111 protein-coding genes, 1 tRNA gene and 4 pseudogenes (1 of these 116 running past the window's edge) are annotated in these 115,343 nt (G+C 36.9%); 33 read left to right on the forward strand and 83 right to left on the reverse strand.

Features of this window, described 5'->3' with window-relative positions; genetic code table 11:
• Window positions 1-841 precede the first annotated feature (841 nt).
• Both AC4G3K_RS05145 and AC4G3K_RS05150 read left to right on the forward strand, forming a co-directional pair.
• A complete protein-coding gene (locus tag AC4G3K_RS05145; RefSeq protein WP_491074955.1) occupies window positions 842-1,720 on the forward strand; it encodes a hypothetical protein in 879 nt (292 codons plus the stop codon).
• A complete protein-coding gene (locus AC4G3K_RS05150; RefSeq protein ID WP_491074954.1) occupies window positions 1,720-2,226 on the forward strand; it encodes a Pycsar system effector family protein in 507 nt (168 codons plus the stop codon). Before AC4G3K_RS05145 ends, AC4G3K_RS05150 begins: the two co-directional genes overlap by 1 nt.
• A 28-nt stretch (window positions 2,227-2,254) precedes the next feature.
• Here AC4G3K_RS05150 and AC4G3K_RS05155 read toward each other — a convergent pair whose 3' ends face one another.
• The 5 genes from AC4G3K_RS05155 to AC4G3K_RS05175 form a co-directional block, all read right to left on the reverse strand.
• Window positions 2,255-3,562: a nucleotide-binding domain-containing protein gene (locus tag AC4G3K_RS05155; protein WP_491132664.1), complete on the reverse strand. Its 1,308-nt coding sequence runs from the start codon at window positions 3,560-3,562 to the stop codon at window positions 2,255-2,257.
• Between the two features lie 572 nt (window positions 3,563-4,134).
• Complete coding sequence (locus AC4G3K_RS05160; protein WP_491074947.1) at window positions 4,135-4,335, reverse strand: cold-shock protein; 201 nt, start codon at window positions 4,333-4,335, stop codon at window positions 4,135-4,137.
• A 358-nt stretch (window positions 4,336-4,693) separates the two neighbouring features.
• Window positions 4,694-5,356 carry a hypothetical protein gene (locus AC4G3K_RS05165; RefSeq protein ID WP_491132665.1) on the reverse strand — a complete coding sequence of 221 codons (663 nt, stop codon included), beginning with the start codon at window positions 5,354-5,356 and terminating at the stop codon, window positions 4,694-4,696.
• Window positions 5,357-5,823: 467 nt separating this feature from the next.
• Window positions 5,824-6,024 carry a cold-shock protein gene (locus AC4G3K_RS05170; RefSeq protein WP_491074947.1) on the reverse strand — a complete coding sequence of 67 codons (201 nt, stop codon included), beginning with the start codon at window positions 6,022-6,024 and terminating at the stop codon, window positions 5,824-5,826.
• A 396-nt stretch (window positions 6,025-6,420) separates the two neighbouring features.
• The gene (locus AC4G3K_RS05175; protein ID WP_491132666.1) at window positions 6,421-6,582 is read right to left on the reverse strand and encodes a sporulation protein Cse60; all 162 of its coding nucleotides are present in this window, start codon (window positions 6,580-6,582) and stop codon (window positions 6,421-6,423) included.
• Window positions 6,583-6,811: 229 nt separating this feature from the next.
• On the opposite strand from AC4G3K_RS05175, the gene AC4G3K_RS05180 reads away from it, so the two are divergent.
• Together AC4G3K_RS05180 and AC4G3K_RS05185 are read left to right on the forward strand one after the other, a co-directional pair.
• Complete coding sequence (locus AC4G3K_RS05180; protein WP_491132667.1) at window positions 6,812-6,988, forward strand: hypothetical protein; 177 nt, start codon at window positions 6,812-6,814, stop codon at window positions 6,986-6,988.
• A pseudogene (locus AC4G3K_RS05185) lies at window positions 6,928-7,214 on the forward strand (IS1595 family transposase); the annotation flags it as partial. The gene AC4G3K_RS05180 and the pseudogene AC4G3K_RS05185, both read left to right, overlap by 61 nt.
• Before the next feature lie 159 nt (window positions 7,215-7,373).
• Here AC4G3K_RS05185 and AC4G3K_RS05190 read toward each other — a convergent pair.
• Window positions 7,374-7,805, reverse strand: a complete 432-nt coding sequence (locus AC4G3K_RS05190; protein WP_491132668.1) for a GNAT family N-acetyltransferase — start codon at window positions 7,803-7,805, stop codon at window positions 7,374-7,376.
• 577 nt (window positions 7,806-8,382) lie between these two features.
• On the opposite strand from AC4G3K_RS05190, the gene AC4G3K_RS05195 reads away from it, so the two are divergent.
• A complete protein-coding gene (locus tag AC4G3K_RS05195) occupies window positions 8,383-9,183 on the forward strand; it encodes an alpha/beta fold hydrolase (RefSeq protein WP_491077158.1) in 801 nt (266 codons plus the stop codon).
• A 457-nt stretch (window positions 9,184-9,640) separates the two neighbouring features.
• On the opposite strand, the gene AC4G3K_RS05200 is transcribed toward AC4G3K_RS05195, so the two are convergent.
• Complete coding sequence (locus AC4G3K_RS05200) at window positions 9,641-10,786, reverse strand: acyl-CoA dehydrogenase family protein (protein WP_491132669.1); 1,146 nt, start codon at window positions 10,784-10,786, stop codon at window positions 9,641-9,643.
• 183 nt (window positions 10,787-10,969) lie between these two features.
• Between AC4G3K_RS05200 and AC4G3K_RS05205 the strand changes: the two genes are divergently transcribed.
• Window positions 10,970-11,239 (forward strand): hypothetical protein, encoded by a 270-nt coding sequence (locus AC4G3K_RS05205; RefSeq protein ID WP_491132670.1) that lies wholly within the window; start codon window positions 10,970-10,972, stop codon window positions 11,237-11,239.
• Window positions 11,240-11,338: 99 nt separating this feature from the next.
• On the opposite strand, the gene AC4G3K_RS05210 is transcribed toward AC4G3K_RS05205, so the two are convergent.
• The 4 genes from AC4G3K_RS05210 to AC4G3K_RS05225 form a co-directional block, all read right to left on the reverse strand.
• Window positions 11,339-11,545 carry a DUF1731 domain-containing protein gene (locus tag AC4G3K_RS05210; protein ID WP_491132671.1) on the reverse strand — a complete coding sequence of 69 codons (207 nt, stop codon included), beginning with the start codon at window positions 11,543-11,545 and terminating at the stop codon, window positions 11,339-11,341.
• Between the two features lie 2 nt (window positions 11,546-11,547).
• On the reverse strand, window positions 11,548-11,784 hold the full coding sequence (locus tag AC4G3K_RS05215; RefSeq protein WP_491132672.1) for an NAD-dependent epimerase/dehydratase family protein: 237 nt from the start codon (window positions 11,782-11,784) through the stop codon (window positions 11,548-11,550).
• 118 nt (window positions 11,785-11,902) lie between these two features.
• Window positions 11,903-12,307 (reverse strand): hypothetical protein, encoded by a 405-nt coding sequence (locus tag AC4G3K_RS05220; protein WP_491132673.1) that lies wholly within the window; start codon window positions 12,305-12,307, stop codon window positions 11,903-11,905.
• Entirely contained in the window at window positions 12,307-13,467 is a 1,161-nt protein-coding gene (locus AC4G3K_RS05225; protein WP_491132674.1) for a Tle-like phospholipase domain-containing protein, read from the reverse strand. Before AC4G3K_RS05225 ends, AC4G3K_RS05220 begins: the two co-directional genes overlap by 1 nt.
• Before the next feature lie 150 nt (window positions 13,468-13,617).
• Between AC4G3K_RS05225 and AC4G3K_RS05230 the strand changes: the two genes are divergently transcribed.
• Window positions 13,618-13,947, forward strand: a complete 330-nt coding sequence (locus tag AC4G3K_RS05230) for a DUF1433 domain-containing protein (protein WP_491077155.1) — start codon at window positions 13,618-13,620, stop codon at window positions 13,945-13,947.
• A gap of 62 nt (window positions 13,948-14,009) precedes the next feature.
• Here AC4G3K_RS05230 and AC4G3K_RS05235 read toward each other — a convergent pair whose 3' ends face one another.
• The 3 genes from AC4G3K_RS05235 to AC4G3K_RS05245 form a co-directional block, all read right to left on the reverse strand.
• The gene (locus AC4G3K_RS05235; protein WP_491132675.1) at window positions 14,010-14,207 is read right to left on the reverse strand and encodes a hypothetical protein; all 198 of its coding nucleotides are present in this window, start codon (window positions 14,205-14,207) and stop codon (window positions 14,010-14,012) included.
• Window positions 14,208-14,352: 145 nt separating this feature from the next.
• Window positions 14,353-15,060 carry a Type 1 glutamine amidotransferase-like domain-containing protein gene (locus tag AC4G3K_RS05240; RefSeq protein WP_491132676.1) on the reverse strand — a complete coding sequence of 236 codons (708 nt, stop codon included), beginning with the start codon at window positions 15,058-15,060 and terminating at the stop codon, window positions 14,353-14,355.
• Between the two features lie 168 nt (window positions 15,061-15,228).
• Window positions 15,229-15,642: a hypothetical protein gene (locus AC4G3K_RS05245; protein ID WP_491132677.1), complete on the reverse strand. Its 414-nt coding sequence runs from the start codon at window positions 15,640-15,642 to the stop codon at window positions 15,229-15,231.
• 345 nt (window positions 15,643-15,987) lie between these two features.
• Here AC4G3K_RS05245 and AC4G3K_RS05250 point away from each other — a divergent pair, with 345 nt between their 5' ends.
• Complete coding sequence (locus AC4G3K_RS05250; RefSeq protein ID WP_491132678.1) at window positions 15,988-16,302, forward strand: hypothetical protein; 315 nt, start codon at window positions 15,988-15,990, stop codon at window positions 16,300-16,302.
• A 272-nt stretch (window positions 16,303-16,574) separates the two neighbouring features.
• On the opposite strand, the gene AC4G3K_RS05255 is transcribed toward AC4G3K_RS05250, so the two are convergent.
• From AC4G3K_RS05255 to AC4G3K_RS05280, 6 genes are all read right to left on the reverse strand, one after another.
• The gene (locus AC4G3K_RS05255; RefSeq protein WP_491132679.1) at window positions 16,575-17,135 is read right to left on the reverse strand and encodes an AAA family ATPase; all 561 of its coding nucleotides are present in this window, start codon (window positions 17,133-17,135) and stop codon (window positions 16,575-16,577) included.
• 193 nt (window positions 17,136-17,328) lie between these two features.
• On the reverse strand, window positions 17,329-17,931 hold the full coding sequence (locus AC4G3K_RS05260) for a DUF2441 domain-containing protein (protein WP_491132680.1): 603 nt from the start codon (window positions 17,929-17,931) through the stop codon (window positions 17,329-17,331).
• A gap of 1,152 nt (window positions 17,932-19,083) precedes the next feature.
• Window positions 19,084-19,431, reverse strand: a complete 348-nt coding sequence (locus AC4G3K_RS05265) for a DUF2178 domain-containing protein (protein ID WP_491077148.1) — start codon at window positions 19,429-19,431, stop codon at window positions 19,084-19,086.
• Window positions 19,421-19,660, reverse strand: a complete 240-nt coding sequence (locus AC4G3K_RS05270; protein ID WP_491132681.1) for a helix-turn-helix transcriptional regulator — start codon at window positions 19,658-19,660, stop codon at window positions 19,421-19,423. Before AC4G3K_RS05270 ends, AC4G3K_RS05265 begins: the two co-directional genes overlap by 11 nt.
• Before the next feature lie 316 nt (window positions 19,661-19,976).
• Window positions 19,977-20,672, reverse strand: coding sequence for a response regulator (locus AC4G3K_RS05275; RefSeq protein WP_491132682.1), 696 nt, complete (start codon window positions 20,670-20,672; stop codon window positions 19,977-19,979).
• 13 nt (window positions 20,673-20,685) lie between these two features.
• Complete coding sequence (locus AC4G3K_RS05280; RefSeq protein ID WP_491132683.1) at window positions 20,686-22,266, reverse strand: ATP-binding protein; 1,581 nt, start codon at window positions 22,264-22,266, stop codon at window positions 20,686-20,688.
• A gap of 99 nt (window positions 22,267-22,365) precedes the next feature.
• Here AC4G3K_RS05280 and AC4G3K_RS05285 point away from each other — a divergent pair, with 99 nt between their 5' ends.
• Both AC4G3K_RS05285 and AC4G3K_RS05290 read left to right on the forward strand, forming a co-directional pair.
• Complete coding sequence (locus AC4G3K_RS05285) at window positions 22,366-23,409, forward strand: DctP family TRAP transporter solute-binding subunit (protein ID WP_491132684.1); 1,044 nt, start codon at window positions 22,366-22,368, stop codon at window positions 23,407-23,409.
• A gap of 205 nt (window positions 23,410-23,614) precedes the next feature.
• On the forward strand, window positions 23,615-24,898 hold the full coding sequence (locus AC4G3K_RS05290) for a dicarboxylate/amino acid:cation symporter (RefSeq protein WP_491132685.1): 1,284 nt from the start codon (window positions 23,615-23,617) through the stop codon (window positions 24,896-24,898).
• 207 nt (window positions 24,899-25,105) lie between these two features.
• On the opposite strand, the gene AC4G3K_RS05295 is transcribed toward AC4G3K_RS05290, so the two are convergent.
• Both AC4G3K_RS05295 and AC4G3K_RS05300 read right to left on the reverse strand, forming a co-directional pair.
• The gene (locus AC4G3K_RS05295; protein ID WP_491132686.1) at window positions 25,106-26,194 is read right to left on the reverse strand and encodes a copper resistance D family protein; all 1,089 of its coding nucleotides are present in this window, start codon (window positions 26,192-26,194) and stop codon (window positions 25,106-25,108) included.
• Between the two features lie 3 nt (window positions 26,195-26,197).
• Complete coding sequence (locus AC4G3K_RS05300; protein ID WP_491132687.1) at window positions 26,198-26,797, reverse strand: copper resistance CopC family protein; 600 nt, start codon at window positions 26,795-26,797, stop codon at window positions 26,198-26,200.
• 332 nt (window positions 26,798-27,129) lie between these two features.
• On the opposite strand from AC4G3K_RS05300, the gene AC4G3K_RS05305 reads away from it, so the two are divergent.
• The gene (locus AC4G3K_RS05305; protein WP_491132688.1) at window positions 27,130-27,588 is read left to right on the forward strand and encodes a hypothetical protein; all 459 of its coding nucleotides are present in this window, start codon (window positions 27,130-27,132) and stop codon (window positions 27,586-27,588) included.
• A gap of 158 nt (window positions 27,589-27,746) precedes the next feature.
• Here the strand turns inward: AC4G3K_RS05305 and AC4G3K_RS05310 are convergent, their stop codons facing one another.
• The 4 genes from AC4G3K_RS05310 to AC4G3K_RS05325 all read right to left on the reverse strand — a co-directional run bounded on the left by AC4G3K_RS05310 (window position 27,747) and on the right by AC4G3K_RS05325 (window position 31,035).
• Window positions 27,747-28,115, reverse strand: coding sequence for a hypothetical protein (locus AC4G3K_RS05310; RefSeq protein ID WP_491132689.1), 369 nt, complete (start codon window positions 28,113-28,115; stop codon window positions 27,747-27,749).
• Window positions 28,116-28,128: 13 nt separating this feature from the next.
• On the reverse strand, window positions 28,129-29,208 hold the full coding sequence (locus tag AC4G3K_RS05315; RefSeq protein ID WP_491077143.1) for a toxic anion resistance protein: 1,080 nt from the start codon (window positions 29,206-29,208) through the stop codon (window positions 28,129-28,131).
• Between the two features lie 24 nt (window positions 29,209-29,232).
• Complete coding sequence (locus AC4G3K_RS05320; protein WP_491132690.1) at window positions 29,233-30,033, reverse strand: hypothetical protein; 801 nt, start codon at window positions 30,031-30,033, stop codon at window positions 29,233-29,235.
• A gap of 309 nt (window positions 30,034-30,342) precedes the next feature.
• Window positions 30,343-31,035 carry a DUF1919 domain-containing protein gene (locus AC4G3K_RS05325; protein WP_491132691.1) on the reverse strand — a complete coding sequence of 231 codons (693 nt, stop codon included), beginning with the start codon at window positions 31,033-31,035 and terminating at the stop codon, window positions 30,343-30,345.
• Window positions 31,036-31,288: 253 nt separating this feature from the next.
• Here AC4G3K_RS05325 and AC4G3K_RS05330 point away from each other — a divergent pair, with 253 nt between their 5' ends.
• The 4 genes from AC4G3K_RS05330 to AC4G3K_RS05345 all read left to right on the forward strand — a co-directional run bounded on the left by AC4G3K_RS05330 (window position 31,289) and on the right by AC4G3K_RS05345 (window position 35,477).
• Entirely contained in the window at window positions 31,289-34,204 is a 2,916-nt protein-coding gene (locus tag AC4G3K_RS05330) for an SH3 domain-containing protein (RefSeq protein WP_491132692.1), read from the forward strand.
• Window positions 34,205-34,473: 269 nt separating this feature from the next.
• A complete protein-coding gene (locus AC4G3K_RS05335; protein WP_491132693.1) occupies window positions 34,474-34,743 on the forward strand; it encodes a Parvovirus coat protein VP1-like protein in 270 nt (89 codons plus the stop codon).
• Window positions 34,744-35,074: 331 nt separating this feature from the next.
• A tRNA-Lys gene (locus AC4G3K_RS05340) sits at window positions 35,075-35,147 on the forward strand.
• Between the two features lie 168 nt (window positions 35,148-35,315).
• Window positions 35,316-35,477 carry a hypothetical protein gene (locus tag AC4G3K_RS05345; protein WP_491132694.1) on the forward strand — a complete coding sequence of 54 codons (162 nt, stop codon included), beginning with the start codon at window positions 35,316-35,318 and terminating at the stop codon, window positions 35,475-35,477.
• Window positions 35,478-35,605: 128 nt separating this feature from the next.
• Here AC4G3K_RS05345 and AC4G3K_RS05350 read toward each other — a convergent pair whose 3' ends face one another.
• Window positions 35,606-35,809 carry a hypothetical protein gene (locus AC4G3K_RS05350; protein ID WP_491132695.1) on the reverse strand — a complete coding sequence of 68 codons (204 nt, stop codon included), beginning with the start codon at window positions 35,807-35,809 and terminating at the stop codon, window positions 35,606-35,608.
• Between the two features lie 1,028 nt (window positions 35,810-36,837).
• Window positions 36,838-36,903, reverse strand: a pseudogene (locus AC4G3K_RS05355) (DUF8096 family protein); the annotation flags it as partial.
• Between the two features lie 339 nt (window positions 36,904-37,242).
• Here AC4G3K_RS05355 and AC4G3K_RS05360 point away from each other — a divergent pair.
• Window positions 37,243-37,473 (forward strand): hypothetical protein, encoded by a 231-nt coding sequence (locus tag AC4G3K_RS05360; RefSeq protein WP_491132696.1) that lies wholly within the window; start codon window positions 37,243-37,245, stop codon window positions 37,471-37,473.
• Window positions 37,474-38,481: 1,008 nt separating this feature from the next.
• Here AC4G3K_RS05360 and glnA read toward each other — a convergent pair.
• A complete protein-coding gene (gene glnA, locus AC4G3K_RS05365) occupies window positions 38,482-39,816 on the reverse strand; it encodes a type I glutamate--ammonia ligase (protein ID WP_491132697.1) in 1,335 nt (444 codons plus the stop codon).
• Between the two features lie 46 nt (window positions 39,817-39,862).
• Window positions 39,863-40,276, reverse strand: a complete 414-nt coding sequence (locus tag AC4G3K_RS05370; protein ID WP_491077132.1) for a MerR family transcriptional regulator — start codon at window positions 40,274-40,276, stop codon at window positions 39,863-39,865.
• Between the two features lie 378 nt (window positions 40,277-40,654).
• Here AC4G3K_RS05370 and AC4G3K_RS05375 point away from each other — a divergent pair, with 378 nt between their 5' ends.
• Window positions 40,655-41,143: a hypothetical protein gene (locus tag AC4G3K_RS05375; RefSeq protein ID WP_491132698.1), complete on the forward strand. Its 489-nt coding sequence runs from the start codon at window positions 40,655-40,657 to the stop codon at window positions 41,141-41,143.
• A 247-nt stretch (window positions 41,144-41,390) separates the two neighbouring features.
• On the opposite strand, the gene AC4G3K_RS05380 is transcribed toward AC4G3K_RS05375, so the two are convergent.
• Complete coding sequence (locus AC4G3K_RS05380; RefSeq protein ID WP_491132699.1) at window positions 41,391-42,653, reverse strand: methionine gamma-lyase family protein; 1,263 nt, start codon at window positions 42,651-42,653, stop codon at window positions 41,391-41,393.
• A gap of 15 nt (window positions 42,654-42,668) precedes the next feature.
• Complete coding sequence (hflX, locus tag AC4G3K_RS05385; protein WP_491132700.1) at window positions 42,669-43,919, reverse strand: GTPase HflX; 1,251 nt, start codon at window positions 43,917-43,919, stop codon at window positions 42,669-42,671.
• A gap of 145 nt (window positions 43,920-44,064) precedes the next feature.
• On the opposite strand from hflX, the gene AC4G3K_RS05390 reads away from it, so the two are divergent.
• Entirely contained in the window at window positions 44,065-44,667 is a 603-nt protein-coding gene (locus tag AC4G3K_RS05390) for a trimeric intracellular cation channel family protein (protein ID WP_491132701.1), read from the forward strand.
• A gap of 173 nt (window positions 44,668-44,840) precedes the next feature.
• On the opposite strand, the gene AC4G3K_RS05395 is transcribed toward AC4G3K_RS05390, so the two are convergent.
• The 5 genes from AC4G3K_RS05395 to brfA form a co-directional block, all read right to left on the reverse strand.
• Complete coding sequence (locus AC4G3K_RS05395; RefSeq protein WP_491132702.1) at window positions 44,841-45,287, reverse strand: DUF6376 family protein; 447 nt, start codon at window positions 45,285-45,287, stop codon at window positions 44,841-44,843.
• A gap of 387 nt (window positions 45,288-45,674) precedes the next feature.
• Window positions 45,675-46,628, reverse strand: coding sequence for a stage V sporulation protein K (spoVK, locus tag AC4G3K_RS05400; protein ID WP_491132703.1), 954 nt, complete (start codon window positions 46,626-46,628; stop codon window positions 45,675-45,677).
• A gap of 272 nt (window positions 46,629-46,900) precedes the next feature.
• The gene (gene hfq / locus AC4G3K_RS05405; protein WP_066104248.1) at window positions 46,901-47,128 is read right to left on the reverse strand and encodes an RNA chaperone Hfq; all 228 of its coding nucleotides are present in this window, start codon (window positions 47,126-47,128) and stop codon (window positions 46,901-46,903) included.
• Window positions 47,129-47,157: 29 nt separating this feature from the next.
• On the reverse strand, window positions 47,158-48,108 hold the full coding sequence (gene miaA, locus AC4G3K_RS05410) for a tRNA (adenosine(37)-N6)-dimethylallyltransferase MiaA (RefSeq protein ID WP_491132704.1): 951 nt from the start codon (window positions 48,106-48,108) through the stop codon (window positions 47,158-47,160).
• 646 nt (window positions 48,109-48,754) lie between these two features.
• Window positions 48,755-48,967, reverse strand: coding sequence for a ribosome rescue factor BrfA (gene brfA, locus AC4G3K_RS05415; RefSeq protein ID WP_491077124.1), 213 nt, complete (start codon window positions 48,965-48,967; stop codon window positions 48,755-48,757).
• Window positions 48,968-49,153: 186 nt separating this feature from the next.
• Between brfA and AC4G3K_RS05420 the strand changes: the two genes are divergently transcribed.
• Window positions 49,154-49,567 (forward strand): YkvA family protein, encoded by a 414-nt coding sequence (locus AC4G3K_RS05420; protein ID WP_491077123.1) that lies wholly within the window; start codon window positions 49,154-49,156, stop codon window positions 49,565-49,567.
• Window positions 49,568-49,889: 322 nt separating this feature from the next.
• Here the strand turns inward: AC4G3K_RS05420 and mutL are convergent, their stop codons facing one another.
• The 4 genes from mutL to AC4G3K_RS05440 form a co-directional block, all read right to left on the reverse strand.
• Window positions 49,890-51,824 (reverse strand): DNA mismatch repair endonuclease MutL, encoded by a 1,935-nt coding sequence (gene mutL / locus AC4G3K_RS05425; protein ID WP_491077122.1) that lies wholly within the window; start codon window positions 51,822-51,824, stop codon window positions 49,890-49,892.
• Between the two features lie 15 nt (window positions 51,825-51,839).
• Window positions 51,840-54,452 carry a DNA mismatch repair protein MutS gene (mutS, locus tag AC4G3K_RS05430; RefSeq protein ID WP_491077121.1) on the reverse strand — a complete coding sequence of 871 codons (2,613 nt, stop codon included), beginning with the start codon at window positions 54,450-54,452 and terminating at the stop codon, window positions 51,840-51,842.
• 103 nt (window positions 54,453-54,555) lie between these two features.
• Entirely contained in the window at window positions 54,556-55,143 is a 588-nt protein-coding gene (locus AC4G3K_RS05435) for an outer spore coat protein CotE (RefSeq protein ID WP_491077120.1), read from the reverse strand.
• Between the two features lie 216 nt (window positions 55,144-55,359).
• Entirely contained in the window at window positions 55,360-55,794 is a 435-nt protein-coding gene (locus tag AC4G3K_RS05440) for a DUF4395 domain-containing protein (RefSeq protein ID WP_491132705.1), read from the reverse strand.
• 486 nt (window positions 55,795-56,280) lie between these two features.
• Here AC4G3K_RS05440 and katA point away from each other — a divergent pair, with 486 nt between their 5' ends.
• Window positions 56,281-57,732, forward strand: coding sequence for a catalase KatA (gene katA / locus AC4G3K_RS05445; RefSeq protein ID WP_491077198.1), 1,452 nt, complete (start codon window positions 56,281-56,283; stop codon window positions 57,730-57,732).
• A gap of 271 nt (window positions 57,733-58,003) precedes the next feature.
• Here katA and AC4G3K_RS05450 read toward each other — a convergent pair whose 3' ends face one another.
• Both AC4G3K_RS05450 and AC4G3K_RS05455 read right to left on the reverse strand, forming a co-directional pair.
• Entirely contained in the window at window positions 58,004-58,546 is a 543-nt protein-coding gene (locus AC4G3K_RS05450) for a hypothetical protein (RefSeq protein ID WP_491132706.1), read from the reverse strand.
• Between the two features lie 25 nt (window positions 58,547-58,571).
• Window positions 58,572-58,853, reverse strand: a complete 282-nt coding sequence (locus AC4G3K_RS05455) for a hypothetical protein (protein ID WP_491132707.1) — start codon at window positions 58,851-58,853, stop codon at window positions 58,572-58,574.
• A 289-nt stretch (window positions 58,854-59,142) separates the two neighbouring features.
• Here AC4G3K_RS05455 and AC4G3K_RS05460 point away from each other — a divergent pair, with 289 nt between their 5' ends.
• Both AC4G3K_RS05460 and AC4G3K_RS05465 read left to right on the forward strand, forming a co-directional pair.
• Complete coding sequence (locus AC4G3K_RS05460) at window positions 59,143-61,233, forward strand: 5'-nucleotidase C-terminal domain-containing protein (RefSeq protein WP_491132708.1); 2,091 nt, start codon at window positions 59,143-59,145, stop codon at window positions 61,231-61,233.
• 543 nt (window positions 61,234-61,776) lie between these two features.
• Window positions 61,777-62,511 (forward strand): class I SAM-dependent methyltransferase, encoded by a 735-nt coding sequence (locus AC4G3K_RS05465; RefSeq protein ID WP_491132709.1) that lies wholly within the window; start codon window positions 61,777-61,779, stop codon window positions 62,509-62,511.
• Window positions 62,512-62,692: 181 nt separating this feature from the next.
• Here the strand turns inward: AC4G3K_RS05465 and AC4G3K_RS05470 are convergent, their stop codons facing one another.
• The 3 genes from AC4G3K_RS05470 to AC4G3K_RS05480 form a co-directional block, all read right to left on the reverse strand.
• Window positions 62,693-64,714 carry a penicillin-binding transpeptidase domain-containing protein gene (locus AC4G3K_RS05470; protein WP_491132710.1) on the reverse strand — a complete coding sequence of 674 codons (2,022 nt, stop codon included), beginning with the start codon at window positions 64,712-64,714 and terminating at the stop codon, window positions 62,693-62,695.
• A gap of 156 nt (window positions 64,715-64,870) precedes the next feature.
• Window positions 64,871-65,542: an HAD family hydrolase gene (locus tag AC4G3K_RS05475; protein ID WP_491132711.1), complete on the reverse strand. Its 672-nt coding sequence runs from the start codon at window positions 65,540-65,542 to the stop codon at window positions 64,871-64,873.
• Between the two features lie 157 nt (window positions 65,543-65,699).
• Window positions 65,700-65,981 carry a hypothetical protein gene (locus tag AC4G3K_RS05480; protein ID WP_491132712.1) on the reverse strand — a complete coding sequence of 94 codons (282 nt, stop codon included), beginning with the start codon at window positions 65,979-65,981 and terminating at the stop codon, window positions 65,700-65,702.
• A gap of 417 nt (window positions 65,982-66,398) precedes the next feature.
• Between AC4G3K_RS05480 and safA the strand changes: the two genes are divergently transcribed.
• Complete coding sequence (gene safA / locus AC4G3K_RS05485; RefSeq protein WP_491132713.1) at window positions 66,399-67,001, forward strand: SafA/ExsA family spore coat assembly protein; 603 nt, start codon at window positions 66,399-66,401, stop codon at window positions 66,999-67,001.
• 159 nt (window positions 67,002-67,160) lie between these two features.
• Here safA and AC4G3K_RS05490 read toward each other — a convergent pair whose 3' ends face one another.
• From AC4G3K_RS05490 to AC4G3K_RS05555, 14 genes and pseudogenes are all read right to left on the reverse strand, one after another.
• Window positions 67,161-68,513 carry an aspartate aminotransferase family protein gene (locus AC4G3K_RS05490; RefSeq protein WP_491133236.1) on the reverse strand — a complete coding sequence of 451 codons (1,353 nt, stop codon included), beginning with the start codon at window positions 68,511-68,513 and terminating at the stop codon, window positions 67,161-67,163.
• 22 nt (window positions 68,514-68,535) lie between these two features.
• Entirely contained in the window at window positions 68,536-70,002 is a 1,467-nt protein-coding gene (locus AC4G3K_RS05495; protein ID WP_491132714.1) for a CoA-acylating methylmalonate-semialdehyde dehydrogenase, read from the reverse strand.
• Between the two features lie 79 nt (window positions 70,003-70,081).
• Window positions 70,082-71,314 (reverse strand): Zn-dependent hydrolase, encoded by a 1,233-nt coding sequence (locus tag AC4G3K_RS05500; RefSeq protein WP_491132715.1) that lies wholly within the window; start codon window positions 71,312-71,314, stop codon window positions 70,082-70,084.
• 30 nt (window positions 71,315-71,344) lie between these two features.
• Window positions 71,345-71,584 carry a hypothetical protein gene (locus tag AC4G3K_RS05505; RefSeq protein WP_491077109.1) on the reverse strand — a complete coding sequence of 80 codons (240 nt, stop codon included), beginning with the start codon at window positions 71,582-71,584 and terminating at the stop codon, window positions 71,345-71,347.
• A gap of 19 nt (window positions 71,585-71,603) precedes the next feature.
• Window positions 71,604-73,079, reverse strand: a complete 1,476-nt coding sequence (locus AC4G3K_RS05510; RefSeq protein WP_491132716.1) for an NCS1 family transporter — start codon at window positions 73,077-73,079, stop codon at window positions 71,604-71,606.
• Window positions 73,080-73,099: 20 nt separating this feature from the next.
• Window positions 73,100-74,518: a dihydropyrimidinase gene (gene hydA / locus AC4G3K_RS05515; protein WP_491132717.1), complete on the reverse strand. Its 1,419-nt coding sequence runs from the start codon at window positions 74,516-74,518 to the stop codon at window positions 73,100-73,102.
• Between the two features lie 38 nt (window positions 74,519-74,556).
• Window positions 74,557-75,828 carry an NAD-dependent dihydropyrimidine dehydrogenase subunit PreA gene (gene preA, locus AC4G3K_RS05520; protein WP_491132718.1) on the reverse strand — a complete coding sequence of 424 codons (1,272 nt, stop codon included), beginning with the start codon at window positions 75,826-75,828 and terminating at the stop codon, window positions 74,557-74,559.
• A gap of 37 nt (window positions 75,829-75,865) precedes the next feature.
• Window positions 75,866-77,230 carry an NAD(P)-dependent oxidoreductase gene (locus AC4G3K_RS05525; RefSeq protein WP_491132719.1) on the reverse strand — a complete coding sequence of 455 codons (1,365 nt, stop codon included), beginning with the start codon at window positions 77,228-77,230 and terminating at the stop codon, window positions 75,866-75,868.
• A gap of 696 nt (window positions 77,231-77,926) precedes the next feature.
• A complete protein-coding gene (gene pulA / locus AC4G3K_RS05530) occupies window positions 77,927-80,479 on the reverse strand; it encodes a type I pullulanase (RefSeq protein ID WP_491132720.1) in 2,553 nt (850 codons plus the stop codon).
• Window positions 80,480-80,804: 325 nt separating this feature from the next.
• Window positions 80,805-81,080: pseudogene (locus tag AC4G3K_RS05535) on the reverse strand (penicillin-binding protein); the annotation flags it as partial.
• A gap of 101 nt (window positions 81,081-81,181) precedes the next feature.
• The gene (locus AC4G3K_RS05540; RefSeq protein WP_491077103.1) at window positions 81,182-81,607 is read right to left on the reverse strand and encodes a hypothetical protein; all 426 of its coding nucleotides are present in this window, start codon (window positions 81,605-81,607) and stop codon (window positions 81,182-81,184) included.
• 112 nt (window positions 81,608-81,719) lie between these two features.
• A complete protein-coding gene (locus AC4G3K_RS05545) occupies window positions 81,720-81,905 on the reverse strand; it encodes a winged helix-turn-helix domain-containing protein (protein ID WP_491077102.1) in 186 nt (61 codons plus the stop codon).
• A 44-nt stretch (window positions 81,906-81,949) separates the two neighbouring features.
• Window positions 81,950-83,443, reverse strand: coding sequence for an amidase (locus AC4G3K_RS05550; protein WP_491132721.1), 1,494 nt, complete (start codon window positions 83,441-83,443; stop codon window positions 81,950-81,952).
• Between the two features lie 382 nt (window positions 83,444-83,825).
• Window positions 83,826-84,374, reverse strand: coding sequence for a histidine phosphatase family protein (locus AC4G3K_RS05555; RefSeq protein WP_491132722.1), 549 nt, complete (start codon window positions 84,372-84,374; stop codon window positions 83,826-83,828).
• A gap of 269 nt (window positions 84,375-84,643) precedes the next feature.
• Here AC4G3K_RS05555 and AC4G3K_RS05560 point away from each other — a divergent pair, with 269 nt between their 5' ends.
• The 3 genes from AC4G3K_RS05560 to AC4G3K_RS05570 all read left to right on the forward strand — a co-directional run bounded on the left by AC4G3K_RS05560 (window position 84,644) and on the right by AC4G3K_RS05570 (window position 86,316).
• Window positions 84,644-84,910 carry an acylphosphatase gene (locus AC4G3K_RS05560; protein ID WP_491132723.1) on the forward strand — a complete coding sequence of 89 codons (267 nt, stop codon included), beginning with the start codon at window positions 84,644-84,646 and terminating at the stop codon, window positions 84,908-84,910.
• A gap of 145 nt (window positions 84,911-85,055) precedes the next feature.
• Window positions 85,056-85,838 (forward strand): C40 family peptidase, encoded by a 783-nt coding sequence (locus AC4G3K_RS05565; RefSeq protein ID WP_491077098.1) that lies wholly within the window; start codon window positions 85,056-85,058, stop codon window positions 85,836-85,838.
• A 169-nt stretch (window positions 85,839-86,007) separates the two neighbouring features.
• Window positions 86,008-86,316, forward strand: a complete 309-nt coding sequence (locus AC4G3K_RS05570; RefSeq protein WP_491132724.1) for a hypothetical protein — start codon at window positions 86,008-86,010, stop codon at window positions 86,314-86,316.
• 24 nt (window positions 86,317-86,340) lie between these two features.
• On the opposite strand, the gene AC4G3K_RS05575 is transcribed toward AC4G3K_RS05570, so the two are convergent.
• The 12 genes from AC4G3K_RS05575 to AC4G3K_RS05630 all read right to left on the reverse strand — a co-directional run bounded on the left by AC4G3K_RS05575 (window position 86,341) and on the right by AC4G3K_RS05630 (window position 100,085).
• Window positions 86,341-86,538, reverse strand: coding sequence for a ChaB family protein (locus AC4G3K_RS05575; RefSeq protein WP_491077096.1), 198 nt, complete (start codon window positions 86,536-86,538; stop codon window positions 86,341-86,343).
• Window positions 86,539-86,656: 118 nt separating this feature from the next.
• Window positions 86,657-87,376 (reverse strand): YebC/PmpR family DNA-binding transcriptional regulator, encoded by a 720-nt coding sequence (locus tag AC4G3K_RS05580; protein WP_491132725.1) that lies wholly within the window; start codon window positions 87,374-87,376, stop codon window positions 86,657-86,659.
• 443 nt (window positions 87,377-87,819) lie between these two features.
• Window positions 87,820-88,809 carry a LacI family DNA-binding transcriptional regulator gene (locus tag AC4G3K_RS05585; protein ID WP_491132726.1) on the reverse strand — a complete coding sequence of 330 codons (990 nt, stop codon included), beginning with the start codon at window positions 88,807-88,809 and terminating at the stop codon, window positions 87,820-87,822.
• Window positions 88,810-88,829: 20 nt separating this feature from the next.
• Complete coding sequence (locus tag AC4G3K_RS05590) at window positions 88,830-90,815, reverse strand: beta-galactosidase (RefSeq protein WP_491132727.1); 1,986 nt, start codon at window positions 90,813-90,815, stop codon at window positions 88,830-88,832.
• A 15-nt stretch (window positions 90,816-90,830) separates the two neighbouring features.
• Complete coding sequence (locus AC4G3K_RS05595; RefSeq protein ID WP_491132728.1) at window positions 90,831-93,050, reverse strand: alpha-galactosidase; 2,220 nt, start codon at window positions 93,048-93,050, stop codon at window positions 90,831-90,833.
• A 13-nt stretch (window positions 93,051-93,063) separates the two neighbouring features.
• Entirely contained in the window at window positions 93,064-94,788 is a 1,725-nt protein-coding gene (locus AC4G3K_RS05600; RefSeq protein ID WP_491132729.1) for a glycoside hydrolase family 35 protein, read from the reverse strand.
• A 16-nt stretch (window positions 94,789-94,804) separates the two neighbouring features.
• Entirely contained in the window at window positions 94,805-95,683 is an 879-nt protein-coding gene (locus AC4G3K_RS05605; protein ID WP_491132730.1) for a carbohydrate ABC transporter permease, read from the reverse strand.
• Window position 95,684: 1 nt separating this feature from the next.
• Complete coding sequence (locus AC4G3K_RS05610) at window positions 95,685-96,581, reverse strand: carbohydrate ABC transporter permease (RefSeq protein WP_491132731.1); 897 nt, start codon at window positions 96,579-96,581, stop codon at window positions 95,685-95,687.
• 20 nt (window positions 96,582-96,601) lie between these two features.
• Window positions 96,602-97,876, reverse strand: a complete 1,275-nt coding sequence (locus tag AC4G3K_RS05615) for an ABC transporter substrate-binding protein (RefSeq protein ID WP_491132732.1) — start codon at window positions 97,874-97,876, stop codon at window positions 96,602-96,604.
• Between the two features lie 318 nt (window positions 97,877-98,194).
• Window positions 98,195-98,962: an ABC transporter permease gene (locus AC4G3K_RS05620; RefSeq protein ID WP_491132733.1), complete on the reverse strand. Its 768-nt coding sequence runs from the start codon at window positions 98,960-98,962 to the stop codon at window positions 98,195-98,197.
• A 2-nt stretch (window positions 98,963-98,964) separates the two neighbouring features.
• The gene (locus tag AC4G3K_RS05625; RefSeq protein WP_491132734.1) at window positions 98,965-99,873 is read right to left on the reverse strand and encodes an ABC transporter ATP-binding protein; all 909 of its coding nucleotides are present in this window, start codon (window positions 99,871-99,873) and stop codon (window positions 98,965-98,967) included.
• A 5-nt stretch (window positions 99,874-99,878) separates the two neighbouring features.
• A complete protein-coding gene (locus AC4G3K_RS05630; protein WP_491132735.1) occupies window positions 99,879-100,085 on the reverse strand; it encodes a PLD nuclease N-terminal domain-containing protein in 207 nt (68 codons plus the stop codon).
• Window positions 100,086-100,271: 186 nt separating this feature from the next.
• On the opposite strand from AC4G3K_RS05630, the gene AC4G3K_RS05635 reads away from it, so the two are divergent.
• The 3 genes from AC4G3K_RS05635 to AC4G3K_RS05645 all read left to right on the forward strand — a co-directional run bounded on the left by AC4G3K_RS05635 (window position 100,272) and on the right by AC4G3K_RS05645 (window position 102,396).
• Window positions 100,272-100,496 (forward strand): hypothetical protein, encoded by a 225-nt coding sequence (locus AC4G3K_RS05635; RefSeq protein WP_491132736.1) that lies wholly within the window; start codon window positions 100,272-100,274, stop codon window positions 100,494-100,496.
• 366 nt (window positions 100,497-100,862) lie between these two features.
• Window positions 100,863-101,900 (forward strand): MerR family transcriptional regulator, encoded by a 1,038-nt coding sequence (locus AC4G3K_RS05640; RefSeq protein WP_491132737.1) that lies wholly within the window; start codon window positions 100,863-100,865, stop codon window positions 101,898-101,900.
• 19 nt (window positions 101,901-101,919) lie between these two features.
• Window positions 101,920-102,396: a MerR family transcriptional regulator gene (locus AC4G3K_RS05645; protein ID WP_491077082.1), complete on the forward strand. Its 477-nt coding sequence runs from the start codon at window positions 101,920-101,922 to the stop codon at window positions 102,394-102,396.
• Between the two features lie 502 nt (window positions 102,397-102,898).
• Here AC4G3K_RS05645 and AC4G3K_RS05650 read toward each other — a convergent pair.
• Together AC4G3K_RS05650 and AC4G3K_RS05655 are read right to left on the reverse strand one after the other, a co-directional pair.
• A complete protein-coding gene (locus AC4G3K_RS05650) occupies window positions 102,899-103,441 on the reverse strand; it encodes a GNAT family N-acetyltransferase (RefSeq protein ID WP_491132738.1) in 543 nt (180 codons plus the stop codon).
• A 26-nt stretch (window positions 103,442-103,467) separates the two neighbouring features.
• Window positions 103,468-103,665, reverse strand: a pseudogene (locus AC4G3K_RS05655) (GNAT family N-acetyltransferase); the annotation flags it as partial.
• 341 nt (window positions 103,666-104,006) lie between these two features.
• On the opposite strand from AC4G3K_RS05655, the gene zupT reads away from it, so the two are divergent.
• Window positions 104,007-104,816, forward strand: a complete 810-nt coding sequence (gene zupT / locus AC4G3K_RS05660; RefSeq protein ID WP_491132739.1) for a zinc transporter ZupT — start codon at window positions 104,007-104,009, stop codon at window positions 104,814-104,816.
• A gap of 629 nt (window positions 104,817-105,445) precedes the next feature.
• Here the strand turns inward: zupT and AC4G3K_RS05665 are convergent.
• Window positions 105,446-106,267, reverse strand: coding sequence for an STAS domain-containing protein (locus tag AC4G3K_RS05665; protein ID WP_491077078.1), 822 nt, complete (start codon window positions 106,265-106,267; stop codon window positions 105,446-105,448).
• Window positions 106,268-106,641: 374 nt separating this feature from the next.
• Here AC4G3K_RS05665 and AC4G3K_RS05670 point away from each other — a divergent pair, with 374 nt between their 5' ends.
• The gene (locus AC4G3K_RS05670; RefSeq protein ID WP_491132740.1) at window positions 106,642-106,905 is read left to right on the forward strand and encodes a hypothetical protein; all 264 of its coding nucleotides are present in this window, start codon (window positions 106,642-106,644) and stop codon (window positions 106,903-106,905) included.
• A 69-nt stretch (window positions 106,906-106,974) separates the two neighbouring features.
• On the opposite strand, the gene AC4G3K_RS05675 is transcribed toward AC4G3K_RS05670, so the two are convergent.
• Window positions 106,975-107,484 carry an LURP-one-related family protein gene (locus tag AC4G3K_RS05675; protein WP_491132741.1) on the reverse strand — a complete coding sequence of 170 codons (510 nt, stop codon included), beginning with the start codon at window positions 107,482-107,484 and terminating at the stop codon, window positions 106,975-106,977.
• Window positions 107,485-107,732: 248 nt separating this feature from the next.
• Here AC4G3K_RS05675 and AC4G3K_RS05680 point away from each other — a divergent pair, with 248 nt between their 5' ends.
• Window positions 107,733-108,023: a hypothetical protein gene (locus AC4G3K_RS05680; protein WP_491132742.1), complete on the forward strand. Its 291-nt coding sequence runs from the start codon at window positions 107,733-107,735 to the stop codon at window positions 108,021-108,023.
• Window positions 108,024-108,250: 227 nt separating this feature from the next.
• Here AC4G3K_RS05680 and AC4G3K_RS05685 read toward each other — a convergent pair whose 3' ends face one another.
• The 5 genes from AC4G3K_RS05685 to AC4G3K_RS05705 form a co-directional block, all read right to left on the reverse strand.
• On the reverse strand, window positions 108,251-109,213 hold the full coding sequence (locus tag AC4G3K_RS05685) for a S8 family peptidase (protein WP_491077075.1): 963 nt from the start codon (window positions 109,211-109,213) through the stop codon (window positions 108,251-108,253).
• A gap of 135 nt (window positions 109,214-109,348) precedes the next feature.
• Window positions 109,349-110,074, reverse strand: coding sequence for a sugar phosphate isomerase family (locus tag AC4G3K_RS05690; protein ID WP_491077074.1), 726 nt, complete (start codon window positions 110,072-110,074; stop codon window positions 109,349-109,351).
• 719 nt (window positions 110,075-110,793) lie between these two features.
• Window positions 110,794-111,411: a DUF7010 family protein gene (locus AC4G3K_RS05695; protein ID WP_491076620.1), complete on the reverse strand. Its 618-nt coding sequence runs from the start codon at window positions 111,409-111,411 to the stop codon at window positions 110,794-110,796.
• 225 nt (window positions 111,412-111,636) lie between these two features.
• Window positions 111,637-112,080: a WapI family immunity protein gene (locus tag AC4G3K_RS05700; protein WP_491132743.1), complete on the reverse strand. Its 444-nt coding sequence runs from the start codon at window positions 112,078-112,080 to the stop codon at window positions 111,637-111,639.
• A gap of 140 nt (window positions 112,081-112,220) precedes the next feature.
• Window positions 112,221-113,267 carry a DUF2332 domain-containing protein gene (locus AC4G3K_RS05705; RefSeq protein ID WP_491132744.1) on the reverse strand — a complete coding sequence of 349 codons (1,047 nt, stop codon included), beginning with the start codon at window positions 113,265-113,267 and terminating at the stop codon, window positions 112,221-112,223.
• Window positions 113,268-113,598: 331 nt separating this feature from the next.
• Here AC4G3K_RS05705 and AC4G3K_RS05710 point away from each other — a divergent pair, with 331 nt between their 5' ends.
• The gene (locus tag AC4G3K_RS05710) at window positions 113,599-114,177 is read left to right on the forward strand and encodes a GNAT family N-acetyltransferase (protein ID WP_491132745.1); all 579 of its coding nucleotides are present in this window, start codon (window positions 113,599-113,601) and stop codon (window positions 114,175-114,177) included.
• 637 nt (window positions 114,178-114,814) lie between these two features.
• Here AC4G3K_RS05710 and AC4G3K_RS05715 read toward each other — a convergent pair.
• On the reverse strand, window positions 114,815-115,024 hold the full coding sequence (locus AC4G3K_RS05715) for a hypothetical protein (RefSeq protein ID WP_491132746.1): 210 nt from the start codon (window positions 115,022-115,024) through the stop codon (window positions 114,815-114,817).
• 177 nt (window positions 115,025-115,201) lie between these two features.
• Window positions 115,202-115,343, reverse strand: partial view of an SMI1/KNR4 family protein gene (locus AC4G3K_RS05720; protein ID WP_491132747.1) — the 3' portion only. 365 nt of this gene lie beyond the right edge of the window; only the last 142 of its 507 coding nucleotides appear in the window; its start codon lies beyond the right edge, outside the window — the gene reads right to left on this strand; it ends in the stop codon at window positions 115,202-115,204.

The following is a 115,343-nucleotide window of genomic DNA, read 5'->3' on the forward strand; positions in this document are numbered from 1 at the left end:
TCATTCATGCTTTCATATCCATTTACATAACGTTGAACCGCTTGGATTCTTTGTTCAACAGTTGATTTTGCCATAAAAAAACCCCCATAAAAATTAGATTAGTGTCTAACTTTTACGGGGCAGTTCAATTCAGAAGGTGCTTTCTATCAGCCAAGCGGTGCTCGAACACGTATATCCAGACATATTATTAGCAAACTAGTTTTTCTGTAAATTCCGCCATAAGAACCTATTTATATCCTCAACATTAGTGATTCAGAAAATATTACAAATAATAAGCTTCATTCATTTCTTTATTCATTTTAAAATCTTGATATACAATTTTAATATTTGCTACCATTTTATCCTCTATACTTCTACGTAATTCAGTAATTTTATTACAATCTTCATTTAACAAATAAAAGTCAAGATTTTGGATTTTTGACATAATTTGATTGAACAATTTCACATTTACTTCTTTAGATTCATTAATTACAAATAAATCTTTAACTAAGTAATCAATCCATTCCGAGTTTCTTCTATGTTGAACCAATGCATGTAGACAATGTATCTATTAACCTTACTAAGCTCATTAGGGTTCAGGTTGTGCTTCTTTATGAGTGAAATAATCTTTTGAAAAGATGTTCCATAGATTTCCGCTATGTTCTGGTTTGTCATTTTATTTAATAAATCCTGTTCAAGTTTTTCTTTAGTTGGCAGCCTGATAATCACCTCATAATACTTCTATCTTGAGGATTTATTTTGTAAATAAAGAATGATACAATCTTTACAATGGATAAATCAGGAATATTTCTCCAACAAAGTTATACACACACATATTAGTAAGTATGGAAGGATGAAGTTTGTGGCAAGATTCAGAAATACAACACGACATATACCATCAAGATTAAATAGAGAGCTAATACTAAAAAGTTTAAACGCAGTAGATTTACAAAGACAATTTTCAAATATGAATCTTTTTCAAGGTACAATTGGTTCGTACAATAATTTACCAGGAGCAACAGTTGTTTTTGATTTATCTGGTTCATCTATGGACATCAGAAAGCATGGAGCAGTAAATTTTGTTGCTAAAACTCAATACATATTTACAAAATTAACAGATATTATCTATTCTAATTATGGTATTGTTGAAAAATTCCCCGGCGATGGAATATCTATGCATTTCCCTAGTATTTCTACATCTGAATGGAATCCTACCGAGACTTCCAATAATAAAGACTTTGATGGAAATAATTTTCACGAAATCGAAATAGATAAAGATGGCTTTTACGAATTAGATATTGATGAAAAGGAATTTAATGAAGAGTATTTCGATGATAAGGATTCAGATATCAAATATCCTAATATAGATTGTAACTCCAAAGTATTTTCAATATATTATGCTTGCGAGGCAATTAAACAAATGGATTATTTTTTACGAAAAGAAATGAATATGTCTAGAAATAAATATAGATTTACATTGACCTATGGCGAGGACACAATTGTTACTTCTTTCGGTAATTCAAGTCATAAAGAGTTTATAACAATTGGACATGCGGTAAATGTAGCTCATAAACTTGAAAAATTTGTTAAGGAAAAAGAGTTTTTTTTAGGAATGGATTCCTCTAGCAAAATACTTGTTAAACAATTGAATATCTTTTCTAATTTATCTACTTGTCTATTACCTAAGGATCTAAGCAGAAACAATAAATCAAATGAATACTGGTATGGGGTGAAATATTAATGGATTTAACAAATCCTAAAGAAGCAGATCGTTTATATGATTATCATAAACATAATCTAGTCTACATAGGAGACTATATCAAGTTTGCCGATGGTAAAGCAGGAATTGCCTTAGGAGCAACCTTAGTTATGTTGGGTTTCTTTGGAAATGAAGCAAAAGACATAGGATTTTGTAATTTATCAATTGCTAACTACTCTTTATTAACTGGACTTCTCCCTTTAATTGCAGCTTGTTATTTCTTTATTTGGAAAGTTCTTTGGCCTCGCTATACAACTAATACTTCTCTTTATATGTCATGGGGAGGAATCGGTTCTTTCTCTAACAGCCAAGCTTATGCAGACTATATTGAAGAAAAAGACGATATAGAATTCCTTCATGACATGAGAAATCAAAATTTCGTTCTATCTCAAGTCTGTATAAAAAAGTATCAAAATTTAAAATACGGGTTTATATGGTTAACTATTGGGGCTATAACTGAATGCGTAAGCTGGTTTTTTATTAAGTAAAAAGGACAAACCTATAGGTTTATCCTTTTTATTTGCTAGTTGTTTCTGGATGTTCAATAATCCCCAATTCTTTCATTATATTATTTTCATCATTAACAAATATACCAAACCTATCTTGTCCAATTAACTTCCCTTGAGAATTATAAAAAGAACACTCCATATAATGATGTCCATTATATGCTGTTTTTTGTTGGCACGTATATTTATTTTTGTAGTCTTCCATACCAAAAGTTAATCTGCTTTCAGATTCACTAGCTTCCTTACCTCTGTTTATTACTTTCCATTCAATTTTGCTAGGTTTTAATTGTTTTAGAGTTCCCTTTAAAACTAGTTTAAACCCTAATGCTGCCCCTTTTTGTATAGCTCTAGAATTACTATTTAATGGTAAGATATTTTCTAAATCCTCTGATACTTGAGCTTTTATTTCAAAATCTTCAGGTGATTTATACCTAGTCAACTGTTCTTTAGGTAGAAAGGAGAATGAGCTTAGATATTTTTCCCAATCAAAAATTCTCATTTGATAGTACGCTTTCAAATAAGTATCATTTAAAACATACTTATCCTCCTGTTTTTCCCCATCTTTAATAAACGTTTTAATTTTTATAAATTCATCCGGCAAATCCATATAAATAAGAACATTTTCTCCAATTAATATATTATTTCTCGGGGCTTTACTTTGGAGTTTGGCTGCTAAGTCAGTATGGATGCTTGTACTAGTGATTTCTGTTATATTACCTAATCCATAGGAGGACCATAATACTTGATGATCGTCACCTATATCAATGCCTATCCTAATACGTAAGGGCTCTAATCCATTTTCCTCAAAAAATTCACTTAAAGTATTTTTATTAAAGAACTGCATTAAAGAAGCAGCATTTAATGCATTGATAATAGCATCTGATTTTTTCATATCTTTATGACCGAAATAAGCAAAGACTGCATCGCCTTGCAACCGATGTATATGTCCATCAAATACCTGAAAAATTTCAATAGCAGACCTTAAAATCGCGTTCTTATAGAACCGTACAGTTGATAAAGGGAATTTCATGCCCAGTTTCGTGGAACCAGAAATATCCAAAAATACCGAGCATACATACTGACTTCTAGTATCTGTTTCTGATAAATCCTCAAAGTCTGGGTGAACTCCTATCGAATTCGAAAAAGGCACCTCATTCTTCCCAAATAGAATTCTTAATTGCTCTTTAGGAGGTAGAATAACATCTAAATCCATAGAATTCCCTATCTTTTCGAATACTTCATAATGAGACTTTTTCAATATTTCCTTTGGTACTTTCTGCGCAAACAATTGGTCAAATATAGGTTTTAATTTATCCATCTATACCCCCACTAAAGAAATGCGTATATAGTCATATTATACCACCAATAATTACCAAATTAGTATTAATAGATCAAATATTTTAGACACAGGTATATTGACGGGAATTTTAGAATTAATACTTGAAAGTTCAGATGCTATAGAATCCTTAATAGATTGAGGGACAAATCAATAAAGTTAATTGGATAGTTTAAATATATTATTCTAACACTCCAATTCTCTATCAATTTCATAAGCTCCTCTAGCTAATTCATGTAGTCTGTAATTATGCTTCTTCCTTGCTTCTCTCATGATAATCATCTAATAGTCTTTTAACGTAATATTAATGTTTGTATTAGCAACAAATAAAGAAAACGGGACTGGAACCAGAAAGATAGTTGGTTCCTTAAAATATTTATAGCTTGGATTTTATTGTATCTTCCTATGTTAGCGTTCATTATATTACTAGTTTCATATGTTTGTTGCAGAAACTCTATTCATTTCATGAATAGAGTTTTATTTTTATTGACCAAATTGATTACATACAAAAAAAAAACAGACCCTGCATATGCAGGGTCTATTCTAAGCTATTATTAAGCTTTTTGAACGTTTGTAGCTTGTGGGCCACGTTGTCCTTGTTCTACTTCAAACGTTACACTTTGACCTTCGTCTAAAGATTTGAAACCATCGCTTTGGATCGCTGAGAAATGTACGAATACGTCTTCTCCATCTTCACGTTCGATAAATCCAAAACCTTTATCTGCATTAAACCATTTCACTTTACCTTGTTCCATAATTGTTGCCTCCTAGTGTGTTTCCACACAATGTGTTACTATCCCTGCTCAAATACCTTAGACGAAAATCAAAAATTGTTTATCAATCTGAAACCGCCGAACAAAAATAATTCTTCTTTAGAATAACAGACATATTTTAAAATAGCAAATTATAAGACTCTTACCCTTTCATCTCCAGCTATCCTAAACATTGTGAGCTAAGCGGTACTGATAAAAAAGTGATATAAATATTCAACGTTATTCTCTTGTTAAGGAGTCTTAAGAATAAACAGAGAAAAGACGTGGGCTTCTTGCTCAACGTCTTCTTTGTTTAAAAATGAATATATAATGGCATTATTACTTTATATGTACTGTATTCTCAACCTCTTACGGGATTCGAACGGAAATACCCACCGCCCTCTTCGACTGTTAAGTTAGTACCAGGGTTATGATCTCCATCTCTGTAATATCCATTCACGTACGTACCGTCCTCGCGGTAATATCCTTCAACATAGTGTGGATCTACATGATTAACACCCGTGCTTTCACCGCTCGTTTCGGATACTTCATTAGCACTGGCAACATTCGTTCCATCTGTTCCATCGACTCCGTCAACTACATCAATAACTCCAATAGCTAATGCTCCAACTGCCACAGTAGTGAGTAAACCTTTTGCTCCATTTTTCACGGAGTCCTTATCCCCATCAAGGGCTCCCCCAATGATTTCACCTCCATTAACCACAGCAGTCTTAGCTGTATGAATAACACCCATTGCTGTTCTGCCAACTGCTTCACCCATACCATTTAATCCTTCATCTCTCTTTACTACATCATCTTGAACAATACCGGATATAGTATTAACGGTTCCTTCTGTAAATGTACCAAAAGTATCTCCAGCAAATGTAGAAGCTTTTCTTACACCACTTCCGATGTCTTCTAATACTTCTATACCTGATAATTCTCCAACCATTTGTATAGGTCCGCCTATTACTCCACCCAACACAGTTCCTGCACCTTTTCCTAAGTTACGTATAAATCCCACTTTAGAACCCCTCCTATTTTCCTATATTTTCTACAACCTATATATCGGAAGGGTTCATAAATTTTTAATCTAATATTTAAAATAGAGAAAAGTAATAAAGACTGACTAACTCTCTCATCTCTATAAACACAAAATGATCGTCATTTATTCTGAAAATTGTACTTGTATAAATACTGATGTTTTATACAAATAGAAACTTCCTGCCAAATTCACTACATCCAAATCTGTGATTAAAAACGCATGGACCATATACAGACAGAGTTCCAAAGAAAGTTATAATATATGTCTGTTTTAAATTAGGTATTATTCAAGTACTGTGCTATGCTTAGCCTACCATTTGATATTACTAGTTTCATATGTTTGTTGCACCGGCTCTATTCATTCCTTGAATAGGGCTTTTTTATTGATTAAATTAATTAAATGCAAAAAAATAGACCCTGCAGATGCAGGGTCTATCATAGCTTTTATTAAGCTTTTTGAACGTTTGTAGCTTGTGGGCCACGTTGTCCTTGTTCTACTTCAAACGTTACACTTTGACCTTCGTCTAAAGATTTGAAACCATCGCTTTGGATCGCTGAGAAATGTACGAATACGTCTTCTCCGTCTTCACGTTCAATAAATCCAAAACCTTTATCTGCATTAAACCATTTCACTTTACCTTGTTCCATAATTGTTGCCTCCTAGTGTGTTTCCACACAATGTGTTACTATCCCTGCTCAAATACCTTAGACGAAAATCAAAAATTGTTTATCAATCTGAAACCGCCGAACAAAAATAATTCTTCTTTAGAATAACAGACATATATAAAAATAGCAAATTATTAGACTCTTACCCTCTATAAACACACTAGACCTTGCGAGTTAATCTTCTTTAAAAGATAATGTTTAGTTGACAAATTCAGGCATGGTTCAATACCGAGCATAACGGAAATTCACACACGTACTGAAGCAACTCAGCTGGCATGAGCCCGGTAGAATACCTTCTTCACACCAGCAAATCAGCTGCTTGTTAGGGACTCTGACTTTTTGGGGGCACATCAATATTATTAGGTACTTTTTGAAATTTTAATTATACATAATAATAGCTGCAAAAGATTCATCTTTACCATCGTAAGCACCTGCAAATTTAATATCAATTATCTGATTAAGTGATAAGTCACTTAAAGCTGTATTAATCTTACTCTCTAATATGTTAGTATCGGATGCTTTTACTACTTTTACTTTCATATATAAACACCACCTTTCGCTCTATACATTCGACAATAGGATATGTTTTCCTGCTAAAGAAACGCACCCTATAGGACGCTTGCCATTTATTGTTTACCTCTTATTTCTTTATTATTAAATATTTCAAATTAACCCTACGCTTAATTTGAAAGGCTGTTTTCGCATTTATTGTTGCTATTTTGACCAAACTCTTTGTAGGTGCCAAAATACTGCCACAGGAGGTTTTAGAATGTGGAAAGATGTTTATGCTGATTTTACTAATTTGCCAAAACACGAACAACTGATACTGTTTAACCTTATAAAAGAAGAATTCTTCTCAGATGAAGAGGAAGAAATGAAATATGCATTGATGCCGTTATTGGGGATTATATCGACCCATCTTCTTTGTTATGCACAGATAACGTGACCAACTATATAAAGTTCGCTCTCATTAAGGGGCTTAAGCGCGAGACGATTAATCTGAGTAAAGAGGGATATGTCAAAAAAAGTATAATTCCATCTTCAGCACGTCAACAGTTATCACAAGTGATTGAAAGACTGGATGCGACGGTTTCCAAGGTATGGCCACAAAGTACTTGGACAACTACCTCTATCGGTTCAACTTTCTTCAACAGAGTAAAAAAATAGCGACTTAGGAACGAGTAAATCAAATATTTTTAAGTGCGTGTCAGTAGCCTATTTTGATCACGGTTAAAATTTTTACGTGAGGTATAAAAACAGCCACCTCCATAAGAAAGTGACCCGACTCGTTATTGGACTAAAGCCTTAGTTTTCACAATAACTGTTAAGCTTTATTTATTCTTTAGGTCTTTTTTTAAGTAATAATGTTTAAAATTTCCACCTGCATTATCTATACTTCCGTATACTTGATAACCATTCTTTACATAGAAATCCAATGCTTGAAAACTCAAAGTATCTACTTTTATGAAATCACATTCTTTTTCCGTAGCTATTTTCTCAAGTTCAGATAATAATTTAGTTCCATAACCTGATTTTCTTATGTCCTCATCTATCATAAAAGTATGAATCTCCAACCAATTCCAACATATCTCACTAAGTACTCCACCACGAACATTACCCTTTTCATCCTTGAGAAATAAACAGATTTCTTCATATCTACCTCTCAAATCTTTTGGAAAGTGCTCTAAATTAAATCTGTAAAGTTCATCATCAATATATTGTTTATCCTTATCATTTAATTCTTTACTTATATAAAGTGTCATTTTACATTTCTCCTGTTTATCCTTTTAATTTATAATTCTAGCAATAATATTTTACAGTTCTCTGTTACACTGCCCCGTTTTGTTCAATATGCTACTTCAAATCTAATTTTACCATAAAATGGATATTGATTGTCCTTTTTTATTTAAAACAAACGGCGATTTAAAAAGACTCAAACCAAGATATATCAAAAGTTTGAGCCTTATTACTATTTAATAAGATTTTTTGGGGGACAGCATACATAAATTAGGTTTGATGATATCCCCTTTAAACACTTTCAACATCTCCAGATAATTTAACGATGATTGTATTTCTTTACAATGATGAACAATTACCCCATGAATAAATCCCTTGCCCTGCTTATTCCTTTTGCGACTGCCTGATCATTATTAGCCACATGTTCAACCTTGCCAATTTATCAAGTTCAGCTTGAAATGCTTCATCATCATACCCTCATTTTTCATTAAGTAAGATTGTGATTGAAAGGTAAGCATTACGTGGCATATATGTATACATTTATGATTCACCTGATGAATAGTATATTTTTGTAGACACTTTATTGATACGGGGGAATTGAATGTGGGATATTATGTTAGTGTTGAAGAGGACGTCAATTTGTATGTGGAAGATTTAAATCCTGAAGGCAATATCCCAATAGTGTTCTTACATGGCTGGCCATTAAGCCATGAGCAGTTTGAGTATCAGTTTAATGTTCTTCCGTCATTAGGGTACCGTTGTATTGGAATCGATTGGAGAGGGTTTGGGCGGTCTGACAAACCACTGCATGGCTATAATTATAATCAACTGGCAGATGATTTAAGGCAAGTAGTAGAGATTCTTGAAATAAAGGATTTCACTCTCTTAGGTCACTCCACGGGTGGGGCAATTGCTCTGCGATATATGTCAAGGCATAATGGTCATGAAGTTTCCAAGCTCATTCTTGTAGACTCAGCAGCTCCTACTGGGTTTACCGCAGAAACGGCGGAACACTTACTTAACTTATCCTTGAATGATCGGCCAAAAATGATGCGTGAAGTCACAGAAAGCTTTTTCTTTCAAAATATCACCAATCCATTCTCTGAGTGGTTTTTTCAATTGGGATTACAAGCAGCCGGCTGGTCTACAGCAGCTGTAATCAGGATGCTAAAGAATGAGAAACTATATGAAGATTTACCAAGAATTCATGCCCCAACATTAATTATTCATGGTATTCACGACAAAGTTATACCATTTGTACAGGCAGAAGAATTAAAGCAAAAGATAAGAAATTCAAAGCTTGTCCAGTTTTATTATAGCGGGCATGGTCCTTTCTGGGAGGAGCGAAAAAAATTCAATCACACGGTCAATCAATTTATTGAAGGAAACTTACATTCTCAGTAACTATAAAGAAAGGGAGACTTCCCTCTTCTCTTTTTTGTCATCCCGATGTTTCGCAATACTGACGTTTTCTAAAGAGTCTTTTACTATGATTAAGTCAGATGCGAATGTAACAGAGCCAATAATTTCAATAATGAAACCCATATAGAAATAAAGAAGCTGGAACAGAACAAAACTTCCACTCTAAAGCCGAATAATTAGTAGGTATTCAACAGCAGAAAAAAAATAAAAACCGAACTATTCTGATACTCTATCAAGATAAGAGTTTTAGAAAATAGTACGGTTTTTTATTGACTGAATACCTTTTGTCCCAGCCTCCCTTGATTCTTAATCTATGCTTATGACTCGACTCTGCAGATTCACTTTCCTGTAATTCATGAGTCCATATGAATCGGTAATAGTAGATGCTCTGATATTTGTGAACTTAATTTGATAGTTACCATTGATTGGTCACGACATTCTATTCTTTTGAATTCTCCAACGCACTCTTCGCCAGTAAGCTCAACGCGGAATCGTCCATCGGAGGATTATGCAGTCCAGCTCTTACATCACGATAATATCTTTGCATAGGATTTTTCCTCTGCAGACTTTGGGCTCCTACAATTCGCATGGCTATATCTACGATTGAGATTGCCTGATTGGTTATCGCTGTTTTGACAGCTGCCAGTTCAGCACCCATCTGTTCCCGTTTCTCTGGATACTGATCCCAGCGATCAGCAACTGAATACAGAAAGCTTCGCGATTGCATCAGTTCAAGCTCCATTTGTCCAATTTTAGCCTGAATATGAGGCAATTCCGAGATAGTTCCGTTTAAGCTGTTTGGGGAGTATGTTTTTGCAAATTGGATGGCATAGTTACGCGCACCAGTTGCAATGCCTAAATAACAAGCAGGTATATGTAACAGCCAGCCTGAAGCTTTTCTGGAAGATGCTTTTTCCACATAATCTTCTTCAGATAACACGACATTTTCAAGTATTAAATCATGGCTGCCAGTCCCCTGCATGGAAATCATATCCCAAGTTTCTTCGATGCTCACACCCACCTGATTTTTATATATTTTAAACCAACCTATTGTCTCTTCATCAGGAATCCAGGCACTGACAAGAATGATATCCAGTGCCGGCGCCAGCGAGGTGTACGTTTTTTTTCCATTCAAAATCCATTGACTGCCTTCTTTGCGCGCAACCGTCTGCGGTCTTCCACCCCTTGTTGGGCTGCCTGTCGCTGGTTCCGATGCTGCACGATTGACCAATGCTCCTTCAGCAACTTCCTTGAATAGTTTGTTTTTATTCCAATCAGTCCAGGTTTCGTTTTCTAAGAGCTCCAGTACCACCATATTGTGCCACCCAATCGCGAGCGCAGTTGAACCGCAATGTTGAGCGATAATTTCCTGTCCATATAAAAAGGTCATTAACCCTTCCCCGGCCCCTCCATATTCTTTTGGCAAGGTTAGGGTTGTATATTTTATTTTTTTCAAATCATCAATATTTTCGGCAGGGAATGACCTTTCCTCATCATATTTTGGTGCTCTTTCAGAAAACTTTTTCGCAGCTATTTTTAATGGTTGCAAAATATTCTCTTGTTGCTTTGTTTTATAATCCTCCATGATGCCAGCTCCCTTATCGAATAGTACTATTCTGGGTTGAATAGTAAGGTTTATATGTTTATCATATCACTTTGTTTTTTCTATACCCATTGCCAAAGCATATATATCCTCTCTTCTGAGCAATAGCCCATGCAAAATTTAACCATGTGCATTAACTAATTATATAGAAAGGAGAGAGAACAATTGAGCAGAGAACATGATGAGGATTTCTTTGAATATGCTTCTGACCTGATTGGTGAACAGGTTCAGGTTATTACTGTTGAGGGTTCATACTATGGAGAATTGAAAAAATTGAAAAGCGACTTTCTATTGTTGCTTACAAGTAATCGGGGTCAAAGCAGCATAATAGCCATACGCCTAAAAAAAATAATTGGAATTTCAAAAAACCTAGAAAGAAAAAGGCCTTTATTTTTGGCCCACAACTATGGGGAGAAGAACAAGAAGTTCGTATAGAGGATCAGCATGATGACGTTCAATTAGATGATGACCATGAATTCCATCAAGATAAATGAAATAACTAAGGGACTCTGTTTTCACTTCAGAGTCCTTTTTCTATTTCACTAATTGCTTTAAAGCAGAGTTTAAATCTGGATACAAAAATGTGTATCCAGATTTAATTAATCTTTTAGGAATTACCTTTTGTCCCTCCACAATTAACGTAATCATCTCTCCCAAAGCCATTTTCAAAAACATGGAAGGAATCATTATCCAGTGTGGCTTATGAAGAGCTTTTCCCAGCACCTTCCCGAAATCAGCCATTTTCAGTGGATTTGGGCTGTAAAATTAACAGGACCAGATACTCGGTTATTTTTAATACAAAATAAAATGGCATGAGCTGTATCTTCTACATGAATCCACGAATACCACTGTCGGCCTGAGCCTAAATTACCGCCTGTACATAGCTTATATGGCAGTAATAATTTTGGAAAATCTCCCTCATTGGAACCCAGGATTAAACCAAAGCGGGCAAACACAACTCTCACGCCGAATTTTTTCACTTTATCGGCTTCATTGTCCCCATCATAAACATCAAAATCGTTCTCACTGAAAACCCTATGTTTGTTTTTCAAAATTAATTAAAAAAATGTCAAAATACCTTAGGTTTTTTCAAATTAATTAGAATCCTCTTTTTCTGCAGGTTGAGACTATTAGCGTAAAATCCTGTTCCAGCAGCCAAATTTCATCCCTGGTATTTTCAAAGTTCTCTTCAACTTTCTTTGATGAGGCCGCTTCATAATTATCTTCTATTTCTCGTTTTAAATGATTTGCCCCTATTGAAAAAGTACGGCTTGAATCTTCCCCCTTCCTTCTTAATTGCTCTTTATGATTTTCGATATGCTGTTCAAATCGACGATTAAGCTCTTCTTCCATATTATGCTTCTGAATCTTTCTCTGAACACTTTCTTTCATCACATACAGGGTATTGAGCATGGATTCTTTAATGTCGTCGAATTCATCTTCTGTCTTATCCTCCCACTTACTAATCTGCTTATTAATAGATGCTAATTCATCATTAAACACTACCGCTCCCCTCCGAACCAAAGAGATATTTTTCTATCGAGAGTACCTGTTGTTTCAGCAGCTTTAATTAAATCATCAAGGAACATATCCATCTTCTGTTCAAATTTCTTTAGCTTCTGGCATAGATCCATACCCATTTCTACGTCAATAAAATAATAATCCGAACCTTTCACAGTCATAGCTTTTTCTTTAAAGAAATCGGTTACATCATGTTCACTTAAAAGCGGATATTTTCCTGAACCATTTACGTTCGCTAACATGTCTTGATAAATTTCTCTAACTGCGTGCGCTTCATCTTCTATGTAGTGTTCTATCGTTTTACGCCAATCTCTAATTAATTCTAAACGGGGCTTGAATGTTTTGATGGCTTTTATTACCTCATCCGGCTCCATTTTAAATTGAATGCTTCCATCTCCGCTATTGAATTTACTAGAGTATGTACCCATAAAGTGGCCGGCAATCGGATTCCACCATGGTAGAGATTTTTCTTTCACAGCAGTCATATATTGTTTACCAATTAAGGGATCGCCCCCGTCATATTCGCCAATTAAATCTTTTTCATGTGTGTAGTCTCTAATTGTATCCTTTGTCTTCCCTCCATCTACCATTTCCTTAGCATCATCGCTTAAAAGACCATATACGTTAGGAGCGGCAAAGGTGGTGGCTTCACGTTTCTGTTCAGCAGCCACATATTGCGCCATTGCCCCACCTAAGCTATGCCCTGTATAACTAATCTTAGCCTTCTTATATTTATCAGATATCTCATTAGAGAATTTAATCGCTGTCTCAAATTGAGTTTCTGTAGTAAATGTACGAAAGTCTCCAATAGCCGTTTCTATTGTAGTAGGAACATACTTACTATTTAAGACTACCTGTAGACCATCAGCGGTTATATCACCATCCCATTTACCAGCTTCTGTTCCACGATATGCAATAACTATTTGCGAGGTATCCAAGGATTTACCGTCTGAAAGAACAGGAGCCAGCGCTATTCCTTGGGCCCCGTTTTTTTCATCCATCGTCTGTAGAACACGCCATTTCACATCCCTTTTTTTTATTTTAATATCGTCTCCTACTTCTAAATTTGGCTTATAACTCTGTTCCGCGAAACTATAATACTCCAAATCTGAAATCTTTCTTGAAGTGTAAGCTAATTCCATCTTCCTACCCCTTTTAACTTGTAGAATTTACCATTTTGTATTAATATTAAACCATAAATTCTATAAAAGGGAAAATGATACATGAGAAAAAAGTCCATTATTATTGGTGCTATAGTTATTTTATTGGCAGTATTAGCAGGAGGTATGTATATGCAGAAAAAAAAGGTGGAAAAAGCTGAAGCTGAAGAAACTACCTTTTGGGAGAAACAGAAGCCAAGAATCGAATTATTCTTCCGTTACAACTTCAAAGATATTCAAACCATTACTTACACAGAATCAGGGCAAACTCCTATGGGGGTCTATATTGATGGCTACTTAAATGATAATCCGAAATATCGTTTCTCAGCAGATGTGCTTGGAGATGAAGACGAATTCAATGGGAGTGTAAGCTTTTCAAAAGAAGTGCGAGAAGATCTGGTGAAACCAGGAATCGAAAAAGATGTTGATGAAATATTAAAGGAACAAAAAGAAAGTCAGTAAATATACTGACTCTTCTTTTTTTATTCTGCCGCTTCAAAGAGCATGGTTTTGTCATGTAGCTTTTAGATTTTTTGATTTTTTTGCTTCCTTACTCCAGTTGCATCATACCACCTCTTCCGCCTTGTAGAATTTACTATTTTTAATCTAAACAGAAAGGACGGCCATCCATGTCTGATAACGTGAAAAATAAAGACACCAATAAATAAGGCTGCCAATTCTTTTCCGACAAATCCACTTCCTCCTGCAATCGCAATTTTCATTATTTACACCCCATTTATCTCCCCACAATCGAATTAGTTAAATTTTCCGACTTTGTGCTACGTACTATTTCACTCTTCCTTCGATTATGGAGATAAACATTTGTCTGGATTTGATTATGTATACAAAGCTATAGGTTTTATCTATTTAAAAAGAATTCTCTCCTAAATAATAGGCTGGAAGAATCGTTTCTTGAATGGAATTTTCAACTATTTCAACTTTATAAGCTGCTGCGTGTGGACGTGAGCTAACCACTTTGAATAGTTTGCCATTCATATAATGAAGCCCTACTCCGTCATCAGCGGCAATCCCTGGTTTTAAGAGCCTGTCCTTAATCATCTGCTGATAAGCTGGTCTTCGATTCGTTTCACCATCATAATGTGGTGAATGACTTCCCGCCAATATTCCCAGAGCCTTTATTGGTTCTAATTTCTCACCATAGGAGTCTGTTATTCCATCCTCATACCAGCAAATCGCACCTGCACTGATCCCACATAGTAATATTCCTCGTTGATAGGCTGTTTGAAGTATATCTTCCAAACCCCATTCTTTCCAGAGAATCAATAAGTTCTTTGTATTTCCTCCGCCAACATATATAATATTCTGCTCGAGAATAAAATCTCGTATATTTTCTGTAGGTGGCTTAAATAAAGATAGGTGGGTAGGTTCGCATTCCAGCCCACTAAAAAAATCATAAAATCGCTTGATATACCCTTCTGCATCCCCGCTGGCTGTCCCAATAAAACATATTTTCGGTCTTTTAGCAGCAACCTGTTTCAATATATATTGATCCAATAAAGGATTATCCGGTTCCATTGAAAAACCGCCACCCCCTAAAGCAATGACCTGTTGCATACCCATTCCTCTCTTTAAGTCCTTTTTTATAAATTAATACCCTAAATTGTTGAAAACCTTTTTGGCTGAACTTAAATTTAGCAAACTTTTATAACCTGTTAAAACAAAGTCTGAAACATATATAAACCAAAAGAAGCCTTGCTTTGGAATAGGCGTAGCACGGCTCAATTAAAACATAAGTGATATAGATTTACCTTCATCATTAGAGTTAATAGTTATTAGATTTTGACTGGACGGGTTTTTATCTAAGTATATGAGATAGGCACCTGGTTCCATATTTAACTCAACTTCCCCTTTAAGGTTAGTTTTTATCTTTAGTGGTTCAACCTCCTCTTTCTTTTGGTTATTCTCGATAAATACATCAGTTTCACGGAGGCTTTTTCCAGTTGAATCCAAAAGCACAAATTTTATATTTACACTTTTCCTAATGAAATTTCTTTCTGACGAGTCAGCGGTTTGTTTTGGAGGCTTGTTACTTAAAAATGATTCATGATCTCCAGTAGCATAAAAAATGGCATACAGATAGATTGAAAAGACTACTATTGCATAAAATATGAGTTTGAACTTTGCTATCATATTCACATCTTATCGCCCCTTCAATCCTTAAAAAAATAACTATACGTCTACCTTCTATACATTATATTTCCATTCTTAAGGTATCATTCCCTTCCAGTATTATAAATTAATATCGGAAATGCTATTAAAATGATTAATTATATTCGGTATTTCCTTTAGTTGAAACTTCTCTCAACTTTTTTGGTGTTTTCATATTTTAATCCATTTTATTTAAAGAGAAATTAAATTAAAGTATTAATAACTATTCAGCAAATTAAATAGCCAACGTATAATTTTTGTGAATTTTACAAAAATTTGTAACTTTGTTAAAATTATTCCGTACTAGTTATTAAATATAGGAGGTTATATTGAATGAAAAAAATCATACAGTGGGCAATGATTACCTCGATAATCATTGGAGCAATTGTTTGGATAGCAAGTGCAATCATACCTTTTTCTTATAGTGAATGGAGCTTCTTTATAGGTTTAGGTATAACTGTCATTATGTTCCTCTTTAATAGCAGCGGAGGATATTTATCGAAGGGAGCTACTCTAGAAGCAAGTGAAGCGACCTGGCAAGTACAGAAGGATAACAATGAGTTGAAAGTTAACGTGGGCGGAGTATTTTATGGGGCAGTTCTGTATACAATTGTTAGTTTAGTCGTTATGCTCGTCATTTACTTTTAACCTATTTTTAATGCTACAAACAAGCCATTTCACAAAGAATGGCTATTTTTTATCCCCTCACTACCTACGATGATTTGTAAAAATACAATCTATGAGAAAAATACGCTTATAATATCGATTTTCTGGTAAACTGCTACTTTACTTCTATATGATATTCATCAAAAATAGACATTCATCCTTTGGGATCAATGCCACTGTTTTTATCAGCAAGCTTTTTATATAGCTAAGTTCCCACTGTACCCTTCGTTAAATGGGATTAAGTATTTTCAATACTATAAGCAGAAGTTCTCTCTGATGATATTTGCCACTTCTTGCGCATCCAAGTTTGTATTGTTTATTTTTATATAGTTTAAATGTTTAATTTCTCCTTCTAAAGAATTCAATCTGTATATCTCCATCGACTTTTTCAACTCATCTTCAGACCATTCGATATCCCTTTTCGATGGCTTATGTTCAAGTCTATTAGAACTTTTATTTCTCTTAAGCCTTTCTTCTAAATCAGCCTCAAGTTCCACAAAGTAAACAGTTCCTCCTCTGGACTCAAACAACTGAGAAACCTGATTAACATAATCCCAGTCTTCTTGCATATTAAATGCCCAAACATATGTGAAAATCATTCCATCCAAACTGCTTTTTGATACTTCTTCAAATATCTCTTGACGAAACAAATTGACTAATCTCTTTCCTTCTTTAGTGTCGTAGTCAAAGAAATGATTAACCAGATCAATTGTCATATGATTATGAAAAAGTTTCAAATTCGTTATCTTCGCTAATTCTTGCCCGACTGTCATTTTACCAACCGCTTGCGGTCCAAATACAAGAACAAATTTCATAATCTCTCTCCTATATCCATAAGTTATATTTTAGTTATTTTACCATAAATAAACAAATGGATTAAATATGACCTTACTTATTCCATAATCCGTATTGATCTAAAATGTTTTATCTGAATAAGAAAAGACGGTCCATTTTCTAGTCTTGATTTAAAGAAATAAAAAGTACGTCTTTTTATTCAAACTTTCCTAACTAAAATTTACTTAAGGCGTAATCGTGTATAATTTCCACCACTTCAATTTTTCCGTTAATCAATAGTTCGGAAAGATTGTTTTTTAGATTACCCTTCCAATATTCTCTGGCTTGTTCAATTTTTTTTGAGAAAGGAACTCCATCTGCCTTTGGTAAAAGGTCTCCATCACCCTCAAAATAATTTCCTGCTACTCGTAACTTAACAATCTGAAGAACTTTTCGGTGGTTAGTATCAAATAACTCTTTCCATTTCAGAGCATCTTCATAGCTTTTTGCAGCATATAAGCAAGATAATCTTGAGGGATAGACAGGATATTCTTGCAGTCTAACCATTTCTGCTATCACTTCTCTTATTGCTCTGATTGTTTGATCCGCATAATCTACAACTACCTTGGCATTCTCTGTATTCAAGTACAAGCCTTCATTTGTAAAATGACTGAATAAAACCTGCATAAAGTCTTCGTCTTTAGAATTTAATATTTCCCTTTCAAAAAAGAAGCGATATAAGGTGTTTTTTTGGTTCCTATCAAAATTAATAATCTGTCCAATACTCATTTCTTTATTAGTAACAATATGATAAGCATAAAACTCGGTCTCTTTCATATCCCTGCCCCCTGTTTAACTTCAACAAATTGGCTATATATATTCCATCACATCTGCTGAGAATAGTTGTTTAAGTTGCTCTGTAACCTGCTCCCTTAGAAATAAGACATATTAATGTTTATCACGAATTTCATTTAAAAGCTCTATGACTATAGCATTTTGTTTTTCCATCGACTTTAAACTCTTTTCTATCGTACTTGTAGACACAACTATTACAATTAGAATCGCTATTCCAACAAAGAACAATCTAATCTCCTCCAAATCAATAACTTTGTAATACTTTTCCATTTAAATCATTCAAATCTATCCTTATTGCTAACCATCCCCTTTAACTGCATAAAAGAGATGCCCCACCCTTGATATCGGAGTAATGCCTTCGTTACTTTAAGTATTTTTTTCATAAAATTTACTCAAACACATTTCATTCATTACTGAGGGCTGGCCCTTTATCAGCACAAGAAAAGACCGCCAATTTGACAGTCTCGATTTTCTGTTATTCCTTTTTCGTAATATAAAGTTGACCAAAACGTGGAATAAAAGATGTATGCCTCCGACGGGATTCGAACCCGTACTCCTTTCGTGAGCATAGGTTAGGGAGAACACGCTTCCCTACGGAATTTCACCGACAGGAATTTCACCTGTCTCAGCTAATTTGCTTTTCGGTGCTTCTGAAACCCTTACCTTGCGACCCGTTTATACAATTGTTTTACGGCGCTCTTCCCTTCTTGAGCTACAGAGGCGTATTTATAATTATTATATAGTATCAAATTGGAATTGAGTATCCTCGTTTAACAAATAATGGTTTTTGGCCTTACTTAATACTCGAACTAACCTTCCCTTAACAGCATGAGAAAAAAATACCAAATTGACAATCTAATGCTCTGTTGATCCTGGTAGTTCCAACCTAAACCTACATTTTCGCTTAGGGAAGATTCCCCGTTTTTAAAAAAAGACTGCCCGATAGCAGTCTTTGATTAGATTTAATCCCTTTGCCTTGATTAAGTATGATAATTTTTCATGAACAACAGTTATTGATCCCCATTGTGAACTGTCTCTTAATAGTGATCAATCATAGCAGGCACAATAGATATTAGTTTTTGAGTTTAGATGATGAAACTTTAAGCATCTGTTACTCTTGTTTAGTTCCTTCGTTTAAAAATCTCTTTTATATCGAATAGCCAGATATATTCCTGAAGCGATGAATGCAAAGGAATATTTAAATAAGAAGAAAATTTGCCACATATATTCTTTCGGGAAAATTATGTCACACAAAATGACTGCACCTAACATAATGAAGGTACTTTTTAAGTGTATGGGATTAGTTCTTTCGTCAGGTTTACCTATTTTTTTATAATATACGTATATCAGAATCGTTCCCACTAAAAGCAATACAAACCCGCTGCCAATAAGCATATTCCAATTACCAGTTGATTTTTCCGCCCAGATTTTTAAGGGATTAAAAATTGTATTTGATATTTCCGATATAGACTCATTTTTCATTTTGATCACTCCCTTTCACATAAGTAAAAATATCGTTAACATCTACGTCGAAAAAATCAGCTATTCGAAAAGCTAAAACAAGAGAAGGAGAGTAGTTATTCTTCTCCATAACATATATGGTTTGTTTAGATACTCCTACAGCGTCAGCTAATTCTTTTTGGGACAATCTTTTTAAAACTCGATGCTCATATACTTTATTTTCAATGTAGTCCTCAATGCCTTCTTTCAAGGTCAACACCTTCCTTTTTTAACCATAAACATACAATATACCATACTTATATAAAGGTAAAGTAAACTTATACAAAAGAAAGATATTTTTATACAAACTAAGATAAAAAAAGGACAAACTCTAATTTTAGAATTTGAACCATTTTACATTTTTAATAAATCAATAACTACAATAAAAAAATGATCTAGATATGTTCTTTCAAGTAATATTAAATACAAGTTAAATATCACTCTACAAAATTATTTGCTGTTTACTTCCGAAAAAGGGTATTAATGCTTATTGAATCAACACCCCCATAGCTTCTTATCCAATTAATCTAATTTTGATAAATTTCTTGATACCGGTTTACAGGTCGGCCTATTCCGCCATACTGTAAGACAATTTCAACTTTATTTTGCTTTTCAAGATAATCTAGATAGCGGCGTGCTGTAACCCTTGCCAGTCCAGTTCCTTCAGCAACTTCTTCTGCTGAAATTGGTTTCTTTTTCTCTTTGATGAATTGAAGGATTGTCTCCATTGTTGCCGTGTTTAGCCCTTTAGGGAGTACCTCCTTCTTCATTTTATGCTCCTGTTCAGGTTGCCTGCGTAAAAGTCGGTCCAATTCTTCCTGAGTCAATTCCTTTTTCTGTTCGAATTCCTGCCTGTACGCCTTATATTTCTCAAGTGCTTGCTTCATTCGCTCAAAAGTGAATGGCTTCATAATATAATCAAATGCTCCGTATTGCAGGATTTCTCGAATTGTCTGCTGATCATTAGCTGCCGTAACGACAATGACCTCAGTCGAAATGACCTTTTCCCTAATTTTGCGGATTGTTGCGTGCCCATCCTGTTCGGGCATGAATATATCCATTAAAACAAGTTCTGGTTTCAAGTTTTCTATTAGTTCAATTCCAGACTTACCGTCCTGGGCATAACCAACGACATGAAAGCCTTCGATTTTTTCAATAAACCCACGATTAACCTCACGCACCATTGGATCGTCCTCTATTAGTAAGACAGTAATCGGTTTCATTTATTTTTCCCCCTTAAAATGTAATGACGATACTTGTCCCTCCTCCAGGAGAACTATCCACTTCAATATTGCCGCCGCCTTTGGTGACAATTTCATTGATCAAGTACATGCCAATCCCATGCCCTTCTTCTTGTTTGGTTGTATATCCATTTTTGAAAAGATTATTAATGGCAGCTTCATCCATCCCAACTCCATTATCCTCCACCAAAATGGATGTATATTCTTCCGTTTGGTCTAAACTAATAGAAACTTTACGCTCTTTTTGACTTATTTTATGTACAGCCTCGAACGCATTCTCCAAAAGATTTCCAATAATGACAACAAAATCATGATGGTCGAGTCCCTTTGGAAAATGGGTCCACTTGCTATTCTTATCTATTTCGACTTCGATACCTAGTTCTTTCCCATGACTAACCTTACTAAGAAGCAGACCAGATAGATTGTCATCTTTAATACGATCATCCAGGAAATCAGTGAGCTTTTCTTGTTCTTCTTTAACATGGAAAATATAGTCCATTGCCGTTTTATATTTACCAAGCTGAAGCAAGCCTGCGATTGTGTGCATCTTATTTTTATGTTCATGGTTTTGAACACGGAGAGCCTGAACAAAAGCCTTAACTCCTGTAAGCTCCTCGGCAAGCTTTTTCACATCTGTTCTGTCTTGAAAGACTGCAACCGCTCCAATCGTTTTACCCCTTACCTGAATAGGAATTCGATTACTCAAAATGGAATGCTGATTGACTAATAGTTCTTTATTATAGACTGGATGATTATAGTCAATGATCTCTGGCAATCTTGTATCAGGCAGCACATCATAAATATTCTTGCCGATTAGATTTTGCTTATCTACGCCAAGGATATGAAAGGCCTTTTCATTAAAAATTGTAATGGCCAAATTATTATCAATAGCGATGATTCCTTCGTGCATAGCATTAAAGGTTTCATTCCGTTCAGCATACAGCCGGGCTATTTCGTGCGGCTCAAGTCCAAACATCTGGTTTTTAACATGCCGTGCAAGTGACCAAGCTCCCCAAGCTCCAAGTAGCAAGGAAAAACCAATAGCCATGATGATTTCAATCCTTGTTCCCCATACAATTTCCCACAGTGTTGGGGTCAGATAGCCTGTGATTACAACCCCAACCTGGTTATGTTCATCATCCATAATTGGAACAAATCCGCGCATAACTATGCCTGCTCCCCCACTCGCCTTAGAAACATAGCTGTGTTCTGTAAAGGCAGCATCCTCATCTGCCGTTTTTGACACTGTACCAACCATCTTTTTAACCGGATGGGACAGTCTTATACGGTTATTATCGAGCACAACAATATAATCAGCATTATTGATCACCCTAATACGTTCCACAATTGGGTTTATTTCTTCCACTCCGCTTTTGTCACCGTCTTCTGAAAGCAGCTTCTTCACCTCAGGCAATTCAGCAACCGTTCTTGAGAGAAGCAAGCTCCGTTCGCTGATTTCATTCTCCTTCTTTTCCATGATACTTTCGAGCACAAAGATCCCTGCAACAGCGAAAGAACAGATAATGATAAAAAAAGTCATGGTCATAATCTTCCAATGGATTGATATTTGCTTCATGCCGAAAACTCCTCGAGTAACTTTTTTCCATTGTACCACCAAAAAACATGGTAGAATATTGAAAAGAATATTTTTAGAATAATATGGCGGGGATATGATATGAAAAAATTTTTGATAGCAGCGGTTTCCATCATTGCTGTGCTGCTTATATACATGGGGGTTCGGCATGATTTATGGCAGAAAGCAAGCTTACCAACTGATTTTGAACAAGAGGGCTTAAACGAACAAATTGTCATCAACTTTAGTCATGTTGTTGCCGAAAATACGCCAAAAGGGCTCACCGCTGATAAATTTGCAAGTCTAGTCGAAAAAAAGACCAACGGAGCCATACAGGTAGAGGTATATCCAAACAGCACGCTCTACTCTGATGGCGAGGAACTGCAAGCTTTACAAAATGGCGATATCGAGATGATTGCTCCCTCCTTCTCAAAAGTGACAGACTGGATTCCCGAATGGCAAGTACTCGATCTGCCGTATTTATTTGAGGTTCATAATGATATAGAAAAGATTTTCAGAGGTCCTATAAAGGAAGATTTATTAGCCATGCTTGATGAATATGATGTTAAGGGTTTGGCCTTTTGGAATAATGGATTTAAACAAATTACAACGGCTCATTCCCCTGTTATACTGCCAAATAATCTCGATGGACTTACCCTGCGCACTATGCCAAGCGATATGCTCAATAGACAGATGAATCTCGTTGGGGCTGAGAACCGAAGTGCTCCCTTTGACCAGGTTTATAGATTGTTAGAAAAGGAGGAGCTTGACGGTCAAGAAAATACGATTTCTAACATCGATTCTAAAGGCTTCTATCAAGTGCAGGATCATATGACTCTAACCAACCACGGTATTCTCGGTTATGCAGTCATGATTAACAACGGATTTTGGAACAGCCTTTCAAAGGATTTACAACAGGCAGTCACCGAAGCTATGGAAGAAGCAACAGCTTGGAACATAACGCAATCCGAGCAAATGAACAGAGAATCCTTAGCGAAATTGAAAGCTTCCGCTGAACTTGAAATCCATCAACTAAGTGAAGAAGAACTACAGCAATGGCAGCAAACTTTCAAGCCATTGTACGATTACTATGAAAACCAAATCGATGAAAAATTGTTAAAAAAAATCGAAGAGTCAATTGACTAATAAGACCTACACTTTGGAAGGTCTTTCTTTTACATATAGATTAGAAGTTGATTAATAGGAATATGCCCATTCTGCTTAGGGTACACTTTTTGACCAAAAAGACCAAAAAGAACTTTAAAACCATAACCCCAAAATTCCTTTTTTATCCTTTAAGATAAAAATAAATTTGTAAGCGCTAACAAAAAAACAGAAAGAAGGGTTGGCTTTGAAAATCTTTAAGAATCTGACTGTCCAAGTGGTCACCGGTATCATTTTGGGGATTATGGTAGGGGCCATTTTCCCTGAGTTCGGTGCCAGTTTAAAAATCCTTGCTGATTTATTCATAAAACTGATCAAAATGCTGATAGCTCCAATTATCTTTTTGACTGTAATCATTGGGATTGGAAGCATGGGAAACCTAAAGAAAATCGGAAAGATTGGTGGCAAGGCTTTATTGTATTTTGAAATTGTATCCACTCTTGCTTTAGCTATCGGTATTATTGTCGTAAATTTTGTACAGCCTGGAAGCGGACTTAATACAGAGAATCTAAAAACTGGCGATGTATCTCAATATACGGCACAGGCTGCTGAAACAGATCAGGGCTTCGGAGCATTCATACTGAACTTGATTCCTGAGAATGTTGTCGGCGCCCTTGCTTCAGGGGAACTGCTTCCGGTCTTGTTCTCAGCGATTCTATTCGGACTGGCTGCTGCTTCTTTGGGCGAAAGAGCCAAACCAGTTATTACCTTCTTCGAAATAGTAGCTGATATATTCTTTAAGATTGTCAATATGGTTATGAAAATATCCCCTATCGCCGCGTTTGCTGCAATGGCTTATACAATCGGAAATTTCGGTCTTGGATCGCTTGTTTCACTAGGTAAATTGATGGGATCTGTTTACCTCACGATGTTTTTGTTCATCGTCTTTGTCCTCGGCTCCATTGCAAAATATTATGGTTTTAACATCTTTAAGTTCATGGTCTATATTAAAGAAGAGATTCTGCTTGTTCTTGGCACATCATCTTCCGAATCTGCCCTGCCAGCAATGATGCGTAAGCTAGAAAACTATGGCTGCTCAAAGCAAGTCGTCGGTTTGGTCGTGCCAACTGGGTACTCCTTCAACCTTGATGGCACATCTATTTATCTATCAATGGCCGCTATCTTTATTGCCCAGGCTTACGGGATTGATTTGACCCTCTGGCAAGAACTGTCCTTACTAGGCATATTAATGCTAACCTCAAAAGGCGCTGCGGGAGTTACAGGTTCCGGCTTTATTACATTGGCCGCTACTTTGGCTGCTTTTCCGATGATTCCGGTAGAGGGAATAGCATTATTAATCGGTGTTGATCGTTTCATGTCTGAAGCACGTGCCATTACGAACCTGATTGGCAATGGCGTAGCAACTGTAGTTATTTCTAAATCAGAGAAAGAATTCAATCCTGATTTTGTGCCTGGCCAACAGGCCGAGGGTCACACTGCAATTACTCCTAAAGAAAAGCTAGATTATTAAACAAATCAAAATAAGACAAGCCGGTATTGAATCTGCCGGCTTGTCTTTCTGTTTAAACTAACATATTAAAAAAGGTAGCATTCATATCACAAAATATAAGTCATACCATTAAAGTAAACCATGCTCATATTTAAGTGTATACCTTCACATCTTCTATTTTCGAATAAAATTTATATCCTGTTCGCCTCAATTAAAGCCAGCTTCCTTTCAACTGATACTCATGATTATAGCCAAATAGCTAGAAAGGACAAAAAGGACACTAAGCAAAACTGTAATTATGGGCGATGTTTTTTTAAAGAAGGAATATAAAATCATAGCTAAAATTAGGAACGCAATAATAATAAGGAAAATGCTCATTGAATTTACACTCAGTTGAACTTCCATTCCCGGAACATACTGACCTTGATAAAAGAGTTCAAATAGGAAAGATAGTCCTTCCTGTTCCAGCATACTTGCACTAGGAGGAGATTGTTGGCTCATTGCAGCAGTTGCTGATAAAACAAGGAGCGCAACGATACTTTCAGCTTTCATCCAGGGAACAGGATTAAATTTTTGATTTTTCATTAATCTCCGCCGAATGAATATGCCATTGATAACTGCAAAGACAAGCAATGAAATAATGAGTATATGTTTTATTAATAAATATTGACCATAATCAATCATCCAAGAGTTTGGATATTGCGAGATATCCATCATGAAACCCATAAGGGCAATTCCAGAAGCCGTTATCACTAGGACGCAGCTAATTGCAAGCGGGGTAAACCAATGCAAAAAACGAAGCCAATTTTCATGATTTTTGGAAAACCAACTAGCAACATACATGATTCCTACCCAGACAGTAACAGCAGTAAAATGGATAATATGTGTTAAAAACCCTTTTCCTTGTTCCAAGGAACTTGCATGACTGGACCATGCAAGTCCACTAATTAACAATATTGTTAATAGACATCCAATCCAAGCATATGCAGGATTTTCCGCTTGATAAAATTTAGTAATAACTACGAGTAAAATCAAAGCAACAATGGTTGTAAAAATCCACGCATTCCCCATATCAAAAGTTAACAGTACCATTTGCAGCCCATCCTGCCATCCTAATCTTTGCTGCAGATTTACGATAAGTACAAGTATGGGCGTAAAGGAAAATAGCGCTATTCCGATTGCAGCTAAAATCATATACCTTTTGCTCACAAGTAGACCTGGACGAAAATGACTTGGAACCATGGTTAAAATAAAGCTACCCATTAAAATGGAAAAACAAAGATATAGCAAAATTTCGCTTACCATTACAAAAGCCATTGATTATTTCTTTCTCCTTAATAGAATAAAGATGATGATCATAGCCAATATTAATAGTGCGGCAAGAATAGGAACGAGGGTGGAAGAACCTTTGTTTTCTAAATGATCACTAGCAACATCATTTTCTGTCTCAGTTGCTTTTTGTTTAGATCCTTGTTCACTTACATCTTCCGGATTTATGTCACTGTCTTCCATATTTTCATTCACTGGTTCTTCTTCATTATTATCAGTAGATGCTGGTGTTTCAGTCTCCGCGATATCTACTTCAAATGAAAACTCCCCTTCGATTTGATGTCCATCTGCACTGATGATACTCCATACAACATTATAAGTTCCATTCCCTAAACCATTTGGAAGGGTACCTATAACTTTATTATCTGTAATAGTACTGTCTTCAATTGAAATAACTTTTCCATCTGAATACATTAATTCAAAAGTGCTTCCTTGTTCAACCTTCCCATCAAAGGTTAATGCTATTTCACGCAGCACTTCTGTGACAACCCGGCCATCGGCTGGTGCAGAACTCTCTAAATGAGAATGTGCAAAAGCAGTTGGTACAAAATACACCGATAATAGCAACGTGATCAAAATAAGTTTTTTCAAAATAGTTCCTCCTACTAATATGGTACTATACCGCACTTAATGCAATTAGTTCTAAGGATTGCAAGTCATTTCATTAGCCAAATGATAATCCTTTTAAAGTATAATATACAAAAATCATTAGTACCATTTCTTTACACTACAGCCTTCTTATAAGTGGCTTCATGATATATTAACCATCAACTATCTTGCTGGTTTTTATTTATTAATAGCCGTAGGAATGAAGGCACTAAACACAATCCTTTTCCCATCATTTGTATTTGTTATGAAGTATACTTATGATAGTTTACGTATGTCTACATGCAATGGATTGTAGTTGAATAGGAGGTTGCTTTATGTCTGATATTACGTTTTTAGCTTCATCCAAACCTTTTATAATACCTGATGAAATTGAAGACTATTATAATCGTATTGATCGAATGGAAGATTTTATTGGGTTATGGGTGAATGAAGTTGATACATTTGGATGGGGTCAGTGTGTAGAGGGACTCTTTACCATGCCATACATATATGAAATTACTGGTGCTGGTAATGAATTATTCTTATTATATCTTGAAAAATATATGGAAATAGGAGACGTATTGGAACTATTATACATCCCAAATCAACACGACTTTGATTATTACAAGAGAAGATTACTAGAAGTTCCCGAACCGATTTTTATTAACATTGAAAGATCAACGTACCAAGATCAATATGGAACGTATCATTTAAACCCTAAAAAATGGGCAGAAGAATTGGGTCACAAAAATTATTTAACAGAATTTGGAGTTACAACCATTATTAAATATTAATTGGTACACTATAAAATTCAATCCTTTAGCCTAATCCTTTATTTTTTCAACTTTCATCCACGGACCCCCCTTTGTTGAATAAATTTCTTTATTAGCTATTAGAAATACTACCCCCTGACAAAAACGACAAAAAAATAAACGCCGATTCATTCGACGTTTTAGTAGTAAACTACAGTTGTTCTTTCCTTCTGTTTTTTATAGTATTTGTCATATACAACCAATGTTAAAACTGCAAGGATTGGATAACAAAGCACCATTGAGTTGTATGAAGCAAATCCTGCAAAATTAAAATGGAATAGCAGGAAAGCTATGGTGTTAATCACAAACAGCCTCATTTTTAAGGAATGATTTTCTTTCATCTTAATAAAAAACAATCCGAACAGGAGAATAGTTATCCCAATCGACATCGAAATATAGGAACCGAGGAACATTCCGAATGAATCAAAGAATATTACCGGGATCATTCCACTTAACATAACGGTCATATAACATGTTAGCAGCAAGAGAGAATATCTAACATATTGCATTTATCTTCCCCCCTTATTGATTTAATAACTTCGTTTTCATTTCTTTGTTCATATCATCGAGCTTCTCCACAAACTCTTTACTGCTCGCGATAATCCTGCGGCTGGATGCTTCCTGAGTCTCAATAGCTGAATAAATATCTTGATAAGCCTTTTGTAACTTTTCGATCGAGATAGATGGATTCTCCAGAAGCTTGGTTGTTTTCTCCGTATTTTCTTTTAACATTTGCGCATTGGCCAGGATGATGTTTTCTGTAGCTTCATTAACGTCATTGATCGCCGTAATGATTCTTTCCTGGTTTTGCAAGGCCATGTGAATAGCAGATGTGACAGGAGCCAGATTTTTGGTTGTATCAATCGCATTTCGAATAGCTTCTTTCAATTTATCATTATTTTTCTTGATAATATCTACTGAAGCAAGGGACTGTTGCAAAACATTGACCATGGAACTCATATTTTTTGTTCTGACAATGATTTTCTCCTGTGCTTCATTGACAAGCTGCTGCTTATTTTGCCATTCAGGTTCGTTCCTTTTATCTTCAATCATTTGGAACAGGTGCCGCCCCATATAGACTTGTTTGTCCAGCAGGTAAATCTTATCGTGGACATCCTTCTTAATGACATCAAGCTCTGCATTATCTTCCTGAAGCATGTCTCTTCCTCTTAGCAAGGACTGGACGATTTCATCGATATTTTTTTCTACTGTTTGATATTTGGCAATAAATTTTTCGTTAGAATTCTTTCGTAAAAACTTCGGAACGATCTTGGCTATTCCTTTTGTTTGATAAGCTTTTGGATTCAGGTCGGATACCGCTTCACGAAGCTTCAACAAATTACTTGGTATATCATGATTATCTTTATTATCCATCATATCTTTAACAGGTCTTCGCAGGCTGTTTAACGATTCTCCTGCCATCCTTTGTTCATTTCCGCCGAAATTGCTTAATTGCTCCAAAACTGAATCAATATTATGTGTATCCGTATCAGATATTTTCTTGATGACCTGACTTGCTTCTTCGTTTAATTTTTTCATATCGTCAGGATTAATGACGGATTGAATTACTGTTTCATCAAAATCCCTGTTTTGTTCACTCATTGGCTTTTCACCTCTTAATCAGTATTATTTTTCATATCGTTGATCGATCGTAGTTAGTGTTTTCTTTAAATCGAATTCTCTTTTATTGTCAATATGTCTACGGATTTGTGTAATTCTCTCCTGTATGGTAATTAATCGGTTTAATGTATCATGCTCATATTTTTCTTGTTGTTTCGTACCCAATTGAATAAAGTCAGCAATCAGCTTTCGTAAATCTTTGATTAGTGTCTCCTTAACCTGATGCTCATAATCAATGTCTGTAATTAACTCTATATGCTCCAGCAAATAACCTAAACTAGGGATGATTTGCGTGAAAGCATGATCGATCGGTGATGAAAGGCGGTTTCGATTCCTCGCATCTTCCAGTTCATTAATAAGCGCCGTATAGTTTTTGTTATTTTTATATAATAATTTTGTCTTTTCGGGTTGGAAATTCCTTATAGCCCATTGTAAAAAAAGATCTATCTTTTCTATATCATTTTCTTTTTTCAATAACTGTTCGGAAATCTTCTTCTCTGTATAGACTCTCGATCTTGTATCATAACGAACGCCCAGTAATGGCTGTTTTGTTTTGGCTCTTTGGGCATTAATCGTAATATAATCCGGCCCAGCCAAAATAGATAGTATATTTGAATCCATATCGTATACATAAGATGCATAACGTTCATCTAATTGAGTGCATACAAACTGGTCTTTTTGATTTTTTCCAGCTATTCGCTTCATTACATTGGCCAGTCGTTCCTGTTTAGGTTCTCCCGACTTTGCGTCTTGCAGAAAAACTACGGTTGTGGCTCCTACCAATCCCAGCAGGATAACATAGAACATAACAGTCACCCCTTTCTAAGGCTATTTTATCATACTATACATACGAACCAACAGAGAGATAGTTTCAAAAACCTTGGTAAGTTTTCATTTCTTTATAATATGTATCCAAAAAGTAACAACTCAACGATTAAAGTTATACTTATATATCTTTATCCATAATACCATGTAGCTTAAAATTCATGGAAAAAGATACAGAAGATGATTGCTTTTGTTAATAGTCAAATTTACCCCTCAACAAGAAGACACACTTAATAATCGTTCCTATACATAAAAAAGCGCCGGATAATATCCCGGCGTCAAAATGTCTGTTTATTTATTACCTATCAATTTAAATGGAAATTGCAGTTCAAAAATAGCTTTTCTTTTTTTGGGTTCTTTTTTGATGACTTTCCCAGTGTTAAGCCATTCAGCTACATCAAAGTATTTTTTATAGGAAGTTAGTTCATGTTCTATTTTTGTTTCTAAAGATTGATTTGAAAAATAGATGATACTCTCTAAATGTCCCATTGGCTTTGCCGTAAAGCACACTTTATTACTTAATGGTAATTGGTTAAACGTTTCGATATATTCTCTTCTGCACTGATACTGATCACTGAATTTAAAAAATAATTGGTTCCAATTTATACGTTGAATTCTCTCGTTCCAGTCTTCTAATGCCGTTTGTTTATATTTATAGGAATAAAAATGTATTTCCACTTTTTTGTCCAACAAACCAATTGGATAGACACCTTTTATGCCATCATATTTTGAATGAAGTGTAAATTTAAGGGGAGATTTCATATAGTGTTCAAAGTTAGATACAAGTTCAATATAGTCTGGTGCAAATATGAACATACCTATAAATGGCGAGTGGTATTCCATACCTAAGTCATCATATACTTTCTTGCCCCAATCATTATCTGAGATAATTGTGAAATGACCATTTTCCACCTTGCTTTTCAAATCTTGGTGTAAACAATAACTACTCAATTTTTTTGTCAACTTTGGCAAATACCCTTCCATTGTCCTCCCCCTTTCCATTCTTATTATTACCTTTATTCCTTTTTTTAATGAAAAAATAACATCTATTTTATGTTAAATTACATTTTCCATTAAATTTCATCCAATTATGTCGATAAGTGATATAGCACCCCTCTATAACATTCTATGATGCCCATATATTTTAGTTGCACACTTTTACATATTTAATTTTAGAATTTAATCACAAACAACTAGACTTTATGGGAAAAGAGGGAGAATACAGGAGGATGTACATTTGCAAAATCATAAGGCACGTCGTAAGCCATTGATCAATAAGGGGACAACACTCTTATTATCTGCAGGATTTATCCTTTATAGCGGAGATACTTCATTAAAATTATTGGATACAATAAAAGCGGAAGCAGCAAGTTCAACGTATTATGAAATAACAGCTAATGTGAACCTACGGGCCAGCAATTCTACCAAAAGTACTATTTTATTAACCATTCCAAAAGGGAAACAGGTTACTTATATTTCGAAAAGTGGTTCGTGGTTTAAAGTTAACTACAACAATCGGACTGGGTGGATCAATGACCAATATGTTAAAAAAACAACAAAAAACAACCCAAGTAAAGCGATTGTCTCTAACTATCACACGACCGCCAATCTAAATATTAGATCAATAGCATCCAGTAACGGGAAAGTCCTGAAAACAATTCCTAAAGGCAAATCTATAACCTATATATCTAGCAGTGGTTCTTGGTATAAAGTAAAATATCAAACTACTACAGGATGGGTAAGCTCGGATTATGTAAAAAAAGAGATCGCAAAAGAGGAAACAGCGACTGTAACGGTTGCTTCAAGTAACTCCCTAGCTTACACTGCTACGGCAAACTTGAATTTACGATCCTCTTCTTCAACGAAAGGATCTATACTATCAACGATTCCTAAAGGCAAATCTGTTACGTATGTTTCTAAAGACGGTTCGTGGTTTAAAGTAAAATATAATGGGAAAACCGGCTGGGTCAGTTCCAGTTATTTAAATGGGGTTACTCCTGCCAAACCTATAAGCAACACTCCTTCTCCTGTGGTAAAGCCAAAGGAAGAGATAACGTATCAAACAACTTCTAATTTAAATTTACGATCCTCTGCTTCAACGAAAGGATCTATACTATCAACGATTCCTAAAGGCAAATCTGTTACGTATGTTTCTAAAGACGGTTCGTGGTTTAAAGTAAAATATAATGGGAAAACCGGTTGGGTCAGTTCCAGTTATTTAAACGGGGTTACTCCTGCCAAACCTATAAGCAACACCCCTTCTCCTGTGGTAATGCCAAAGGAAGAGATAACGTATCAAACAACTTCTAATTTAAATTTACGATCCTCTGCTTCATCGAAAGGATCTATACTATCAACAATTCCTAAAGGCAAATCTGTTACGTATGTTTCTAAAGACGGTTCGTGGTTTAAAGTAAAATATAATGGTAAAACCGGCTGGGTCAGTTCCAGTTATTTAAACGGGGTTACTCCTGCCAAACCAATAAGCAGCATTCCTCCTACTGAAAAGCCGAAACAGGACGTGACCTATCAAACAACTGCCAACCTGAACCTTAGAGCCGATGCTTCTAGTCTGAGTTCTGTTTTAACAGTTATCTCTAAAGGAGAAAAAGTGACCTACTTATCAAAAAGCAGTTTTTGGTATAAGGTGAAATACGGAAATAAAACAGGCTGGGTCAGCTCTGAATTTCTAAAGAAACCAACTGAAGATAAACAAGAGGAAACGAAGATAGACGTCATTTACAGCACGACTGCTAATTTAAAATTAAGAACAAAAGGTTCAGTAGATTCAACTGAGATTACAACCATTCCAAAAGGAAAACAAGTTATGTATCTTTCAAAAAGCGGCACATGGTATAAAGTTTCCTATAATTCCTTTACAGGTTGGGTCAGCTCTGAATTTCTAGAGAAGGGAGCCCCCGCTTCGGACTCATCTGATCAAATCAGTTCAGACTCCTATGTAACAATGGATTTAAGGACTAAATCATCCGTAACGGCTGCTCAGATCAATGCGTATATTGCTAATAACGCAACATCTGCTAACAGTGTCTTATATAACAAGGGCAATATTGTAATTGATGCAGCTAATAAGTATGGCGTGAATGCACTATATCTTGCAGCACACGCCATTCATGAGAGTAATTACGGTAAATCTACTATTTCCCTGGCGAAAAATAATTTGTTTGGGTACGGTGCCTACGATGCTGCTCCATTTGTCGGTGCGGTTAAGTTTACTACCATCCAATCAAATATAGAATTTATTGCCCAAATGATGAAAGCTACGTATTTAAATGAAGGTTACTGGACTTATAGGGGCGCTTATCTTGGAAACACTGTTAAGGATCGTAATGGAAACAGAATAGACAGTCAAAGCAGCGGAATGAATTTCTTTTACGCCAGCGATTCTAATTGGGGAAAAGCCATAGCTAAACATATGTCCGCCATGCTTAATTACAGCAAGGAAGGCGCTAAAAATGCAACACCAAATAAAACGGTGCCAAGCAAGCCTTCCTACCCTGATGCAAAAGATGTCTTTCCAGCTGGTACACTAGCCGTTGCTCATAAGACAATCACTCTGACACCCGGAGAAAATGCTGGTGCCAATGGATACAAAACAACTTCTAATCTGAATCTGCGATCAGCGGCATCGATAGATGGAACTGTTCTGCTTACCATACCTAAAGGGGCAACTATCACTTACCTTAGTACCAGCGGGAACTGGATGAAAGTTCAGTACAGTGGCAAAACCGGATGGGTGAACTCTGGATATGTAACAAAAACAAGCTCGGGATCTTCTGTAAACATTCAGGCTGGAGAAACCTTCAACTTGTTAGAGAAACATAATGATGAAACATTAAAAATAAAATACAATGGAAAGATGTATTTTACCTCCAGTATTAGCTTAAGCAAATATTATCAGCACATGTCCGTTAAAAACCTGGCCCGTGTGGATGCTACAAGCTTAAATGTACGCGCTGCTGCCAATACAGGCAGTAATGTAGTTGGTACCCTATCCAATTACCAATATATTGAGCTATCGGTTGATGCTAAGAACAATCCGATAACAAGCAATGGATGGTATAAAGTGAACCTATCTAATGGTAAACAAGGATGGATTTCAGGTCTGCATATCATTCGTGAATTAAATAAATAATAGTTTGTTAGATTTAAATATGGCGATACTTTCCACGAATTTAACATGATGACTAAAGTCCAGAGATAAATACTCTGGGCTTTTCTTTATTATGAAACAACTTAAAATCCGTTCCGCTCCTGAACATCTTCGTTTGTAAATAATCATTTTAGATCGGTTCCCCCTTTTTATTGAACCTTTTTTCAGGGAGGTGTTTTAACCGTTTATTTGCCCTTACACTTTGTCCAATCTTTCATATATTAATAAAAATCAACATGCGAGGTGACATTATGAATAGAAGAAAAAGGCGAAAAGGTAGGGGATTATGTTATCCCGGATACAATTGGTGCGGTCCAGGCTGTTCGGGCCCATGGGGTCCTACCAATCAGGTAGATTCATGTTGCAAAAAACACGATGATTGTTATGAAAGATTTGGACCTACCAGACAGTGTGACGAGATGTTATTAAATTGTCTCCGATCTCAAATAAATCCCCACACTAAAATGGGCAGAGATGCTCGATTGTTTTATCAGATCATGCTGCTAAGGTACAATCTTTGATGGTAAGTAGATATTTCCCTTTAAGGTAAGAAGCAGCGCAAAACAAAATATACAGCCATACACATTATGAATACTCGAAAATAACTAACAATACCCAAATTATTAAACCTCTTATCATCCTGTTCTTTTCAAACCACTCCTACATGGGAGGGCCAAGCCCTCCCTCCTATTGAATAGTTTATTGGTCATATTTATACGTTCATTACATGACTAGTGCCGATTCGAAAGTATAGTATTTTTAACCCCTTATTAATCTTAATTCCTTTCCTGTGAGCATATAATTATTGTTACTGCTATAACAAGAGTATAATAAATATTGTAAACAACTAACGGGGCATTAGCTTAGTTGGTAGAGCAGTTGACTCTTAATCATCAGGTCGTAGGTTCGAATCCTACATGCCCCATCCAAAAAGGATCCGCGCAAATTCGCCGGATTCTTTTTGCATTTAAGAAATATGACTAAATCCAAAATGTCTTCATAATTATATAAAAATGTAAACTTCTATTAATCTGTACGTAATAATGTAATTATATAATCAGTTTATAATAGTATTTTAGAAGGATAGATGATAATGGACATTAAAGAGCCAGCACAAAAACCGAAGCAGATAACAATCCCTCCGGTTATTAAAGACTTTATCGGAAATCAAGCAACGTTGGAAGATTTAGAACAACTAAAGCACTTAGTTGCCAAACGATACGCAGAACTCAAAGTACCCCGTCTCAATCATTGAGAGGGGTTTTTTAATGACCAAATTTTATTATATTACAGTGACTAATCTTTTCGATGCCAATGACAGATCATCTTAACCTTACTATGTCTCCTTTTATATTTATCTTTGTATCTGATTTATGAATTATTTTACAATATTATCTTCGTCCATAGTTGATAATAGATAAAAAGAAAACCAAGCGGTAAGATGATTTTTATTAGGGCTTTTGGTATTCTTAAAAAATTTGCTAATTTAGATATTACAATAACTAAAAATAAGGATATGATAAGGACGATTCCATAATTTAAAACCATTTCTTTTAACGGTTCTACTAACGCTTCTGATAATTCCATAATAAAACCACACCTAATTGACATCGCCTCTTAATTATTGACCATCTAATTCTTCAAACAGCTTGAAACTTGGACACTGCATATAGGATTAAGGTTAGCTTTACTATTGAGCAGTAGAGGTACTTTAAGTACCCCAGATAAAAAATTGTGCCAAAAGTATGTTTTATTTTTAAAGGTTGTTTCGTATGAATGTTGCCTATTTACCATTCTGTTAAATAATATAATGGGATTTAAGGAGACGTTCATGTATGTGGGAAGGTATTTATGAAGATTTGAATCATTATTGAAATCATTTCTTCTGGAGCTTAAAAACAAGCCCCCTCTTATTTTAGTATCATTATTAGTTTTAATTATCAGATTCATGTTAACTACTTATGGAATGGCTTCCATATTGGTAAAATTTTAAATTCCTTTATACTTCAACAGTGATAAATGTTGGCCCTTCCTCTTAGGGATATTTTTATGAATACGGTATACGTTTCCGTTTCATGGTTCAATCAAACTGTATCCCCTTTTATGTCTCCCAGTGTTTCAAAAATATCGCCATTTGCTGGCCGTGAGTGATTTGAATATCATAGTTCTTATCCACTCGATCATCTTGCTTATCCATTCTGAGTACGTGTTTATTAAACTTTTTATCTGTTTGCTTCTATATTCTTTCAGTTCATCCGCCATATTTATCAGCAACTATTTAACTGATAGTTCTTCCACTCTCTTTCCCCTATATGCTTTTTCTAGCTTGTTCGAAGCGTAACAATAAGCACCATCACCTTATTTGGCCATAAAAAAGAGGACTCCGGGTGGAAGTCCTTAAATATAATATTTAATTATTTTTACTCGAATTTAGATAGATTTAGATAGATGAAATTATAACGAAAAAAGCCTAAGTACATAAATATACTGAGACTTCTTTCTGTAAGGTTATTAAAACAAATCAAATCAAAAAGGTGGTACGGTATGGGTAAACCCACAAATTCATTATAGTTAAAAAATAACTAATTGTAAATAGTTTCTAAAATTAATGTATATTAAATTAACTTCTTCATTCCGCACTTATGACACTCACGAAGGAATAGACCTTTACCTATTGAGGATTAAAAATTGTAAGTTTAATGGCAATTATTCCTTTGGCACCTATATACTCATGTAAATTAAAATTGCCATCATGGTTATAGACAAAATAAAAACCTTCTGTCACAAGAAGGTTAGTTTTGTAGTAAATTGGTAAACTTTGTATTGTTTTGTATATTATTTACTGATATTATAGATTTTGCCTTTAAATAATGCGAGGAGTTGAGTCATATCGAAAGCATATCATCTAGAGTTTATTCCCTCTAAGCCAGGATTCATAATATTTTATTCAGAGAATTAGTATTCTTTTATTTTATTTAACTTATAGTGAATAAAAAAACAATGAACAGGAGATAAACATCATGGAACAAAAAAGAGAATTATCAGTTGGCCAATGGATAGGTACCCTAATATTATTAAGTATTCCTTTAGTAAACTTTATTTTTTTATTGATTTGGGGTTTTGGATCAGATAACCCTCGAAAGAAATTCTGCAGAGCAACATTAATACTTAATCTAATCGGTGTAGCTATTGTCGTGATTTTTTATCTAGTTATGCTAAATTCAGTCTCTAATGTATACTACGGCTACTGAATAAGCTATCTTTGAATTTTCACAACCTAACCATACTACGATACAAACTCTGTAATTTTTGAAACTTAGGTGTATTCGCTCGCTTCATCCTTCTGAATGCACCTAATGTTTTAGAAGCCTCAGCACCCAATAATGATAGCCATCTCATAAATTGTTTCTTCTCTTCATTTGCCTTGCTTGTGCCTGACTTCCTGCTCCTTCTTATATGCTTTACGTTGGTCAGGTGTACGATACGAGTGTCTTTATCAGGCTCCCATTTCTTCGCCGTATCTTTCGCTGACTTATAACATTTTGTTTTACCTGAGCGACTTACAACCTTCCCTTTATACTTAGAGCATATCGGGCATGTATCACTGATTTCATCAATCTCCTCTAAGTCTAAACCAACTTCCTAGTAACGATTGTTCGTACCTGTCACTGCAGCAGTCCTCATATTGGTTGCTACCACTGTCTTCGCATAAAAATCTAACGGGAGCTTCTTCCCATCCTTCGTAACAAATCCATTTCATGTACAAATACTTGTTCCTTTAGGTCTTCGCATAGTTCATCTAATACCTCGATAGAACCGTATACCGCTGGGCACTTTCCTTGGTAATTTCTATCCCCTGCTTATTTCCACGAATGAAACTGTTCTCACCTCATAATTTATCCCTGCTACTTTTACTTTACTTGGTATCATCTTCTTGACCTCCCTTACAATAAGGAAGGACATATTTTACTCAGGTAATTGATCTTTGCTCCGCACTGACAACCTTTCGTCCATCCCTTTTCAGTACATCCTAACTCCCAACCTTCTTTCTTTCCATGTGCTCTGTTTGGTATAGAACTGACATGAATAACAGCAACGTTTACTTTGTTTGCCCATATACACTTCAAAAAATTATGATGAGATAGAAAAGTTTAGGGGCGGGGCAAAAGCGGGGTGAAAGTTTGGACAAGCTAAAAACATATGATTGCCCGATCAAATAAAAAACCCTCAACACTAGTAGTGTCAAGGGTTTCGTACTATTAATACATTTGAATGTATTGTTCTCTTTCCCATGGATGAACTTGGGTGCGGAACATATCCCATTCAATCTCTTTCGCTTCAACAAAGTGTTCAAGGATATGATCACCGAGACCTTGCATGATGATAGGGTTTTTTTGTAATTCGACTAATGCTTGATACAATGTAGCCGGCAAATCTTTAATGCCTTCTTCTTCACGTTCTTGTGCAGACATTACATAGATATTGCGGTCAATTGGAGCTGGAGCTTTTTTCTGATTCCGAATACCATCGAGACCGGCACTAAGTAATACAGCCATTGCAAGGTATGGATTTGCAGTTGGGTCAACGGAACGAACCTCAACACGTGTGCTTAATCCGCGGGAAGCCGGAATACGGATTAAAGGACTGCGGTTACGAGCAGACCAAGCAACATAACAAGGTGCTTCGTATCCAGGAACTAGACGTTTATATGAGTTAACGGTTGGATTTGTTACTGCTGTAAACGCAGGAGCATGCTCAATGATACCAGCGATAAATTGACGAGCCGTATCACTCAATTCAATATCCCCTTTTGTATCATAGAATGCATTTTTCCCATCAGAGAATAATGATAAGTTCATATGCATACCGGAACCATTCACACCGAACAATGGTTTTGCCATGAAGGTTGCGTGCAAGCCATGTTTACGAGCGATAGTTTTTACTACCAATTTGAATGTTTGGATTTGGTCACATGCTGTAATCGCATCAGCATATTTAAAATCAATCTCATGTTGTCCTGGAGCTACCTCATGGTGGGATGCTTCAATTTCAAATCCCATTTCTTCTAGCTCAAGAACGATATCGCGACGGCAGTTTTCACCTAAATCTGTAGGAGCAAGGTCAAAGTATCCGCCTTTATCATTTAACTCCAAAGTTGGTTCTCCAGCTTGATCCAATTTGAATAAGAAGAATTCTGGTTCAGGCCCAAGATTGAAATCTGTGAAACCTAGCTCTTTCATTTCCTCTAACACACGTTTTAAATTAGCACGCGGGTCACCTGAGAATGGTGTTCCATCCGGATTGTAAATATCACAGATTAGGCGAGCCACTTTTCCTTTTTCAGCAGTCCAAGGGAAAATCACCCATGTATCAAGATCCGGATATAATAGCATATCTGATTCTTCAATACGTACGAATCCTTCAATTGATGAGCCATCAAACATCATTTTATTATCTAATGCTTTATCCAGCTGACTTACAGGAATTTCAACATTTTTAATTGTTCCTAAAATATCAGTGAATTGTAGTCGAATGAACTTAACGTTTCCTTCTTTTGCTAACTTTCTAATGTCATCAGCAGTGTATTTCCCCATCTTCCTCGTCCTCCTTGAATAATAAAGCTTTTTTATATTTTAATTTTTAATGAAAAAAACGATGCATATCACCAGATTGGTTGCTGCCTCTTGTCGTAAAACGGCCAGCCTGTAAAATTTCGTCACGCAGTAATTTTCTTAATTGTGCATTAGTCAATTCTGGTTTACTTTGTTCTTTTGAATGTTTCTCTTTATCTAGTGTTTCAGTTGGCTCCAATTCAGATAATCCAAGAATTTTTTTGATCCCTGCCATATTTATGCCTTGATCAAGTAATTCTTTAATTTCCAGAAGACGATCAATATCATTTAATGAAAACATCCTTCGATTGCCATCTGTTCTTGCAGGATGAACCAATTGGTGCTCTTCATAATAGCGAATTTGCCGTGCAGTTAAATCGGTCAGCTGCATGACAATACTCATTGGAAAAAGTGGCATTGTTCTCCTGATGTTACCGCTCACCACTACATCCTCCTTCAATACCAATCTCTTAATGATATTGTAAGTTTATGCTATGTAAACTTCTTTGTCAATCTGATGTGAGGTTTTCTAACATGAAATTTCATGATTATTCGCTTTTTCTTACTCCACCTCCTCCCTTTTCCCTCATTTGAATTCAAATAACCTAATAATCTATTTGTAAAATAAATGTAACCTTTGATTAACATTCATAAAGGCTAAATAAAAGTTAGTGGTTGAGTTAGAAAAAATAACACGTCCAATCAGAATGAGCGCCAACGCTTTTTTTCCTCGACTAGTTTTAGCAGTTCTAAGGATGGGCAGGTTAAGTCAAATGTTGGATTTATATGGTAAAATAAACACTAGAAAGGGGATTTTCATGTGAAGAGGATCATTTTTTGGGGCGTTCTAATCGTAGCACTAATAATTTGTGGTGTTTCTTTCTTTTTGAAATTTAAGCCACCATTGGAGATTGGTACACTCGCTTTAAGTACCGACAATAAATCAGTTGTTGTCGAAGTCGGTAATAACGGCTTTTACAAAGTCAAAATAGTAGATGTTTGGGTGAATAACCATGAAAAACCTACAAAAACAAGGTTACAAATTAGTAATGCGTTACAAGGTTTCATCATAATGGATGACTATAATAGTATAGAAGCAAAAAAACATGGATTTACCAATATTGATGAGGTTGCTATAAAAACAGGAACTTCACCATCTTTAAGTTACGAAAAATTAGATGATAGCAAAGCTTCTAATAAAGATGAAATTTATGGGGTTAGTGTTATTCATAACGAAGAAATATATAAGGTTCAAATAAAATATAAATATCTGGGAATTTCATTTAACGATACTGTGATACTAAATTAATAAGGTTGTTAGTTCGATAGCAAGTACAGTCACCTCAACTAAATATTAATCAAATTTATAAAAAAACCTTAAAAAAATTGATTTTTATATTACGAAAACAGGTAAACTAAGTTTATAACAAACCTCCATATATTGTATTAAAATCCATGAATCATCCATCAAAAAAATTAATTGCTAATAGTAGAAATACTGTTTTTCACAAATTAAAAACTCCCTCATTAAAAAATAAGGGAGTTTTTTCGAAATTCTATATTAAACCTTTTTCAATCATTTGATCGATGGCTTTGCAGATAGCTATTTTGACATGAGAGTACGTTAAGCCGCCCTGTACAAAAGCTGTGTATGGCGGTCTCAGCGGCCCATCAGCCGTTAATTCGATACTTGCACCCTGTATGAAAGTTCCCGCTGCCATGATTACATCGTCCTCATATCCTGGCATATATGCTGGATATGGTGTCACATGGGAATTGACAGGAGATGCGAATTGAATTTGCTGACAGAACAGAACCATTTTCTCTCTGTCATGGAATTGGACGGATTGAATCAAATCTGTCCTTGGTTCATTCCAGGTTGGTGAAGGATTGAATCCCCACTTCTCCAGCATAGCCGCTGTAAAGATCGCCCCTTTTAAGGATTGTCCCACAACATGAGGTGCCAAAAAGAATCCCTGGTACATCTCCAATAAACTATACAGCGATGCACCTGCTTCAGCACCAATTCCCGGTGTTGTTAAACGATACGCACAACGTTCCACTAAATCAGCTCTGCCGGCGATATATCCACCGGTTTTTGCTAAACCGCCACCAGGATTCTTAATTAGGGAACCTGCCATTAAATCAGCACCAACTTCTGTAGGCTCCATTTTCTCAACAAACTCTCCATAACAATTATCAACAAAGACAATGACATCCGGTTTGATGGCTTTTACAAATCGAATCATTTCTTGTATTTCAGAAATTGTGAACGAAGGACGGTTATCGTAGCCTTTTGAGCGCTGAATTCCAATCATTTTCGTATTCGGTTTAATTGCTTTTGCTACTTCTTCCATATCAACATACCCATCTTCTTTTAAAGCAACAGATTGATAGGAAATTTGATATTCCTTTAATGAACCAATGCCACTGCCACGTATGCCGACAATTTCCTCAAGAGTATCATAAGGCTTACCCGTAATATATAATAGTTCATCTCCAGGCCGCAACACACCGAATAAGGAGGTTGAAATGGCGTGGGTTCCTGATATGATTTGCGGACGGACAAGCGCTGCTTCCGCACCAAATACATGGGCATACACCTTTTCCAACGTATCCCTTCCCATATCATCATACCCATATCCAGTTGATGGATTAAAATGAGCATCACTTACCTGATTTTCCTGGAAAGCTTTTAAAACCTTCGCTGTATTATAGTCTACATTTTCATCAATCTCTGAAAATCTTTCAGCAATCATTGTCTCAGTTTCCTGAACAGTTTCTTTTATTCTCTCACCGTTCTTCAGTTGTTCAAACATGCTGTAATCCTACTCCTACTCATAATTTTTAATAATTCCCATGATTGTATGGTCTGCTAAAGCCAATCCTTTTAAATGATAGGTCTCATTGCTTTCGTGGAACTCATTTGATTTAACAATTGTCTCATCCTTTAAGCGGGCTATGAGCTTCCCTTCACTTGCAGGAATCTTAACAGAATATGGTTCCATAAAGCTTTCGACCAGCTTTTCCATTTCCTGAAGAAGCTGTTGAATATCTTCATCCTGACGTGCAGATATATGAATGGATTTCTCCTTAGATGTTGGCACAAATTCTGGATGGGCAGCATCTTTTTTGTTATAAACTATTAATTGAGGAATATCCTCTGCTTCCAAATCTTTTATTATTTTTTGTACCGTCTTCTCATGATTATAGGCATCAGGATGAGAAGAATCTACTACATGTAAAATAGCATCAGATTCCGTCACTTCTTCAAGCGTTGACCTGAAAGCCGCAACTAACGATGTTGGTAAATCTTGAATAAATCCAACGGTATCACTGATAAGAATTTTATATCCTGATGGCAGAAGACATTCTCTCGTCATCGGATCAAGGGTTGCAAACAGTTGATTTTCTTCATAAGAGTCTGCTTCAGCCAGACGGTTAAATAACGTCGACTTACCGGCATTCGTATAACCTGCCAGCGCAATCTGGAAACGGTTGTTTCTTTTTCTGCGAGCTCTGTAACGTTCACGGTGCTTAACGACCGAGTCCAATTGCCTTTTTATCTCATCTAGCCTGCGGCGAATATGGCGTCGATCGGATTCCAATTTTGTTTCCCCAGGTCCCCTCGTACCGATCCCACCACCGAGTCTTGATAATTCAGTACCTTGTCCAGCTAATCTTGGCAGCATATATTGTAATTGTGCCAACTCTACTTGCATTTGACCTTCACGAGAACGCGCACGTTGAGCAAATATATCTAATATAAGCTGTGTGCGGTCAACGATTCGTGTTCCCAGTTCTTTGCCCAGATTTCGTATTTGACTCGGAGACAATTCATCATTAAAGATGACGACATCCGGTTCAAGCTCCTCTACTAATGCAACGAGCTCCTCTACTTTCCCTTTTCCTATATATGTAGCCGGGTGAGGCTTCACTCTCTTTTGAGAGATTCGTACAAGTCCCTGTCCTCCTGCAGTTTCCGTTAAAGATTCAAGCTCCTCCATAGAGGATTCAAATCTGTTATCGTCAATATTTTCACGCTGACAACCGACGAGTATAGCTTTTTCATATGTCTCTTCCATTATGTCACTTCCTTCAATTCTTCACTCTTTATCTTATCATACCAAAAAAAATACCCGTTCCAAACATTGTATTCAAATGATATGATAAATCAGCCGGATTTTAAAGGATTATTTAATTTTTTATGTTAGGAGAAAGTAAAAAAGTATGACATGGGATGTTTTAAGTATTATCGGAACAGTAGCATTTGCAATAAGCGGCGCTATAGTAGCAATGGAAGAGGAGTATGACTTATTTGGCCTTTATTTACTGGGGTTTGTAACAGCATTTGGAGGCGGAGCCATTCGCAACCTCCTGCTCGGCATTCCGATTATTAATATTTGGGAACAAAATGGACTATTTTTAATCGCTTTTATTTCTATAACTGTTGTTTGTCTATTTCATCAATTTCTTTTAAAGCATTGGAACCCATGGGGTGATTTTTTTGATGCTATCGGTCTTAGTGCATTCGCCGTGCAGGGTGCTTTAGTGGCAACAGATATGACTCTTCCACTTATCGCGGTCGTATTTGCCGCTATCCTCACAGGAAGCGGGGGCGGGATTGTTCGTGATGTGCTGGCTGCCAGGAAGCCTATGGTACTCAAATCTGAAATTTATGCAATCTGGGCGGGTATAGCAGGTCTCTTAATCGGCCTCGGCGTGATGACATCCAGCCTTGAATTATACCTTTTATTTGTCATTATTACGTTTTTAAGAATGCTATCTTATCAGTATCAGTGGCAATTACCTGTTGTTCAGAAAAAATACTGAATAGACTGTTAGACGATAGACTTACATACGGTCATTTTCAGCCTTATTAAAGGGGCATATAGATTTCTACTAAAGAAAGGGAGCTCTATCATCGCTTAGAGTCCCCTTTCTTTAACGATTCCTATCATGCTTAATGTTACTTCCAATACTGTATAATCGGAATAGCTATTCATTTATTCGCTTAATTTCTTCATTTGACTTAATAGATCGTTATAAACAGCTATTTCCTCCAATAAACCAGTTTCCGAAAGTAATTCTGAGTTTAAAGTGCCTGCCTCTATCTTTTCTAAATACAACTCAATTTTACTTGCCAGTTCACTATTATGCTCTACCACTTGATTGTGGATATCCTCTAACATAGCCGGAGCTTCAAGGATATTGAATTTTTCTATTTCATTTTGCATTTCTGTTAATAATTCTTCTAATTGCTCTTTTGAATTTAAATCAGTAATTGCTGCTTCTGCTACAGCTGGTAATTCGTTTGCAAATTGATTTACATCATCAATGTAGCCCGTAGCTTCAGTAACATAATCTAAAGAATTCGACACTTCCTCTATTGTCGAACAACCCGTAGCAAAAATAGTCATGGCTACAATAATCATGGCTAATATTTTTTTCATCCTTTACCCCTCCATTTATTCCTCAGTATACAAATTATATTTCGTAACATTAGCATTCTCCTGAATCATTCATTTAAAAATGATAGTATCATCATTCTAATCAATTTAATAATAAATTGATCTTTAACAAAACCTTTTTTATATAAACCATTTCTTTGTTTCATCAGTTCAAACTATGAGATAGGTGAAACTCTTACTATCTTCTAGTTTAACACATTTACCAATTACACCATTTGTTCTTAAACTAATCTGACTTGAATGTTGTATAAGTAATTCATTTATAAAAACGAAATTTGGGTATTCTTTTAAATACATTCTTCAAAAAATAAGAGTGCCCTATAAGTTGATTGGCAACTTATGAGACACTCTTATCTGTTCTTTCCATTATTACTCAAATGTATCAAAGACCAAATCATCACTTCTGATGGTCATTAAATCCTGTCTGTCATATTGATTAGACATCAAAAGACGCATCGCCTGGGCTCTGATTGATTTTTCAATCACATTCCTCACATATCTTCCATTTGAAAATGACTTTAAATTTAAAACGTTTGTTAAATAATATAAGTGATCACGGAGTTTTCTCTCCGCATTTAAACTATAAGCATATTGCCGTGCATTTAGCATCCTTTTACTGATATCCATTAACTGATCAACCGAGTAATCCGGAAAATCAATTACAATGGGAAATCGGGAATGTAACCCGGGATTTAACGTTAAAAAATACTCCATTTCCCGTGAATACCCTGCAAGGATAAGGATGAACTCGTGTTGGCGATCCTCCATATGTTTAACTAAAGTATCGATCGCTTCCTTGCCAAAATCCTTTTCTCCTCCCCGCCCAAGCGAATAGGCTTCATCCACAAATAAGATACCTCCAATTGCCTTTTTAATCAAATCACGTGTTTTTTGAGCTGTGTGGCCAATGTATTCTCCAACAAGATCAGCGCGTTCAGCTTCAATCAAGTGACCCTTACTCAAGACATTCATCTTTACAAATAGTTCTCCAATTAAACGTGCAACTGTCGTTTTTCCTGTACCCGGATTGCCTTTAAACATCATATGCAGTGCCTGTTTTTCGGCCTTGAGGCCAGCAACTTCGCGTTGTTTATTTACATATATCCATGCATATATTTCCTTTATAACTCTTTTCATTTCTTCCATGCCTACAAGACTATTCAGTTCTGTCTCAATTTCTTTAAGCGCTATATGATGAGAAGGTATTTCCCTGGGTAGTGGAGAAACATTTGAAAGTGGCTTATCTTGAGCATTTGTTTGCTCATTCTTCAACACAATGTTAATTTGCCCATTATTTCTTACCCGCAATGGTTGCCGCTCCACCTGATCACCTCTTTACATGAACCCTTCTTCCCTTTTTTATCAAATACATTCGACAAAGTGAAGGCAAAAGAGACAAGAGCCCTCCTAAAACTACAAAATAAATATAAATTATTTCATTGAAGGCACGCTTGATTGTCATATACTGCGATTGCCCGGAAAATAATTATATTTCCTCTCTTCATTTATATTCCCGACCCTCCTTTTACAGAATGAAAAAATATCATTAAATTAAAAAACAGACTCCCTTTTTTGGGAGTCTGCCGTACTTATCCTTAACCTTCAAGGTCAACTTGTACATTTTTTTGAGGAGCAAAAGTCGATATCGCATGTTTATATACCAATTGATGTTTGCCCTCTGTTTCAATTAAGACCGTAAAATTGTCAAAACCTTTTATCAGTCCGCGTAACTGAAAACCATTAAGTAAAAAAATCGTTACATAAACATTTTCCTTGCGTAATTGATTTAAAATTTGATCTTGAATATTAATTCCTTGTTTCATTATTTTGGCCTCCTCTTTTCTCTCTATGTTTATCTATTCGCTTTTAAATCGAGCATTCCTGCCACTTCGATTGATATTTCTTCAGAAATTTTATCAAAGTTGGCTAAATCGGTTACATCAAACCAATGAACATCCATCTTATTTCGGAACCATGTAAATTGTCTTTTTGCAAAGCGGCGTGAATTTCGCTGAATTTCCGATATGACATTTTCACGTGTCTCACTTCCCTCGAAAAGACCGGAAAATTCTTTATACCCTATTGCCTGCATCGATTGAGCATCTTTTAACCCTTGATCATAAAGTTCTCTGACTTCTTTTTCAAGACCCATTTGCATCATGGTTTCAACACGTTCATTTATCCTTTTGTATAAAAGGTCACGGTCCATTGTTAATCCAATCAGGGCAACATCATATAATAACGTTCTTTCTTCAGATAGTTCTTGTTCACTGAAACGCTTGCCGGAATCATAAAATACTTCTAAAGCACGGATTACCCTTTTTGTATTATTGGGATGTATTTTTTCCGCTGCTACAGGGTCTATTTCCACAAGTGTTTGATAAACAGCATCAGGGCCTTCTCTATCAATTCGTTCTTCAAGTTCTTTTCGAATATTAGGGTTTGCTGTGGTTTCAGGGAACTGATAATCATAGAGAACGGATTGAATATACAAACCTGTGCCGCCTACCAATATGGGCAGTTTACCCCTATTCGTTATATCTGTAATCATCCTGTTCACTTCATTTTTAAAATCATAAACATTATAGGATTCAGAAGGTTCCCTGCAATCAATTAAATGATGAGGAATCCCTTCCATTTCGTCTGCGGTTATTTTAGCCGTCCCAATATCCATTCCTTTAAAGACCTGCGCTGAGTCTCCACTAATAATTTCTCCATTGAACTTTTTGGCCAAATCGATTGATAGCTTTGTCTTTCCCACTGCTGTTGGTCCAATAATCACGACCAATTTTTGCATTTCCATTTTCCTTCACACTGCCCTATTCATTTTTTCTTATCTTAACACAAATCGGTATTATCTGAACATGAGCAAGTAACATCTAATAAGTATAGACAGATCAATTACACTCTATTCATCTTTTTCTCATTCTTTTGTTATTTCGGAATAACTATTTCCTTGTTCATCATACAAACACTTATTAAAAACATACAGACTAACGTCGAAATAATGAACTTCACACTAAACTTCTTCTAATAATCACTCACTATTAAATATCACAGCAAACTACAATTTAAAAATGCAGTAATTTCGATGAAAAATTCTACCTTTAAAACAACTATAAATAGAGAGAGAATATTACTATTAGAATATCCTAACAATTGAGGGCGTAAACTTAAATGGGAGAAAGAAAACGGGAAGCATATATGATGGGAAACTATAGAGTAATGAGGAGACTGATTTGTGATACAAATCTTACAATGGTTAACTGGATTACTCGCTTTTTTCTTAATAGGGTATATATTTTTGTTCAGAGTATTTATCTTGATGGAATTGCTTTCTCTCTGTTTATCCCTTTTATTTCTGATAACAGGAATTAGAGAATTTCTTGCCAATAAACTATTTATTGCATGTATGTATATTGTCGTTTCACTCCTTTTATTCTTATTTCTTATGCAGAGATGATACTAAAAAAGATCCCATCATCCTCTTTAAGATGCTGAAATCTCTTTTTATGTTTAACCTGATTTATTTGTTCCTTTTTGGTTTTCGTCATCCTTGTACTCAAATCGATCGGATATAGCCCCCCACGAAGAGTTTCAGGATTTCTCTTTCCTTCCCTTTGTAATTTTAACCGGTGTTTTTTAGCTCGACTTTCACTCATTCTCTTTCCTCCTCTATTTTTCACAGGATAGGATTATTATACACAGTTTTAGGGAAAATGACATAAAAGCATTGATTTTACATTTGGAGACAGTAATTAACTTAATACTGGAGTACGCAGGAATGTTGTGAGTTAATACTATTTGCCTTAAAATGTATAGAAGTGAGTATGAAGGAGGAATTAGTTATGGACGACCAAAATAAAGGTAAGTTTAAATATAAAAAATACCTGGATACTGCCAAAACGTATCTCAACAATAAAACAAAATCAAACGAGTTATTAGATGAGGCAACAACAAAATCGAACACAAACAAAAATGCATTGGAAGAAGGATGGGATAACCTCCAATCACTCATTGCTATGTTTCGTTCCTGGGTAAAAGGCGAATATAAGGAGATCTCGACAAAAACGATTATATCCATTATCGCAGCCATTATTTACTTTGTGTCACCTCTGGATTTTCTACCTGATTTCATATTAGGTCTTGGCTTTGCTGATGATGCTGCTATCATTGCATTTACTGTTAAACAAATAACGGAAGAGCTGGATAAATTCAAATTATGGCAGGCAAAGCAAGAAAAAACGATTGATATGGAGTAAATACTGGGGTGTCTAATCAGTCTTATAAGATGATAGGCACCTCTTTTTTTCGACAATCCATTTGATTAAAATCAGTAAAATCCATAAAAATGAAGGTTTCTTAGTAAAGGACTTACGTAAACTTATACTATACTCACTTGTTACATTCATTAGGTGAGTTACGATTAGGAACGTCTCAGAATATACTTCTATAATATTCACCATGTGACAGATCTATATTTTTACAACTACCAAATAATGATTATAGAAACATAAAAGGCGACGAAAAACAACTCGTTTTCCGCCACCTTTCATTCTGTCTTATTCTTCATGACTCATTCGATTACATAACCCGTTTAAACATCTTTTCCAGTTCATAAATTGAATAATGGACAATAATCGGACGGCCATGCGGGCATGTAAATGGATCGTTAGTACGCCGCAATTCATCCAGCAGTGCGCTTATTTCATCATTCCGCAAATGCCTGTTTGCTTTTATAGACCCTTTACAGCTCATCATGATAGCCGCTTCCTCACGCAATTTCTTTATATCTACCTTTTTCATGGTTAATACTTGGTGGACCATCTCATCAATGATTGTTTCTTCCATACCATTTGGGAACCACGTAGGATGCGCACGGACAATATAGCTATTTAATCCAAATGGCTCTAAAAATACGCCAACTGCTTCCAATTCGTCTTTATGCTCTTCCAACTTTACAAATTCATCCGTCGAATACTCCAATGTCATTGGAACCAGCATCTCTTGCAGTTCTTTATTGACTTCACCCACTCTATGCTTGAAGTACTCGTACTTAATCCGTTCTTGGGCAGCATGCTGATCAATCATATAGAGCCCTTGGTCATTTTGAGCCAAAATATACGTACCATGCAATTGTCCAATTGGATATAAAGGTGGAATCCGGCTTTCTTGATTATCGTGATTTGCCTGATCCGGCTGTAATTCCTCTTTCTTTCTATCCACTGTCGGCTCTATATTTTGTGGCACAGATCGAGTACTAGCCATAATTCCTTCCTCATCCAGTACTTGATTGGATTCTAGATCATCCTCATCCTGCACCGGAACAGGATGAGAAGCATTGAACTCCGGCTTTGGTTGTTCAAACTCGGGTGGATCATAAATCACTGAAAACCCTTCATTTGCCTTTAAAATTGGGGGAGCCTGCTTCGGCGGTTCAGGCTGCTTGGTACTTTCCTCCCTAAATGTAAATTGAGTTTGTTCCGCTTTGGTTTTTTCATCACGTTTAACAGGAGCACCCGTTGGAATTAACGTCTCTTTTTTAAATGTGTTCCGGATTGCCTCACTGATTACCTCCATCAGCTCTTGCTCTTTACTGAAACGGACTTCCATTTTCGACGGATGCACATTGACATCCACCAATAATGGGTCCATTTCGATATTGAGCATAGCTATTGGATAACGTCCAATCGGTAATAATGTGTGGTATCCTTCCATAATAGCTTTGGCGATTAAATAATTTTTAATGAAACGTCCATTGACGAGTATTGTCATATAGTTCCGTGATGCTCTCGTCATTTCCGGATGACCTGCATAGCCTTTTATTGAAAAATCAAGTGTAGATGCTTCAAAGGGCAGCATTTTTTGAGCAGTTTGGATTCCATAAATCCCTGCAAGTACTTGAAGCGAATTGCCATTACCTGACGTTTGCAATAAAGTCCTGTCATTGTGAACAAGCTTAAATGATACATCGGGATGAGACAGAGCCAGCCTATTCACAACATCCGTTATATTGCCGAGTTCAGTATGAACGCTCTTAACATATTTCAAACGAGCAGGTGTATTAAAAAACAGTTCACTTACCGTCATATCGGTTCCTTTACGACTCGAAAAGGACTCATGCGTCAGAACTTTGCCGCCTTCCAGTAAAAGGCGGGTTCCAGGTCCTTCACCTGTAGATGTCTTCAATTCAAATCTGGATACAGAGGCAATGGAAGGCAGGGCCTCACCGCGGAAACCTAATGTTCGAATTCTGAATAAATCATTTTCATCTTTGATCTTACTGGTCGCATGCCTATGAAAAGCATTCAGGGCATCGTCATCTTCCATACCATCTCCATTATCAATGATACGAATGGATTCCAAACCGGCTTCCGTCACATAAATCTCAATAACCGTACTGTTAGCATCTATAGAGTTTTCTACTAACTCTTTTACAACAGATGCAGGTCTCTCGACTACTTCTCCAGCAGCGATTTTATTGGATAATAGATCATCTAACAGTACAATTTTCCCCATTCTGATTTCTCCTCCCTATTTTAATTTTTTTTGTAATTCATACAATGTATTTAACGCCTCTAAAGGATTCATTTCTAAAATGGATAAGGATTTGAGTTCTTCTGCTACCTTCCATTCTTTCGAGTGTCGGGATGGTTGCGGTGTTTTTTCCTTTCTTTCTTCTGTAAAGAAAGATAATTGCGCCTGTTCACTGACCTTTTCAGCCCGTGAGTTAATTTCTGCAGAAGGTGTTATTTTAGGATGCTTATCACCTTGCTCCAGCACATTTAATATCTCCTCAGCCCGCCTGATAACGGTATCTGGCATTTCTGCAAGCTTAGCAACATGAATACCGTAACTTCGATCGGCAGGGCCATCAACAACCTTATGAAGGAAAATAACATTTCCATTTTGTTCAATCGCGCGCACATGTACGTTTTTCAGCTTGTCCAATTGTTCAGAGAGAGCTGTCAATTCATGATAATGCGTGGAGAATAAGGTAGCAGCTCCAATATGATGATGAATATATTCAATAATGGACTGTGCCAATGCCATCCCATCATAGGTCGATGTCCCTCTTCCAATCTCATCAAATAACAGCAGACTATTTTCAGTTGCATTCGTAATGGCATGGTTTGCCTCAAGCATTTCTACCATGAACGTACTTTGTCCTGATATCAAATCATCTGCAGCACCGATTCTCGTAAAGACCTGATCAAAAATAGGCAGAATAGCTTCATCTGCAGGTACAAAGCAACCGATTTGAGCCATAATGGCTGTAAGGGCAACCTGGCGCATATACGTACTCTTACCAGACATATTCGGACCGGTGATTAATAATATTTCTTTCTTTTTGTCCAAAAAGCAATCGTTTGGTACATATTCAATAGCTTTCAAGACTTTTTCTACGACTGGATGCCTGCCATTTTTAATACTCATTTGGCGAGTTTTAGAAAATTGGGGCTTCACATAGTGATAACGTTCACTGATGGTAGAGAAGCATTGTAAAACATCCAATTCACTGATTTCCATCGCCAATTTTTGCAAACGAGGGATATAATCTTTAATTTGATCACGCAATTCACAGAATAAATCATATTCGAGGCCCGTACTTTTCTCTTCTGCTTCAAGAATGATGGTTTCTTTTTCCTTCAATTCTGGTGTTATATAGCGCTCTGCATTGGCTAGAGTTTGTTTTCTGTCATATCGATCATCTTTTAAAAGATGAACATTTGCTTTCGTCACTTCTAAATAGTACCCGAATACACGATTATAGCCGATTTTAAGTGAACGTATGCCTGTTTTCTCTCTTTCTATTTGTTCCAACTGGGCAATCCATGTTTTGCCGTTTTTGGATGCATCGCGATAACGATCTAAATCCTCATTATACCCTTCGCGAATAATGCCTCCCTCTTTAATCGAAATCGGCGGATTTTCATGAAGCGCCAGTTCAAGTAAATCAGTCACTTCTTCACACGGATCCATACGAGAAGCTATTTCTTTTGCCGTATCATTCGGAAGTCTTCCTATCACATCTATAATAGCCGGCACTTGCTGCAGGGAACGCTTTAGCTGCAATAGATCCCGGGCATTTACATTGCCATAGGATACACGGCCAGTCAAACGTTCCAGATCATAAACTTCATGCAATAGCTCACGAAGCTCTTCCCGTTCAAAAAATTGGTTCATAAATGTATCGACCATCGATAAACGAGCTTCTATTTCTGCTTCATTGATTAACGGGCGCTCAATCCATTGCTTTAATCTGCGGCCTCCCATGGCTGTCTTTGTTTCATCAAGAAGCCATAAAAGAGATCCTTTTTTTCCTTTCGAACGGATTGTCTCGGTTAGCTCTAGATTTCTTTTTGAATAATAATCGATTTTTAAATACTGTTCTGTTTCATATAATTCAACAGGTTGGATATGTTCAATATTTCTCTTTTGAGTACGTTGTATATAGTTAAGTAAACGGGCTACTGTTTGTTTTAAATTTTTTTTCGGAAGTTCTTTTACCAGATGGCTAAACTCAGCTTTAGGTTCAGAATCCACTTCGTGAGAGACGGTGACAACCCCTCTCTCTTTTAATAACACTTCTTTTTCATCCCCAAAATCGGACGGAACCACAACTTCCTTAGACCCAATCACCGACACCTCGTTTAACACATCTTTAAAATCAGCGAAATGAGTTACACGGTTTTCACCGGTTGTTAAATCGATATAGGCGACTCCAAATGCAGCGTTATCCATCAATGAAATAGAAGTCAGGTAATTATTTTCTTTTTCTGCCAGGCTCTTGCCTTCCATAACAGTCCCCGGAGTAATCAATTGTACAACTTCACGTTTAACGACCCCTTTTGCTGCTTTCGGGTCCTCCGTTTGCTCGCAGATTGCTACTTTATAGCCTCGATCTACTAAAGTTTCTATATAGGATTGCGCGGAATGATAAGGGACCCCGCACATCGGAATTTTTTGATCTCCTCCGCCGTTTTTTGCTGTTAACGTTATCTCTAGTTCTTTTGATGCCTTAATCGCATCCTCAAAGAACATTTCATAAAAATCACCAAGGCGGAAAAACAAGAACGCATCTTGATAATCTGCCTTTATACTCAAGTATTGTTGAATCATAGGGGTATAGGTTGCTACTGCCATTTTCCCAAAACCTTTCTTTCAGTCAGATAATTAATAGAAGTATTATATCATAGGAGCCAGCTGTTCTAACTCAAAAAAACTAGAGAGTTTTCTCTCTAGTTCCTTAAACCCGATTGCCTTTGCCTTGTTTCCTACTCGGTTCATAAGTGCTGGACTCTTCACTATGATCTAGGAAATCAGGGATAATTTCCGCCAATTCTTCATCATCTACATCAAGTTCCCAGCTTTCCTCATCATTGCACCCATTTTCCCTTACTGAAACACATACTTTCGTTTCACCAATGATTTCCACTAAAAATTCACGTTCAACATGAACAGAGATTTTTTCTCCATCTGGAGTAATTAGACATTCTATACAATTTGGCTGCTGAACTACCTTTGCAATGACTTCATTATCATCGTATACCGTTTGATCCCGATATTTTAACTTTATAATATCTTTATACGGAACCTTTTCTGTTCTAACCTCTGTTTTTGTATTATTGCTGAAAGAATACCATACATTGATATCATAGTACCCTGCAATTTCTACCTTTTTACCTTGTTTCCTGGCTTCATACGTATGATTAATAATCCAGCAGCCCAGTATACTGGTAGGATCATGATCTGGACAAACCGTATGATTCGCTTTGGTAAACTTCCGTCCTTTTGCCACTACTGCTTTCGTGATGATTTCTCTATATTGTGACATACAAGGTTACCCTCCTCAACCATTTTCATTTCATCCTATGCGTGATAAATATCTAGTGTGAAAGTTAATTATCAGTTCAACAAGGATTGAATGCTACAGTTTATGCCCATGGGAAAAAAAGGTGACCTTGATTTGAAAATAGGAACAAGTTGTGCGTGATTCTTCTATATAAAAGAAAAAAGAGAATCTTCTTTAATCAAAGATTCTCATCCTATTTTAAACTGTTTTATTTGCTGATTTTTTGTACATATATTGCTGCCACTGAAAACGGATAAAACAACCAATACAGAATCCAAGTATAGCAACAAATGAAGCAATCGCTACTAAAGCAGTAAAGGTATATGCCGCAATATCCCAACCAAGTAAATAACTGATCAGTCCTCCAGCAAGGCAAATCACCGCAATTATTTGATTGAATTGTTGCTGAGCCCATTCTTCCGGTATATAGTCAGAAGGTTTTTTTCTTAAAAATAATTTACCTGCTTGCATGATGGGATTAAATCCGAACATTAATCCCATTATTCCTGCAATTAAAGGCAGAGCTAAAATCCATTCATTGCCTGTACTCCATACTGCGACTACACTGAGAAAAATCACCCATTGATTCAAACGAACCAATGGCCTTGGGACCGTACGAACAACCTCTGTCATTATATCATACCTTTCATATATGTTTTATGAGTTATAAATCATCTTACTTGGAATCATCCTCATTTGAAAGGAAAATGATTTCTCAACCTGTAAATTTTATATAATATGGCCTATTTTTGGAGTTACTCAATCTATAAGAGAGGGGCAAAAATAACTTGCATTCTTTATCAGACTTAATAAATGTTTCTGACTGCTATATATCTATAGTAAGCCATAAAAGCTATAAGGACCTCTTCTTAATATAGTTTTGCAGATTTCAAAAACTGTAAGAACAGAAATACAGTTTCTTATTGAGAATGACTTAAATAACTCCGAAACTTTAAACAAACTCGTACCAACTACGAATTCGCCCGTTATCTCCAAAAGAGAATTCTGTCATAATATCGACTTTTATTTATAATGATTTTAAATAAATAAAGGTTTTTATTTGATAAACATAAAAAAAGTCACTATAATAGGTTTATCTTACGAAAAAGGGTGGTATACATATTGTCCAAAAAATTAACGACTAGTTGGGGAGCTCCTGTTGGAGACAACCAGAATTCCATTACAGCTGGAAAACGCGGACCAACTTTAATTCAAGATGTTCATTTATTAGAAAAATTAGCTCACTTTAACAGAGAACGTGTGCCTGAGCGTGTCGTGCATGCAAAAGGTGGCGGAGCGCACGGTTATTTTGAAGTTACAAATGACCTAACTGAATATACTAAAGCGGCTTTCCTATCTGAAGTTGGGAAAAAAACTCCACTGTTCACTCGTTTCTCAACAGTCGCAGGTGAACTTGGTTCTGCTGATACTTTACGTGACCCACGTGGATTCGCAGTTAAAATTTATACGGAAGAAGGCAACTATGACATCGTTGGTAACAACACTCCTGTCTTCTTTATCCGTGATGCGATTAAATTCCCTGATTTTATACATACACAAAAAAGGAACCCGCAAACACATTTGAAAAACCCGGATGCAGTTTGGGATTTCTGGTCTCTTTCACCTGAATCATTGCACCAAATTACCATCCTAATGTCTGACCGCGGAATTCCTGCTACTTGGCGTCATATGCACGGATTTGGAAGCCACACATTCAAATGGACGAATGCTGAAGGCAAATCCGTATGGGTTAAATACCACTGGAAAACAGAACAAGGAATTAAAAACCTAGCTACTGATTTAGCTGCTGAACTTGCTGGTACAAACCCAGACTATCATATTGAAGATTTATTCAATGCGATTGATGCTGGAGATTACCCTGCTTGGAAATTATGCGTACAAATCATGCCGCTTGAAGATGCCAATACGTATCGTTTCGATCCATTCGATGTAACGAAAGTTTGGTCTCAAAAAGATTATCCTTTGATCGAAGTTGGCCGTATGGTATTAGATAGAAACCCAGAAAACTATTTTGCTGAAGTAGAACAAGCTACGTTCTCTCCTGGTAATTTCGTTCCTGGTATTGATGTATCACCAGATAAATTATTACAAGGCCGTTTATTCGCCTATGCAGACGCTCACCGTTACCGCGTAGGAGCAAACCATAATCACTTGCCAGTTAACCGTCCTAAAACAGAAGTGAATAACTACCAACGTGACGGACAAATGAACCCAAGTATTAATGGCGGATCATCTGTATATTACGAGCCAAACAGCTTTGGAGGACCGAAAGAATCTCCTGAAGATCAACAAGCTACTTTTGAAGTAGAAGGTTATGCTGCAAGCACCGCTTATGATAGAGATGATTTCTACACACAAGCTGGTGACCTATATAGATTGTTAAGCAGCGAAGAACGCGCTAACTTAGTTAACAACATCGTTGGTGCTATGCAAGGTGTATCTATACCTGAAATTATCGAACGTCAAATTCAGCACTTCTACAAAGCTGATCCTGAATATGGAACACTTGTAGCTGCAGGATTAGGCTTAACAGTAACTGAAGAAGTTTAATAGATATATAATTTTATTTTCCAAATAATTTAATCCTATTTCTCATTCTCAATTATATTCTTTTATTCTCAATTAATTTAGAGGTACTGCATTGCAGTACCTCTTTCTATACGCTTTTTTCATAAGGATTAGGACTACCGTTTATCATTTATTTGAAATGTGGCGTATTCTCCCGTAAGAAAGCGGCCGTACTTGTTATTCAACTAACGATACGAAAAGGAATACTAATTCAAAAAGCACGCCCTTTTCATGAATAAACCCAGCCCCTCTATTAGCTTGTATGTTTTTTAACAACCTTTACCATCTGCCTGATTGCTCCTAAATGATACGCAGCATGGGCTAACGCCCCTAAGAGGTTAGTAGTCATTGAAGAATTAAAATTATGCTCCTCAGTAATGTATTTAGTTATCTTCATGTACTCATGATGAAGCCCTTTCTTTATTTGCTCCCATTCATCTTTTGTCACCACTCCAATTTTCCAACTCTCACCCCAATCAAGATCTTCCGTCTTACCCTCTAATGATTGGTTATTGGCCCATAAGTGGTAACGTGTATGATCCGTATGGGCAGCAATTGACACACCTTCAACTAGTACGGAAGCTTCCTCTGAGCTTAAAGAATCAATAGTACCGAACAATCCGCTCCCAGGCTTTGATTCAGTGAACCAACTCCCATTTCCTTTGGGTCCATCAAATGTTTCACTTAATAAGATCTTAATTCCTTCATTATTCATGTCATCACCCTTCCTATTCATCATTTCATTATAATCACTATCCCTATCCTTCAGAATTAAATTAAGAAGTAAATCATTCATGTTCTTATATTTGTCCCTTTGATAGCTAGGCTATATTTTTTAGCCAGATTAAGATGCGAATGAAATGAAATGGTTCAAACCAGCTAATCAAAAAGAGCGCGATAAAAAATGAACTAAGTGAAACAAATTTTAAAATTCCTTTTTCTTGTTTAAAAAACGCCACAACACTAAAGACAATCCCAATTAAACAAGAAAAAACCCCCAAAAGAAAGGTCATTTCAATATGATTCTCTAATCTCCCCGCTAAACCGATTAATATTAGTCCCACGATTACGAAGACTATTGACCATAAACTGAATTTTCTCACCATCACACCTCCAATATACCTTTAACATTAATTGGAATAATCCAACAATTAGTTCTGGGTTTATCTTTATATAAAGAGGAATCAATCCCTTCATCAAAAGTAATCACTGTTCTTCATCAAAAAGGAATCTACTAAAGGATATTAAGGTAAATGATTGCTAAATAAATAGTACTAAATAACTATTTATCTGAAAATTACGTCGATTCCCCTAAAAACTAATTATAATCAGATATAAGGCCAATATCTTGGCCACATCAAACAAAAAGGGGAGCGATTTATGAAGTTGCGATTGAAGTTTTGTCGTATGTTTACCGTTATCACAATGGCTGCTACGCTTGCTGGAACATTGGTTGTTCCGATGGTGGATGCAAAGACAGCTAACCGGCAGAGTGAAGCTCGTTTTATTCAGGAACTGGGTGTTTCTCCTCAAACCGCTAAGAAACAGGAATCCTTAACCCGAATTGATGCAGCGGAACTGATAGCGCGTGCATTAAAGCTCGATTACCAAAAAGCACCAAAGACAAATTTTACAGATGTGCCAAAATCGTCCCAAAAAGCTGTAAGCTCATTAATCCATGCTGGTATCCTTGAAGCGAAAAGCAAGAATAAGTTCGGCAGCAATGAGACTTTAACTCGCGGAGAGCTTACAGTATGGATTGCCAATGCTTTTGATTTGAAAGGAAGCACCGAAACAGCCTTCACTGATGTACCTAAGAAACACCGAGAAAGAATCGGTTCTATCGTTCTTTATGGTATTGCTGAAGGCATTTCCGATACTGAATTTGGCTATAGCCACAAGGTTAGCCTATCTGAATTTATTACCATGCTGCAACTAGCATTAAAAGCCCCTGATTATCAATTACGTGTCCTTCATGTCAACGATACGCACGCCAACATTGAAAATACACCTCGGCAACTAACCGCAATCGATGAACATCGCAATGGAAATACAAATAATCTTCTTCTCCATGCCGGTGATGTGTTCTCTGGCACCCTTTATTTCAATGAATTTAAGGGGCTAGCCGATTTAGAATTGATGAACCTCGCCGAATTCGATGCGTTTACATTCGGCAACCATGAATTTGATCTTGGGACTGAGACATTGCTACCATTTGTACAAAATGCCGAATTCCCATTTGTAAGCGCAAATGTTAATTTCAGCAAGGATACCCTCATGAAGAACCTTCAAAATAACACATATTCCGCAAAACCACATGATGGAAAAATCTATGACGGCATCATCAAGAATATAAATGGTGAGAAAGTCGGCATTTTCGGCTTAACGACAGCTGAGACTACCAGTATCTCAAGTCCTGGAGATGTTAGATTCGAAGAGTATATCGCTTCAGCAAAAGCGTCTGTGAAAGCATTCAAGAGACAAAGCGTTGATAAAATCGTTGCCCTTACCCATATTGGTTACAATGATGGCGGTGGTGACAATGATCTCGAGCTGGCCAATCAAGTCGAAGGAATCGACATCATTGTCGGCGGCCATTCTCATTCACAGCTGGATCAGCCAGTCGTTGTGGATAAATTCAAAGAACCAACGATCATCGTCCAAGCTAACGAGTATTCCAAATATCTAGGGGAGCTTGATGTAAGCTTTGATAAAAAAGGGAAAGTCATCGCCTATAAAGGGGAGCTGATAAGCATTGACGCCAAGAATGAGCAAGGTTCTTATATCTTTACCGAAAACCCGGCAGCAGCTCAAATTCTAGCGAAGTACAAGCCGGTTGTTGATGCAAAGAAAAAACAAGTTGTCGGCACAACAACAGTTGACTTAATTGGGGGCAATCCTGCTGCAAGGACTGGCGAAACAAATCTTGGCAACTTGATTGCTGATGGGATGCTCGACAAGGCAAAAACCATCAACTCAAATACAGTAATTGCACTCCAAAATGGCGGCGGTGTCCGGACAACCTTAAAGGCTGGACCAATCACATTAGCGGACGTGATGACAGTCCTTCCATTCAGTAACGCACTCGCAATCATAGAAATCAGCGGAGCTGAACTAAAAACAGCTCTTGAACATAGCGTTAGTGCAGCTCCAAGTGCTAGCGGCGGTTACCTGCAGGTTGCAGGCATGCACTTTACCTATGACAGCTCTAAACCAGTAGGAGCACGCGTCCAATCAGTAGAAATACTCCAGGATGGGGAATATACCCCACTCTCTGATACTGAGACCTACTTCGCTGCCACGAACATCTTCACCGCTAAAGGCGGAGATGGCTATTCCGTCTTTGCAGATATTTACGCAGATGGCCGTGTAAGCGAACCAGGATTCGTAGATTGGGAGATTTTCTCCGATTACATCCAATCCTTCCCTGATCAAACTGTATCACCGTATGTTGAAGACAGGATTATTGATATTTCCAGATAAACAGACTGAAGGCATCAGTGTTTGACTGATGCCTTTTTCCATAACTATTAAAAAAATCCGTTAACCTGAATCTCAAACTCTAACAAAATGGAAGATATGAATTTTTCGAAAGAACAGGCCTACTTCCTCCCCCTTCTTCTGTTCTGCACCCCCTAATTTAAATCCCAACTCTACCTTTTGGAGGTCACTTTATTCCTACTTCTTAATGAATTTCATTCCCATGTTAGTGTTCAATCGAAATGAAAAACTATAAATTAGGTAATTGCTGGTCGAATGTATTGACATGCCACCATCCCTTGAATTGATATCCAAGATCAAATAGACGGTTTTCCTTATTAAACTTGTTATCTTTCTTCCTCGTAGTTTTCTTACTATATCCTCAAATTTATTCTCTCCCGGTTCTTTTTCCAGCTATTTTACTCACCCCGCAAGAAAACAAGGGTTAATTTACCTTTTATGGTATTATATACAAAAGCATATTCTACTAAGAGTTGATCGCTGTATGAAAGTACTCAAATACCAAAAAATTACGAGGAGGAATTTATGGAATTCAGGGGACCTAGCGTTTATGAAGAGGAAGAGTTTTTTTCAAACTATATGACAAGAAGAGCTAGGAAAGATAGCCCTAATAATGCTATTGAAACTCCGATTATTTTTGATCTAATGGATGACTTTAAAAATAAAAATCTATTAGACTTGGGTTGTGGTGACGCTTCTTTTGGCAAAGATTTATTAGAACGAGGTGCAGCAACTTACACTGGGATTGAGGGTTCTGAACAAATGGTGAAGGCTGCAAAAAGGAATCTATCAGGGATTAATGGAAGCGTGTATCATCATACAATGGAATCATATCCTTACTTAAAAGAAAAGTTTGACATTGTAACGTCAAGATTTGCTATACACTATGTATCCGATATTCACTCCCTCTTTAAAAATATACATTTGTCATTAAAAGACGAAGGTAAGTTTGTTTTCAGCGTTCAACATCCAATTACTACTGCTTCTTTTCAAAGTAAAGCAACTGGTGATAGACGTGAAAATTGGATTGTAGATGATTATTTCCTTGATGGGGAAAGAAAAGAACCTTGGATTGAACAAATAGTGGTAAAATATCACCGAACAGTCGAACAATACTTTAGAGCTCTTGTCTGTTCTGGCTTTTCAGTGACTGATTTACGAGAAGGTCAACCTGTACGTAAAAACTTCAATGATGAAAAAGAATATAATAGAAGACTCAGAATTCCAGTTGTATTAGCGTTTTCTTGTACAAAAATATAATGAATCATTAAACGGGATACCAACATATAGACTTCACTCTGGAGTTTTTTAACTCACACTATTATAGCTATTCTACATTTAATGCGAAATGACTTTTTAAAAAGACTTACATAAAAAAGATGCTTCCACTCTACTTTCTAGTGGAAGCATCTTTTCTAATTCTTGTTCTATTACCTTTTAATTATTCAATTTCAGAAGAATCCCAGTTTAGGAATGTCTTTTGGATAATGGATTGAACCTCTTTGCCTCCGCCATTATTTTGCACATCTTCAATTAATAGTGACATAATGGCTTTTGGATTTTTTTGATCATAGGCTACGAATAGTCCATTTTCCACGCCTTCTTCATCCTGTGTCTTTTTCAATTCAGCTGTTCCTGTCTTACCAGCTAACTCTAATTTAGGTGTGTTGGCCGCTTTACCTGTACCACTTGTTACAACTTTTCTCAAATCAGTTTTCAAGGTCTTTGCCTGTTCCTTCGTTAAAAAAGAATCGTGCCACACAGCTGATTCAGTATCAAGATAAAGACGAGGCTTCATTAATTTCCCATCATTTACAATCGTTCCGTAAATGCTGGACAAATGCACCGCACTCATCAATACTTCTCCTTGTCCATAGCCTGTATCTGCCAATAGCTTACTGCTTTCTAACTTATCGCTATTTGAATATTGTGAGGCTCGAATTGGATATTCGAGCGGAAATTTATCTTCGCCAATTCCCAATTCCTTAAATCCATTAATTAAATCCTTCTCACCAATTGAAAGGGCTGTCTGAGCAAAATAAATATTATCTGATATTTGCAATGCGGTCTGCAAATTAACAGGATGTCCTGGATCACTTACCCTTGTAATTGAGGCATCTCCCCAATCTTTTCCTTTGGACCATTTTAACCCTTTAATATCCATTTGTTTCTCTGGGTCAAGTTTACCGGAACTTAAACCAATCGCTGCAATAATCGGCTTAATGGTTGAGCCTGGTGAATAGGTTGCCGCAAATCGATTAAGCAGCGGTTGTTTCTTATCTTTTTCCAGTTGATTATATTTCTCTGAGCTAATCCCAAGCACAAAATCATTTGGATTAAATGATGGAGAACTTACAAGCGCCAACACATCACCCGTTTTGGGCTGAACAGCTGCAAAGGTACCCGCAGCTCCCTTCATATTTTGAAAGGCCAGCTTTTGCAATTCAGCATCTATAACTAATCTAAAATTTTCCCCATCCTGAGCTTCTGTTTCAGCAATCACCACAGGGTCTTCTTTACGATCAATATAAATGGTATACCCATCTTTAGGACGAAGCTTGTCCTCTAATAATTGCTCAAGCCCTCTTTTACCAATGACACTGTCATTCGTATATCCTTTATCTTTATTTTTCTCCAGCTCTTCAGCAGTAATGGTTCCCACATAACCTGTTAAATGAGCGGCACTTTCTTTATAAGGATATTCCCGAATTTCTTTTTCTTGAAAACTGACACCATTGATTACTTTTATCTTTTCAATTAGCTCTTTTTGATTATTTTGAATCGTTTTGATTGGTACAAAATAACTTGGTTGCACCCAGCTCTGATTTAGCTGCTTGTCAATATAATCATCACTGAGATTCAATAATTTGGTTAACACAGCTTTTTTAGATTCATCAAAATTCTCCGGAACAATTCCTACTGTTTGTGCAATTCCATTTATAGCAAGACCATTCCCGTTTCGATCGAGGATTTCTCCCCTTTTACCAGTGGTATGTTTAATACCTATCTTATCGTCCGGTTTTAGTTCCGGGAAAATATAAGTTGTATCCCAATCAACATACCAATTCTCTTCCTCATCTTTTGTTTCAAGCTTCATGGTTACTTCTTTTTCGAATTCAATCGGACCTGCAAGCGAATTCATTTTCACTTGAATCGGAAGGGTTATGCTTTTCTTGTCCTTCAACTCATTCTCATCCTTGAATGCACTTTTTACTGATAAATCCGAAATTTCTAAATCCTCATATACCTTTTCATACCGATTGACATATTGTTCTTTCTTAACCTTATCTTTTACTGAAACTGCTACATAATCCGAATACATTTTTTCAAATTTTTGTTCGTTCCAAAGGTTTATGTATTCATTTAATCGCTCTTCCGGACTGGCAATATTATTACAACCACCTAAGAGAAGAATCAATAAGAAAATTCCTATACTTCCCCATATCGTTTTTTTACTCTTCAATGAATTGCCCCCTTTCACATACATTCTTATTATACTAAACTAAGGAATTGTTTTCACAATGATTTATCCTAGAATTACCTTATTGGACATAAAAAAAACCTTTTCATTTAACAAGAGATGTTAAATAAAAAGATTACACTAGTAGATTCGTCATTTTTACAGCTTATTAACAGGTACATGTTTATATTTTTTTATTAATTTAGTAAAATCAGGCAATGTTTTACATATATGTGATGGTTTTGTTTCATATGTTGTGGATTGAACCGTGCTAAACCATTGAGCTGCAATCGTTGTCACTTTTGCCGAGGCTCCTGCAGCCATATCAACTTGACTATCCCCAACGAATAATGCTTCAGAGGGCGCATTATGAAGTAACTTTAATGCTTTCTGGATACCTTCAGGACTTGGTTTGTTTTCCTTCACTTCATCTCCGGAGATGGTCACATCAAAATAATCATATAGATTCAAAGTTTCTAATGATAATGTTAAAGATCTTCTGCTTTTTCTTGTAATAATCCCCAGATTAACATCCATATCCTTCAAAACATCCAACATTTCCTGAATTTCTGTTAAGTATTCAAACTCTCGATTATGCCCTTTTTCGTATTGATCATAAAAATCTTCTATGGCATACTCAACTTTTTCCTTATTTTGCAAATGTTTTCTAATAATAAGATCCTCAATAGGACCAAATAATTGAATGATTTCTTCATTAGTTAAATTTCTTTGATCATATTTATTAAATACATACCTAAATGCCTCGAAACATACAGGTAAAGTATCGGCAATGGTTCCATCGTAATCAAAAAGAACAGTTTGGAGACTCATAGTGCCACTTCCTCTCTGCATTAACCCTCTATAGAATATTACCCATTTATTATAATTGTTAATACAATATTAATTATAGTATTAAAAGTAATATTTGAAAGCGCTTTATTTTAAGTGGTCACAAATAAATCATCTCACTTTATTAATGCGTAAACATTTATTCATTATATTCGTAAGCTGTGTAAATCTCTGTGACTTCTTTAACGGAGAGTTGAAAAGAATCACTGGCCATCTTCATAAATCGGTCTTCAAAAACTGCTGAATTATAATTTGGAGCTGTATTGAGATGTGCTTTTGCTTTCTTAATATACGTATATACTGTTTTCTGGTCAACAGAACTTTCAACCTCTGCCTTTTGATTTTCCTTTATGTAATTTTCAGGAACATGGCAGCCTGTTAATAATAATGCAACACTCACTCCTATTACCATTTTTTTCATTATTTAGAACCCCTTTCCACCTATCTGTTTCTAGTATAAAAGACTTATAGCCGGAAAGGATAGTAAGTTTTTAAATTTGTCACAATTCGATATATCCATAATTTAAATCATATATTTATACCGCTCTAAATAATGTCCCTTTCATCGGTTAACGAAAGGCTCTTCGGTCCGGAAGTTAATCCCCTCCCATATAATTTCTGGTATATTTTAGCAATGTCTTCCCCCTAAAACCATTAATCACCAGCTTTCTCTCTCCATACTCTTAATACCGAAACCATAAACTACCATTCTCGTATAAAACAGTTTCTATTAAGGATCCATTATGGATATTATAGATTTCCTATTATTTACAACCCTTTTCTCTTCTATCCTTTTATATAATGAAACTTCTATTAAAAATTCATAAGGAGAGGAAAGATGAAGAAAAAAATTATATCTATTACACTCACAACCACTTTATTGCTACCTACAGCATCAGTTTTTGCAGACTATCAATATAGCGTTGTCTCTGGAGATACTTTATGGAAAATTGCTGTCAAAACTGAGACAGGGATCAGTGAACTAATTGCTGCAAATACACAAATCTCAAATATAAACCTCATTTATCCTGGACAAAAGATTAATATTCCTACTCAGGATGATATAAAAGCATACGAGCAAGAAGTTATCAGACTCGTTAATGCAGAAAGAACCAAACAAGGTCTAAAAGAATTACAATATGATTGGGAGCTTGCCAGAGTTGCAAGATACAAGTCAGAGGACATGAGAGATAACAAATACTTTAGCCATACTAGTCCTGTGTATGGTTCCCCATTTGAGATGATTAAGAACTTCGGCATCACCTATAAAGCTGCTGCTGAAAATATCGCAAAAGGACAAACTACTCCGGAACAAGTCGTAAAATCGTGGATGAATAGCTCAGGACACAGAGCGAATATATTGAATACAAAATATACTCATATTGGCGTAGGTTATACTAAAGACGGTCATATTTGGACTCAGCAATTTATATCTAAGTAAAAAGAAAGCCTTCTCGGCTTTCTTTTTTTGACCAAATAAGTAACCTCATAGAACTTATTGATTAAATCTAAATCATAAAACATACAAGATTATCATGAAGGCTGGTTATAGACTGATTTCTTCATTAAAATGATCTCTGTAAATACCCTATCTTTATTCTTATAAAACTGCTATTTCCTCCGCAACCGTGGTACACACAATATCTGCCTCTTCCTTGCTGATGGATAAAGGAGGCGCAATGGTTAGAATATTATTAAACCCGGCGACAGTTGCACCGTTTTTGCCAATCAGCACACCTTTTTCTTTACAACCGGCTATAACTTGATTGACTGCATTTATATCAATCGGGGCTTTTGTCTCCTTATCCCTAACAAGCTCGATTCCAATTAACAACCCCTTTCCGCGGATATTGCCGACCAAGGAGTGATTGCCAATCGACTTTTTAAGGCTTTCCTTCATATATTTTCCAAGTATTTTGGAATTTTCATATAAGCCCTCTTGTTCCATAAGTTCAAGATTTTTCAAAGCAAGTGCACAAGCTGCAGGATTTCCGCCAAAAGTATTAACATGGCGGAAATAATCGTACTCCTCTGTTCCCTGGAAGGATTCATAGATTTCTCTTTTTACCGCTGTCGCTGACAATGGAAGATACCCACTTGTAATTCCTTTTGCCATCGTGACAATATCAGGCTTCACGCCGTAGTTCATAAATCCGAACGGCTCACCTGTCCTTCCAAATCCGCAGATCACCTCATCGGCAATTAATAAGGTTCCGTGTTTGTCACATAGTTCGCGGACACCGGACATATAGCCTTCTGGCGGCATGAGCACTCCTCCACCCGTAATGATTGGCTCCATAATAACCCCGGCGATTGTCTCACCTAACTCCCACGTCATTACCTGGTCCATATCCTTTACCGATTGCAGTTCTAGCGGCTTGCTGTCATCCGCTTCCGGCCATCGGTACGAGTCTGGCGGAGCTACGTGAATAAATCCCGGTGCGAGCGGTTCATACTTATATTTGCGCTGGGCCTGTCCCGTAGCGGCAAGTGCCCCCATTGAATTGCCGTGGTAAGAGCGATAACGAGAGATAAATTTATAGCGAGAATGCTCCCCCTTTTGTGCATGATATTGCCTTGCTATTTTAAAAGCAGCTTCATTCGCTTCTGATCCACTGTTAGAAAAGAAAACAACATAGTCGCCTCCAAGCATGTTATTTAGCTTTTCCGCAAGCTCAATAGCAGGCTGATGACTTTGGCTCAATGGAAAATAGGCCATTTTCTTTAATTGTTCATAAGCAGCCTCGGCCAGTTCCTCACGGCCATATCCGATATTGACACACCAGAGGCCTGCCATCGCATCAATCAATCGATTGCCATTTGCGTCTGTGACCCAGCATCCTTGCGCCTGCTCAGCTATCATGGTTGCATTCGGGTTATATGGCTTCATTGAATGCCATACATAGTCCCGATCCTTTGTCAGCAAATCTGTCTCTTCCTTAATCTCTCCCATCACCATCTGTCTCCTCCTTTCATTAAAAATCAAATCTGGAAGTAATCATTTTCTTGCGTGTATAGAAATTAACGCCGTCTTTTCCGTTCACATGAAGGTCTCCATAAAAGGAATCCTTCCAACCGGAGAATGGAAAAAAGGCCATCGTAGCCGGTACCCCAACATTAATCCCGAGCATTCCCGCATCTGCTTCTTCCCGGAACTGCCTAATTGCACGGGCATCTTTCGTATAAATCGTTGCCCCATTTCCATATTTAGACTTTTTGATAAACTCTAAAGCTTCATCTATTGAATCAGCTCGGAGCAGACTAAGGATAGGACCGAACATTTCTTCCTTAGCAAGCGTCATTTCAGGCTTCACATGATCAAATATCGTTGGTCCAAGAAAATAGCCTTCCTTTTGCAATTCCGCTTCGCTTCTTCCGTCCCGAATTAAATCTGCCCCTTCCTTCAAACCGTTATCAATATAGCCTAAAAGTTTCTCCCGCTGCCCTTCTCTAATGACAGGGGTCAATAATACATCTTCGTCCATTCCATTTCCGATTGTGAGCTGATCCGCCTGCCTTTTCAGTTCCTCAGTAAATACCTCTCCCTCACCAACAATGACAACCGCGCTGCAAGCCATGCAACGCTGGCCAGCACTCCCGAATGAAGAGCTGATGATATTCCTAGCTGCCTTTTTCACATCTGCATCAGGCATTACAATATGATGATTTTTTGCACCGGAGAGAGCCTGTACTCTTTTCCCGTTCGCAGCAGCACGGCTATACACATATTTCGCGACTGGCTGTGAGCCGACAAATGAAATGGCTTTTACTTCTGGATGATCAAGCAGCCCATTCACAACATCATGGGCGCCATGCACAACATTCAGCACACCTCTTGGGGCTCCCGCTTCCGTAAATAGCTCTGCCAGCTTATTCGCAAGCATCGGTGTCCGCTCAGATGGCTTGAGGATAAATGTGTTGCCACAAGCAATCGCAAGTGGGAACATCCAGAGAGGAACCATCATCGGAAAATTAAAGGGGGCAATGCCGCCGACGACCCCATGCGGATAACGGAACATTTCTGAATCAATATCCTCTGCAATATTCGACAAGGTCTCACCCATCATTAAAGTCGGAGCCCCAGCCGCGAATTCAACACACTCAATCCCTCGCTGAACTTCCCCATACGCCTCTTTGTAAGCCTTTCCATTTTCTTTTACAACAAGCTTTGCAAGCTCTTCATGATGTTCCGTTAAGAGATAGTGATATTTATAGAGAATACGGGCACGTTTTGGAACAGGCACATGCCTCCATTCCTTAAAAGCAGCACCCGCTACTTGCACCGCTTTGTCTACATCTTCAAGAGAAGATAAGGGAACTCGCGCGAGCACCTCTCCCGTTGCCGGGTTCGGAACATCTAATGTTTCCGCACCGTAAGCATCCACCCACTCACCATTTATGTAATTCTTCAATACTAGAGTTTCCTCTTTGATCATCGACATTTTTGCTTCCTCCTATTAGTTCGTATTTAAACAACAGACCTTCACTTGATAAAAGATTCATGGCATGAGTACGTATTCATCAAACAGATTGCATATTAAGAATTGTTTCGAGAAGAACGTTTACCCCTTTCTCACAATCCTCCCAAGATGTCAGCTCCACTTCAGTATGACTTTTTCCATTTATGCTCGGGACGAACACCATGGCAGTGGGAATATAGGATGCTATGAATTGAGCGTCATGTCCTGCTCCGCTTACCATTTCCTTATACGAATAGCCGAGTGTCTCTGCTGCTTTTGTAAGCTGTCTGCAAAGATCCTCATTAAAGAGAACCGTTTCCCTTCCCCAAAGTTTCCTAATCTCCACCTGGCAATCATCTAGTTGATAAGAGTCCTTAATCTTCCGAATCATTTCCTCAACCTGTTTAATCACTTTTGAATCTTGATGTCTCGCCTCTAAGGAAAAGACTGCCTTCTCTGGTATGACAGTATGAATATTTGGCCAGACATTCATGCGGCCAATTGTATAGACTAGCTCAGTGTCCAATTCACTCAATTGGCTGCGTAATTCGCTGATAATATCATTAGCAGTGAATAAGGCATCCTTTCTCATCGACATCGGGGTTGTTCCTGCATGATCTGATTCTCCACTAATCTCCCACTCATAACAAACCATCCCAACTACACACTCGACGATACCAATGGACATAGATTCCTGTTCCAAAATCGGTCCTTGTTCAATATGAAGTTCTAAAAAGGCTGTTCCTTCTTTCAATCTGTTTTTCTCATCTCCTGCATAGCCAATTGATTTCAAAGCTTCTTTAAAAGTGATTTCATCTTCATCCTTTTTTTGGAACATGGTATCTTTGGCAAATTTTCCTGACAGTATACCAGATGACATCATGGACGGTTCAAAACGGGCTCCCTCTTCATTCGTATAGTTAACAATTGTAATTGGAATGCGGGGCGTTATTTCATTTTCGATGAGTGTTCTGACCACCTCAAGCCCGGCCGCCACCCCTAAAACTCCGTCAAATCTTCCTCCCTTTTTTACAGAATCAAGATGTGAGCCAATCAGGATAGGCGGTCTATCTTCTCTGCCATTTAAGGTAGCGTACATATTGCCTAGGTCATCATGCTTGATTTCAAGCCCTAGCTCATCGCAGCAATCCCTTAAATAATTTCTGGCAGCTCTGTCCTCCTCTGTTAAGGCCAGTCTGGTCACTCCGTTATTATCCGTTTTGCCATATTGCGCAAATGCTTCTAGCGACTCCTTTAAGCGTTCACCATTGATTAATAGTTTTTGCCCTTCCATTAAACCAACCACTCTCCTTTTCATAAATGGCTACATTTTATTCTTCAGTGAAGCCTGTTGTTCAATCAGCTTAACGGAGAAATACTTCCTTGCATCCGGCGAAGTGATATGTAGAATATGCTTTTCATATGGATCTTGCATGAGCTCCTTGCTACTGAACTCTACATAGGCGCCATTCAAATTTTCCATGATGGACTTGATGATAAAGCCCTGTTCGAGGAAAGAATCAATTCGCTTCTTCTCATCTAGATACTGCGTGTAATCTGACATAAGAGAAATCCTCCTTCTTCTAAATTTGCTTAGAGATGGTTTTTGTCTCCGGTACTCGGCCTGTTTCTTTCCCGTCAATCTCCCAGTCTCTCCCGGCTGTAAGACCTAAATATTTTTCATCACTCGGATCAATCAGTTCTGCCTGAGGATACATCACAAACCACCAGTACCTGGCCAGAACATAATAGAGTGCACCTCCAACAATGAAGCCGACAAGAGAGGAATAAGCTGACAACAGATTTGCCGCTGTTCCTCCTACAACCCAGGCAATAAATCCAGCCATATTAATGCCTTTCCAATAATGAAACTGACCGTTTAATTCATAAAGATCCTTAACATGAACCCTTCGTTTCCGTAGTAAATAATAATCTGCGAAGAGGATACCGACAATTGAGCTCAAGATCCCACCAATAATCAATAGAACTGAATTCAAAACATCAAAAAGACTCCAAGGCTGCGCGATGATCCCGATTATACCCGCAATCACGACACCGACCCAAAATGGCACTTTTGGACCTCCTACATTCGAGAAAATCGTCGCTGCCGGAATGACATTCGCGGACGTATTAGTCGACCATTGCGCCAATACGATCATCAACAATAGGATGCCAAGCACAATGCCGCTTGCCGATTCTTGAAGTGCAACAATCGGATCAGATGTGCCGACAGCTATATACGAGACAGCCCCGATGACAATCATGAGGGTATTGAAAATCGGCATCACAATAAGGCTTCCGAATAGTTGGGTCTTATTGCGTTTAAACCAACTTCTCTCATTCTTAGGAGCTTTAAAAAATCTGGAGAGAGTCGGCATATCAGCTGCAAGTGTCGCCCAAAATCCCATATTGGCCATCACGACGATCATGAAAGCCGTAAAAGCAGAACCTCCTGCTGCCGGACTCTCCACCCATGACCAAATATCTCTTCCCGCTGATTCTGCCTTGTCAGCAAGGGTAATGTACATCCAGCAAGAGATCAGGATGATAATGGGTGCAGCCAAATCGGCAAACCGTTCAATGGACTTGATGCCCATCGCCGTGTTTACCAGCTGAAAGGCCGTGAATAAAAGAAAACAGAAGATCCAATTATCAAAATCGAACAAGAGATTTAATACTGAATTTATGGCTGTTGAGCCAAAATACGTATTGATTCCAAACCAGCAGGAGGCGGTAATCCCACGTACAATGGACGGGATATGCGTTCCAATTGTCCCAAAAGGTGCTCTCATATAAACTGGAAAAGATAGACCATGTTCCACGCCGATGTCTCCAATTATTGTCATTAATATCCCAATAGCAACAGAACCGATTACCGTGGCCAGAATAACCAATCCTAAAGGCAGGTTAACGATACCGCCTCCGCCTATGGCAAAGGCGGCAAGTACGATGGCCATCCCTACCCAAATGACGGCAAAACCAAATGGTCCTATCTTTCGATCTTCATACTTAATAGGAAGTAAATCGGGAGACTTCAAATAATTAGTGTTCTTTTCCATTCCGGCACACATCCTTATTTTTATTTAGACAATATAGCTGTCTCCCTTGCCGTCAATGTTTCTTGATACTTAGCTCGCTTAATGTATTGGCCGGCTCCCGGTTTACCGACAAACTGTTTATCCTTAATGACGAATTCTCCTCTTGATAACACAGAGACAGGCTCACCCTTCACCTTCATTCCTTCAAACGGATTGTAATCTACAGCCATGTGATGAGTTTCAGCGGATATTACCCTCTCTACATTCGGGTCAAAGAGGACTACATCAGCGTCTGCCCCGATGGCGATTGTCCCTTTTTGCGGATATAAGCCAAACAGTTTGGCTGCACGTGTGGAAACCAAATCAACAAATTGATTCAAGGTAATACGTCCTTTATCAACACCTTCTGAGTAAAGAATACTGACCCTATCTTCAATAAGCGGCCCGCCATTTGGTATTTTAGAAAAATCATTCTTGCCAATATTTTTTTGGCCATTAAAATCGAAAGAACACTGGTCTGATCCAATTGTCTGTAATTGTCCTGTTTTCAGGGCATTCCAGAGCACATCCTGATTCCATTTCTCCCTGAGTGGAGGCGACCATACATATTTAGCCCCTTCAAAATCAGCTTTCTCCAAATAGCTTTGGTCAAGCACTAAATACTGCGGGCATGTTTCACCCCATATATTGATTCCATTCGCTCTCGCCTCGGCAATCTTTTTCGCCGCTTCCGCACAGGAGACATGGACGACGTATAATTGTGAATCTGCTAATCCTGTTAGAGTAGCTGCCCTTCCTGTTGCTTCTCCCTCCACTTCCGGCGGCCTTGTGAGCGCATGGAAAATCGGATCCGTATTCCCTTCAGCGAGAGCCTTTTTCACTAGATAATCAATCACATCCCCATTTTCAGCGTGAACCATGACGAGTGCACCAAGCTCTTTGCCGGCTATCAGTGTTTTAAAAAGCGTTTCATCATCTGCCTGGAATTGATTTTTATACGCCATAAAGACTTTAAAGGAGGTAATCCCTTCTTCCTTTGAAATCACCGGCAGCTCAGTCAGAACACTATCTGTCATTTCAACTATTTGAAGATGAAATCCGTAATCAATAACGGCTTTATCTTCTGATTTCTCGTGCCATGTTTTTACTGCATCCTTTAATGGTACTCCTTTAGAAGTTAGACAGAAATCGATGATTGTCGTTGTCCCTCCGAAAGCCGCCGCCTTCGTTCCACTTTCAAAATCATCCTTTGTGACCGTGCCTCCAAATGGCATGTCTAAGTGGGTGTGTGGGTCAATCCCTCCGGGGAAAATATAAGAACCCTTTGCATCAATAATCTCTGCATCTTTCTCACCCAAATTCTTGCCAATTTGGGTGATGATACCTTCATTGATTTCTATATCAGCTTCATACGTATCCGTCGCCGTTACAATAACACCATTTTTAATAATCTTTTTCATCCTTATTTCCCCCTAAAATGTATGATCTTACCTACTTATTATTTCCCCATTACGCTTCCCTGGAGAGCCGCCTGCCGTTCATTCCAGGTCATCGGTGGCAAAGTGTTTGGCAACTCCAACATATCAATTGCCCCTTCAGCAGGGCATACGATGGAGCAAAGATTGCACCCTACACAGTCTTCCTCCCTTACCTGGACATAGCTTGCACCACTCACATCCTTTAATAGATCAATGCACTGGTGAGAAGTGTCTTCACAGGCAATATGGCATTTATTGCAATGTATACAATTTTCCTGATTAATACGGGCAACAACCTTATAATTAAGATCAAGATTTCCCCAATCGGAATACTTATTAACAGACTTCCCGACAAGCTCCATAACTGATCCAATCCCTTTATCATCGAGATAGTTAGATAAGCCTTCAATCATGTCCTCAACAATGCTGAAACCGTGATGCATCGCAGCTGTACATACTTGTACCCCAGTCGCTCCCATCAACATGAATTCAACAGCATCCTGCCATGTCGAGATTCCGCCAATCCCGGAGATAGGAACCAATATACGCGGGTTACGCGCACATTCACCTACCATATTCAGAGCGATCGGTTTAACAGCCGGCCCGCAATAACCACCATGAGCACCCTTTCCGGCCACATGAGGAATCGTATCCCAAGTATCAATGTCGACCCCCGCCAGACTATTAATGGTATTAATCATACTGATGGCATCTGCTCCTCCATTGACAGCCGCTTCTGCTGTCGCGGTGATATCCGTAATATTAGGAGTCAATTTTACAATGACAGGTGTCTTTGCTACTTCCTTTGCCCAATAAGTTTGACGCTCGACTAGCTCCGGCACCTGTCCTGAGGCAGCTCCCATCCCCCTTTCAGCCATGCCGTGAGGACATCCGAAATTCAATTCGAGGCCATCTACGCCAACATCTTCGACACGCTTAACGATTTCATGCCACTTCTCCTGCTTTGGTTCCACCATGAGTGATGCAATAATGGCATGATTCGGAAAACGCTTCTTCGTTTCGTAAATTTCCTTTAAGTTCACTTCAAGCGGACGGTCTGTAATGAGCTCAATATTATTAAATCCTGCTACACGCTGTCCGTTAAAATGAACAGCGGCAAACCGTGATGATACATTTAGAATTGGGTCACCAAGCGTTTTCCAAACAGCTCCTCCCCATCCAGCTTCAAATGCCCTTTGCACCTGGTAGCCGGAATTTGTCGGCGGCGCAGATGCCAGCCAAAATGGATTTGGTGATTTAATGCCCCCAAGATTTATCTTTAAATCTGCCATATCAAAAACCTCCCCTGTCTTTGCATGCTTTTCATACTTACAAAATCTGTGCTTCTTCCTCCATTGATGGCGACAATAAATGATGGATCTGATAGGCCGCTTCCTTTCCCTGCTGGGCAGCCGATACAACCATCGCTTCCCCTTGACCTTGACCAAAAATACAATCCCCACAAGCAGAAACTTTTTCATTTGAGGTTTGATAAGTCTCAGGATCAACGATGGCCACACCACCTATGTGCTTAATGCCGAACTGCTCAATTAAGCTCGTATGTCTTGTTTGGCCAATGGCTTTAATGACAGCATCAGTTTCAAGAATAAATTCAGTCCCTGGGACTGGAACTGGTCGTGAACGCCCATCCCCTTCCGATTTTTCGAGCTTCATCTTGATGCATTTTATACCGATCACTTTTCCCTCTTCATTGCCAATAATCTCAATTGGGGCAGTCAACCATCTGAATTCAACACCATCCTGTTTGGCAAACTCATACTCAAACTCATAGGCTGTCATTTCTTCCTCTGTGCGTCTGTATAAAATTTTGACATTTTCTGCTCCAAGTCGAACAGAGCAAGTAGCAGCATCAATCGCTGTGTTCCCAGCCCCAATCACAACGGCTTTTTTTCCCGCTAGATGAGTTTCGCCCGGATGAACTTTCGTTTCTTTTACAAACTCGATTGCGTCAAATACCCCTTCTAGTCCTTCACCGTTAATACCAAGATTCGGAACATGCGACATTCCAGCAGCCAAAAGCGTATAATCATAGGTTGCAAGAATCTCTTCAGCTTGAATATCAATGCCTACTCGCTGCCCTGTACGAATTTCAACTCCTAGGCCGCTTACCTGTTCGACTTCCCAAAACGATACTGCTTGCGGGAGCCTGAACGATACGATCCCATACGTATTTAAACCACCTGCTTTATCTTCAGCTTCAAATACAACTACTTTATATCCAAGCAAGGCCAGCTCCCTTGCAGCCGATAATCCGGCCGGCCCTCCCCCAATGATTGCTACCGATTTTCCATTGGATTTGCCTGCCTTGAACAATAACTGTTCATTTTTTATCGCCCAATCTGTCGCATATCGCTGGAGGTTGCCAATCATAATTGGTTTTGTCGAGTGATTAAGAACGCATGCCCCCTCACATAATTCTTCTGTTGGGCAAACCCGCGCACAGCTTGCACCCATTGGATTGGCTTTCATAATGGCCTTAGCCGAACCTTTCAAATTATTTGTAGCGATTTTCTTGATGAATGATGGAATATTAATTCCTGTCGGGCATGCCTGAATACAAGGCGCGTCATAACAGTACAGACAGCGGTTTGACTCCTCTACCGCTTCCTGTTTAGTCAGACCCTTGAAAACTTCTTGAAAATTTTTCCGAATATCAACTTCTGTCAAGCTCATGAAAAAACCTCCTTCTTAAAATGGCTTCGTTAGCATATTTTGCGGCAGCTCACTTATATCGCCTCTAGATTGTGGCTAGACTTAATCAACGATACTGCGGATGCACCTCATCCACCTGACTACAAGATAAATATTGCATACTACTAAAAATGAGAATGTGAAATAAACCTTTCATATTGCCAAATGCACGAAAAAGGTTCTTACGTATGTCCTACGATTAAACGAAAGTACAAGGATTGATTCTGAATTAACAGGTAGCTGAAATGCGTCATGATTCAGCTATCATTTGCGAGTGGTTGCCATAATGCGAGAGTGATTTGAATCAGTCTGCTTTGCAGAGATGATTTCGTGAAGTATCTTCGAAGGAAAAAGAGAGAATATTCAATCATTTTGGAGTAAACGTCGTTTAAATCGTAAAAGATTTGACGCATACTCTTGTATATAATTCATAATTATAGCGCAAAAAAAAGAAAACAGGAAACTTCTTCCTGCAAATTAAGTCTAATTGCCTATAACTTTTACAAAGTTCTGACTTTTTAGACAAAAAAGCCAGGAAAGTTTACATATATAATAAGAAGGAGTACAAAAAATGAAAGTATACTTAAAAATAATAGTGGCAAGCAAGGTCAAACAACCTTTCTCAAATAAAGAAAGGCTGGTTGACCTGAAGACTTACTTATATTAAACTCGCTTCTCTTAGTATCCTCCTTTCTTTCCTCCTTTAAGTACAAATGTACTCAATGGAGGAACAATTACCTTATCCCCTTTTAGTTTATATAAGGGTTTTGAGGAAGCCTGATTCTCGTTTACAAGAACATTCCAAACAGTATTTTCAGGTAGTGTAAGTTGAATATCATAGGTATTTGCATTATGCACGACAAAATATTTTTCCCCTTGCTTACCTTTCGCTGAGCTATCCATTTTATAGGCAATCGCATTAGCAGGCGCATGCAAAAAAGTGATCCTTTCTTTAATAGTATAAGCATCCGTCATCCTGAATACAGGATGGTTCTTACGAAGTTCAATCAAACCTGACATGTACTTTACTTCATTCGCAAATTCCGCATTCCGTTTCCAATCTAATTGATTAATTTCATCTAGGGATTTATAGCTATTATGGTCTCCATACTTCGTTCGCATAAATTCTTGTCCAGCGTGAATAAATGGGATTCCCTGCGAAGTTAAAATGATAGACGAGGCTAGTTTATGCCTTTGTTTCTTCTCTTCGTAACTTGCATTTTGATTTGTTAATTCCAACTTATCCCAAAGGGTATGATTATCATGTGCTTCGACATAAGTGATCACCTGTTCCGGATCACGGTATGTTGCCAAGGTTTCATCATAATCAAGACCGGCCATAATGCCTTTTTTAATTCGATCTTCCATATTTAATTTTCCATTTATGAAACCATTACCCTGCTCTTCAAATACGCTGCCTTTCAGTCCGTCCCGAATATCATCATTGAAATGAGCAATACCCGGCATTTTTTCAGCATTTTTCTGATTTGCTTTTACATCTGCCGGAAGCGGAGTATTTAAATCCCAGCCTTCCCCATGTATGATAAATGATGAGTCAATACGCTTCAAAGCCTTCCTTACTTCATTCATTGTTTCAACATCATGGATTCCCATTAAATCAAATCGAAATCCATCCAGTTTATATTCCTTCGCCCAATAGGTTGAGGAATCGATTATGAATTTACGCATCATTCTTCGCTCGGAGGCAGTATCATTGCCGACACCGGTACCATTGGCCAATGTACCGTCCTCATTGTAGCGGTAGTAATAGCCGGGAACCAACTTTTGAAAGTTTGACTCCGCAGCATCAAACATATGGTTATAGACGACATCCATCACTACACGCAGCTCTTCCTCATGGAGCGTTTGGATCATTTGCTTCAATTCTTTTATTCTTACATTAGGCTCAAAAGGATTGGTTGAATAAGAGCCTTCGGGTACATTGTAGTTTTGCGGGTCATACCCCCAGTTATATTGCGGCTCTTCAAGCTTTGTTTCATCTACTGTTTTATAATCATAGATTGGCAAAAATTGGACATGAGTCACTCCTAATGATTTTATATGGTCAAGACCAGTCGACAGCTCTTTCGGCCCCTTTGTACCACTCTCGGCAACTCCTAGATATTTCCCCTTTTGCTTAATTCCACTTTCTGGTTGAATGGAAAGGTCGCGCACATGCAATTCATAAATAACTGAATCCTCTGGGTTCGCCAACTTTGGTTTCTTTTGTTTATACCAGCCCTTCGGATTCGTTTTCGCCAAGTCAATCACGGCTCCTTTTTGCCCATTGACTGACGCTGCTCTTGTATATGGGTCAACAGCCTCTGTCCATTTTCCACCTATATTTACTTTATACGTATAAAATAGACCGTCTTTATTTCCTATTAAATTCGCCGTCCATGTTCCCTTCTTACTCGGTCTCATCTTTATTTCCTTACCCTTCGAATCATTCCAATTGTTATAGAGAACGAGCTTTGCCTCTTGAGCAGTTGGAGCCCACAAACGAAATTTTGTTGAGAAACGAGAGTAGGTGTTCCCTAGATCGTTACCGCTATAATAATACTGGCGGTCAAACTCTTCTGTCCGTACCACTCGGCCTATCTCTACACCCTGCTTCCCATAGCCCTCAATTTTCACGGCATAGCTGCCGCGTACATCGAGCTTCTTTTTTGTTTTAATCCTCAACTTATTTGTTACTGAGTTATTCCCATCAATAGGGACAATTGCTTGAATTTGTGCACCTTCAAGCTCAATTCCTGTCCCCTTTACATCAAGTGGCTTATTTGTCGTGACAGTGATTTCTGTAAAGCTGTCCATCTCTGCCTTTTTGATATTTGGCTCACTGCTAGGTTCTGAATAGTACACTTCATCATCTCCTGAAATGACCCACACCTCCGCCTTTCCATCCTTTATTCCATCAATCCAATGGTCTCCGCCATCTTTTTCCCATGAATCTGTACGAATTATAAAACCAACCCATTCATGAAGCCCTTCCAGTGTAAATCTTGCAACTTTTCCAAAAGCGTCCTCTTCGTTAAACTGCTCAACATGACCTTCTTCATTTTCAGGCCATACCCATAAGTTCCAATCCTTCGTATACTCAGCTCCCTGATAATGGATGAGAATCTCCGTGTTTCCAGGTTCTGCATTTGCACTTGCCTGAGGGAGCATTGCCAATAACATGAAAAATACACCTAGCAGTGCAAAAATCCGCTTCTTCGGCAAAGTCATTTTTCAATCCTCCTTGATTTTTCTTTTAATAGGCAAACAATTGCTTAACTACTTAATTGAAATCGCTTTCGTAATTTCGCACTTCCATTCTAGTAAATTAGCTGCCATTAAAACAGTTTAGGTTTTCCTATTAATTAATAGAATTTTACTCTTGAATTCAAACTTTATTCCTATGCAGGGCAAATAGAATGAGGAGTACTGAATTATCTGTTGAATCAGCTTTGACTCCTGTTCATTTTTATCATAAAGATAGGAAACTTAGAACTCATTTTTATGTCCCCCTTTTATGAGAAGGCGGTTTAACCATCAATAAATTGTAATGTGATTAACTATATGTATCCGCTACCATTTTGCTGAATTCCCTCAAATAATGACGGTAATCTACTCCACTATAGTTGTATCGCTTATTATACATTTTTACCGCAACGAGATTCTGTTTAGGAATAACTAACAAGGTTGGCCCGGTTATTCCTAAGATTTGATAGGAGCCTTTAGATACTCTCTCTTCAATCTCGCTGTTAAAAGAAGGTCAATCTTGCACATACCAAAACAAACCATTTAGTGGTGTGATTTTATCATTATAATATCGGCTTTGGACATTTGCAGTTTACTAGAAGTGATTTTGAAAAAGATCGATGGGATTTTTATATTTTAGATCGCAAAAAAAGATTTCCGCACTAGTACGGAAATCCTGACTTACAATTATAAAGATAATGATAACTTTATTGTACCCTCTTCCATCTCATATGATTTAATTCTTCCAACAGGGATTTTTTTTACGATATCCCAGGAATTGAAATCCATGTTAACCGTTTGATTTGAGTATCCAGAAAAAGGTGGACTGTTAAAAATCTTAATGTCAACCATTTTCATGTTAACTGGGTTCACACTCTCGACTTCAAAAATAATCACTCTTTTTTCCATATGGACAGGTTTTAGTGTTACCATATATGAAATATTTGTATCTGTTGTACCACGAATGATCAGAAGGCCTGTTGTTATTTCTACTTTTATATTTTTTTGACCAGACTGCCTTTTTATAAGCTGTTCTAACATCATCGGCTTAATAGGTACAGTCACTCCTTTTTTACTCATTTCGTTAAATTTCGTTTTTAATTTATCCAGCATAGTTGCAACGCTCCTAATATGTATAGTTTCCAGTCAGACTGATACTTTATGTTTCTTCGTATTTAACTAGATAGTAACATGGATAGAAGGCTTATCCTACTAATGCTCCTCCTTATAAACAAATAAATGCTATTCTTTCACCTATTTCAGTCAAAGAATAGCACTTATTTCCCCATACTTCTTCTAAAATTTGTTCTCTCGTTTGTACCATACGTGCATTCCGGATGAAGTGGACAAGTAAATCAAATTCACGCGGGGTTAGCTCTATGTCGTCTTTGACTGACCACCATTCAACCAATGAGCCAAGCCATATTCCATGAGTTTACTCAAACTAGTTTAAATTTATCCTAAATAAGGATTTCCCTTTTGGCCAACCCAAATATCCGATTGCTCCATTAATGCTCCAATCTGAAGCAACCAATCCTCTCTTCCCTTTGGTGCCATTATTTGTACCCCTAGCGGCAACCCTTGAGCTGTTATATGAACAGGCAAGCTGATGGCTGGCTGGCCAATAATGTTCGCAAGCTGTGTGAATGGAGTATAGGTTAAACTTGGCTTAAACATCTCATAGACCAATGCTAACTGCTCAGAAGTATTTAATTCATTCACTTTTAATAACTCTGCGCTCTGTTCAGGAGTATGAGTCAATTCTCCAACCTTTGGTGCCGGGAAAGCCGTTGCCGGCGTGAGATATAAATCGTATACTTCATTAAACTTTGCCATTTGCGCAGCAGCTGTATCCCATTCTGCTATACTGCGAGTAAATTGAACGGCTGATACATTTTGTCCAGCAGTTTTGAGAACCCAAGTGACGATTTCTATATCATTAACTGTAATTGGACGTCCAATCGCTTCTTCAATCGAAAGAAGATCAGCTGCCATCTCCCCGCTGTTCATAATATAGTAATTTTCCATCAGACGGATTCCATCTACGCCGTTTTCACGTTCTTCTACACTAAATCCTGACTGCTCGAGCCATTCTACTGTCTTATGTACTGCTATTACTGCCTCTTCACTGACCGGTGTACCTACAGGAGATTTAGTAGAGAAAGCTATTTTAAGAGTTTTTTTCAGCGGTTTCGAGAGATTTTCTAAATAACTTCCATTGAATAATGGCACCTGAAAAGCTGTATCCGGCTGAATGATTTGCAATGCATCCAACATAGCTGCACTGTCACGAATGGTTTTTGTTAAGGCAAAATCACCCGCCGCTCCATGCCATTGACGCCCTACCCCCGGACCAACCGGAGTCCTGCCCCTTGTTGGCTTTAATCCAACTAAACCAGTAAAGGATGCTGGAATGCGAATGGAGCCCCCTCCATCACTGGCTCCGCTGATCGGCACCATGCCTGAGGCGGTACTGGCTGAAGCCCCGCCGCTTGACCCTCCGGATGAATAATCCAAATTCCACGGATTACGGGTTGGACCATAAACAACGGGCTCCGTAATATTTTTCAGTCCGAATTCCGGTGTACTCGTTTGTCCAATAATCACAAACCCAGCCTCGCGAATTTTTCTCACATAATTAGAATCACGGTTCGCAATTCGATTTAACAGCAGTTTTGTACCAGCCGTAATCGGTTCATCTTTAATAGCTTGAGACAAATCCTTTAATAAAATAGGGACCCCTGCATATGGGCCTTGAATGGATTCTGATTTTTCTGCTTCTATCAATGCTTTTTCCATTCTTGTTCTGACAACCGCATTTAATTTAGGGTTAAGTTCATTAACTTGCTCGAATGCATCCTCAATTATTTCTTTTGAGGTAAGTTGCTTTTCTTTTATGAGCTTTGCCAACCCAAGACCATCATAGTTAGCGTAGTTTCTTAAATTCATGATTGCGACACTCCCATTTTTTGAACTACTAGTTAATTTTCTTCTCTTTTCCGTTTAGACCAATAAATGAATTTGTATTTTTATTTAGCTTATTCCAATTGTTTATTCTACGGATGAAGAACTATTAGTGCCAGTCCCCCCTACTCTGCATCTGAGTCGGTAAATGAAATCATATAATATAGGAAGATATCGGTCCTTTATCTATTCTTTAATACCACACAGAACAAATTATTCGTTCCTTCATCAGCCCACCCGTAAATACAATTTTGTATTTCATTTTTTAATCTCCTATAGATCTGTATCCATGGAATTTTTTACAGTACCCGACACATGAAGGAAACCAACCCTTTACCTATCATCTTATACTTCCTCTAGTGTGAAATTATTGGTTAACTTTCCATACTCTCTGTATATCGATGTACTTTTCATCTATAATTAAATGATAAACATCTGGATTTGTAAGTTTCATCCAAGCATGATATCCATATGAATTATCCATATTATTCAAAATCAAAGTCAATAAATTCCCGTGAGTGACGATTAATGTGTTGGCACATTGGCTGGCCAATATTTCTTTTATCACGGCCATTCCTCTTTTTCCAGCCTCATTACTTGATTCTCCGCCTGCTAATTTTACATCAGGTTCCATAAAAGATTGATACAATTTTTCTCTCCAATCAGGCAAATCACGATCACATAATACTCGTTCCTTTAGACGGTCATCATATACAATATGTATACTCTTTGTTTCTGCAATTGCTTTACATGATTCAACAGTTCTTTTGTATGGACTGGATATAATCCGTTCTAAGGGAATCTCGTTAAAAAAATCTGTCAGCTCTAAAGCTTGCATGATTCCTTTATCTGTTAATGAACAATCGGATGCCTGACCGGTAGCCTCACAATGCCTGACTAAATAAATACTCTTCATGTTATCCCCCCACTCAATTATCCATTATTTGGTTTATGTTATTCTATCATATCAGTTATTCTAGCGTTTACTTCTATGATATATTTCTTCCTATTTATTGATTGTCACAATAAAAATACGTACCATTTAATTAAGAAGTTATTCTTTTTAAGCAGTTCACTTGGTTACAGATAAAAACTGTCCAGATTAAAAAGAAATCATGTCATTTTACATTCAATAAAATTAAACAGTTATTGAAATATGTAAATAACAGATTAGGAGGATCAATGATGAAGCAATTTCACATAGTGGTCACGGGGCTGGTTCAGGGTGTAGGGTTTCGCTATTTTACTCTTTATACAGCAAGAAATCATGATATAAAGGGATGGGTTCGAAATCGATCAAATGGTGATGTAGAGATTATGGCGCAGGGTACTGAAGAGGCATTGGGTCACTTCATTGGTAAAATTAGAATCGGACCGAAATACAGTAAAGTAAATCATGTCGAGATCAGTACACAGATTGCGGATGATTATAAAGCATTTACAATTAAATAAATCTTACCAATAAACAGAAAACTTACTTTTATTACATTAAACTTTCTTTTTTGTTACATTTAGGGAACAACTATAGTATTATCTTGTCGAATCTACTACACTAAGCTAGTACTTAAGAAATATACTAAGTTTAGTGGGGGTCAACATGAAAAATAAAGTTCTATCAATTACTGCTACCGCTGTCCTGGCTTCTTCTATTTTTGCCGGTGCTGCATCTGCCGCTACTGTTAAAGTTGCTAAAGGTGATACTTTATCGGAATTAGCAGTTAAATATAATACTACTGTGTCTGCAATTAAAAATGAAAACAATCTAAAGTCCGATACAATTTACATAGGACAATCTCTTAATATAGGTGAAAAAGCATCTACAAGTTCTTCTACTTCGACAAGTAAATATACGGTAAAATCCGGAGATTCCTTGTGGAAAATTGCAAATAAATATAACACTACAATTGCGAATTTAAAATCATGGAATAATTTAAAAAGCGATACGATTTATGTAGGACAAGTATTGGTTGTTAGCAAATCATCTACTTCAGCTGGTACTACATCAGGTTCTACAGTTACTAAATCAGAAGCTGAACGTATGGTTGCTACTGCAAAAAGCTTAATCGGTACTCCTTATGTATGGGGTGGAACGACTCCAGCAGGATTCGATTGCAGCGGATTCATTTACTATATTGTTAAAAAAGAACGCTCAAGCTTTACACGCACAAACACAGCTGGCTACTATTCTTCTATGAAGAAAGTAAGCACACCATCTGTAGGCGACTTTGTCTTCTTTGAAACCTATACTTCCGGAGCTTCTCATATGGGTATCTACGTTGGAAACAATAAATTTATCCATGCAGGCTCAAGCGGTGTTGTACAAGCTGATATGACATCCTCTTATTGGAAACCAAAATACTTAGGTGCAAGAAGCCTCTAAGTTTATATTGTAAAAACGGTAAGCGAACCTTAGCTTACCGTTTTTTATGTTTGACTTTATTTTTAATATGACTTCCTTTAACTAAATTTATGCAATTCGTGAACTATCGTATAGTGACCTTTCATTCGGACATCATATTCTTAAATCTGTTATGTAAGGAGATTGTCGGATGGCTAATGGATTTCGAAATAACCCATTACATATACTTTTTGCTACAATTCCCGGCCACACTGAGCAAGAGTACTGGGAACACCAAAATAATGGCTTATCCTGTCAGAAGGGAATAACCTGCTTGGAGGATGGCAGCTTTCTAATTATTGAACAAAGACAGTGGATTGAACAAGAAAGCTTCGGCTATACCATCTCAAAAGAGGAAGCCTTAAAAGAAATTCTCTTGTCAGATAACCTTGATTTGTTAAACCATCCAAAATTTTTCGAATTAAAGATTCTTTATGAAAAAACAAGGAATACTCAATAAGCTATGAGTATTCCAATATAAGTATTATTTTTCTACCCATTTACCATCGTCATTTTTTTCATACTTGTTCTTCACTGCACTCCAAGCTACTTTAAAAGCAGTTTCCTCTTCATTATATTCATCTTTTGCGGAATTAAACGCTTCTTTAAATATTTCCTGTGCATGATTTGGTAATGAATCCTTCACTGAATCAGGCAAATCTTTAACAGATTTATAGGGCATAAGATAACCTCCAATACTTAAGTTTATCTCTTACTTTTACCTCCATTCTCCTTCTTTAAACTAAAAACGTCTCCCCATGGGACATTCCCCCCGGAGAGACGTTAACATGGATAATGATTTATTCACCAAGGTCCACATTATGATAAACTTGCTGAACATCTTCCAAATCTTCAATTGCGTCAATCATTTTCTCAAATTGTGCTTGAGCATCTGCGTCTAAGGTCACATCATTTTGCGCAAGCATTGTCAGTTCAGCAACTGTGAATTCTGTTATACCTACATTTTTAAAGGCTTCCTGAACAGCATGGAATTGATGTGGTTCTGCATAGATGATAACTGCCTCATCTTCTTCCAGGATATCACGGACATCAATGTCTGCTTCCATTAGCAATTCAAGCACTTCATCAGATGTCTTTCCTTCAATACCAAAAACGGCTGTAGCATCGAACATGTACGCAACCGATCCGCTGACACCCATATTCCCGCCATTCTTACCAAACGCTGCACGGACTTCTGATGCTGTACGGTTCACATTATTTGTTAACGCATCAACAATCACCATAGATCCGTTTGGTCCAAAACCTTCATAACGAAGTTCGTCATAGTTTTCTTCAGATCCGCCTTTAGCTTTCTCAATTGCACGATCAATGATAGCCTTTGGCACACTGTATGTTTTTGCACGTTCGAGTACCATTTTTAATGCTTGGTTGGATTCGGGATTTGGCTCACCCTGTTTAGCTGCTACGTATATTTCACGTCCAAATTTGGCATAAATACGACTGGTATTGGCATCTTTAGAAGCTTTTTTTTCTTTAATGTTATTCCATTTACGTCCCATTATGAACACTCTCTTTCCACTATATCTACTTAAAAATAGTAATATGAATAAGCTGTCACTTCAATACTTTTTGATACATTTCATATTTTAACTAAAAGATTCTATGTATAAAAGAAACAACTTCACTACTTTACCTCATTTATTATACATTTAATGGACATTATAAAGAAAGAAGTAAGATTTTAAACCAGTTTTCAAATTAAAATTTATTTATTCCCCCCATATTATGAAGCCAACTTGCACCTTTCTTACTTTGCATAGTAATAAACCGCCCTATGAATGAATGGGCGGCTCTTACACAATTATTAAAGGATTTAAATCACCAAATCAATGTACGTAACACTTGAGAGAAAAGAGCAATAAGCGGAGGAATGAATTTTGATTACGGAAGCTACTTATCCAATACTAGCTTAAGATGTTAAACATGTTCCTTCCTAACCTATTCAAAAGCTACTATCCCTAATAATTAATTCAGTGGGGAGCACTACCTTTTTTGGTACAATCCTGTTTGTCATTTGCTCCATTAATAAACTTACTGCTGTTTCTCCCATTAATTCTGTATGTATCTTAATTGTACTTAAAGATGGATAAACAAACTTGACTAAACTTGAATCATTTAACCCCACAATATTAACCCGATCAGGAACAGAGATTTTTTCTTCGTGCAATGCCTTCAAACAACCAATCGCAATGGAATCATTACCGGCAAAAAAAGCCGTTGGCAAGTTATCTCCCTCTTCTCTTATGGCTTTCTTCATTAACTTATAGCCATCATTGATTGTAAAAGAACCCGTGTAAATGGATGCTTTATCTAAAAGACCCTTCTCCCTTAAATAACTACAAAAGGCATCTATTCGTACATCTTCAATATCCATACCTTCATCCATATAGGATTCATGTCCCCCTATATAGCCAATATGCTGATGACCTAATTTTATAAAATATTTTAGTATTTTCTCAGTAGCCTTTCTTAAATCAATTATGACTGAATCAAAACGGTCTTCATCAGGGTTAAAGTCCACAAAGACTATATTGGGAGAAATTCGACTAATGCGCTCAACTTGTTTTTTCCTGAATTTACCTATAGCGATAACACCGGCAATCTCATCAGGATTGATTTCTTCCAGATTCTTATACGTGTATTTCATAGCCTGAACTTGACAGGCTTGGCAACCATTTTCTGCACCTATCCTAATGGACATATAGTAAAGATCGTCAAGCTCTTCTTTGTCTGTATACCAATTAATAATGGCCACTTTTGGTAAAGTAATCTTTCGTGTAGGTGTTTTGTTATAGGAGAGTTCTTCGGCTGCTTCAAATATTTTTCTTTTGGTCTCATCACTGACAGACAGGGTATTATCATAGTTTAGAACCCTCGAAACGGTCGCATTGGAGACACCAGCCTTTTGTGCTATATCTTTTATGGTCGCCATAAGTCCTCTTCCCTCCCATGTTATGTACTTTCAATTCCCTTATACTCATGAATAGAACCATTTTGATCCACTTTGCAAATTACACACCCAAATGGTTGCACATCAATTTCAGCAAAGCACCCTTTTGTTTCTGAATGATTGATAACCATTAAATATTTTTCCCCATTAACAATACGTTCCATCACTTCAATTCCTTCATCAGAGTGATAAACGGTTAACTCTGCTTCTAATGCAATCCTCTTACAAAGTGGTTCCATTACAGAATGATCTACATCTGCTCCAATATAATAAGCGTTGCCTTTCCCAAAGTGATTCATTGTAATGCAGGCATAATTAGAATAGTAAGAATCATGATAATGGCTGAGCGGCTTTGCTGTCGTTGGATGTACCATATCTCTCCAAATCGAGCATATTGAAAAACCTCCGTTTAAGTCGACTATTTCAGCAGTTCTTCCTCCAAGTAAGGATTCAGATTCATCTATCTCTATTCCCAATAAATTGGACAAAGGTCCTGGAACCATTTCACCAAAACGGATATTATTATCCTTGTTCTTCACACCTGCCCGATATGACATAACGACTGTTCCTCCGGCAGCTGTAAAGGCCTCCAGCCTTTTTGCCAATTCTTCATCAACCATTTTCATAATCGGGATGAGTAAGATCTTATAATCCGAAAATTCATGATCGTACCGTATCACATCTATCGCTACATTCTGCTTATAAAACGGCTCATATAAACGAATAACCTCCTGTGAAAAATTAATTCCGGGGTTCTCCCTTTGTGTGCGCCAAGACCAAATATTATCAAAGTCATATAATACCGCTATTTCAGCCTTAATTGGGCTATCCACTATATGTTGGTACTTTTTAATATCTCTAAAAAAGTTCTGTACCTCAAGATATTTTCTGGAAGGTCGATTATTGGCATCAAGTATTCCTAAGCAATATTGTTCAGCTCCGCGGTTCATACCGCGCCAACGGAAATAGAGCATATTGTTACAGCCGTGGGCAAAAGCATGATAAGACCAGGCTATCGCTTGCTTTGGACGAGGAAGATAACCAATAATATCATGACCTTGAGCCCCCATTAACTGTTCGGCAATCCAGAAATTCTGTCTTTTCAACCCTCTAATAAAATCAAGGGACAGGGACAACTCAGCCGGTGTAACAGGTTCGGCCAGACCGCCCCAAACCGGGTAATTATCATATGATACAAAATCTAATTCTCTGGAAAACTCATTATGATCAAACCACTTATCAAAGAAACCTCCCGGCAGATTTGTGGTAACCGTTTGATGATCTCCTTTTAAGCTCTTCACTAAGTTCACGTGCTTCAATGCAAATCGGCTAAGTGAATAAGAACGAAATCTAGCCCAATCCTGGAGTAGTGAAGGGTTATGGACGGTAATAGTTTTAACTGGTAACGGAATCTCACTGAAATCGTTATACGTTTGTCCCCAAAAAACGGTACCCCAACGATCATTCAATTGACTTACTGTTCCATACTTTTCTTTCAAATATAGATGGAATTCCTTATGGCAGTAATCACAATAACACATGTCACTTCCTTCGTGGCCCAGTTCATTATCGATTTGCCATGAAATGATTTGCTCCTCCTGACGATAATGCTGAACAAGACGTCCGGCTATACGTAAAGATAACTCCGTATATTTCTCTGAATTATAGCAGTATTGCCGTCTGCCGCCGTAACCCATCTGCTGCCCATTTTCATCCTTTAGAAAAACTGAAGCATAGTTCTTTCCCAGCCATGCCGGAAAAGTAGCAGTAGGCGTTCCAAACATAATCTTAATTCCATATTCTTTTGCTTTAGCTACAACTCCGTCAAAAAATGAAAAATCAAACTGACCTTCTTCTTTCTCCATCAAGTGCCAAGCAAATTCACCAATACGAATAAGATTTACGTCCATTCCTTTCATTCTCTCTAAATCTGAATCTATTGAAACAAAATCCCAATGTTCCGGATAGTAATCGACTCCTAAATACATCGTAAAGCCTCCCTATTATTCGCTCTGTCTAATATAAAACACGTGAGATTGGTAATCTCCACCACGTTGGGCAACTTGTCTATTTACCCCATTGAATTCTATTGGCAAAGGAATCCCGATAGCCATTAATTCATCTCCATAATGGGCTTGGCTATCCAATTTGTAGGTTGCGTCTTCAATCAACCCAACAAGGCGAAGATATTGCTGACGTTTTGGATTTGGTATAGCCAGTACTTGATAATACCCGATTAACGCTTCGTTTTTATCCTTACTTACAATCATCCAAGCTGTCTCATTGCCTGCAAACGGATTCTTCAAACGATAGAAATCACCATCACGGATTAATTTTCGGTGTTCTTTATAAAACTGAACTTGCTGTACAATCTCCTTTTGCTCACTATCCGTTAATTGATTTGGATTAAGTTCATATCCAAATGTACCAAAATACGCAACATCAGCCCGAACAGAAATCGGCGTATTTCGAAGAGTCTGATGATTCGGAACAGCCGATACATGCGAACCCATACTATATATTGGATAAACTAAAGAGGTACCATACTGTATTTTTAAGCGTTCTACTGCATCTGTATTATCACTAATCCAAATTTGAGGGGCATAATACAATAATCCAGGATCTACTCTTCCCCCTCCTCCAGCACAAGATTCAAATAGGACTTCTGGAAAATCCGATGTTAAGCGGTCATATAGCTTATAGACACCTAATATATAGCGGTGGAAAAACTCTCCCTGACAGTGTGCTTCTAATCCTTCCGAATAGGCCTCTGTGATATAACGGTTCATATCCCACTTAATATAAGCTAGGTTGGTTTCTTTGATAATTTTTGCCATCATCGTATAAATAGTGTCCACCACTTCGTCCCTTGTGAAATCCAAAACCAGTTGGTTGCGGCTTAGGGTCTGCGTATCTTTCGGGCTGCTAATCGCCCAGTCCGGATGGTTTTTAGATAGGTTACTGTTCGGGCTGATCATCTCAGGTTCAAACCAAAGTCCAAACTTTAGTCCACGCTTCTTTATTTCATCGGACAAGAATTTTAATCCGTTCGGCAATTTCTCATTGTCCACAATCCAATCACCAAGAGAGCTTTTGTCATTGTCTCGTTTGCCAAACCATCCATCATCTAGAACAAATAATTCAATACCGAGTTTCTTTGCCTTTTCTGCAATGGTCAGAAGCTTTTCTTCATTAAAATCAAAATACGTTGCTTCCCAATTATTAATCAGGATTGGCCTTAATTCATTTTTCCATCTGCTTGGGAGCAGGTGATTACGGTAAAGATTATGGAATGCTTGGCTCATTCCGTTCATGCCCATTTCTGAATATACCATGACAGCTTCGGGTGAATGAAACTGTGTACCTGGTTCAAGACACCATTCGAAACGATATGGATGGATACCAATCATGATTCTAGTATTTTCATAGTGATCAACCTCTGCCTGTGCAAGAAAATTACTGCTATACACCAGATTAAAGCCATACACTTCCCCTGTATGCTCAGTTGCATCAAGGCTGGTTAATGCTAAGAATGGATTATGATGATGTGAGCTAGCTCCTCTAATACTGCCAATCGATTGAATACCCGATTCAATTCGTCGTGTTTTTATGTGCCGCTCTCTTGACCAAGCTCCTGCCAAGTGAACCATCCTATAATCCATATTTGGATAATCAATGGATAAACTCATGAATTTTTCAATGGATATCCGCTCATGGCTATTATTTTTTAATGATGCCGAGCGGGTAATGACTGGCAAATGGTGATAAATAGTGTAATGTAAAGTTAATTCCGCATTAAGCCGCTTATCAATCAGTATTATTTGCAAAGATGTAGCATCTTGACTATCTGCATATGTGGCCGGCAGTCCAGGGATTTCTTTTTTCCCTTTTAGTATCTTGTGAGTTTTATATATAAAATTCACGACATGGCTGCCATCATTCTTACGCAGGCTTATTGCCGGGTCACGAAAATCACCTTTTCCATATACAGGGTATTCTTGCCTGAAAGATTCAATTGAAAAGGCAGGATCATCTTCAAGATGTGTACTATTACCTGTTGGATTTCCATATGCCTGAAGGCGCGAAAAGTCTTCGCGCCCCTGAATGGCTTTGCCATAATATAAATGACCTAGTTGCCCATTTTTCATAATATGGAATATATAGCTGATTTGCCCGTTTGTCAGATGAAATTGAGTATTATTATTTGAAATATGAACGTACATCCATAAAAACCCCCTATCCCAAGTCTGCCTTTTCCAAAAAAGTTATAATATGATCTGTATTTCCTTCGAGCTCTACTATCAAAATCTCATTCTCGCCGTTTTTTAGCAATGGGCCAGGGATATAAAGAGTTGTTTGTGGACCTTCTTCCCAATAGCGACCCAAGTTGAATCCGTTAACAAAAACATACCCTTTTTTCCAGCCTTTCATGGAGACAAAGGTGTCACATGATTCGTCAATATAGAGTGATCCATCGAAGAATTTTGGATACCTTTCATCTTTTGGTACGATGCCATTTAAACAAACATCTTCTAATTCAATTGGATAAATATCCCAACCAAACTGAAATTGATTATTTACCCACAATGGCTCAATAATCCCCTTGGAATCTTTAAGATTCTTTCCATAGTTCACTCGACCCATATTTTCTACTAGTATTTCAATGATATTTTCCTCATTTGTTCCAGTTAATTGAATATTCTTCACCTTATCATTTCGATAGATAATCCTCTCTAGTACACCATTGATATATACAAACGCCCTATCTCGAATAGGTGTAATATCCATTTCGAAATTACCGCAGTAAGGTACAATTGTCCGATATAACGTCAATCCATAATTTTGCCCTAACTGCTCCATTGATAATGGATGAGAACATGTCTTTTTTTCACTGATTACTGGAAGGGCATCAAACAAGCTGCATACTTCCTTAACTTCCAGTTTTCCATAATGTTTGGATTTTGGCTGCTCTTTCCTAACCTCAGATGGGAGCTGTTTAAACTCACTTATAATTTTTTGAACAAGTAAGTATTTCTCGGTAATTTCTCCAGATTCCGATAACAACGCATCGTAATCATAGCTTGTTACGGTTGGAGTATATTCATCATAACAATTAGCCCCATTCATATATCCAAAATTAGTACCGCCATGGAACATATAGAAATTAATCGAGGCACCACTTTCCAACATAACTCTCAGTGTTTCGGCTACATCAGCACCCGACCTGATATGATGCTCCCCGCCCCAATGATCAAACCAACCAATCCAAAATTCCATACACATTTTAGGATGGTTTGCCTTAAGCTCTTCCACTTTTGCAAAACCCTCTAATGGACGAGAACCAAAGTTTACAGTTGTTAATACATCAGGGAGTGAACCTGCTTCTACCATTTCAGGACCATCAGATGTGAACAGTAAACTGGTGATTCCCCTATTCACTAAAGCATTTTTGAGAAACGTCAAGTATTGTTTGTCATTTCCATATGCCCCATATTCATTCTCGATTTGAAAGGCCAATACAGGACCGCCTTTTTCATATTGGTATTTCTCAATCCTTGGAATTAACTCGTCATAGTAATCACTTACATGTTGTAAAAACTGCTCATTTGAACAGCGTAGCTCGATATTTTTATCCGCTAATAGCCATGCCGGCAACCCACCAAACTCCCATTCTGCACAAATATAGGGGGATGGCCTTAAAATAACGTAAAGATCTAACTCTTGAGCCAGCTCGATAAAAGCTTCCACATCTGCCAGATAGCTAAAATTAAATTCACCTTTCTTTGGTTCATGAAGATTCCAGGGTAAGTATGTTTCAACCGTATTAAGCCCGCATTCTTTCAATTTTAACAGGCGATCCCGCCAATGCTCAGGCACAACCCTGAAGTAATGAATAGCCCCGGATAGAATTTGAAATGGTCTTCTGTCTAATAGAAATTGTTCCCTATCAACTGTCAGCATAATAACCGCTCCTTTTTTACTTAACCGCACTGCCTAACATGCCAGAAATGAAGTGTTTTTGTAATGCCAAAAAGAAAATAATAATAGGTACAGTAGCCAACGAAACTCCGGTCATAATCTGGCCATAATCTATAATCGATAAACCTATTAAACTTGATAATGCTACAGGGAATGTATACATATCACTCGATGTTGTTGCCACAAGCGGCCACATGAAGTTATTCCATTGAGCCATAAAAAGAAAGATTGCAGTAGCAGCTAATGCAGGCTTCATTGATGGCAGTACGATTCTAAAGAATATTCTCGATTCTCCTGCTCCATCGATCCTTGCAGCCTCTATTAATTCTGTAGGGAATGACAAGAAATTCTGCCTCATTAAGAAAATGGCGAATGGGTAACATACTGTAGGTAAAATTAGTGCCGCGTATGTATTTAATAAATTCAGATTTGTCATCATTTGAAATAATGGAATTAAGGTAGCCTGATATGGGATCATCATAGACAGTAAGAATAAGGTGAAAAGTAAATTACGTCCTTTAAATTGATATTTTGCAATCACATAGGCGGCTGTTGAACAAACAAACAGTGCAGCTACTACATAAATACCTGAAACAATCAATGAGTTCATCAGTACCCGTACAATATCAATTGATTCATTTAAGTTAGTAAAATTTGTAACAAATTCTTTACCAGGTAAAAGTGTCGGTGTTTTAGCAAACATCTTACTTGAATGGTTAGTTGCACCAATAATCATCCAATAAAAAGGGAAAATAGAGACAATAGTAAATATCCCTAATACCACATACATGCCTATCTTCGAAGCTAACGCTGAACGGTTTTTTTTAGTTTTCACAGGCTCTACTCTACTAGATTTTTGACTTTGTAATTTTTCCATATTAATCATCTCCTGTAACCTTAAACTGGATAAAGGTTAGTACTCCTACAAGTATTACAACGGTATAAGCAATGGCAGATGCATAACCAAAATCGAAATAGTTAAAGCCGTTTTGATAAATATATAGACCTAAGGACATTGTTGCGTCTGCTGGTCCACCTTTAGTCAAGTTATACGGTTCGTCGAATAATTGTAATGTTCCGATGGTTGATAAAATGGCAGCGAATAAAATGACAGGTTTAAGAGAAGGAATCGTGATAGAAAAGAATTTACGAATCTTTCCTGCACCATCAATCGAAGCTGCTTCATAGATTTCACCGGGTACATTTTGAAGTGCGGCCAAAAAAATAACCATATTATAACCGGTCCAACGCCATGTCATCGCTAATATAATCGATACTTTTGCCCAAAAAGGTGTAGAGAGCCAACCAACATCTCCAATTCCTAAGTAACCTAGTAAAGTATTAAAAATTCCGTCTTCCTGCAGCATAATTGAAAACAAAATAGAATAGGCAACCAAGGAAGTAACTGCTGGAAGGAAAAACGAAACTCTAAAAAATCCTTTTAATTTCAATAATTGATTATTTAGTAATGTTGCAAGAATCAAAGCTAAAATGAGCATAATGGGAACCTGAACTATAAAAATGATAAAGGTATTACCTAACGCCTTCCAGAAAATCGCATCATCCAATAGACGTCTATAGTTATCAAGACCCACAAATAAATATTGTCCTCTTTCCGAAGTTTGGAAGCTTAAAATAAAGGAAGATATGATCGGATATATTGTAAATATGGAAAATAGGATAACTGCTGGAGCTATAAATAAATATGGAAAAAGCTTTTGTCTATTCATCGAAATCATCCCCTTTTTTAAAAAGAGGAGCTGAATGATATCCATTCACCCCCCTAAATGTATTTCTATTTATTGATTCTGTTCTCTAAACGGCTCATTGCATCTTTAAGTGCTTTTTCGACGCTGGTGCCATTAGATATTTCTGATTGGGCTTTTTCAGCCTCATCTTGCGCAAGGGTATAATTGTTTGTATAGTTTACAGATGGAATATCTTTCATTTCATCAGCGAACAATTTCCAGATTGATTGATTAGCGAAGAATTTATCTTCAGCAGTAAACACTTCATTATCGTAAACTATGTTCAAGGAAGGGAATAATCCTCCTGCCATTGCATCTAACTGAGCATCTTCAGAAGTAGAGAAGTATTCCATGAAGTCATATGCTTCATCTTTTTTCTCACTGCTGTCAAGTATGACATAGTTACTTCCTCCCAGATTAGCCGCACGGTTTCCACCTTCTTCAAAAGCTGGCAATTGGAATACTCCCCATTTACCAGAAGTATCAATAGCCTGCTGAGTCAATGAACCAGAAAGCCATGCACCTGATGGAGCTATTGCTACATCGCCATTAGCCATAGCGCTAATCCATGCATCCCATCCTACTGTGTTTTTGATCAAATCAGCATCATTCATTTTCTTTATTACACTCATCGCATTCTTAGAAGCCTCAGAAAGGAAATCAATTTCACCCTTTTCATTAAAATACAAGGTTCCTTGCTGGTTCATAATCATACGATAAAGACCGTCATCACCATTTAAATCTAGTCCAAGCAGGTTAACACCAACTTTTTCTTTTATCACTGTACCCGCTTTAATTAAATCATCCCAAGTCTTAATCTCATCCGGGTTTATACCTGCTTTTTCAAAATAATCCGTTCTATAGAACACACCTGTCGGACCTGCATCAAATGGAAAACCATAAACATTGCCATCTTCCTGCGTTAGTAAATCAATTTTATATGTAGCGAATTGCCTTGCATGGTCGTCAAATCCTTTTTCAGAAACATTCATAAATGCTTCGGGGAATGACTCAAAATATCCTTGAACCCGGTCATCTTCCATGAGAACAATATCCGGAAGACCTTTCCCGCCAGCCTGAAGACCTGTAGTTAATTTCGAATAAACATCTTCACGTCCAAGTTCTACTACCTTCAGTTTGAAACCAGGATGATCCTTTTCAAACTCCTTTGCCGCTTTCTCTAAAACTGGTATATTAATATTCCAAGCCCAAGCAGTAACCTCTTTATTACCTTCCTTGGAATTAGAAGAACTACTACTGCTGCATCCACTTAATACCAAGCTTAAAATCAAAATAAAAATCAAAAACTTAAATTTTTTCATTATTATCTCCCTCCCCTAATATTGGTAGCGTTTACATTATTATTCTATTATTACCAAAATATCTTGTCAACAAAATTTAGTAAATTTTTAGTAAATTTAATTTTATTTGTAAATGAATGAACAAATTGTCTCTTTCAATACCAAAAAAAGGGAAACCTGATTAATAAGGTTTCCCAATACTTTTATAAATAATTTTTGTGACTAGTGAATTTTTATGACTAATTAACTCATTTTTGCTATGAATTCATCGATATATCAATATTTGAAGGAACGATTAGTTGATTATTGTCTTGTTCGGATTCTGTGTGATCATTCCTATTATATTTCCTGGCGTTTTAGCATCCTATTTCCAAGTACGAACAGGATTATGATAATCAATGTAGTTCCTGTGATAGAGGCTGTCAGGTTCTCTTGCTTTCCAACCATCATATCATTTGCATCTTCAATCAGTTTAGAAGGTGTATAATTCTCCAGACTAGATGGCAAAAAGGCGCCTACTTTTGTAATGGCTAAGTAAGTGGCATAAGAAAGAAGTCCTGCTAGCAATGTACTTTTACAGAAAGCTGAATAGAATAACGTGATCGTTACACATAAAAGCAAGATGAGCAGGAGAATACTATTTCCTTTCATTATAGATGACCAGTCCATTGTACCTTCAAATAAAATACGGGTGTAATATAACGATAATACCAATCCAATAATATAGGAAACGACACTCAATAGATTAAAAATCGTCCATTTTGCCGAAAAATAAGTAAAACGAGTAATTGGTTTGGACAATACCATGGCAGCAACGCCTTTTTCTCTTTCAGAAGAAATTGCACCCATTACAAAGAGAATCAGAGCTATAATTCCCATTTGCTCAAAATTACTGAACATCCCATTTAGGATATCTGTGGAGGTACTTTCAGGAATTTCTATAATCGTCCCTTCAGGTAAATCCTGCTCGATTAAATCAGGTAGCAATTTCATCACAATTGGTAAACTTAACATGATAATGGCATAAGCAATAGGCATAATAAACAATTTATAAGATCGCATAAGTTCTAACCATTCTTTTTTTAATATCGTCAGGAACGTGTGCATCTTTAGTTCACCACCTTCATAAAGATATCCTCTAAGGATGGCGATTCGACCTTATACTCTGTGATGATTCCACCAGCCGTATGTATGATCTGAGGAATCTGTTCTTTTGCCCGCTTAAAGTCGTTCACATACACTTTATAGGATAATAATGTTTCATCAACATTCGTAACCCATGTTTGGTTGTTTAGTTTTTCTTTTAAGTCTGGCACCTGATTCATAATCGTAAATCGTATAATTAAATCAGCGTATCGATTCATTAGTTCTTCTTTTGATGAGGAATGCACAACTTGTCCCTGATTCAATATGATAATATGATCTGCAATCTTTTCAACATCATCAAGAATATGACTGGACATAAAAATGGTATGATTCTTTTTTAGTTCCTCTAGGATGTGCAGAACCTGATATCGTCCAACAGGGTCAAGTGCAGATACGGGCTCATCTAAAAGTAAAATCCTTGGGTTGTTCAGCAATGCCTGGGCCAACCCCAACCTTTGTTTCATCCCACCACTGTACCCGCTGATTTTCCTTTTCCTAGCTTCCCATAAACCACATGTCTGCAACAATTCATCTGTACGAGACTTCCGTTCTTTAGCAGTAAATCCAAAGAGGTCTGCTGTGAAATATAACCATTCCTCCCCGGTCATATAATCATAAAAAGCAGGTTGCTGAGGTAAATAACCCGTGATTTTAAGAATTTCTCTGGTTTCAGTTTTCACATTATAACCGGCAATATGGACATCTCCGGAAGTTGCCTTGGCCAAGCCTGCAAGGATTCGAATCGTTGTCGTTTTGCCGGATCCGTTTCTTCCGATAAAACCATAACAACCGTGACCTTCCACATCAAAACTTACTCCCTTTAACGCATCTGTTGTCTTATACTTTTTGGTCACATTTTTGCATGAAATCAATCCATTTACCTTCCTTCCTCTATATGAGCTTTCTTTCCAAAAACTAAATATAGGACTGGACCAATGGTTGAGAACAACAGAATAACGAATACCCAGATAATTCGTTTCTCACCCTTTACCTCTTCCGCATTCTTTTTATTTAAATCATATAAAGCAATAATTTTTAACAATAATTCTAAGACGATGATTGGCAAGACTAACTTCAGTTCCACTTCTCATTCTCCTCCTTGTCAGAAATATTTAAATAATTAAGTAAACACTTAAATAATCTACTTTTATAGTATATGATAAACACCAAAAAATTTTAAGTTTTTTTTGTTCACAAAACGTACACAATCTGTTACGATAATTGTAACAATTTAAACGGTTTTACAATTCCTACAAAGGATGGGGTTATTATGAAATTTAAAACATACGGTTTATTTATTCTTTCAATTATTTTTGCAATTATAGGTCATTTTAAAGTATCTGGCAGTGTTAAGCCTAATGGAGTTGAAGTGTATTCCAACACTCCTGTTATGGAGAGCATCTCAAATGGGGTTTTATTAGGTGGCTTTGTATTCTTTATCGGAATCGGTATGTTAGCTTATTCTGTCTATAATTTTGTAAAAGAACAATCATAATGTTAAACCCTCTGGGAAACCACGAGGGTTTTTATATGCTTTCGCTCCGAAAACTCCTCCCCCATTTTCTAATGATTTAATTTAACTACAGACTTCGCCCTATTCCTTCATTCAACCACCTTAGACCTCATACAGTTCACCCTTTTATCGTGCATTTAATTGTCATGACCTTTATTCCTTCCCAGCATTCACTGTTTTTAGATAGGTAAAACTCACGAAAGTAACAGAAAAACAAGGACTCTGAAGAAATTCAACTTGTTTTGATAGCTTTTGTCATGTAGCAGGAAAAGTGTATTACCAGTGAAGAATACATGTAATACAGAGATACAAACATACCCAAATGATAAAGGGAAGGGATTGTTAAATATGAAAGAAAATCAAATTTTACGAGCATATTCCATTAAAGAGGTTTCACGGAGAATTAATGTACCAGCCGGAACAATCCGCCAATGGGAGAAGGATTTAAATGGTGTATTAATCATTCCGCGATCTAAACAGGGTGCCCGTTTTTATACTGAAGTCGAAATTGCTATTTTAAAAAGAATTAAAGAAATGCGCGATAAGAATCTCAGTAAGGAGATTATTAAAGACATGCTTGAAAAACATTTAAATCAGGAAAAACAACCCATTTCGGACCCCCCCTCCGAAACAATCGAAACATCCCCGGCGGTCGCAAAAAAACCTGCTGAACCAAGGATGGAAGATTTCCTTGTAGCCATGGATGAATATAAAGATCGATTAATGAAAGAGATGTCTTCTGAAATGCGTAATAATCGGCATCTCATGATTGAAGAGGTAAAAAAAGAGATTTCACAAGGATCAATTGATACCATTAAAGGTCTTTCCAAAACCATTCAGCGGTCTAACTTGAAAACAAATGGGGAGTTACGGAAGCTATCTCTGAATGTTTCAAAAGCATCGGAACGTACTTCAGAAACTTTCGGAGCACTGACTACCAGTATTGCGAGATCTTCGGAAGGAGCCTTTGAATCGTTCTCCAAGAGGATATCTGAAGCCGCTGCAGACGGCTATCGAGATTTACTCTCAGACCTCTCTGACTCCGTAACCGAAGCACAGCAAGAAATCAAAAGTGTGACCGAGGCAATTTATCAGGATCGCGAGCAATACTTCGAAACGATGAATAATGAATTGGAAAAATATCGAAATGACATTCGCCAACGAGAAGAAGCTTTTCAACAATTGGTTACGAGCTTCCGTGATGCTGCTCCAACGAAAGAACTAGAAAAACCTAAAACCGTAAAATTCAAAGCTCCTAAAAAGAAAACAACTAAGGACCAAACAAAAGTAAAAGCCACAAAAAATAAACAAGATAAACCGACATTGAAGGAAAAAGAAGTAGTTCCAACAGAAAAAAAATGGTGGAGTTTCCGACGCAAGAAATAAAACTAAATGGGGTGGCAAGGTGAACACGAACGAAGTAGCTAAATCCTTAGGCGTATCATCCAGTACCATTAAAAGATGGGTTAAACAGCTTTCTATTGATCCAGCCAGAAATTCTAAAGGACATTTTATATTTACAAAAGAAGAATTCGGCCAATTGGAACACTATCATAACCAAGACCAATTGTATTCTCTTGATACAATCCCGCATCCTAATAATGAAGAATTTGAACAGCTGAAATTAAAAGTGATTGAGCTCGAATTGAACTTGTATAAAAAAGCGGATGGTGTTGCATCTGTTCAGTTGCTGCAACATCGAAATGAACTTGAAGATTTACTGACGCTTGTTAATGAACTGACAACACGAATCGATCATCTTGAAACTCAATTGAGCAAAACAAAAAAACCGCCTGCAGTGACCAAACCGCTCGCGTTGGAAACCCTTCAAACAACGCGTAAAAGAAAGCGAAAAATAACTAAGATGATGTTTGGATTTTAACGAAATCCTTTCATTTAAAAAATAACGGGACTAGTTCATGAAGTTCCGTTATTTTCATTTATTCTTCTCTTTGCATAGTCAGATTAGCTTCTTCTAATGAATAATGTGCATAGCTCCTTGCACTTTACAACTTTATCATTTTGAACAAAAACACATAAATTGATATCATTGCGTTTGTCTATTCCACTTGGATCTTTAAAATCAATACCTACCTGTTAATCAATTATTCTCAGTGTTGTTTAAGGATTGAACATAAAAAAATCAATATCCCCTGCAAAGTCAGTAGGAGAGCTAAATGAAATAGTAACAGTTATCTCATCTTTCAAAACGTTTATACTGAGTCTTCCAACTCTTTATTTAGTAAGGGAGAAATTGAATGAAAACCAGTCATATACACTAACATTACCACCATTTTTTCTCCTTCTCTTTTGATTAAGTTTGCAGAAAAGAATCTATAAGCAATGGACATATGTTAGATAAGTGCTTCAAGGAGATGGAAACTTTAAGCTTCCCATTCCGGGCGAGTCACTGAAAATATATAGGCATCATGAGATTGATTTCTTTGGTATAAATATCCTCGCAACGTTCCTTCTAACGTAAAACCTATTTTTAACAACAGTTGATTGGAAGCTGTATTTGCGGGAAAAGTAATCGCTCCTATACGGTATAGCCCAAGTTGACAAAAGGAAAAATCCAATACTGTTATTACAGCTTCTCTTGCATACCCTGCCCTCCAATAATCTGGATGAAGCTCATAGCCGACCTCAGCACGTTTGCTTTTTAAACTTAGATTGTTCAAACCAACCGTACCGATTAATCGACCGGAATCTTTTAAAGTAATGCCCCACCTTATGGATTGTCCCAGCGACCATCCTTTTTCCAAAGAGTCCATAATCAGGGCAGCGTCTTTCTTTTTGGTTAAAGGCTCCATGCCATAATACTCCATAACTTCTTGTTTAGACATAATTGAATAATACTCATTTAAATGTGATTTATTTAATTTTACCAATTCCAACCGATTAGTCTCTAATTCTACAAAATCCACTTTACTCCCCCCATTTCCTAATCCCTTCAAATCTCCAGGTGAAGGACCATTTGTTCCCCTTTTTTCCCCATTCTCCTATTACCCAGATCCTTAAAACCACTGGCTTTATATAAAGATTGAGCGGAGATATTTCTCATATTCACAGCCAGAATTACTTCATCCATTTCATTAAATTGATCTTTTATAAAGTCGGCTAAATGAGCTAATGCTTGTTTGGCATATCCCTTTTTTTGAAACTTATAATTTTATGTAAATTGATATTGTTCAGGTGGAAGCTTATAGTCCATCAAGCTATCTATATATTTATCTGAGTACATTGACAGTTCGATTTCAGATGTTCCCATACCTCATCCCCCATATTTTTACTATATGATAAATAATCGGAATAATATTTAATAATAACCATATTATGACAGAAAACACAATTATTAACTTACCTAATATTCTTTTGACGAATATATTTATTAGAGTATATGATTATGAAATAGATAGTTATAATTTTGATTTTTCTTTATATAAAGGTACACTATGGTTAAGTTATTACGAATTAGAGAGGTTTTCACATATGGATCAAAGTGTTTTATTTGCCTTTTCATTAACACTCCTGGCTGGATTAGCAACAGGAATCGGGAGTTTAATTGCTCTATTAACATCCCGTACCAATAAGATGTTTTTATCCGTCTCACTGGGCTTTTCTGCTGGAGTCATGATTTATGTTTCAATGGTTGAAATTTTTGTAAAAGCAAAAGATTCTCTTGTAAGTGCTATGGGTTATGAAAAAGGCTATACAATGACTGTGGTTGGTTTTTTTGGCGGTATCTTACTTATCGCATTAATTGACCGTTTCATCCCAAAGCAGGGAAATCCCCACGAACCCAAAAAAGTGGAAGATATGAATAAGCCACTTAATGAAATACACAGTGATGAGCTTATGAAGATGGGTACATTTACAGCTTTGGCGATTGGTATTCACAACTTTCCAGAGGGTATTGCTACGTTCACATCAGCGATACAGGACCCTGGCTTGGGTATTGCCATTGCAGTAGCTATTGCCATTCATAATATTCCGGAAGGCATCGCTGTAGCCGTACCTGTATATTTTGCGACAGGAGATAAACGAAAAGCCTTTAAACTATCCTTTTTATCCGGCTTGGCAGAACCAGTTGGTGCTTTGGTAGCCTATTTACTATTGATGCCATTTTTAAATGATCTGGTTTTTGGAATTATCTTTTCAGCAGTAGCTGGGATTATGGTGTTCATTTCATTGGATGAATTATTGCCTGCTGCTAAAAAGTATGATGAAGGTCATCATGCCATATATGGCTTAATTGCCGGAATGGCATTAATGGCAATCAGTTTATTATTATTTATTTAACCTAGTATAATATAATAAGGGCTCTTCTATTTAAAGAGAGCCTGTCAGACTGTAGACAAAGTCCTTATTTTAGAGGGCCTTGTCTACAGTTTTTTGTTTTCGCTTTTCTCACCTATCCGATTACGTTATTTTCTGCCGAATGGCCTTGCTTTCCGCGGGCAAGTATCAAGCCTCCTCGTACTTTGCGCTGCGGGGTCTCGGGGTAGGCTTGTTCTTCCCGCAGGAGTTTCTTCCATTCTGCAGTAAATTGAATCCGGCGTTTTAGGGGCGTTTCCTCAGTTTAAGGAAGAAATTCTCCGTGTTTTTTCGTATACATAGGTAGCTGTTATTTACCAAGGTGATGAGGATGTTAACCAAACATATGCAAATGAATCGTGAACAGCTAGAGATGATTACATTAGATGTGTGGGAAGATTATATGGAAGAAGCTGAACATCTTCGTCAAACCGATTAGAATAAGAGCCAATTGGACTTGGGAAAGTTCAAAAATGGACTAAATAAAGATAAGGATAAGTCGATTCTCCTGAAAAGGCAAAATACAAAGAAGGAATTCAGTAACAGGACCACTACTGGGCCAATCTGAATTCCTTTTGTCTACAGTCTGTCAATCTCTTCTATTTTTTTATCTATTAAAAATATTTTTTGATAGCCTGTTGGAGACTGCCAATTGTAGTAGCTTTATTCTCAAAATTAATACCCAAATGGATTATTTGCTGTACAATTTCAGGTCGAAGTCCTGTGATTACTGATTCACACCCCATCATAGCTGTCCCTTCGATTAATTTCATTAATTGTTCTATAACATAAGGGTCCATTTCGGCTATAGCTGATAAATCAATGATTAATGTTTGGATATGATTTTCCCCAACTGCCTGTAAAGCTTTCTTTTCTATAATTTCTGACCTATTATCATCCCATACACCAATCATAGGTAAGATACAAATTGTCGGTGTAATCGGAATAATCGGAACCGATAAATTTTCAACAATTTTAGTCTGTTTCTCAATCAATAAATCTTTAAAATTGGAATAGCTGATGAAAAAGGTATTTAAAAAGCTATCAATTTGATTATTGATCCGTTTTTCCAAAATAAAAAAATCTTCCAGACCAAAAGATTCATTAGATTCATGAACAAACTGATAGATAATCTTCCATAATGTTCTTCTTATTGCCTGTACCCATTCTAATTTAAAATTTAACGTAATAGCATGAGTAGCCCACGCAATACCTTCTTGTTTAGCAAAATCAATGACTTCTTTCTTCTGATCGTCAATGACATATATAACCAGTTTCTGGGCATTATTCAACAAATCTATATTGCCAACCAGTAAAATTTCCTCAATTTTGCTCCTGACGTTTACCGCTTCAGATAATAGCATATCGCTGAAGGATTGACGATTTTCCTCAATGTAACCCCTAATCAAAGCAGCTTTGTCTATGGTTTTATCCATTCTATTCCTCCTATATATCATAAGTCCTGCTAAATAAATTTTAACAAACACTTTAACAACCGTAAAATTTAAAACCCCTCTTTTAGCCTAATGTGTTCAATATTTCGTATAAAGGCACTTACCGATCAATTATCATTAGATGTGAATATTCTATAAGAATAAATATATGGCATATAATCCCATCTTGACAAAAATATAAAAAACCAGAATGAACCCCTATATTACTCCCAGGGTTCATTCCAGTCTCATAATGTTTGTATAATGATTTTTGTATGCCATAAAAGTGTCCTGATGATTCGAATAAAATACAACTACTTTTTTTAAAAATACCTAATATACTATTAAGGATTAGAACAAATTAACGGAGGTCCCTAATGGTAAGTATGAAGACCTTATATGGAATCACCGCCCTTAATTTATTTATCCTGTTGCCCCTCTTAACAGAGTCGACACTTCAGGATTGGTCATTTTCTTTTTCCAAACTCGCATGCTTCCTCTGCCCTCTTATAACGATGATGCTTCTTGTAAAAATCATTCAATTAGATTTATTGAAAACCTATCATGGTCTTGTTAACTTTATTAGCCAACTGCTTATTGGAGGTATTTCAATTATTATTTCATTCGATCAATTTTGGTAATGAGCCACTTTTATGCCATTAGAAGGACGATTCCATTTTTGCTGTAATGATTAAATGTATATTATTCATCTACACTGTACTTTTCGCTGCAGAATGACTTCTTTTTTTGATAGCATTTACACCCATTACGACAGCGATCATTTCAACTATTTTAATATCTTCGGATACTTGGGATAATTCATAAGCAGGATGGGATAAGATGGCACTCACTTTTTGAAATCTGCCTACTTGCTTTCTGTTTTCATTGAGGATTTCATATCTTTGGGAGAAGGTTTCAGAATCTATGCGGAATATCCCTCTATTATGAGCTGTATATTCGTATTTTTTAGCAAAAAAACTAAATCTGGCACGGACAAAACCAAGTTCATCTCCTTCTTGGTTTGTAATAATCCACCTATTACTAAAAAGAGGAAATTTACCACTTATCAAAATATTGCCCTTCAAATCTAATACATCAATTGTTGAAGTGAAAGCACTTTTCAAATCTAATTTACCAACAATCTGTTCATCTTCTGTATAAATATTTTTTTGACCCGATGAAAAAAAACCGTCTGAAAAATAAAGATTCTTATAATCCATTTTGCCACTCCCTTGACATTCATAATTCCCCTCTTCATAACATTTCTACATTCAGATGCGTATTCCTGCCTATAAATATTTATTGCCTTTGCAGTTCGTCTGCCATTATAATAAATATATCATTATCCATTTATTGGATATAACCATATTTTAAATCTTACAGACATTCATTAAAGGAAGGCTTATCTTATCTTTTCTCCTTAAACATTAGTCAGTAGAGAAGAACCTACATAAAAGGAGTGGATACAATGGATTGGAATTTATTTGGCGGATTAGCGATTGCTATTTTTCTTATTCGCTGGGACCAAAATCAAGTTAAGCTAATTCATCTAATGAAAGAGATATTAATAATTGGTTTCTTTGTGTTAATCCTGTCCTTTATCCTGGATGTGGGAAACTTTACATTTTCAGTTTTTAACTTTCTTCCTGATAAATTTAAAATCTGGACTGGTGCTCTGCTTTTTATTTCCTTTATCGGGGCGTTGACTCACCGAGGATGGCGTACATTACATACACACCATGTAAATCGGCATTATTGAAACGGATTGGAATCGTAACCATAATTAGATATATAATTAAAAGGACTGTCACACTGGCTAACCCCAACAGTGTAACAGTCCTTTTTAACTAATTGTATTCTTATATATATATCAAGATACTTACCCTTGATTCAACCAGGAATACCTTTCCCAATCTATCGCTATACTTTCAATAATATCTTTTTGATAAATTAGAACTGTCTTATAAAAACATGGTAATCGTCTAACTACATATCAATTGCATCACGTAGTGACAGTTTATTAATTAACTCTGTTAAGTAATCGGGGGCAGTCAAATATAATAAACCATTCCCCTCTAATTTCGGAGAGTTTCCTAGCGGAATTGTCCTTTTTATTAATTGTGCATATAACTCCGGCTCACTTAACTTCCGTTCGAAGCTGGTATTAGCCATAATCTTAATAAGGGCTAACGCTCCTGCAACATGGGGCGTGGCCATGGATGTACCACTCAAGCTTGCATATTTTCCATCCAAATAAGTAGAAAGAATTTTTTCACCCGGCGCTACTAAATCGATTTCTTTATTGGAATTAGAGAACTGGGATGAACGATGATTAAGATCAATCGCTCCAACACTGATGACTTCATTATATGCAGCTGGATAGCCATACTCATCTGTTTGATCATTTCCATCCCCCTCATTGCCGGCGGCACAAACAACTAAAATATCATTCTTTACTGCGTTCTTAATGGCTTCATGCAACTCTGGTACATCTTCAGGTCCTCCAAGAGACATAGATATGACATCTACCTTTTGCTCTATGGCATAAAGAATTCCATTAACAATCCATTCATATTGCCCGGAACCTTCCTTATCCAGCACTTTTAAAATAAGCAGCTTGGCAGCTGGTGCAACTCCTACTACGCCAATATTATTTTGCGTTGCTGCAATTGTTCCTGCGACATGTGTACCGTGACCGTTATAATCCTGAAACTGGTTTTGATCACTGGCATCATCTGTCGTAAAATTCCGACCGCCAATAATTTGGTCCTTCAGATCAGGGTGGTTTAAGTCACAACCCGTATCCAATATCGCAACAGTCACTCCTTCACCCTTCGTTATACTCCAAATTTCCGGAGCATCAATTATTTCAATCCCCTTTGGCACCTCATTTACCGCATCAATTTTTTCATCAATATGATATGGTATAACTTGCACTTCTCTCTTCATCTTATCTCCTCCATTGGGATTAATTTGAAGCCGGTACCAGGTGTTACCCATATATTAACAATATATAAAGGATTAATATAGGTACATTTGCACTGATTTTTTTGTTTGCTGTAATGATTCAATTAAGTACATGTTTTAATCATTATTCGTCTGCTTAAAAAACACGTAATAAGCCTCCTGATCTAATAAATAGGTTGTGTTACGATGCAGCGCTTTCTTTTGTGTATGTATGTGTATATTCTCTTTTAATGTTTTCCGAATCAACTGGGCTTTGTGTAAACCATTTGCTAACACAATAACTTCTTTGGCCCCTAATATATGTTTATGCCCTACTAAATACGCAGCAGGAAACTCCTTAAAAGCAGGCTGTCGATAATAGTCCTTACTGCCTATACGACGAACATGCGAATAACAAGAATAAGAACTCCTAGGTACATTAAACTCTATTTTAGAATCTGCACCTATTCCCAGTAGGACTAAATCCAATCCACCATAACTAATGATATCATTATCGATTCTCTTGCATTCCTTATAAGGCTTCTTAGATTTCCCATCAAAAAAAACCAACTGAGTCTGTTTGACATTGACTTTGGAAAAAAACTTATTATTTAGAAACTGGCTGCAACTGCCTTCTTCATAAGAACTTCTTCCCAACCATTCATACATAACGGCAAACCGGCACTTTGAGAAATCAACCATGCCTAGCTGGTATTGATCTGTCAATATTTCCAATACTCGTTTAAGACTGTTTTCGGCTGGGAGACCTATAAAAAGACGTGGATTATCATTGACTTCCTGTATGATGATTTCTGCAGCCGACGTTGACATTTCCTCATAGTCTTTAAAAATCGCGTAGTTCATGTTATCACAATACTCCTTCCAATATATAAATACGTAAAGAAATCTTTCTATTCGGTCATTCAACGACGAATCTTATATGTGAAATTCAAGAGAAAAATTCAGATGCGGAGTAAACAATAATATATGTGTTAAACCGAGGAGAGGATATAGTATAGTTGTCAGATGAGTAGGTATAAAGATATATGTGTAATCAAACTATCTTTCCCATAATACAATGCATCCTAAGTGCGAAGCAAGATATTTATCAGAATTTTTTGTTAAAACACCAAGAAGAAAGTCTTACTAAGCTGATAAAGAAGAAAAAATGTCATTTTTAGCGGAATCAACATTTTAAGAATGAATAATAATCAGTCTTGTAAAGCTATATTATTCTTTTTCAAAAATAACTTTATCTTTCTTCTTAACAGTGTTAAAGCTATGTAAAGTCATTTCAATCATGATAATTATTATGCCATTTCAGGCTGGGTTGGAAGCAGAAGCTCTGGATAAGAGCATCATTAATCCTGCCCATGCAAACAGAATACCCCTGGATTGCGTCGCCTCCACAGCTTCCAGCTTTTTCATATCACCATTCATAAAATCGATGGTTTAAAAAATAGACTTAATTAGTAAAAATTGTATTAAAGACAGTTTTTTCGCTATCATCGTTATTGAACTAAAGCCCCTTTTAGTTGAATAAGTAGTTACTCTATTTTTATTTTATTGTATAATTGTGTTATTTATTTTGGGACGATACCTAGCAATCTTCTACCCATTAGCCATATTGCAACACCAGTTCCCCATAAGATTAAGGCAGAGCCAAATCCCACTACAGACATAAACGCATTGATCTGATGTTCCCCCAGTGTGACTTTCTCAGGTACAAACAGCAATGTAATAATAGCAAGTAAACAAAGGAGTGTACCTGTAAAATAATAGAGTCTGACTTGGAAAAGAGGGGCCAATGGGAGAAAATGAACACCGACAATAATAGCGATAACGACAGGTATAAGTTCAGAGTGACTAGTAGCGTTACTGACAGCAATCGTAATTGCTATAGCCAAACCCTCTGCCGCAAAAATAATGTTGAACCAAAACCTTGTACGCTTCCCACGCCTTAAGTCTGCTTTTGAAACCTGATTTGTCAATTCTCGCGATGCGCGCATTAATGAAACACCGCCGATAAACAGCACTATCCCTACGGTAACAGCAACAACTAACAATAATCGAACTCCCCAGCCGTGTAATCCCATAATTCCTGTGTATGCCCAAAGAGTACCAAAGAAAGCCATAAAAAATACACCAGATGCCGTTCCCCGTACTGCAGCACCAGGAGCAGCTCTTGGTGTTTGTGTCACAAATATGAACCTCCTTTCAGTCTAAATATGTGTTCATTACAATCGCATATCATCCTACATTAGTATTTGGTTTAGTTCATTCGGAAAAATCCTATATACCTTATTATAGTTATATTCATTTAGGCGATTTACAGAACTATTCTGCCCCGTTTCTACAACAAGGAGTACAACAGAAAAGGCATCAATCCTTCTTAGGAACAACGCAGCCATTAGTAGGAAAAAACCTTATATTTTTACTCCTTTTGAATCACCATAATGGTCTACAAATTTTCTTAATTCCTCTAATGTTGAGGTTAAAAAACTTTGGTCACTTTCTATTTCAAATTGTAGTTCATTTTCCACATATGCTTTTTCTTTAAAGGAACCCTGTATAACAACTTGGCCTAAGCGGTTAAATACGACCTCTAATTCCAAAGAATTTTCGTAGTTTGAAAAAACAGCGATCCCGTTAAGTTCACGATAGCACTTATCTAATTGCTTATAAAAATCATATACATCACCAGTTGTAAACCACAGTTCACCTAAAATATAATAATTTCCACTCTTAATTTCAATGATACCCTCAGCTTCATAGCCACCAAAATGGCTTGTGTCTTTAGGAAAACCACTTGCATTTTGGAGTTCAATCCGGATTATTCCTCGCTTGCCTGTAATAGTAAATCCATTCATAATTCCAACTCATTTCCTAAAAAGCTAATGGTTAATAATACACTTAACAATTTAAAAATTCAATTTTCTTCTTCCGCTAACCTGCCCCTTTAGCTGCATAACAAAAAAAGAGCTGATCATACAGCCTTTGATATTAGGGTTTACTGAATTGGCATTTGGCTTTTCAAAAACCATTCAAACCATCTACCGTGTCCATCTGTTTTAGCTATAGTATTTTTACTCTCAACACCATCCAAATAATAATCAAGATGCAAGTACCTATCTTGAATGTTATTGTAGATATGAAATACGTCCCTATTCCTACCAATACCTTCAACAATTTGCAACAGTTGTTTTTTCCTTTCTAAAGGTATCTGGTTAGCAACGTGAGTATGAAAAATACAAATCACGCTGTCTTCTGAAGTGTTATCAACAAATTTAGGTAACATACTGATCCCTTCACCATCATATAAACTCACTGGAACTTCTTTAATATAACTTGTAGCTTCTTCAAACATAAACAATCTCTCTTTATGTTCTGTCCATATTAAGGATTTAAGCCACAATTTCTCATCTTCATCATTTAAATTAATTGTATTTAAATCTATACCAAGCCTTGCCGATACTGGCGGCGGTGTCGAATGGAGAATCGGAGTATTTTCTCCTTTTATTTGTGCAGTAATATTAAGCCTGGAATCAATACTGCCATATATGTTATTTTCCCCGTATGAGTATGAATATTGGTCCCAAAGAAGCTGTAATCCTGCACTAGTTCCAATTTCAATAAGTGTTAGTGGTTTCTTCACTATCTCATAAATAGTACAAAAAACAGGATAAAGATATGCACATCTTCGTACTTCATTCGTTTGGACAAGTCTAGTCTTGAGAATTGACTCAATTTCACTCCGATGTTTAAAGCAAAAATCCTTAAAGAATTTATACGATCCCTTATATGACTTTGGATTACTAACTATACTTGGGTAAAATTCTTTTAATGGGTGGTCCTTACCTTTTAGTAAAAGATAATGTACTGCACCGAATAACAGGTTTGGAATAGGTTGCCCCTCTCCTGCATTACTACAAATTTCAAGAAGTTCATAATCCTTAGAAATATTTATGGATAACAATTCGTATAATGGACTTGATCCTTTACATTCCCTTTCGGCAAAGGCCAAAAAAGTTTGAGATAAAACTTTGTTATCAACCAAAGAAACTTCCCCCTTCTATAACAATCTCTTAAATAAATTCTACGATTACCAAAATAAACCTTTTCGGATTTAATATTTTAACCCTCAAATAACAATACTACCTCTCCTTCTGTTTCTATATTTCAACTAACCTGCCCTTAGCCGCATAAGAAAAGACTGTCAATTTGACAGCCTGATCTTATGCTATTGCCCCTGATAGTTGAACAACTTTTAATATACTTACTGGTTTTTTCTTAGGGCTGTTTTCGTAAAGATTGTTGCAAATATAAAAAGGGTTATATAACCATTTTATGGTAACATTAGAAGTGAATTGTTACTTTGGGGATGAAATATGAGATTTGAAAGTCGTTTAAAGAATATGCCTGATTTTGAGACTGGACGTTTAATTCTAAGGAAGTTATCTTACGATGACTTGGCTGATGTATATGAATTCTGTTCCAACCCGAATGTTGCGGGACCTATGACTTGGGAAACCAATAAAACGATAGAAGAAACACTTCATTTTTTAGAAGCTGTTATGAATGGTTATGTTAACGGTGAAACAGGTGAATGGGGTATTGTTTGGAAAGAAACAAACAAAGTCATTGGAGTTGTTGCTATCATTGATTGGAGTAATAAACATAAAAGTATTGAAGTTGGATATTTTTTATCGGAAAAATATTGGGGTAAAGGGATTGTGACAGAAGCGTTAGGCAAAATCGTTGAGTATGGTTTTACTGAGTTATCAGCTAATCGGATAGAAGGTAGATGCGACACTGATAACATTGGTTCACAAAAAGTAATGCTGAAATTAGGTATGAAATATGAAGGTACATTACGAAAAAATGAATTTATTAAAGGCGAATTTCGAGATACGCAATTTTATTCAATTCTTGCCAATGAATTCAATGTTAATGAAAAAGCATATTAAAGAAAATAAGTATACAGCCGACTCCTTTTTGAGGCGGCTTTTTTACACTTCACGCAAATAGCTAACCGTAATTAAATTAGATTTCTGAGACGCACTTAAAAGAAATCTATAAACCCCTTAGACAAATTAATTTTTTCTTTTCAATCCTTCTTCCGCTAACCTGCCCCGTTTGTGGAATAACAAAAAAGGGCTGATACACAGCCTTAGATATAGAAGTAATGCCCTATTATAGTTGAACAAGAATAATGTTTATGTACTTACCATTATTGAGTAAATAAGCAATAAAGTCATAACAATGCCTATAACATATACTGAAAAAATTTTAAGTTTATTGCTTTGAAATGTCTTAATCAAAAGGTAAAAGAAACCCACTACCCAAATGCCATTTTGAAAAAAAGTAGAAATAATTTTCTTTAACATATTGAAATAGAAAAATGCATTCTCCATTAACAACCCTCCTTTAAATAATCAGAGAATTATATTCGAGAAGATATATTCAAATTCCTTCTTTATCTAACCTGCCCCTTTAGCTGCATAACAAAAAAGAGCTGATCACAGCCCTTGATTTTGGAGTAATGGCCCCGTTTGTTTAAGTGTGTTATTTTACAAATTAAATAATTGCTATATAAATAAATAATTAGAGGTTTATTTCGTATATTTTTTGATAACCAAAAGGTAAAAGTGAAGCAACTAACATACCTACTACTATAAAAGAAGTTGCAAAAACTCTATATTTTAAAATTGAAATATCTTTTCCTTTATAGGCTATACTTAATACTTTAATCATAGAAAAAACAGTCATAAAAATTATTATAGCTGAAAAAATACTCGTTAGAATTACTGGCATTTTTAAACCTCCCTTATCAAAAATTCAAGTATCTTACAATCACTCACTCAACACACAAAATTTTATCTTCTAATACAAAAGTTATTTCATACATATATTAATTATTCCCTATGATATGTACATATCCTTCTTCCGTTAACCTGCCCCCTTAGCTGTAAAAGAAAAGTCACAAAGAGATTACCACTCTTTGCTTGCCCATTCCCAATACCTTTCTCCATTTACTCTTACCATCCGATCCAACCAAGTGGGAAAATCACAAAGCAAGCCGTATACAGGTATTCCCATTAAAATCAAGTAATTCCTATCTGACGAAAGATCG

This window comes from Bacillus sp. z26, from assembly GCF_058313635.1.

Excerpts from the sequence above, each read along its gene's own strand:
- AC4G3K_RS05305 (WP_491132688.1), top strand. The coding sequence starts at position 27,130 with ATGTCTGATATTACGTTTTTAGCTTCATCCAAACCTTTTATAATACCT.
- AC4G3K_RS05580 (WP_491132725.1), bottom strand. The coding sequence starts at position 87,376 with ATGGGACGTAAATGGAATAACATTAAAGAAAAAAAAGCTTCTAAAGAT.
- brfA (WP_491077124.1), bottom strand. The coding sequence starts at position 48,967 with ATGAGTGAAAGTCGAGCTAAAAAACACCGGTTAAAATTACAAAGGGAA.
- hydA (WP_491132717.1), bottom strand. The coding sequence starts at position 74,518 with ATGAAAAAGATTATTAAAAATGGTGTTATTGTAACGGCGACGGATACG.
- AC4G3K_RS05555 (WP_491132722.1), bottom strand. The coding sequence starts at position 84,374 with ATGAAGAGTATTTATTTAGTCAGGCATTGTGAGGCTACCGGTCAGGCA.
- AC4G3K_RS05435 (WP_491077120.1), bottom strand. The coding sequence starts at position 55,143 with ATGTCACAATATAGAGAAATCATCACGAAAGCAGTAGTGGCAAAAGGA.
- AC4G3K_RS05240 (WP_491132676.1), bottom strand. The coding sequence starts at position 15,060 with ATGCAACAGGTCATTGCTTTAGGGGGTGGCGGTTTTTCAATGGAACCG.
- AC4G3K_RS05525 (WP_491132719.1), bottom strand. The coding sequence starts at position 77,230 with ATGAGCTTGACAGAAGTTGATATTCGGAAAAATTTTCAAGAAGTTTTC.
- AC4G3K_RS05150 (WP_491074954.1), top strand. The coding sequence starts at position 1,720 with ATGGATTTAACAAATCCTAAAGAAGCAGATCGTTTATATGATTATCAT.
- AC4G3K_RS05315 (WP_491077143.1), bottom strand. The coding sequence starts at position 29,208 with ATGAGTGAACAAAACAGGGATTTTGATGAAACAGTAATTCAATCCGTC.
- AC4G3K_RS05235 (WP_491132675.1), bottom strand. The coding sequence starts at position 14,207 with ATGAAAATTGCGATTGCAGGAGGAAGTGGATTTGTCGGAAAAGAATTG.
- AC4G3K_RS05225 (WP_491132674.1), bottom strand. The coding sequence starts at position 13,467 with ATGGAATTAGCTTACACTTCAAGAAAGATTTCAGATTTGGAGTATTAT.
- AC4G3K_RS05615 (WP_491132732.1), bottom strand. The coding sequence starts at position 97,876 with ATGAAAAAATTTAAGTTTTTGATTTTTATTTTGATTTTAAGCTTGGTA.
- AC4G3K_RS05230 (WP_491077155.1), top strand. The coding sequence starts at position 13,618 with ATGCAGAAAAAAAAGGTGGAAAAAGCTGAAGCTGAAGAAACTACCTTT.
- AC4G3K_RS05360 (WP_491132696.1), top strand. The coding sequence starts at position 37,243 with ATGGAACAAAAAAGAGAATTATCAGTTGGCCAATGGATAGGTACCCTA.
- AC4G3K_RS05155 (WP_491132664.1), bottom strand. The coding sequence starts at position 3,562 with ATGGATAAATTAAAACCTATATTTGACCAATTGTTTGCGCAGAAAGTA.
- AC4G3K_RS05505 (WP_491077109.1), bottom strand. The coding sequence starts at position 71,584 with ATGTCAGATTACACGCAGTATCTAGATGAGAAGAAGCGAATTGATTCT.
- AC4G3K_RS05180 (WP_491132667.1), top strand. The coding sequence starts at position 6,812 with ATGTGGAAAGATGTTTATGCTGATTTTACTAATTTGCCAAAACACGAA.
- AC4G3K_RS05595 (WP_491132728.1), bottom strand. The coding sequence starts at position 93,050 with ATGTACGTTCATATTTCAAATAATAATACTCAATTTCATCTGACAAAC.
- AC4G3K_RS05420 (WP_491077123.1), top strand. The coding sequence starts at position 49,154 with ATGGACGACCAAAATAAAGGTAAGTTTAAATATAAAAAATACCTGGAT.
- AC4G3K_RS05565 (WP_491077098.1), top strand. The coding sequence starts at position 85,056 with ATGAAAAATAAAGTTCTATCAATTACTGCTACCGCTGTCCTGGCTTCT.
- AC4G3K_RS05380 (WP_491132699.1), bottom strand. The coding sequence starts at position 42,653 with ATGTTTGAACAACTGAAGAACGGTGAGAGAATAAAAGAAACTGTTCAG.
- mutL (WP_491077122.1), bottom strand. The coding sequence starts at position 51,824 with ATGGGGAAAATTGTACTGTTAGATGATCTATTATCCAATAAAATCGCT.
- AC4G3K_RS05570 (WP_491132724.1), top strand. The coding sequence starts at position 86,008 with ATGGCTAATGGATTTCGAAATAACCCATTACATATACTTTTTGCTACA.
- AC4G3K_RS05680 (WP_491132742.1), top strand. The coding sequence starts at position 107,733 with ATGGATTGGAATTTATTTGGCGGATTAGCGATTGCTATTTTTCTTATT.
- AC4G3K_RS05715 (WP_491132746.1), bottom strand. The coding sequence starts at position 115,024 with ATGCCAGTAATTCTAACGAGTATTTTTTCAGCTATAATAATTTTTATG.
- AC4G3K_RS05620 (WP_491132733.1), bottom strand. The coding sequence starts at position 98,962 with ATGCACACGTTCCTGACGATATTAAAAAAAGAATGGTTAGAACTTATG.
- AC4G3K_RS05690 (WP_491077074.1), bottom strand. The coding sequence starts at position 110,074 with ATGAACTACGCGATTTTTAAAGACTATGAGGAAATGTCAACGTCGGCT.
- AC4G3K_RS05605 (WP_491132730.1), bottom strand. The coding sequence starts at position 95,683 with ATGGAAAAATTACAAAGTCAAAAATCTAGTAGAGTAGAGCCTGTGAAA.
- AC4G3K_RS05450 (WP_491132706.1), bottom strand. The coding sequence starts at position 58,546 with ATGAATGATTTACTTCTTAATTTAATTCTGAAGGATAGGGATAGTGAT.
- AC4G3K_RS05685 (WP_491077075.1), bottom strand. The coding sequence starts at position 109,213 with ATGAAGAGAGAAGTGCAAGTTATACCATATCATATTGATGAAAAAATT.
- zupT (WP_491132739.1), top strand. The coding sequence starts at position 104,007 with ATGGATCAAAGTGTTTTATTTGCCTTTTCATTAACACTCCTGGCTGGA.
- AC4G3K_RS05320 (WP_491132690.1), bottom strand. The coding sequence starts at position 30,033 with ATGTTCTATGTTATCCTGCTGGGATTGGTAGGAGCCACAACCGTAGTT.
- AC4G3K_RS05500 (WP_491132715.1), bottom strand. The coding sequence starts at position 71,314 with ATGGAAGGGCAAAAACTATTAATCAATGGTGAACGCTTAAAGGAGTCG.
- AC4G3K_RS05345 (WP_491132694.1), top strand. The coding sequence starts at position 35,316 with ATGGACATTAAAGAGCCAGCACAAAAACCGAAGCAGATAACAATCCCT.
- AC4G3K_RS05200 (WP_491132669.1), bottom strand. The coding sequence starts at position 10,786 with ATGGAGGATTATAAAACAAAGCAACAAGAGAATATTTTGCAACCATTA.
- safA (WP_491132713.1), top strand. The coding sequence starts at position 66,399 with ATGAAGAAAAAAATTATATCTATTACACTCACAACCACTTTATTGCTA.
- miaA (WP_491132704.1), bottom strand. The coding sequence starts at position 48,108 with ATGGAAATGCAAAAATTGGTCGTGATTATTGGACCAACAGCAGTGGGA.
- AC4G3K_RS05325 (WP_491132691.1), bottom strand. The coding sequence starts at position 31,035 with ATGGAAGGGTATTTGCCAAAGTTGACAAAAAAATTGAGTAGTTATTGT.
- AC4G3K_RS05635 (WP_491132736.1), top strand. The coding sequence starts at position 100,272 with ATGAAATTTAAAACATACGGTTTATTTATTCTTTCAATTATTTTTGCA.
- AC4G3K_RS05710 (WP_491132745.1), top strand. The coding sequence starts at position 113,599 with ATGAGATTTGAAAGTCGTTTAAAGAATATGCCTGATTTTGAGACTGGA.
- AC4G3K_RS05170 (WP_491074947.1), bottom strand. The coding sequence starts at position 6,024 with ATGGAACAAGGTAAAGTGAAATGGTTTAATGCAGATAAAGGTTTTGGA.
- AC4G3K_RS05395 (WP_491132702.1), bottom strand. The coding sequence starts at position 45,287 with ATGAAAAAAATATTAGCCATGATTATTGTAGCCATGACTATTTTTGCT.
- AC4G3K_RS05440 (WP_491132705.1), bottom strand. The coding sequence starts at position 55,794 with ATGACAGAGGTTGTTCGTACGGTCCCAAGGCCATTGGTTCGTTTGAAT.
- AC4G3K_RS05465 (WP_491132709.1), top strand. The coding sequence starts at position 61,777 with ATGGAATTCAGGGGACCTAGCGTTTATGAAGAGGAAGAGTTTTTTTCA.
- AC4G3K_RS05665 (WP_491077078.1), bottom strand. The coding sequence starts at position 106,267 with ATGGATAAAACCATAGACAAAGCTGCTTTGATTAGGGGTTACATTGAG.
- hfq (WP_066104248.1), bottom strand. The coding sequence starts at position 47,128 with ATGAAACAAGGAATTAATATTCAAGATCAAATTTTAAATCAATTACGC.
- AC4G3K_RS05575 (WP_491077096.1), bottom strand. The coding sequence starts at position 86,538 with ATGCCCTATAAATCTGTTAAAGATTTGCCTGATTCAGTGAAGGATTCA.
- AC4G3K_RS05285 (WP_491132684.1), top strand. The coding sequence starts at position 22,366 with ATGAAAAAATTTTTGATAGCAGCGGTTTCCATCATTGCTGTGCTGCTT.
- AC4G3K_RS05280 (WP_491132683.1), bottom strand. The coding sequence starts at position 22,266 with ATGAAGCAAATATCAATCCATTGGAAGATTATGACCATGACTTTTTTT.
- AC4G3K_RS05700 (WP_491132743.1), bottom strand. The coding sequence starts at position 112,080 with ATGAATGGATTTACTATTACAGGCAAGCGAGGAATAATCCGGATTGAA.
- AC4G3K_RS05585 (WP_491132726.1), bottom strand. The coding sequence starts at position 88,809 with ATGGCGACCATAAAAGATATAGCACAAAAGGCTGGTGTCTCCAATGCG.
- AC4G3K_RS05310 (WP_491132689.1), bottom strand. The coding sequence starts at position 28,115 with ATGCAATATGTTAGATATTCTCTCTTGCTGCTAACATGTTATATGACC.
- AC4G3K_RS05475 (WP_491132711.1), bottom strand. The coding sequence starts at position 65,542 with ATGAGTCTCCAAACTGTTCTTTTTGATTACGATGGAACCATTGCCGAT.
- AC4G3K_RS05590 (WP_491132727.1), bottom strand. The coding sequence starts at position 90,815 with ATGTATTTAGGAGTCGATTACTATCCGGAACATTGGGATTTTGTTTCA.
- AC4G3K_RS05490 (WP_491133236.1), bottom strand. The coding sequence starts at position 68,513 with ATGGGAGAGATTAAGGAAGAGACAGATTTGCTGACAAAGGATCGGGAC.
- AC4G3K_RS05250 (WP_491132678.1), top strand. The coding sequence starts at position 15,988 with ATGAAAAAAATCATACAGTGGGCAATGATTACCTCGATAATCATTGGA.
- mutS (WP_491077121.1), bottom strand. The coding sequence starts at position 54,452 with ATGGCAGTAGCAACCTATACCCCTATGATTCAACAATACTTGAGTATA.
- AC4G3K_RS05160 (WP_491074947.1), bottom strand. The coding sequence starts at position 4,335 with ATGGAACAAGGTAAAGTGAAATGGTTTAATGCAGATAAAGGTTTTGGA.
- AC4G3K_RS05210 (WP_491132671.1), bottom strand. The coding sequence starts at position 11,545 with ATGGCTGATTTCGGGAAGGTGCTGGGAAAAGCTCTTCATAAGCCACAC.
- AC4G3K_RS05260 (WP_491132680.1), bottom strand. The coding sequence starts at position 17,931 with ATGAAAGAGACCGAGTTTTATGCTTATCATATTGTTACTAATAAAGAA.
- AC4G3K_RS05600 (WP_491132729.1), bottom strand. The coding sequence starts at position 94,788 with ATGCTGACAGTTGATAGGGAACAATTTCTATTAGACAGAAGACCATTT.
- AC4G3K_RS05610 (WP_491132731.1), bottom strand. The coding sequence starts at position 96,581 with ATGGATATCATTCAGCTCCTCTTTTTAAAAAAGGGGATGATTTCGATG.
- AC4G3K_RS05550 (WP_491132721.1), bottom strand. The coding sequence starts at position 83,443 with ATGAATTTAAGAAACTACGCTAACTATGATGGTCTTGGGTTGGCAAAG.
- AC4G3K_RS05295 (WP_491132686.1), bottom strand. The coding sequence starts at position 26,194 with ATGGCTTTTGTAATGGTAAGCGAAATTTTGCTATATCTTTGTTTTTCC.
- AC4G3K_RS05175 (WP_491132666.1), bottom strand. The coding sequence starts at position 6,582 with ATGAAAGTAAAAGTAGTAAAAGCATCCGATACTAACATATTAGAGAGT.
- AC4G3K_RS05495 (WP_491132714.1), bottom strand. The coding sequence starts at position 70,002 with ATGTCGATGATCAAAGAGGAAACTCTAGTATTGAAGAATTACATAAAT.
- AC4G3K_RS05480 (WP_491132712.1), bottom strand. The coding sequence starts at position 65,981 with ATGAAAAAAATGGTAATAGGAGTGAGTGTTGCATTATTATTAACAGGC.
- AC4G3K_RS05560 (WP_491132723.1), top strand. The coding sequence starts at position 84,644 with ATGAAGCAATTTCACATAGTGGTCACGGGGCTGGTTCAGGGTGTAGGG.
- AC4G3K_RS05335 (WP_491132693.1), top strand. The coding sequence starts at position 34,474 with ATGAATAGAAGAAAAAGGCGAAAAGGTAGGGGATTATGTTATCCCGGA.
- AC4G3K_RS05510 (WP_491132716.1), bottom strand. The coding sequence starts at position 73,079 with ATGGAAAAGAACACTAATTATTTGAAGTCTCCCGATTTACTTCCTATT.
- AC4G3K_RS05190 (WP_491132668.1), bottom strand. The coding sequence starts at position 7,805 with ATGACACTTTATATAAGTAAAGAATTAAATGATAAGGATAAACAATAT.
- AC4G3K_RS05350 (WP_491132695.1), bottom strand. The coding sequence starts at position 35,809 with ATGGAATTATCAGAAGCGTTAGTAGAACCGTTAAAAGAAATGGTTTTA.
- preA (WP_491132718.1), bottom strand. The coding sequence starts at position 75,828 with ATGGCAGATTTAAAGATAAATCTTGGGGGCATTAAATCACCAAATCCA.
- AC4G3K_RS05540 (WP_491077103.1), bottom strand. The coding sequence starts at position 81,607 with ATGCTGGATAAATTAAAAACGAAATTTAACGAAATGAGTAAAAAAGGA.
- glnA (WP_491132697.1), bottom strand. The coding sequence starts at position 39,816 with ATGGGGAAATACACTGCTGATGACATTAGAAAGTTAGCAAAAGAAGGA.
- AC4G3K_RS05255 (WP_491132679.1), bottom strand. The coding sequence starts at position 17,135 with ATGAAATTTGTTCTTGTATTTGGACCGCAAGCGGTTGGTAAAATGACA.
- pulA (WP_491132720.1), bottom strand. The coding sequence starts at position 80,479 with ATGACTTTGCCGAAGAAGCGGATTTTTGCACTGCTAGGTGTATTTTTC.
- AC4G3K_RS05265 (WP_491077148.1), bottom strand. The coding sequence starts at position 19,431 with ATGAAAAATGAGTCTATATCGGAAATATCAAATACAATTTTTAATCCC.
- AC4G3K_RS05670 (WP_491132740.1), top strand. The coding sequence starts at position 106,642 with ATGGTAAGTATGAAGACCTTATATGGAATCACCGCCCTTAATTTATTT.
- AC4G3K_RS05275 (WP_491132682.1), bottom strand. The coding sequence starts at position 20,672 with ATGAAACCGATTACTGTCTTACTAATAGAGGACGATCCAATGGTGCGT.
- AC4G3K_RS05675 (WP_491132741.1), bottom strand. The coding sequence starts at position 107,484 with ATGGATTATAAGAATCTTTATTTTTCAGACGGTTTTTTTTCATCGGGT.
- hflX (WP_491132700.1), bottom strand. The coding sequence starts at position 43,919 with ATGGAAGAGACATATGAAAAAGCTATACTCGTCGGTTGTCAGCGTGAA.
- AC4G3K_RS05390 (WP_491132701.1), top strand. The coding sequence starts at position 44,065 with ATGACATGGGATGTTTTAAGTATTATCGGAACAGTAGCATTTGCAATA.
- AC4G3K_RS05640 (WP_491132737.1), top strand. The coding sequence starts at position 100,863 with ATGAAAGAAAATCAAATTTTACGAGCATATTCCATTAAAGAGGTTTCA.